Origin of the sequence: Pleomorphovibrio marinus, assembly GCF_003347495.1 — a bacterium.
GTDB lineage: Bacteria > Bacteroidota > Bacteroidia > Cytophagales > Cyclobacteriaceae > Pleomorphovibrio > Pleomorphovibrio marinus.
The window spans coordinates 1-115,343 of the sequence record NZ_QCXY01000010.1 but is presented as its reverse complement, the minus strand read 5'-3'; the positions used below and the strand labels follow the sequence as shown (position 1 = coordinate 115,343).

The following is a 115,343-nucleotide window of genomic DNA, read 5'->3' as shown; positions in this document are numbered from 1 at the left end:
GATATTTGATGGTACTATTGGTGATCATGTCCAAAAGCTTGTGGGAAAACTCAGGATCTAGGTATAATGCAGCTCTGGACTTGGAAAAGGTTTTACTTCCCGACCCTTCCACCATGTATGCAAAGATAGTCCAGGGTGCACCGGCAAACCCAATGAGAGGAACCCTGCCGTTGAGTGCCTTTTTCGTGATTTTGATGGCTTCCAAGACATAATGCAAATCTTCCTGTGGATTGGCTATCCTCAACTTCTTTAAATCAGATGGGCCATTCACCGTAGAAGGAAACCATGGGCCTTTTTTTTCGACCATTTCGTATGGGAGTCCCATGGCTTCGGGAATAACCAAAATATCGGAAAAAATAATAGCAGCATCCACTCCCAATAAGTCCACAGGCTGAATGGTGACTTCAGCCGCCAATTCAGGGGTTTTAGCCAACTCGATAAATCCACTCACACTGTTTCTTACGGCTCTGTATTCCGGGAGTATCCTTCCTGCCTGGCGCATAAGCCAGACGGGAGTTCTTTCTATTTTTTCCCCCCTGATTGCCCTTAGGATAAGGTCGTTTTTGATTTCCATTTCACAAAGATAGGGGATGAATCTATATTTGACAGGATAAACCGTTTGGACATAAAAAAAACCCCTGTCTATTTAAATAAAAAGGGGTTGAAATGGTGAAAAAGTTTTACTCTAATCCAATACTTCCTCCATCTGCACTACATCTTTTTCCTCTAATCCCAAGAGCTCCATTACTGCATCGTAGTCGTTTAGGTTGATCCTTGCATTTTCTCCGTTTCCTACAAAAAAAGAAGGAACATAAACCGCTCTTATTCTTTGATTATCCGTCCATTCGGCACCTAGTTCATCTCTAGGAATGGAAGCTTCTAAAAATATACTGAGGAGATCACTTGTAAACTGAAAATTATAAAATAGTATCCCTTGTTCCAGCAATTGAGACTGGGGAAGGGGACGCCAAAGGGAGTTGCCCTCTATCACAGCCCATTCTATAAAGACTAGCCAGATATCATCAGGGGCAATAGGGATTTCAAATACGTTGTTATATCCATTATCCTCGTTGAAGTTTATAGTAGTCTCAATCACCAAATTTGGAAATTCCATCCCGTCCTCTCCATCCTCTCCATCCCTTCCGTCAAAACCGGGAGGGCCTTGAGGGCCTTCAGGGCCCTCGCAGGCAGGCATTAAACAAATTCCTGCCAAAAGCAACAGTAGTAGTGTCTTCTTCATATTATTCTTTTCGGTATATTTATTATAGGTGTGCTCGTAATATAGACTGTAATTTCCTCAATTCCAACAGTTTTTTTTTGAATAAAAAAAGCAATCCTAGAGGCAGGATTGCTTTCTCAAAATGGGTTTAAAATCACTAATTTAACCGAATGCGTTGGATTTCTGATTCTTTCACTTCCATCATTTCCAGAAGCTTAGACTGATCGGAAAAGTCCATCCGGGCATTAATGAAATCTCCAGGGATAATAAATATCCTGAACACTTGGTCTTCGGTCCATTCTGACCCCAGCAGTCCAAGGGCAAAGTTACCCTCCAAAAAAATACTGTAGTCGAAAAAGGTGAAATCAAAGGAGTAATTGAAGATATTCCCCCCTTCGAGGAACACCGTTCTTGGCAGTGGTCTCCACAAATCTACATCACCGTCCAGTAAACCGTCTAAGTGATACACCAGTAACTTGTCGGTTTCGAATATTTCAAAACCATATTCGCCAGCGATGCCATAATTACCTTCCTCTGTAAAATTTCCCACTATTTCAAATACCTCCCCCACAATAACTTGCCCATCCAATCCATCGGGACCAGGAGGGCCTGGGGGGCCTACTGGGCCTTCACAACTACTCATTAGAACTAAGGAGAAGAAAACTATTCCCCATGTCATCTGCTTTATTGAATTCGTTAATATTTGCATATATTATTAATTGATTTGAAATCGATTTACCAAAATCATACCATAATTTACGGTATGAGTCATCTTTTAGTTGGGGATAAAGGGGCCAAAACCTCGACATTTTTTTCATCCAAGATTTTATCCATAAATTCACCCTTTAGTTCTAGATTATTTTTTGTTGCAAATGCCTGTATTTTTTGCCTTACCTTTTTGGGGCTGGGCATCACCAATCTATGTGAAGACACCTTTGCTAAAATCATTTGCTCGCAAGGAATGGATACCAATTCCAAGTCATGGGGAAGTACGTCTCCCGAAACGGCCTCAACACCTACGAATAAGTGTAAGGTATCAAGTTTCCCGGCAGGTTCGGTGTAATAAATGGTGTAAAGACCGGTTTTGCTGGTTTCTTTCTTGAAGTTTGACACTCTCTTGAATGTTAGTGGCAATTCATTACTCTGTGGAGTCCCCTTGAAATGCATACCCATTAATTTCCGATCCTCACAAGACTCCACCGAAATTTCCACGCTATTGAACCCTCCTAACCTTCCATAAAAATAGAGCAGTAGAGCTGCCAGCAAGGCTATAACAATGGTTATGGTTACTCCTTTTTTCATGTGTTTATATTTTCTTTTCAACGGCCACATGGAATCTCGCCATGATAATCATCCCGGTGTGTGACGTGCTCGTCATGTTCGATTTTATCAAAACAAATACCTCGCTCCTATACCGCCCTGAAGTTTAATATGTCCAGGCCTGTCCACAATCTCCATAAAGAGACCCACCTCAGCAAACACAGATATAGGGAGCTCTTCCAGGTAGTATTCTGAACCAATGAAACCCTCCACGCCAAAGTCAACATTTCGCCTTCTCTCACTTCTAAATACATTAGGGACACTAGGGCTTGGGGTTGTCCATCCATAGTTTGCCCTTACACTTCTGAATTGGCCACCACCACCACCATAGGCATACAATGCCCCTTCGGTAATGTTGAACTCAGAAGAGATATTTTCATGGTAAGCCAGACGTAAATTTAAAGAAAATGCGTCTCCAGTGGTATGGTTGGTGTAAATGGCAGAAGAGACGGGCGGGTTGTTTTCAAAAGCCCTTCTGTAATATTGAGAGCTATTGGGACTAGCCCTTCCCACCATGCCCTCTACCGAAATTTTCTCTTGAATGAAGGTTTTGTAGCTTAAGCTGAAGGGTTCCCCAATTCGTATCCCCACCTGGTGTTCTTGCGCAGATGCGATCAAGGGCAAAAAAATAAGGCAAAACAAAATAGTTTTCTTCATATAGTTTTTTGCTTAAAATTTAAAGTCTATTGGTTTTTTGAAAATCAAACGTAAATAATTCAGGGCTATTGTGGGTAATATACCCTATAAAAGCTAACTGATGGCCATGGACTTTAATTGCATTTGATGGAGCTGGGCGTAGTATTTGCCCTTTTCCAGCAATTCCTCATGCGTGCCAGTCTCTTTGATTTCGCCATGATCCAAAACCATTATTTTATGGGCCTTTTGAATAGTGGAAAGTCTATGGGCAATTACAATGGAAGTTCTTCCTTTCATCATTTTCTCGATTGCATCTTGAATGAGCTCTTCTGTTTCGGTATCTACCGAGGAGGTGGCCTCGTCCAGAATGATGATTTCAGGGTTATAAACCATTGCCCTGACAAATGAAATCAACTGGCGTTGGCCAACGGACAGGGTTGCACCCCTTTCTTTGACATTGTAGGAGAGCCCTCCAGGTAACCTCTCAATGAACCTTCTAGCTCCAACCATTTCTGCGGCTTGCATTACTTGGGTCTCACTGATATCTGGGTTACCCAAAGTGATGTTAAAGAATATGGATTCTGAAAAAAGAAACACGTCTTGAAGCACCACTCCCACATGTTTCCTTAATACGCCGAGCTCATATTCCCGAATGTCTTTACCATCCAGTACTATTCTCCCCTTGTTGACCTCGTAAAACCTGCTGATGAGATTAATGATAGAGGATTTTCCAGCACCTGTGGCACCTACCAATGCTACCGTTTCTCCATGTTTTACTTCAAAATTGATATTCTTAAGTACCCATTCTTCTTCATTGTAGGCAAACCAAATGTTTTCGAAACTTAGGTGGCCTTTGATTCTCTCTGGAGCGTGGTTTCCTTCATTGGGAATTTGGTCATTGTTCTCCAATAGTTTGAAAATCCTGGCCGAGCTCACTACTCCCATTTGAAGGGTGTTGAAGCGGTCAGCAATCATTCTTATAGGCCTGAAAAAAAGTTGCAGGTACATGATGAAAGATATAAGCACGCCCACCTTGAGTTGCATGTCAAAAACCCCTGTAGCACCGTACCAAACCACCAGCCCAATACCTATGGCTTGAATGATTTCGGATACTGGATAATAGACCGAATAATAAAGTACAGACCTAAGATGCGCTTTCCGATGCTCTCTATTGATTACCTTGAATTTTTCAAACTCCTTGTCTTCGCGGTTAAATATTTGGATAATATTCATTCCGGTAATGTGCTCCTGCAAAAAGGAATTGAGGTTGGATACTGCATTACGTACTTCATTGAAGGACTTTTTTACCTTTTCCTTAAAAATATAAGTGGAAATAATTAGCAAAGGTAGCGTACACAAGCTCACTAATGTGAGTTTCCAATCTACAATAAACATCACAGTAAGGATGGAAACAAGTTGTAAAAGGTCACCAATAATGGATGCCAAGCCCTGGCTAAAAACATCCGAGAGCGCCTCTATGTCATTTACATTTCTGGTGACCAGCCTTCCTATGGGGGTATTGTCAAAAAACTTGAGCCTCATTTTCAGTAAGTGCCGGTATAGTTTAATCCTAATATCCCTTATTATTACCTGCCCTATCCATCCCGATAGATAGGTATGGGCAAACTGTACCAGCGCATGAAGCAATAGCAAGGCTATCAGGATATATGCCATATGCAGCAAACCTTGGGCATCACCAATGGCGACATGGTCATCAATCGCAATCTGGATAAATAGCGGCCGGGTGGGAGCTAGCGCAGCCAGGGCCAAGGTAAGAAAAATAAGGCTGTAAAATTTCCACTTATAGGGCTTTACAAACCGATATAGTTTCCTCAATACTTCGAGATCCAGAATTTCCCCGCTATTGATATTTTCTTTTTCTAAGCTCAATTTTTGTCAAGATTATAGGTAAAAAGGTCAGGAGGATAGGCCACCTTGGCCAAAAACAAGCCTCCCGGGGGGGCTGCAGCTCCTGCTTTGCTTCGATTCCGGCTTTCCAAAATTTCCTTGAAATCTTTTTCATCCAGTTTTCCGCGACCTGCGAGCAGCAAGGTCCCCACAATGGCCCTCACCATACCCCTTAGGAATCTGTCTGCGACAATATGGAAAATCATTTGTTCCCCTTTTTGTTCCCAAAATGCCTTTTTTATTTCACAATGGAAATGGTTTACGTTGGTTTTAACCTTACTGAAGCATTCAAAATCCCCTTGTTTCAACAACATTCTTGCCAAGTCATTCATCATCTGTAAGTTTACTTCATAGGGACAATACCAGCTTCTTCCTTCATAGAAAGGGTTTTTTTGCAGATGGACAAAATATTTGTATTCCCTGCTTATGGCATCAAACCTGGCATGGGCATCCATGGGTACGGAATAAAGTTGCTTTGCGGCAATGTCTTTGGGAAGGATTCCGTTAAGTTTTTTCAGAAATAGGGCATAGTCTAATTCTTCATTGGTTTCAAAATGAGCAAATTGTTGCAAGGCATGCACCCCTGTGTCCGTCCTACCACTTCCCATCACAGGAGTAGGGCATTTGAGCAAGGTTGTCAAGGAGGATTCTAGGACGGATTGGACAGTAATGGCATTAGGTTGTACTTGCCAGCCATGAAAATTTGTACCTTTGTATTGTAACTCAAGAAAATATTTTTGGCGAAACTCCATCTTGGCCACAAATATAGGGTTTACAAAAAATTAATCCCTATCCTACATTTACCTTGCTAATATATAATATACCCCGTTTCTTTGTCCGGAAATATAAATGACAATGATACAAAGAAAACAGACCCTCTTTTTGTTCCTTGTTGCTGCCGGTATGGTGGTAGTGGCTTTTTTGCCTATTTGGTTTCAGGTTAATCCAGGCCAGACTTTGCAATTAAAGCTTACAGCTTGGCAACTAGCCACCACCGATATTCAATCCGGTGAAATTCAGGAGACTACAAATACCATGTATATTGGGATACTTGCCTTGGCCTCAGCGGCGCTGGCAATTTTCAGTTTGCTGCAATTCAAGAACAGGGGTAAGCAAATGATGCTTAATATGATCAACAGCCTGCTTATGGGGGTCAACCTTGGCCTGATCGTATTTGTGAGTTATCAGGCAAATCAAGACTTCAATCCCAATGTCACAGGGGCTTATGTGATAGGGTTTTATGCCCTAGTTTTTGCATTAATTATGAATTTAATTGCTAATAGATTCATTAGAAAAGATGAGCTTTTGGTGAGATCAGTAGATAGAATACGCTAATCAGAAATAATCACCGGTCAAACGGCAAGCAAATGATAAGATACAGCTTCAAAAATGGTATGCTATGGCTGGGGATTTTTTTCTTTTTGGCAATTCTGCCTCTATTTATCGCCTATTCAGGGGAATTGCCTTCTCCTAGGAGTTTCTTAGAAGAGTTAGGGGTGTCTATGGGGTTTATGGGGCTGTCCTTATTTGGACTTCAATTTCTTTTTTCCGGCAGAATCGAACAAGTAGCCCCAGTCTTCGGAGTAGATAACATAATCCAGTTCCACAAAGAAATGGGAGTGATTGCAATTTTATTTGTCCTTTCTCACCCTATTTTGTTGTTGATTGCGGATATTTCCTACCTTTCTTTTTATGATCCCACTGAAAACCTTCCCAGGGCTATCGCCCTGATGCTTGCTACCGTTGGCATGGTCCTGCTGCTGACAACCAGCTTGTGGCGGCTTTCGTTTGGTCTCAGCTATGAGGTGTGGCGGCTACTACACGGTCTATTGGGAGGATTGGTCCTGCTTGTCGGAGTTGTGCATAGTGTGCAAGTGTCACACTACCTGGATAGTATGTGGAAAATTATTTCCTTGGGTATTTTATTCCTAGGTTATGGGTACCTTCTGGTACATACCAGGTTGGTAAGGCCGTGGTTAAATAGGAATAAACCGTATGAAATTGCTGAGGTTAACCCCAAAAGGGATGATACATACACCTTGGTGCTTAAGGCGATGAATGGAAAAAGAATGGCTTTTGAGCCAGGGCAATTTGTTTGGATAACCATTAAATCAAGTCCATTCTCCCTGCAGCAACACCCCTTTTCACTTTCCTCTAGTGCCGATTCTTCTAAGATTTCGATTACCGCCAAAAGATTGGGGGATTTCACCAATAAATGGAAGCACCTAAAACCGGGTCAAAAGGCTTTTTTGGAAGGACCCTTTGGCTCGTTTACCTTAAAAGATAAACCATGTTTTTTTATTATGGGTGGAATAGGGGTCACCCCCGCGATTTCCATGTTAAAAACCTTATGTGACAAGGAAGATCCACGAGAATGTATCCTTTTGTATGGAAACCAGAATTGGAAGGAAGTTCCCTTTAGGGGGGATCTCAAAACGATTGAAAAACAGTTAAACCTCCAAATTGTTCATGTGCTTCAAGAACCGGAAGAAGATTGGAGTGGGGAAGAGGGCATGATTGAGGAGCGGTTAATCCTCAAGTATCTACCTGTTAAAAAGAATGAATTCGATTATTATATCTGCGGGCCAAGCCCTATGATGGATGTAGCCGAAATCAGCCTCAGACGGGCAGGTGTATTATGGCAAAATATTTACGCAGAGCGATTTGACCTGGCGTAACACCAAAAGAGGAACCATGGAAAAGCACAGAAAGATTCTTTATATTACAATTAAAAGGTTGGCCGACTTGATGGGTCTTTTATTGCTTATTGTGGCAATTTTATTTGCCTTGAGAGCGATACCTTGAGTATTAAGTTATGAATTTGAATTGATTTCAAAAAAAGAAGAAGATGAAGCCCGAAACCATTGCTATACATCTTTCAAATAGGGTGAATGACAAGGATAATCCAGTGGTTCAACCCATTTCACTATCTACCACCTATCAGCATGGCGAGGGGTCTCCTATCTACAGCAGGATCAACAACCCCAACAGGACATCCCTGGAGGCAGTAATGGCAGCCTTGGAAGGCGGTGAGGATGCTGCTGCTTTTGCCTCGGGCAATGCTGCGGGAATGGCAGTATTTCAAAGCTTGGATCCAAAATCACACATTGTGGTTCCAAATGACATGTATCACGGAATGAGAAACCAGTTGCTGAAGGTTTTTGAAGGTAAGATTGAGGTGACCTCTGTGGACATGACAGATCTTCAGGCAATATCCAAGCAGGTTCGACCTACCACTTCCCTAATTTGGATGGAAACCCCCTCCAATCCCTTGGTAAGGATTACGGATATAAAGGAGGTGTGTAAGTTGGCAAAGGAAAAAGGTATCCGCACCGTGGTGGACAGCACCTTTGCCACACCGATACTCCAACAACCTCTTGCATTGGGGGCTGATATGGTAATGCACAGCAACACCAAATTTATAGGCGGGCACAGTGACGTGCTTGGGGGAATATTGATCACCTCTGAAAAGGATGAATTTTGGGAAAAGGTAAGAAATGTACAAGTTCTTGGGGGTGCTTCTCCTTCGGCTTTTGATTGTTATTTGCTTTGCAGGAGCATAAAGACGTTGAGCTACAGGATAAAGGCGCATTGTGAAAATGCGATGTCGATTGCGACTTTTCTGGACAGCCATGCTAAAGTAGAAAAAGTATACTATCCAGGACTACCACAAGATGAGGGAAATGCATTGGCCTCTCGGCAAATGACTGGCTATGGCAGTATGCTTTCTTTTGTCCATAGGGGCGATAGTAAGGCAACAGATGTATTCCTATCCAAGCTGAAACTATTCAGCAATGCCACCAGCCTGGGTGGAGTGGAAAGCCTGATCGAGAGAAGGGCAAAGGTGGAAGGGGAAGGCTCTAAAACTCATCCAAGTTTGGTGAGAGTTTCTATAGGAATAGAAAATGTAGGTGATTTGATGGAGGATATCGAAAATGCCCTAGACGAATAATTGATTAAGGGTTCTTAACCATTTCCGCTTTAATATTATTTAGGTCTTCCTTGGGGTTTGGTTTCTTCCTACCAAACTTTAGAAAATTTGAATTGGAAGATTTTTTGCCTTTATCGGCTAGATTTTCCGGTTTGATCTTATTAAGGGTCACCTCCATATCTGCACCTGCTTCAATAGCGATGCCAGTTGAATATACAATCCCCTTCACTTTGGCTGTTTCAGTGAATTTAGCCAGACCACCAATGTGCATTTCACCATGAACTAATCCCATCACACAAAGTTCTCCTGCAGAAATATTGCCCAAGACCTTACCCGAAATGCCTATTATTATTTTTTTTTTGGAAGTTACGTTACCCTGTATTTCACCTTCAATCCGCAAATCACTTTCGGCCTCTATGTCACCCACCACATCCAGCCCTTCCGCAAAAACAGAAGTTGTATGTGCAAGATTTATTTCCTCCTGAATCTTTTTTTCCTTAGACCACATAATTTGTCAATTTCTAGGAGTAGTTCTTATTAATAGGATTGAACTCTTCATTAATTAATCCTTAAAGTAGCCCAGTTGTTTATTATAAATACAAGAATTTGCTGGTGATAATATTTTGTTGAAATTCTAGGCATACCAGTTACTAATAAAGCCAATTTAGGCAATTTTTGCAATAAATCTTAGAAAAAGTCACCGGGGAAAACTAAGGGCTGGGCTATCCTGCCCAGCCTTCCCTGTCCAGGCTACGATACTGTATCGCTTCGGCCAGGTGTTCCACCTTTATATCATCACTATCGGATAAATCAGCAATGGTTTTGGAAACTTTCAGAATCCTGTCATAAGCCCTTGCGGAGAGTCCCAGTCTTTCCATAGCCGTTTTGAGCAGAGCCTTTCCTGCCTCGTTGATTTGGCAGACTTCTTTTACCAGATGCGAGGGCATCATGGCGTTGCAATAAATGTCTTTTTGGTCTTTGAACCTTTCCACCTGCCTTTCCCTGGCTGCGGTTACCCTTTCCCGGATGGATTTGCTAGGTTCGGATTTTCGGTTTGAGGTCATTTCATCAAACTTGACAGGGGTAACCTCTACATGCAGGTCAATACGGTCTAGGAGGGGTCCACTTACCTTGTTTAGATATTTTTGGACTATTCCCGGTCCACATACACATTCTTTTTCAGGGTGGTTGTAATACCCACAGGGGCAAGGGTTCATGCTAGCAATCAACATGAAGTTTGCAGGGAAGTCCACAGAGACCTTGGCCCTGCTAATGGTGACTTTTCTCTCTTCCAGCGGTTGGCGCATCACTTCCAAAACGGCTCTCTTAAATTCCGGGAGCTCGTCCAAAAAGAGCACCCCATTGTGGGAAAGGGAAATTTCACCGGGTTGGGGATTTCCGCCTCCACCTACTAAGGCCACATCACTTATGGTGTGGTGAGGTGACCTAAAGGGCCTCTGAGCAATTAAAGAGGCCTCTTCCCCCAGTTTCCCTGCAACGGAGTGGATTTTTGTGGTTTCAAGTGCCTCGTGCAAACTAAGTGGGGGTAGGATAGATGGTAGTCGTTTGGCCAACATGGTTTTGCCCGCTCCGGGTGGACCTATCATAATAACATTGTGACCACCTGCGGCAGCGATCTCCATGGCTCTTTTGATGTTTTCCTGACCTTGTACATCTGCAAAGTCCACCGAATATTCCTCCAAAGAATGGTAAAATATATCTCTTGTGTCTGTGGTCAATGGGCTGATATCCAATTTGCCCTCTAAGAAGTGGATAGCTTCCTCTACGCTTTCCACTCCTATAATATCGAGACTGTTGACGATAGAGGCTTCTTTCGCATTTACTTTTGGAAGAATAAACCCCCTGAACCCCCTTTTCCTAGCCTCAATGGCTATTGGAAGCACGCCCTTGATAGGCCTTAGTTTGCCATCCAAGGAAAGTTCACCCATAATGATATAATCCTCCAAGGCAGGGAAATAAACTTGTTCCGACCCCTGTATGATTCCCAGTGCAATGGGAAGGTCATAGGAGGAGCCTTCCTTGCGAATGTCTGCAGGAGCCAGATTCACTACCACCTTTTGTCGGGGCATTCTGTACCCATAAAACTTAAGGGCGGACTCGACTCTCTGTTGACTTTCCTTGACAGCACTGTCCGGCAAACCCACCATGTAAAAATTGGTGCCTTGCCCTACATTGACTTCTATAGTGATCAGTTTGGCATCTACTCCTGATACCGCACAGCCAAAAGTTTTTGCAACCATCAAAAGAATAATTAAAAGTTAACGAAGTATGGTATTCTCCTGCCGAGCTAATTCACATCGGGTAAGAACTATTTGAAATTTTTTCGCGGTTTAATGGAGGAAGATTCTTTTTCTTCTCCACTTGCGGGAGAATTTCCTTCAATTTGTCTGTCCACTTGGCCGATTTTCATGCCCCTTTCCATGTCAAACACCAAGGCCTTTAATTCTTTTTTCTCCAACTCCAGTTTTTTGATTACCCCATTAAGCCTACTTGCGTAATACATGGATATCCCCCATGAAAGAACAAAAAGAACCAATCCGACCAACAGCCAAATAACCACTAAGTCGGCTGTGAGCTCTCGATCCCACATTCTGTCATAGGTAAGAAAATACACTAGGGCAACACCAAAGAAAAGTGCCACCAAAAGCTGAAAGATACTGTTAACCTTGTTCATGGCTTCCGAATTTTGGCTACTTTGCTACTAATATACTAATAAACTGATAGGAATGCCGAAAGTTTCTTGACTTCTCCACAGTTTTTTAGGACAAAAAAGACCTTTACGCTATACTCGCAATTGTCATGCCCTTTTTAGGATGATGTGCGAAAGACAAATAACGCTACTACACGGAGGGATGGGGAACGCAAAATTGTCTTTTTCGATTCCAGTAACAAGCAGAAACGCTATGTTTCAGTGAGGAATTACCCTTCAATCTTGGCAACTTTTCCCGTCATCGAAGGGAACAGGCTAATTCAAACCCATTGCAGAAACCAAAACTTTTTAAAGGTCAAGAATTGCCTTTTTCTGTAGGGAATTGCAGGCAAATACCCACTTGGCCTTTTAAAAAAGAAAGTCCAAATGCTGGAAATTCATTCTAAGTGCTCCTTGGAAAAGAGATGCAGTTACCGAGGAGTGATCATCTACGGAGTGCTGATCACGATAGGTATAGGATAAGTCAAGGAAAACATTGTGCTTCCACATGTAGCTGGCTCTGATTGCCCCTATCCAGATCTTTTGGGTGTTACCCTGGCCTATATAATTGCCGAATAGCCCTGTACTCGTGCTCGTCCTACCCTTTAGCACATCTCCTCCAAAATTATCTTCCTCATTAAAATCCTGCCCATGTATTTGTAGCAAGGCATGAGCATGAAGCTGAAGCTTGGGGAATGGTTGATACCTCCAAATAGAAACTGCCTCCCTGAAATTTGCTCCCAAGGGGTGAGTTAGAGGGGTTCTGTAGTTGGAAAAAGATTGGTATTCGAACTTTTCCTGGTAGGTGAATGGTCTAACCTGGTTATACTCCAATTGCCAATCCAAATTGGACACCCCGGCTACATCCAAGTATTTATAGCCTATTTGAACCCCATGCTTGTTTCTGCTTGAATTTCTTCCGTCTATCCCGAAGAATTCATTGAATACAAACTCATCCAATACAAACTGCCCATAGAGCTGCATACCGGGTGTGAAATTCCATTTAAAATCTGTGCCAATCATGACCTTGTCCGGGGAACCGAGCTGGTGCTCGACCCATCTGTAAAAAATCAATGGATTAAAATAATTCCAGTCCACTTGGTTGGCCATGATAGACTCAAAAATGCCAATATTCAACTTTTTCCCCAAATTCACCCCCAGCCGATGGTGGGAAAACCACTTTTGGGGATACCTGCCATCAGTAGGAAAGCCCCTGTCAAAATCGATATCTGCATTCATCTGAGCCCAAAGATTGGTGAAATTTAGCTTCCAAATTTTGGTGTTCACCTTTACGAAAACATAGGGGTTGGAGAAATCCGAAAGGATTAGGGATCTGTAACCTTCACCTACGAAGTTCCTGTCGTGGCCTGCCTGGATGGCTATGTGCGGGGTAGCTTGGAAAGTGACGTGACCCATGGCCGAAAAAAAACTGTAGCCCCCTTCTCCATATCTCTTCCAAAAACCTTCTCCCGGCACCGCCCCTTTATCTTGTGCATAATCTCTTACCCAGGAAGGGAAAATTAGGTCAGTAGTAGAAAGGTATGTGTAGAAGCCAATTTTCCTGTCTATGCTACCTCTTAAGGCTAGCCCCCTGGTGTTTCTAAAGCGAAAATCACCGGCACCATTCTCTAGCCCTCCCCGAAAGTATATCACTGGATCCAGATGCACATCAAACACACTGTCCCTGTAGAAATAAAAATCTGCGGGAGTTTCGTAAATTCCCCCCCAGCTTTTTCTTGACTCAGGATGCTGGTCTCCATAAAACTCCCAGTTGTCCCGTAGGAAATAGGTTTGGTTGAAAAGGTCCGATTTGCTTTTAAAAATGGAGTCTGGGATGCTTTCTTCAAAATAAGTAGCTAAATCGGCTCTTCTATATGGCTTAAATCCCGTGTGGAATACAGGACTCAGTTCCCCTTTTTTGATTTCATACCTTTCTATAAGGTGGTAGTTGTCCCTGTCAAATGGTAAGTAAGCCCCTTGTCCATAACTAAAAGTAAGCATAGTACCCAAGAGGGATCCTGTCAGAAAAAATTTTTTCATGTCAAGCAAGCTGTTTAAATTTGCCTTGATTTACGGCCAAATATGCGCAAATGGATTTTTAAATCCTTGTAGTGAAGAGATAATTGTGATTTCTTTTTGCAGGGCACTGTTTTTATTGAATAAAGGTTTGGAGGCTTGCTTAAAATGCAATAAATTTGTGCCTCCATTTCAAAAATTGAATCAAAGCCATGGTAAACTCATGAAATCGAGCCTGTCCTGACGGCAGTCAGGGCATGAGGTAAACCTCACACGGAGGGATGATTAAGATTGCGAGATTCCATGTGACCTTAAAAAGACAAATATAAACACATGAAAAAAGACATTCATCCAAATTATAGAGAGGTGGTCTTCTTAGACACATCCAGTGACTACAAGTTCATCACAAAGTCTACTATAGAAACCCAGGACAGCATAACCTGGGAAGATGGGAAAGAATACCCTTTGGTTAAAGTGGAGGTTAGTTCTGCTTCCCACCCTTTTTATACAGGAAAGAAAATGCTTTTGGATACCGCTGGAAGGGTTGAAAAGTATAACAGAAGGTATAAGAAAAAATAGTTTTCGATAAGATATCCCAGAGATTAAGTCTGCTAGAAGTACAATTCCGGCAGACTTTTTTATTTTTGTGGAATGGATCAAATAGTTTTATTCGATGACCCGAAAATTCGGGGCAATTTATTGCCATTTACATTCACAAGGCCAGTAGGGGAAATCAGGATAGGGATTCTAAAAATATCCGAGAAATGGGAAAGGCACCTTTCCCTTCCATCAGGATACCTTACCCAGCCTTACCTCCAAGATAAATATACTTTAGCGGAGGTACCAAGTATTATGGTCAATGGAGCAGTATGCCCCTCCTTGGAGTTGTTAGACCTGATCCAAAATTTATCGGAAGGGGAATCTGTCTGGCAAAACGAATTGCTATTGGCCGCTTCCGTCACCTCCCCCTCAAGCTTCAGGGCAGATGAGCTCCAAAAGAAGAAATTTAAAACCTTTGAAGGAGATTGCACCATAATCTGGAAGAACTGGAATATTTTCCAACAAAATGGCGTGGAAATAAAAAGGGATTATGAGCTTCTTACCAAAAGGAGAATTTCAACAGGTGCAAAAGACCCCTACACCAATATCTACCAAGAATCAAATACCTTTATCGAGACCGGCGCAAAGATCAAATCTGCAATTATTAATGCAGAGAACGGACCAGTATATATCGGCAAAAATGCGGAAATAGGGGAGGGGAGCATCATTAGAGGTCCCTTTGCCATGTGTGAAGGAGCAATGCTGAGCCTGGGGTCGAAAATGCGCGGGGACATCACTATAGGCCCAAAATGTAAGGTGGGAGGTGAGGTAAGTAATTCGGTTTTTTTTGGTTACAGCAATAAATCCCACGACGGGTATCTGGGCAATTCCGTGGTCGGGGAATGGTGCAACCTCGGAGCAAACACCAACAATTCAAACCTTAAGAACAACCTAGGTACCATCAAAGTTTGGGACTACCTAAAGGGTGGTTTTAATGGGACTGACCTACAGTTTTGTGGTGCCTTTATTGGGGATCACGTTAAGCTCGGTATCAACACCATGTTAAATTCGGGCACTGTTATTGGAATAGGTGCAAATGTATTTGGGGAAGGCTTCCCCAGAAAATTTATTTCATCATTTGCATGGGGTGGTGCATCAGGATTCAGTACCTTTCAGCTAAAGAAGTTTGAAGAGACAACAAGAAAGGCAATGGAAATGAAAGGACAGGAGTTTACTGAGGCCGAGCGGCTGATTTTACAAAAAGTTTTTGAAATCACCCGTCCCTACAGAATATGGGACAAGGGCTTTTAAATGTTGTGACTGCCTATGCTGTTTTCCGAAATTCCAGGTCTGGAAGAAACCAAACAAAAAATAATCCAAGCCATACGCCAAAATCACCTTGCCCATGCCCTTTTAATCCATGGTCAGGAGGGTAGTGCTATAGTGCCGATGGCTTTGGCCCTGGCCACTTATGTCAACTGTGAAAGTCCCACTGACAAGGATGCCTGTGGCACCTGTGCGGCTTGTGTTAAAATGAGTAAGCTCATACACCCTGACATGAATTTTACTTTCCCGGTTCCTGGTAGTGTTTTCTCCAATAAAAAGAAAGGGGAGGAAGAAGATGAGGAACCAAAAGTGGACATTAATAAGCCGTGGAGGTCATTTTTATTAAGCCAGCCCTATGGAGGAATCCAAGATTGGATAGACCATGCCGAATTTAGTTCAAGGGTCGCTATTTCTGTGAAAATGGGTAGGCAAATCATAAAAACACTATCCCTGAAATCATTTGAAGGAGGCTATAAGACAATGCTGATCTGGTGCCCAGAGCTAATGAATTCCCAGGCCGCCAATGCAATTCTCAAAATCCTTGAGGAGCCACCGGAAAAAACCTTGTTTCTATTAGTAAGTACCCATCCTGAACAACTTTTGACCACTATCTTGTCCAGGACTCAAAAGATCTCCGTAAGGGGATTTACCGACCAGGAAATTAAGGATCACTTGGTGGTAAGTGGCTTGTCCAGCCAACAAGTAGCGGATCAGTTGGCACCTTTGGCCGATGGGAACATGAGGGCAGCTTACCGGCTGGTAGAGGAGGTACAGGACAAAAGTACGGTGAAATTCAGGGACTGGATGAGGGCCTGCTACAATGCTAGGATAAACGAAATGCTGGCTTTCTCAGAAGAATTCGCCATTTTGGGAAAAGAAAGCCAAAAGACACTCTTGCTAACGGGAATGAACATTCTCAGGGAGTGCCTGCTGGACAAAAACCAGTTGGTAAAACTGATGCGCTCCTCATCCCAGGACCGTAAGTTTATCGGAGATTTCGGTAAAAATGTGCTTACCGAGAAAAAGATATTGGGGATGTATCATTCACTCAATGAGTCCCATTACCACTTGGAAAGAAATGCCAATCCAAAAATTATATTTTTGGACTTGACATTTTCTTTAGCCAAAACAATCAGAATGGAAGAAACACATGAAGAAAGTCATAGGTAGAAAAACCAAAATATCTCTTCCCGAATGGGAAATTGAGGGGGTTTTGGCAAAAGTGGACACTGGTGCCTATACCAGTGCAGTGCATGCCGAAGAAGTCAAGGAAGAGCTTGAGGATGGACACCAAATCCTGAAGTTCAGCTTGCTGCCCCCGCACCATCCCAAGCATACAGGTAACCTTATCCAAACCAGAAACTATACCATAAAAAAGGTAAAAAACTCCTTTGGCCAAGTAGAACATCGGTACAAGGTAAAGACCAAAGTAGATGTGATGGGAGACCAAATTGATGCCGAGTTCACCCTTTCTGACCGAAAGAAAATGAAGAATGCCATATTATTGGGCAGAAAGCTACTTAAAGGCAGGTTTTTGGTAGATGTGGATTTGGTACCTGCCAAATCAAAAAAACAAATTCCCTAAGATTTTCCATTTAAGAGATTATGAAAATTGCCATTCTATCCAGAAACCCACACTTATATTCCACCAAGAGGCTATTTGAGGCTGCAAAAAACGCAGGTCACGAGGCTTTGGTCGTGGATCATTCGCTCTGTGACTTGGTGATCGAGCAGGAGGGGCCTAGCGTAATCTACAAGGGGGATAAGTTATTGGACATCGATGCCATTATTCCGCGCATAGGTGCCTCCGTAACCTTCTATGGTACAGCAGTCGTACGGCAGTTTGAATTAATGGGAGTGTTTTCTGCTGTGGAATCCCAAGCTATCGTTAGAAGTAGGGACAAGTTGAGAAGCCTTCAAATTTTGAGTAGAGAGGGATTGGGGATGCCCAAAACCGCATTTACCAATTTTTCTAAAGGAGGAGAAAAGCAGTTGGTGGAAAGAGTGGGTGGTGCCCCCTTGATTATTAAATTGCTGGAAGGAACCCAAGGTCTTGGAGTGGTATTAGCTGAAACCAGGAAGGCAGGGCAGTCGGTAATTGAGGCTTTTCACGGCCTTAAGGCCAGGATCATAGTCCAGGAATTCATTAAGGAAGCAAAAGGAGCAGACATTAGGGCATTTGTGGTGAATAATAAAGTAGTAGGTGCCATGAAGCGACAAGGAGAAGAAGGTGAGTTCAGGTCCAACCTTCACCGAGGTGGAAAGGCCAGCGTAGTAAAACTCAGCAAGGAGGAAAAAGCCGCGGCATTGAATGCAGCTAAAGCACTTGGTTTGTCCATTGCAGGGGTGGACCTGTTGCAATCCGCAAGGGGGCCATTGATTATTGAAGTGAACAGTTCTCCTGGACTAGAGGGAATAGAGCGAGCAACAGGAGTGGATATTGCCTCCAAAATCATAGAATTTGTGCAGTTTTCCGTAAATAAAACAACCCAACGCAGGAAAAGAAAAATTGAATGAGAACCATAAAAATTGGAACTAGAGGAAGTAAACTAGCACTCTTCCAAGCCCATTATGTATCCAACTTGCTGCAAAACCATGGGGTAAGCACGGATATAGTAGTCATAGAAACCAAAGGGGACAAGGTCTTGGACGTGGCTATATCCAAGATTGGAAGTAAAGGGGTGTTTACCGAGGAGATTGAAGAGCAATTAGCCAAAGGTACCATAGATATTGCTGTGCATAGTGCCAAGGACATGCAATCCAACTTACCAGAAGGGTTTGAGCTTATTGCATTTACAGAGCGGGAAAAAGTCAATGATGTTATATTAAGTCACAAAATTGACATAAATTACCAAACGCCAGGACAAAACCTGGTGTTTGGAACGTCTTCTACCAGGAGGATTGCCACTTTAAAGTACTATTATCCTCATATCAAAACCGTGGACATCAGGGGCAATTTGCAGACTAGAGTCACAAAAATGAAAAACGGGCATTGCGATGCTGTGCTGCTAGCCTATGCAGGTGTACATCGGATGGGCTACGATGCCATGATTGCACATGAGTTGTCGGTCGATGAATTCACTCCAGCAGTGGGGCAGGGCTCCATTGCTGTAGAGGCACACGAAAGCCTTCCGAGGGAAACAAAGGAGCTTATAAAATCGTCCGTACACCACTCTAGTACAGGGGATTGTCTCTCGGCAGAAAGGGCCTACCTGAAAATCATGGAAGGTGGGTGTAGTATACCCATATTTGCCTTGGCTGTCAGTAACGGAAAGGAAATCCAATTAAAAGGAGGCATTATTAGCTTGAATGGAGCCAAAAGGATTTGTGAAAGAGTTTCTGGAATTAATACCAATTCTAAGGAATTGGGCAAGAAACTTGCTGAAAAAGTAATAGCGGCAGGTGGTAAAACCATACTAGAAGAAATTAAGCAGGCCCAAGGAAAATGAAGAATCACCTAATCCCCTTTTTATCACTTGTTGGCTTATTGGCCATTGGATGTAGTACGGAGAAAGATCACCTTGTGACTATAGAAACAAGGCATGGGAATATGTATGCCGTGTTACATGATGAAACGCCTAAGCACAAGGAGAATTTCTTAAAACTTGCAAAGGCCGGAAGGTACGATTCCACGGAATTTCACCGGGTGATTAAAGACTTTATGGCGCAAGCAGGGGATGTATTCGGAAAGGAAGAACTCCCAGAGGAAGAATGGTACACCTTACCCAGTGAATTCAACACTGAACTGATCCATGAAAAGGGCAGTATAGCTGCAGCCAGGCAAGGGGATAATATAAACCCAGAACGGAGGTCGAGTGGAAGCCAGTTTTACATCGTGAGAGGAAAGGTTTATGATGAAAAAACCCTGAACACGGATATGCGAAAACTTCAGGAGGCTTTTATGAAGTACATTCAGCTTGAAAGTAAACGTGAAATAAAGGAAAGGTACACTGCACTCTACGAAAAGGAAGAATACGACAGCTTGACCATAATAATGCTTGACCAGAAAGAGGACATAGAAGAATACCTAAGGGTCAATTTGGATAAGAAAATGAGGCCGGAGCAAGTCAAAGCTTATACAACTACAGGAGGTACACCACATCTTGACGACACCTACACAGTTTTTGGAAAGGTGATAAAAGGGTTGGAAGTTTTGGACAAGATTGTATCCGAAGAAACCGACAGGGCGGATAAGCCTAAAAACCCAGTATGGATTAAGGTGAACGTAAAAGAATTAGACAAAAAGAAAATCACTAAGGATTACGGTTATGAGTATAAAGAAAAATGATCCGATGAAAATACTTATCACAGGTGCTAATGGGTTGTTAGGCCAAAAATTAGTGAAGAGAATTTCCGCCTCGGAACATATGATTGCCATTGCCACAAGCAAATCAAGCTGCCGTCTTCCCTCCGATTGGACTGGTTTCACCTTTGAGCAGATGGATGTCTGCAACCAAAAGCAGGTGATGGAGACCCTGCGTTTTTATAAACCGGATGTCGTCATACATGCAGCATCCATGACGGATGTGGATAGATGCGAAGTCAACCACGATGAGTGCTACAAACAAAATGTATTGGCTACCGAAAACGTACTAAGAGCATGCGAAATGACAGGGTCCCATTTAATTTTTCTTTCTACCGACTTCGTTTTTGATGGGAAAAATGGCCCTTACTTAGAAAACGCCCCAACAAACCCTATTAATTATTATGGGAGAGCCAAACAACAGTCCGAAAAAATCATTCAAGACTCCAATGCCATTTGGACTATCGTCAGAACAAATTTGGTGTTTGGGATTGCCCATGATTTGAGTAGGTCCAATCTGGTTTTATGGGTAAAACATGCCCTGGAGCTTGGGAAAGAGCTCCAATTGGTGGATGATCAGATCCGCACCCCTACCCTTGCAGAGGACTTGGCCGATGGGTGTTTATTGATAGCGTTGAAGGAAGCTACAGGGATTTTCAACATTTCAGGAAGGGAGTTGCTTACTCCATATGAAATGGGAATCATGACTGCTCGATATTTTGGTCTGGATGAGTACAAAATATTAAAAACTGACTCGAGACATTTTTCGCAGGTCGCACCGAGGCCCTTAAGAACAGGTCTTATCATTGACAAAGCCGTTCAAATTCTTGGATTTGAACCTAAATCTTTTGAAGAAGGGATTGGTATTTTGACAAAACAATTTAACTTAGCCAGCCAGAAAATTTAGCATTTTATTTCCTAACTAACTTGGAAGAAATCTTACTATGCAAAAAGGGTTGAAAAAGCCTAAAAGGGGACAATGGGGTTCTACTTTTGGCTTTATTATGGCTGCGGCAGGTTCTGCTGTTGGCTTAGGTAATATTTGGCGCTTTCCTTATATCACAGGTCAGAATGGGGGAGGTGCCTTTGTTTTTGTTTATGTGGTCTGCGTCCTTTTAATTGGGCTTCCTCTGTTACTCAATGAAATTGCCATCGGGAGAAAATCCAGAAAGAACCCCGTAGGTGCTATCAAAGTTACTGGCGGCAACAGGTTTTGGCAAGGAGGAGGAGTACTTTGCGTAGTGGTATGTTTTGCAGTGTTAAGCTATTATTCGGTTATTGCGGGGTGGACCATTGGCTATATTTTCACAGAATTGATAAATATCCCTGTGGACTTTGCAGTTTTTGTACAGACTCCCATGTACGTGATTCCACTATGTATGATTTTTATACTGATGACAATAGGGGTGGTGCTTGGAGGAGTTTCGGGTGGAATAGAGAAAGCCGCAAAATTCCTGATGCCCGTATTATTTCTGATAATTGTCTTAATCGCTGCCAGATCCGTTACCCTGCCGGGTGCAGGTGCCGGAATTGAATATTATTTATCACCAGATTTTTCCAAGATAAACGGAAATGTTATTTTATCGGCTCTTGGGCAGGCTTTTTTCAGTATGTCTGTAGGATGGGGCTTAATGATCACCTTTGGAAGTTATCTTCCGAAAGAGGGAAATATTATACAGTCTTCTGGATGGATTGCGGGGATGGACAGCGTGGTCGCATTGATGGGAGGGTTGATGATTTTCCCTGCCCTTTTTGCCTTATTGCCAGGTGAAAGCCCTGATGAGGGCCCAGCTTTGGTGTTTAATGTGTTACCTAGGGTTTTTGACCAAATAGAACCTTTTGGGAATATTATTGGTGCCATGTTCTTTCTACTTTTGCTAGTTGCGGCACTTACTTCAAGTATATCTATGCTCGAGGTACCTGTTGCATATTTTATTGATGAACGCAAATGGTCCCGAAGAAGGGCGGCTTGGACGATAGGGATAAGTGCCATGGTATTATCCATTCCTTCTTCCCTTACTGCGGTACAGGGAAATGTTTTCAACCGACTCGGTTTTACTTTTTTTGGAAAACCCATTAGTGGGTTTTTCGATATGATGGACTTCTTTTTTGGCACTTTGGCAGTGGTGGTCATTTGCCTTATGATGAGCCTTTATACTGGATGGGTTAAGAAGGTGGGTGACTATGCGGATGAGTTGGCATTAGGATCCCCAAGTTTCTCCGGGTTCCCCAAGAATGCATGGATGTTTTTTATTAAGTGGATTTGTCCTGTAGTCATTATTTTGGTACTCCTAAATATGGTAGGTGTATTTGGGGACTATGGGGAAGGAGGATAATCAATTCTGTTTTCTAGATATTGCACATAAAAAAAGGAGTTAGTTAACTAACTCCTTTTTTTATCTTATACACGCAATAAATTAACTAAAATCACCAGGTTCTTGGGAAGTTCTTACCCATATCATCTGAATCCTTGTCAGGTTCATTACTGGAATAGGTAGAGGCTTCACGGTTCGGCTGGCCTATCTTTTCAGGCTTTTCCTCACTGGCTGCCTTGGTTTTCCTTTCATCCAACATAGAATAGATTTCATCCCTACTTACGGAATTGATCTTGCTGGATTTTGAGGCTGATTTTATAGATTCAGCATCCAATGTCTTGATAAGGCTATTTAAAACAGCTCCTTTATGGACGTAAATTTGGTTGGTAGTGATGTTACCTGACACTTTTGCACTGGCATAAATGGTGGTTTCTCCACTGATATATAGGTCACCTACCACTTCTCCACTAATGCTTATTTCCTCAGCGATGATGTCTCCGGTGATGGACGCCTGTTCACCTACCACCACTTTTTTGTCCGTTCTTATGCTCCCTACCAATATTCCGTCTGCCCGGATGTCGCTCTTCGAAATAATATCTCCAGTAAGCTCAAACCCGAGCGAAAGTACAGTTACTTTGCTGGCATTAGAGGCTGCGTCTTCCTGTTGCTTGTTAGATCCAAATTTCATAGGTTTATCCTTCTTCTTTCTCTTGTTTAAAAGTACTAATAATTGTGGAGCTGTTACCCAAGTCCAAGCCTACAGCTTTGTCCTTAGCCCCCCCATTTATTGCTAAGCTATTATATGCATAGCCAATGGATGCTAATTGTTCGGGGGATTCTGGAACATGTATATTCAAAAAACCATCAAATTCTTCCTTAAACATATTTACCAGATCCACATAATTGGCTCCCCCACCAGCTAAATACAAATCCTCTGATTTCGCAAAATCACTGTCAGTAAAAGCTTTCCTTAAAGAAGGAGAAATGACATCCTGATAATATTGGGCGATTACTTGCTTACGAAGATCTCTCAAATCCAAACGCTTCCTGTTAAGGATTATTGTTCCATCACTAAAGTATTGGTCGATTTGGTGTTCTGTTTTTAAATCGAGGTAATTGTCTTTCTGTAGCTCTCTTGTTATTAAGTTGATTGCATAACGGATCCCAAAGGTAGAAACACTGGATCTTTGAACCAGACCTCCCTCCGTGCTCAGGATGGCCTCCATGGTCCCATAACCAAGGCTGATCATGAAGAAGTTCTTGGGTGCATTGGGAGTCATTTGCCGCACGGCCATGCTTGCACCTACCACCTCGGGCACTATGGCTACTCGGTCAACCTCCACTGCCATTTTCTTTCTGCCCCCTCCACCGAAAGTTTGGGTGTCGTATTCTATGATATGCTCATTTTCTAACAGGCGGTATGCATTTTCTTTGAAAACCTGAAAAGTAGAAAAGGGGAAACCCGTGGTTACGGTAATGGGGCTGCCCAACTTTTGAGAGGCTAAAAGTAAACCAGATTTTAAAAAAATGCGGTAATCTGCTTCATCCGGTGAACTGTTGATGTTACGGTGAGGGGAAGTTCCTTCCGAAAGCGCCAGTTCACCTACCAAATACCCTACATTATCATGATAAATTTTTAGACCTGAAACCAGATCCTTCGCCACATTTCTTAGTTCCAGATTGCTACTTTCTAAAACGCTTGGGTATTTTATTACTTCTATCATGGAGATTATTTGTTACTATTGATTATAATTTAAAAACCTTAATCTAAGTTAATACTTAAACTTACACAACAAAATTTTTATGTTTTATGGCAATTTCTCGCTGACTCACAAAAATATACTTTAAATACAAACTTTAACATTTTTTTTAAAATTTCTTAGTTAGAAGGCCAATTTGACGTTATGAATGAAAAAGTTAATGGGAAATTTAATCAAACTCCCTAACTTTTGACTTAAATTTGCCAATGACAATAGGTTTGGGCTTGTTTACGTTAAATGGTTCAAAGGATTGCCGACCAGGTCCGAATGATTATCGGTTAGGTTAAGAAATCGAGCATCACGAGCACGTCACACACTGGGATGATTAAGATTGCGAGATTCCCCCGAAGCAAGTTCCCCGAATCGAGTTCGGGGCAGGCAGGGGCAGGCTATATGGCCATTAAAAATCAATTATAAACATATGAAAACATATTTGCTGTTCCTAGCCCTAATCCTGTCCACACTTCAGGGATATGCACAAGAATTCTCCATAGGCCCCAAGCTCGGGGTTTCCCAGGGAAATATCAATGTTAGCGGAAGTGACTTTTCTAGCGCGGATAGTAAGTTGGGTTATCATGTAGGTTTGTTTGCTAGGTTGGGTGGCAGCAGGATATTCCTACAGCCAGAGGTGCTTTATACCAATACGGGAGGGGATTTTCAGCAAGATCATGGGGCAAGCTCGATTAATTATTCCGCCAGCTTTGACAGGCTGGATGTACCTTTGATTTTTGGGTTTAAATTTGCCGAGTTTTTCCGTGTACAAGCTGGTCCGGCATTGAGCTTTCTTTTGGACTCCTCCCTGGAGAGTGATGATCCCGGATTTACAGGTCCAGATTACAACACCTCCACCGTAGGTTATCAAGCGGGAATAGGCTTTGATATTGCAAATATGATCCTTGACCTGAAGTATGAAGGAGCCTTAGGGAAACATGCAGAAAGCGTGGCCGGGTTCCCTACCGATCAAAGGCAAAACCAACTGATACTCTCTTTAGGTATCCGGCTTTTTTAACCCCACTTCGTCCATGGAGAGCCTTGGTTTAAGGCTTAGTTTTTTATAGGTGGAGGGGCTCATCCCCGTCACCTTTTTAAATTGGGAGGAAAGATGCTGTACACTGCTATAACCCAGCCTGTATGCGGATTCGCTTACATTAAGTTCCCCATAGCTCAGCCACTCCTTAATTTTTTCTACCTTGAGTTGAATGAGGTACTGCTCTATAGTGACCCCTTCCGAACTGCTAAACATATGGCTTAGCCGGGCATAGTCTTCTCCAAATAGGTTTCCTACAAAATGGGACAAGGAAAAATCATTGCTTAAATCCCCTAGCTGTACAATTTCAATTAAGGCCGTTTTGACGGCTTCTATTTTTTGGACTTCCCTATCCTTTAGCAAGGAAAATCCCAGCTTTTGAAGTTGCTTTTCCAACTCTTTCAAAGCATCCTGGGAAATGTCCTTCTCAAGAAAAACCTTTCCCAATGTTACTTTTTCATAGGCCAAGCCCTGGTGATCCAATTGTTGTTGTACAGCCAGTATGCATCTTGGACAAACCATGTTTTTGATCGATATCTCATTCATATGAATTCAAAACATGTTAGTGTATTGAATAATTCCAAAAAAAAAGCGGCTCTCAATGGAGCCGCTTTCGATTGTTAGTGGTTAATTAAACTAAATTATCTGGCAGAAATAAATTTGGAGAAACCATCAACATCTTTGATTTCAATGGTGATGTTTTTAAGGTTTACTAAGTTTTCGAAAGTGAACCTTTTCCCGAAATTTTTTCCGGAGAAGTTTTCTTCATGAATTTTTTCACCTTTGTCAAAAATCCGGATTGTTTTTTCAGTTTCGTCCAAATTGGAAACCAGTAAGGCAATACTTCTTTGGTCAAGAATCCTTTTGTTGACATGGTAATTTGACTTGCTTTGAGGAGGAGTCACGTTCACCTTAAAGTCCTCATGTCTTCCGGATTCATTTTCTACAATCTCGAATTGGAAACTGCCAAAACCCAATTTTTTCAAGTCGTAGTTTTTGAAGAAAAGCTTTTCACTGCTGATCACGTCACGGTAAACGATATGGTTTTTCTCATCTTTGATGTTCACCGTCACGTCGCCACTTGGCTTTGCCAAATACTTAAGCTGAAACTTTGCATCACCCACCTTTTCCAAAGTTACGATAGGATTTTCTTTGCCGGGTCCAGAAAAAGCATGGGATCCGAAACTGATGCTGAGCGCTAGGAATGTTGCAATAATTAATCTCATGGTGTTAAAATTTTTAAGGTTATAAGAATGAAATTCAAACCTCCCGCAGAAATGTTTCTGCGAATTTTTTGTTTGAGGTTAATTATTTTGGGCGATAATTGAATCACTTACGTAAGTATGATACAAATGTATTGTAGGAATTGATTCATTGCAATAATTATAATAAAATAATTGAAAAATTAACGTATAGGTAATATTCATAGTTGAAAATTGTTATTTCGTAAAAATTGAAAAATTTATAATTCTTTGGAAAAGAAATCCAAAATACAGCTATTTAATTTTATTATTTTAATAATTAAGGAATTAAATTTTTTTTCAACTACAAATAGTTTAATAATATAAAATATTCTACTTAATAGAATTCTATCTCCAAAAGAAAAATTAGAGGATTAAAAATAGGGGTGGGTGGGGTGATTTTACAGCAATTACTGAATTACCGGTTGAAAAATTAACCAAAGAGGGTACAAAAAAAGCAAGGCCAACCTGTATTGACCTTGCTTTTCTTAATGTACCCTGGTACTTAAAATCTAACTACCGCAGGCTTCACAGTTGTCTGGGTCATCCAAAGAGCAGGCGATGGCTTCCTGCTGCTGCTTTTTCTTGGTGTCTTGAACCGGTTCTACCTGATCCAACTGCGACTTGTCCACGGTGAATTGAATAGCGCTGCTGGCTGCCTTGGACCGGAGGTAATAGATGCCTGTTTTCAGCCCTTTTTTCCAAGAATAGAAGTGCATGGAAGTGAGTTTGCCGAAATTGGGCTCTTGTAAAAACAGGTTCATGCTTTGGGATTGGCAAATATAAGCCCCTCTGTCCGCAGCCATATCAATGATGGTCTTTTGGGAAATTTCCCAAACGGTCTTGTAAAGGTCTTTGAGATGTTGAGGAACCTCTGGCATCTGCTGTATCGATCCGTTTGCACTGATAAGCCTGTTTTTCATTTTTTCAGTCCAAAGCCCCAGGCTGATCAGATCTTTCATAAGGTGTTTGTTCACCACTACAAACTCTCCGGATAGTGTTCTTCTGGTATAGATGTTTGAAGTGTATGGTTCGAAACACTCGTTGTTTCCCAAAATCTGGGAGGTGGACGCTGTGGGCATGGGGGCTACCAAAAGAGAATTACGTATACCGTATTTATTGGTCTTGGCTTTTAAAGCAGTCCAATCCCACCTACCTGACTTGGGTGTAACTCCCCATAGGTCGAACTGGTATTGTCCCTTCGACACTGGCGATCCTTCGTATGTTTCGTAAGTTCCCTGGGTTTTTGCCAGCTCCATAGAGGTTTCCATGGCTGCAAAGTAAATGGTCTCGAATATGTCCACGTTTAGCCCCTTGGCCTCCTCAGAATCAAAAGGCATCCTAAGCAAGATGAATGCATCCGCTAACCCTTGTATGCCCAGCCCTATGGGCCTGTGCCGGAAGTTGGACTTTCTCGCTTCCTCCACGGGGTAATAATTGACGTCTATCACCTTGTTGAGGTTCCTCGTGGCAACTTTGGTTACCTCATAGAGTTTCTGATGGTCAAAATAGCGCTTGCCGTTTTTATCGGTCGATACAAATTTGGGTAAGGCGATAGAAGCCAAGTTACATACCGCTACCTCGTCCGGAGAGGTGTACTCAAGGATTTCGGTACACAGGTTGGAGGATTTGATGGTGCCCAAGTTCTTTTGGTTGGACTTGCTATTTGCAGCATCCTTATAAAGAAGGTAGGGTGTCCCTGTTTCAATTTGTGACTCCAGCACTTCAAACCACAGTTCTTGGGCTTTTATGGTTTCCCTTGCCTTGCCCTCCTTTTCATATTTCTCATAGAGCCTTTCGAATTCGGCACCATGGCAATCGGCGAGACCGGGTGCCTCATTGGGGCAAAACAAGGACCATTCCTCGTTGGCCTCCACACGTTTCATGAATAAATCCGAGATCCAAAGTGCATAAAACAGATCCCTTGCCCTCAATTCCTCTTTGCCGTGGTTCTTTTTCAGATCCAGAAAATCTTTGATGTCGGCATGCCAGGGCTCCAAGTAAACCGCGAAGCTTCCTTTTCTTTTACCCCCACCCTGGTCCACGTACCTTGCTGTCATGTCAAAGTTCCTCAACATGGGCACTATGCCGTTACTCATGCCATTTGTGCCTCTGATATAGGACCCTTTGGCCCTTACGTTGTGGATGCTCAACCCTATGCCACCGGCGGATTGGGAAATCTTTGCACACTGTTTCAAGGTGTCGTAGATCCCATCTATGCTGTCGTCCTTCATGGTGAGAAGGAAGCAGGAGGACAATTGGGGCTTAGGAGTCCCGGCATTAAACAGGGTAGGTGTAGCATGGGTAAACCATTTTTGGGAAAGCAGGTGATAGGTTTCTATAGCCGCATCGATGTCCTCCTTGTGAATACCTATGGCCACCCTCATCAGCATGTGCTGTGGCCTTTCCACTACCTTGCCGTCAAGTTTGATCAGGTAACTTCTTTCCAAGGTTTTAAACCCAAAGAAATCGTAGTCAAAGTCCCTGTCGTAATCGATGACTTCGTCCAAAAGAGCAGCATGCTGCTTAACCACTCCATATACATCAGGGGCTATGAGTGCGGCATTTTCCTGGGTGATTGGGTTAATATAGGTGTAGAGCCGTTTCATGGTGTTTGAAAACGACTGGCTGGTGGTCTTGTGAAGGTTGGAAATGGCAATACGTGCAGCAAGTATTGCATAATCCGGATGCTTTACGGTCAACGATGCACAAACCTCTGCCGCTAAATTGTCTAGTTCGGTGGTGGTTACACCGTCATAGAGCCCATCAATCACTTTTTTGGCGACCTCGATAGGATGAATGTGCTTTGGGTCTAGCCCCTTGCAAAGATTTTCTATCCTTGCCGTAATTTTGTCGAATCTGACTGACTCCCTGCGCCCGTCTCGTTTGATTACTAACATAAGAAATAAGTAATAATAAGGTGTTTTGTAAAAATGATATTAAAAGTCCTCTTCGATAGAGAATTTATTACCTCCGGTGGATTCTTTGTTCTTCATTACACCAGCCTTTTGGTAATCACCTACGCGCTTTTCAAAGAAATTGGTCTTGCCTTGCAGAGAAATCATGTCCATGAAATCAAATGGATTAGTGCTGTTCCACACTTTGCTGCATCCCAATTCCAATAATAGCCTGTCGGCTACAAATTCTATATACTGGCACATTAGTTCTGCGTTCATGCCGATCAACCTGACAGGTAGAGCATCAGTTACAAACTCTTTTTCTATTTCTACAGCATCTTTGATGATGCCGATGATTTTTTCCTCCGGCAGTTGGTTGACCACATGCTTAGTGTAGAGGTGACAAGCAAAATCACAGTGTAACCCTTCGTCCCTTGATATCAATTCGTTGGAAAAAGTGAGTCCGGGCATAAGTCCCCTTTTCTTGAGCCAAAAAATAGAACAAAAGGAACCTGAGAAAAAGATCCCTTCCACTGCGGCAAATGCAATCAATCGCTCATGAAAACTTCCTTTGTCTATCCAGCGCAATGCCCAATCAGCTTTTTTCTTCACACAGCTCAAATGCTCGATGGCATTGAAAAGCTTATCTCTCTCCGAGGGGGTTTTAATATAGGTGTCGATCAACAGGCTGTAGGTCTCGCTATGTATGTTCTCCATGGCGATCTGAAAGCCGTAAAAGAATTTGGCCTCCGTGTATTGAACCTCAGAAACGAAATGTTCTGCGAGGTTCTCGTTTACGATACCATCACTGGCGGCAAAAAACGCCAGTACGTGGGAAATGAAATGCCGCTCTCCGTCATTTAAATTTTTCCAGTCGTTCATGTCCTGCCCAAGGTCAATCTCTTCGGCAGTCCAAAAGCTCGCTTCCGCTTTTTTATAGTATTCCCAAATATCGTCGTGTTGAATGGGGAACAATACAAACCTGCTGCTGTCTCCTTGCTCTAAAATCGGTTCCGGTCTCATTGTGAATTATATTTATTATTTCTTGAAATAGCCAAACCCAGTTTAGAAGAAACCCATCTAGTGGCAACTCCTACTACTCATATTTCTCTGGTTTTAACTCCTTTTGGTTCTTTTTTTGGAGGGTTTTAAACAAATATGGGCAGGATTTTCGATAAATGAAAGTCAAAAATCCATGAAAATTGACTTTTGGTCAAAACATCATAAAATACTATAAAATAGTAAGTTATGTATCTATTCATGAAGGAAAAATTATGGATTTATACGTATAAAAATGGGCAATAATTTTTTTGAAATAATTTTGCTATGAAAGGAACCCAAATTCCGTCTATTTTTTTGACCATTGGTCAATTTATTTATCTCTCTGCTTTGTTTTTCTAAATTCCTCCCTAGTTATATTTATTTTGACCTCCTAAATTTGCAGAATATCCCAGTGAGGAGACGACCTTTACTTTATAAGGCAATATAATTTTAAGAATTTTTTCACCATTTTCAGAAAAATAGCTATATTTGCACCTCATTTTGATAATCGTAGTTATATCAACCAGTTTATGTACGCAATAGTAAACATAGCCGGAAAGCAGTTCAAAGTAACAAAAGATCAACAGATCTATGCACCAAAAATGCAAGGAGATGTTGACGCTTCCGTTGAGTTCGATCAAGTCCTCTTCGCTGACAACGATGGCCAAGTATCGATAGGTGCCCCACTCTTGGGAGGTGCCAAGGTATCCGCTAAAATCCTAGGTCACGTAAAAGGTGACAAAATAATTGTCTTCAAAAAGAAGAGAAGAAAGGGTTACAAGAAGAAAAAGGGACACAGACAACAATACACTAAAATCCAAATAGAGGATATTCTCCTTTAAGTATTGGCAACTTAAATTCATTAATAGCATGGCACATAAGAAAGGTGTAGGTAGTTCCAAGAACGGTAGAGAATCAGAAAGTAAACGTCTTGGTGTAAAGAAATTTGGTGGCGAGGTTGTAATCGCCGGAAACATACTAGTTAGGCAGAGAGGTACCAAGCACCATCCAGGCGAAAACGTCGGGTTAGGCAAGGACCATACTTTGTTTGCAAAGGTGGATGGAAGGGTAAGTTTTCAGAAGAAATATGGCGGAAGGTCCTATGTATCTGTCATTCCTGCTGAAGCTTAACTTTAAATCTTGGAAAAGAATTTTTGAGAAACAAAAAAGGCTCCCATACAGGGAGCCTTTTTTGTTATATTTCGTACCTGAGCGTACCTGCCATTTGACTTTCTGCGGGCATTTTATCCGCAGGGAGAAAGTAAACCTTTCCCCCATTATTTACCACATGAGAGGCAGCCAAGTCGATTAGACAGTGGTTTTTTCCTGTGGGGCAATCTTCAAAATTCAATTTATATTGCTCCTCATTAAAAGTTCCCCACTTATGTTCGTGGTCGGTACTCAAAAACAGCATGTCTACTCCTCCGGAGATGGATGCTTTGATTAATTTTGCTGAGTCATTGTCAATTGCCAGGCTTTTTGCCTTTTTCAAATTGAATTCCTCCATTCTCCCCTCTCTGTTTTCGTCAAAATGACGGCTGGCCAATTCCCAGGACTTTTTATGGAGGGTTTTTATGTCTTCACCGGAGAAGGCGCCACTTACGTGCCCTTTTTGCAGATGATTGTATTTGCTGGCTTCCCGGAACAAGGGTATCAAATAGTCCACTCCTGCCAAAAAAAGCGGTAAGGGTCGCTGGTTTAGCTTGGGCTCCAGCATATTCGTCATGCGGTGAAAATAGTTGAGAATAGTCACCTTTTTTTCCTCATCAGAACCATCTCCATGTCCGTGATAGGTTGCTCCCCCATCTCCCACGTTGCTTTGCGCTTGGAGATTTCCAACGTTTTCCATTTCCTCTTCCTCATCGGTGAACGAAACAGCTACCTCTTCCTGGTCTAGTTCGATTTCGTAAATACTGGATCTTTTTGCCTCAAACAGCCGAATTCTGTCTAGGTTTAAAAGCAGCAAATAGTACAGGCCGTCGTCATTTAGTTCCGGGATTAAGGGTAGGAGAAAGGGGCGCTGGCCAATAAAATACGCACTTTCTTTTTGAGGTATTGGAAGCCTGAGATATTCTAAATCCCCATCGATGATATAAATCGCCAATAGGTCTGCATTGTATTTCCAAAAATCATAATCCTCCAAAAGTGCGCTTGCCGGCTTTAAGGTTTCCCTGGCATCTTTCTCTTCCATGCCTTTTAGCTTAACCAACTCCTCCTGTGCTTTTCCTAGCAGGTTTTTCAGGTGGATTTTATCAGCTTTGTAACCATCGGAACTGTGTCTATTTGTGGGCACAAAGAAGCTCAATACCGTATTTCCAGTAGTTTCATGTAGTTTTTTAAAATGCTGGTTATTGAAGATTTTCATGATCAAAAATTTTCGGTTTGAAATTTATAAATGGTAGTTTAGTAAGGCCGAATAATCGGCATTCTTATTGTTCCTATGAAAATATCAAAAACCTTGCCTTAAGGTTATTTCAATTATTCTGATTAACTAAAATACATTTTATGAACTATACCGAGAATTATAAAGGAGTAAAAATTGACGTTCAGGCCCCAACCGTAGACATCAGTGATGCTATTCAAGAAGAAATAAGGGGCTCTATAGATAAGCTGTTGCGCTTTACAGCTAAAATTAAGGCCTTCGATGTGTATTTCAAGATCGAAGGACAGGGATCAACATCCGAGAATACCATGGGAATCAGGTTGGGTGTACCTGGGCCTACTGTTTTTGCTGATGAAAAGGGAGAGAACTGGGTACCAATGATGAAGTCCATCACGGATAAGCTGATTAGGCAGCTGCAGAAAAACAAATAACGTATTAGGAAAAAATGGGGAGTTCTAGAACAATTGGAACTCCCTAATTTGATCCCAAAAATGACCAGCCCTTTCGGGGTCCAATGCCAAAATAAAGAAAATGCCAAACAATGCCCCATACAGGTGGGCATCATGGTTGATGTTGTCATCGGCAATTTTTCCCTTGTAATACGCATAGGCTAAAAACATCAAGCCCAACACAAAACCAGGCAGGCAGAAAATACCAAAGATACAGATGTCCGCCAAGGGCATCAGCACAATACTGGCAAACACCATGGCGGCAGTCCCTCCTGATGCGCCCAGGGCATGATAGCTGGGATTGTCTTTTTCTTTGAAATAGGTAGGTATATCAGACACTATAATGGCCGCCAAATAGAAGGCTACAAATACCAGCATTCCCAAATTCATACCCAATAAGTAGCCTAAGAATTGTTCTACTACCTGTCCAAAAAAATAAAAGGTGAACATGTTAAATAAGAGATGTACACCATCTTTATGTATAAATCCACTAAAAAAAAACCTCGAATATTCCTTGTAATTGTAGACCCTATATGGAGTAAATAGACTTTTGTCCATAAAAGCTGGATTCTTCCAAGCGTAATAAGAACTTGCGCATGTGATGGCTATTAAAATCACCGTTAATGAAACTTCTTCCATAGCAAAAAACTTTTGGTTACTTTTCCCTGTTTACCAAATCCTCCGCTAAACCCCAGAGCCGCTTCAGGCCTACTGCGCTTGAAGGATGTAGTCTTGGGAGTTGATCGAAGCCCTTCTCAAAATAGGACCTCATTTTGGACTCACTCAATGATCTAATAGCTAATTGGTCATAAATCTCGGTTACCGCCTTTACCTTTTCCTTTTTATCAAAATCCTTCTGCTGAAGCCAATAGGCAAGCTTTTCTGCTAATTCACCTTTGGCCAATTCCATGGCCTTTATAAGCAGGAAGGTTTTTTTATTGGAGAGGATATCCCCCCCAACCTGCTTTCCAAAGATGGATTTGTCCGCATAAACGTCCAGCAAATCGTCTTTGAGCTGAAAACCTATCCCGATATTTACCCCAAACTCATACAATCTGTCTTGGTCCTCCTCCGGTGCATCTGCAAGGAAAGCCCCAAACTTCAATGCAAAACCCAACAATACCGCTGTTTTAAGCCGGATCATTTCTATATACTCGGGTTCGGTAACGGTTTCCTTGGCTTCGAAATCCATGTCCAATTGTTGTCCCTCGCAAACTTCACTGGCCGTTTGGTTGAAAAGCCGGATGCTTTGCGGCAACTTTTCCCCAGGAACGTCCAACAGGAGGTCATAGGCTTTTACCAGCATCACATCCCCGGAGAGGATTGCAGTATTGGCGTTCCACCTTTCATGTACAGTGGCATTCCCCCTTCTGAGAGGGGCCTGGTCCATAATGTCATCATGCATTAGGGTGAAGTTGTGAAACACCTCCGTGGCCATGGCAGGCAAGAGAATTTTCTCATAATCCTCCCTATAAAGGCCATAGGACAAAAGGCAAAGTAATGGCCGGATCCTTTTGCCTCCTATGTTCATCAGGTAACGGATAGGCTCATAAAGTGCCTTTGGTTGGCTCCCGAAGGAATAAGTGTCTATACTTTGTTCTAAAGCTTTTTGTATGGATTGGATTTCGTCGGATTTTATCATGGTTGATCTACAAATTCAAGATCTATAGTTCTTCTGTCGATGTCAGTCCGGGTCACCCTAACCCAGACCTTGTCGCCAAGGGTGATTGTTTTCTTGCTCTTGGACCCTACAAGACACATGTTTTTGTCGTCGAAGTCGTAGTAGTCGTCAGTCATATCCTGAAGTCTCACCATCCCTTCGCATTTGGTTTCGGTAATCTCCACATATACGCCCCATTCAGTAATTCCGGCTACAATCCCCGCATAATCCTTTTCCTCCGCCAATTTCATGTATTCTACCTGCTTGTATTTGATAGAGGCTCTTTCTGCATCAGCGGCTCTTTTTTCCCTTTCGGAAGAATGGGTGCACTTTTCCTCCCATGCCTGGGTTTCTGGGGACTTTCCGCCATCCAGGTAATGCTGGAGCAACCTGTGCACCATCATGTCGGGATACCTACGAATAGGGGAGGTGAAATGCGTGTAATGTTTAAAGGCCAAGCCAAAATGGATCTTTGCCTCGGTGGTATATTTGGCTTTTGCCATACTTCTAATCGCCAGCTGTTCCAATACGTTTTGTTCTGGCTTCCCTACTATTTCATCCATCAGTTTGTTGAGGGAGTTGGAGACTGTTTTCTCGTCAGAAACCTTGATCTCATGTCCAAATTTTCTGGCAAAATTGGCAAAAGTATTCAGCTTCTCCAGATCCGGATAATCGTGAATCCTGTAAACGAAGGTGCTTTTACCCTTGGATTTATTGAAAATGAACTCTGCTACGGTACGGTTGGCAAGCAGCATGAATTCCTCGATGAGCTTATGCACATCCTTACGTTCCTTGATGATCAAACCCAGTGGAGTTCCGTCCTCGTCAAGCCTGAATTTCACCTCCACGGTTTCAAAGTTGATGGCACCTTTTTTAAACCTGGCCTCCCTAAGTTTTTTGGCTATACCGTTTAAAAGGGTCAACTCCTGGTGAAAATCACCCTCTCCTTTATCCATACACTCCTGGGCCTCCTCATAGGAAAATCGCCTGTCTGAATGTATGACCGTGCGACCAACCCAGAAGTTTTCCACATTGCCCTGATCATCCATCTCAAAAACACAGGAAAATGTAAGTTTGTCCTCGTTTGGCCGGAGAGAACAAAGTCCGTTGCTTAATCGCTCAGGTAGCATGGGGATGGTCCTGTCCACCAGATATACAGAGGTAGCCCTGTCATAGGCTTCCTTTTCAAGAAGGCTCCCGGGCTTCACATAGTGGGTAACATCCGCAATGTGAACCCCAATTTCATAATGGCCGTTTTCCAGTTTCCGATAGGAAATGGCATCGTCAAAATCTTTTGCATCGGCAGGGTCTATGGTGAAGGTAGGTACGGATCTGAAATCCCGCCTATCCTTCAGGGTGTTACTGTCGATTATTTCAGGGATGCGTTCCGCTTCTTCCACAGCCTCTCCAGGGTAGTCGAAGGGCAACCCGAATTCGGCCATAATGGAGTGGATTTCCACTTCATGGTCTCCCGCGGTCCCTAGAATACGAACCACCTTACCTGTAGGGCTTTTTTCTTCTTCCTTCCATTCTGTGAGCTTCACCACCACCTTTTGGTTGTGTTGGGCACCAATCAGATCTGGCTTTCTGATAAAAATATCATGGTGCATTTTCTTGAAGTCTGGAACCACAAAAGCAAATCGTGGGGAAATCTCCACCCTGCCCACAAACTCCTCCCGGCACCTTTCAAGAATTTCAAGTACTTTGCCTTCTCTTCTCCCATTTTTGGAATGGGAAGGTTTTATCATCACTCTTACCAAGTCCCCGTCTAAGGCATGTTTTAGATAGGCCTCTTTTACTAATATATCTTCATCTGATTTTTGCTGCCCCCTGGGAATGATGAAGGCAAACCTTGGATTGACAAAATCCACCTCCCCCTCCACAAATTCCGGAGCACTAGAGGAACTGAACTCATTTCTCGGGTTTTTTGCGACGTCTCCTAAGGCTAAAAGTTCTACAAGGGAATCGGCTACAGCATCTTTTTCTGTAGCATTTTTGAGCCCTAGTCTTTTAATGATGTTTTTTTCGGAAAAAGACTCTCCGAAATGGTTGTCTAAAAATTGTTTGACCTGGTGCAAAACAGAGGTTGGATTGGATTTTTTCCTCCTTCTGTTGGTATTATCCCTTTTTCTTCCTGTTTTTCTTCCCATAAAAGTTGAATCAATCCTTAAAGGTAAAGAATAATATCCAATTAAACGTGAAATAGCAAGCCTAGTCCCCGTCAGTTTCGTCCAGGTTGATTACCTCAATATCGATTTCCCCCGGAAGGCCTTGGTAGGCCAAATACAGCCTTGCGGTTACTTCTACGTCCCTTAGGCAGTATTTCCTAATATCCTCCAGGTTGTTTTCTTTGTAGTAGGTATGGTTTACCATGCTGCCATCTATGTTCTCCTTCGAACTTGGAATATCAAAAACGGCGGCAAGCAGTTCCAGGCGAGTATAATACTTGTAATCGCCGAATTTCCACATCTCCATGGTGTCCAGGTGTCGGATTTCCCATGGCTTTTTCCCTGCAAGCTGAAGTACCTCCGGCAGGGATATGCCATTTATGAGCATTCTTCTGCACAAGTAAGGGAAGTCGAACTCTTTGCCGTTGTGCCCACAAAGTGTCCAAGGCTTCTTTTTTAGCAACTCCCTGAATTCCAGAAGGGTATCGTGTTCCTCCACAGAGGCAAAGGACTTCGTGCGGTAGATAAGCTTGTCCTCTTCCGGGTCCATCCTAAAAAAACCCACTCCAATGCAAATCACTTTGCCAAACTCAGCATGAATTCCCGCTTTGTCAAAATATAACTCCTCAGCTGAAAGCTCCTCCTGCTCTTGCATGAACTTTGTCTTGCGGGTCCATTCTTCTTGAAGTCGTTCCGGGAGCTCGTCAAAGGAGGGGGTGAGGGAGGCTGTTTCTATATCCAAAAACAAAATATCCTTGAGTTGTTCAAAAAAGCCGTTCATGCCATTTTTCTAATTGGTAATACATGGTATCCATTCAGCTCCTAGCCACCGATTAGGCTTGCTTCCTAGGTGCTGTGTATTACAAATATAATTTATTTTCGAATTCCATTTCAAATAAATGTCCCAAGTGGGATTTCACCTTGGCTTTTGCCTCTTTTTCGTCTACTGGTTTTCCCAGCTCCAGATGCAGAGAAGTTACGGCTTTGTCACTGATGCCACAGGGGACGATATTCCCAAAATAAGAGATGTCGGCGTTTAGGTTAAAAGCGAAACCATGCATGGTGACCCATCGGCTAGACTTCACACCTAGGGCACAGATTTTTCTCGGGTTTCTTTGCTCAATATGGTCAAGCCATACGCCAGTGAGGCCGGGAATCCTTCCTGCCTCCAAACCATAATCTGCAAGGGTTAAGATTACCGCCTCCTCCAGATAGCGAAGATACCGATGGATATCGGTAAAAAAATTATCCAAATCCAAGATGGGATACCCTACCAATTGCCCGGGTCCATGGTAAGTAATATCTCCACCTCTGTTAATCCTGTAATAGGTGGCCCCACGTTCCGAAAGGGACAATTCATCAAGCAAAAGGTGAGAGGATTCCCCACTCTTTCCAAGGGTATATACATGGGGATGTTCCACAAAGAGCAGGTAGTTGGTGGTCATGACTTGCTCCTCAGGGGGCACCTTCCGGTTGCTGATCTTAGTGGTTACGGTTTGGGAAAACAGTTTTTCCTGATAGTCCCAGGTTACTTTATAATCTTTTCTCCCTAAATCGATGAAAATTACTTTTTTATTGATATATTGATTCACATTTAGCCGTTTTATCCTGTAATTTCAAACAAGCCCTACAGGGTCTTGGTTCTGTACCCCTTTAATTTGCGGTTAAAGCTAACCTTTTTTCAGCAAAATTTTTGAAATATGGTGTCCCCCTTACAAGACAAAGGCTTTATGGCAGAGACCCAGGCCAAGGAATGGTTGGAAAGCAAAGGGTTTATTCATAGGGTATCCAATTATAGGTTCAAGCATGCAGAGATCGACTTGATCATGCAGCACAAAGGTATTTTGGTGTTTGTGGAGGTGAAGTTCCGCAGTGGGACCGGGTATGGCTATGCCGAGGAATTTGTGGATTACCGAAAAAGGCAACTTATCATCCGAGCCGCAGACCATTACATCCATGAGGTGGATTGGCACAGGGATATCCGGTTTGATATAGTGGGTGTGTACAAAGACAGGTCAGGTAGAATCGGGTTTAAACATTTCGAAGATGCCTTTTATTAGCTGTCGTTACGGTAGATGAGGTTGCCTTCTTTATCCCATTCTGCCCTAATATAAGGCCTGAAGTTTTTGGTAAAGGGCTCGTCCTGATATCTAATTTCCCTTTTCCGGATTAGTTGGTTGTTGGGAGTATTCCAATATTCAGTCCATGTTCCCACTCGTTCCCCATGGTGGTATTCTCCTGTCACTGCCAAGGACCCATCTTGGAAAAAATGATAAAAATTACCCTCCTTTAATTCATATTCTATAGGAGTCATTCTTTCTATCGCCCTTTCTTGCCGATTGTAATAGGTGATCCTGGACTCCTTTGGCCATCCCTTGGAATAATGCAGCTTGTCCAGCAGCACGCTTTTGGCATCAAAACTCATCCAGCGCCCGTGTTTGGTGCCAAAATAATACATGCCCGTTTCAACAACCGTATCGTCAATCCGCCTTTCGTAAGGGCCGTGAAGAAGATATCCCTTTGAAGGGTCGAAATTTTTGTTTTTGATGGCTTTGTTTTTGGGGTCATACCAGTGTATATCCCTGATGTAAGGATCCACCTCTTGGTTTTTGTAGGTAACATGAAAAACCTGGTAAGTGACCTGATCCCGAAAGCTGTGCTTGATCATGGTCTTCTTGGTTTTATCACCAAAATACACGTTTTTCTTTTTCTTCTTTTTTTTCTTTTTCTTTTTTTCCTTGTTCTCCTCTTCTTCCGCATCGGAGAACAAAAGTACTGGAGTGGAGGTGGGACTCAGCCTGTCTTTGACCACGCCAGAGGAATCGGGGTCACTTTTAGGGGTTTCTGTTTCTTCGGTGGGCATTTCTCTGACCACTGCTGATTCATCCTGTGCTGATCCTATGTTGGCCCATTGGAACCCTATAGCGAAAAGTAAAAATGGATAAAATCTCATAATATGTTAACGAATAACGGGGCCAGCATATTTTATGCCCCAATTAAAGGAATGTATTTTTTCAAAGGTTTAGAAATCATGGGCATAATCCTTAATTTTGCCCCGCCTTTATACAAAACAGTCACAAAAATAAGTGGTTTTTGTGGTAAAGTAAATGATCACAGTGTTTTATAAACCAAAATACAAACATTCATGCATTCCATTCTATCAGACCGTATCAATGCCATGGAAGAATCCGCCACCATCGCCATGGCAAAAAAAGCCAGGGAGCTTAAGGGGCAGGGCATTGACATCATAAGCCTTAGTTTGGGCGAGCCAGATTTCAAAACTCCCCTTCATATACAGCAGGCCGCTAAGGATGCCATAGACGAAGGGAAGTATTTCTCCTATTCCCCAGTGGCTGGCTACCAGGATTTAAGAGAAGCCATTGCCAAAAAACTAAGGGAAGAGAATAGCATCAAGGAGGCCAAGGCCGAAAACATTGTGGTTTCCACAGGGGCAAAACATGCTATAGCCAATATCTTCATGTGCATCGTCAATGAAGGTGACGAGGTGGTGATATTTTCCCCTTACTGGGTTTCCTATTCCGAAATCATTAAACTTGCCGGAGGGGTTCCGGTATTGATAGATGGCAATTTGGAGAATAACTTCAAGGCTACCGCCGGGCAATTGAAGGCAGCCATCACCGACAAAACCAAGGCGGTAATCTACTCTTCTCCCTGCAACCCTTCTGGCTCTGTGTTCAGTAAAGAAGAACTTGAGGCAATAGCCGATGTGGTGAAGGAAAAGGATGACCTAGTAGTGGTAGCTGATGAAATTTATGAGTTGATCAATTTTACCGGACAGCATGCAAGCATCGCTTCTTTTCCTGGGATGTTTGAAAGGACTATCACGGTCAATGGTTTCTCCAAGGGCTATGCAATGACGGGATGGAGGGTTGGCTATATTTGTGCACCTGTAAGCCTGGCCAAAGCCTGTGAAAAGATTCAGAGCCAATTTACCTCCGGGGGTACGGGAATTGCCCAAAGAGCCGCATTGGCAGGGATTAGCGGAGACCAGAGCTCCTCCAAGGAAATGGCTAAAGCCTATTTGAAAAGAAGGGACTTGGTATTGGGCTTATTGAAGGAGATACCGGGGATAAAGACACACGTACCAGAAGGGGCATTCTATTTCTTCCCCGATGTGTCCGCTTTCTTCGGCAAAAGTACAGGCCAACACACCATTAACAATGCGGACGACTTTTGTTTGTATATCCTAAATGAAGCCCATGTCTCTTTGGTCACTGGAGCCGCTTTCGGAGCCCCAAATTGCATTAGGCTTTCCTATGCTGCTTCTGAGGAAGAACTTAAAGAAGCGCTCAAGCGGATAAAGGATGCCCTTGCTAAGATTAATTAAAAAAACAAACTGATACCAACCGCCAATCATGATGAGAATGATTGGCGGTTATCCACCTTTGGTAAACATGGAAGCCCTCGTTATTACCCCAGTAAAAGATGCAATTCCCGCTGCCATCCGTGCAGCCCATGCAGTGATTTCTTCTGAGGTGCCCATCGCCTACCGAATTTTCAACGACAACAGCACTGAAGAAGGTACCAAGGAGCTCATTAAATTGGCTGAGGAAATAAACGTTGCACTTACACACCTCAAAGACCTTACTGACACTCCTTCTCCCAATTATAAAACAGTGCTTCAAGTTGCCCAGAAGGAGGCGTTGGAGAAGGAAGTGCCCTTGATCATCGTGGAATCTGACGTTACTGTGCAGAAGGACACCTTCAATAGGTTGCTGGGGTTTGCGAAAGACCACCCTGAATTGGGATTGGTGGGTGCCATCACGGTGGATGAAAATGGAGAGGTGAACTTTCCCTATTTAAAATTCAAGGGTGTACGGAAGGAAGAACTGGAAACCGATCGCAGCTTGAGTTTTTGCTGTACACTGCTTTCTCTTAAATTTTTGAGAGCTTATGATTTCCAAGAACTGGACCGCTCAAAACATTGGTATGACACCCACATTTCTAGAACCTCTCTGAGGTTTGGTTTCAAGAATTTCGTTCTACCCCCTGTTCAGGTGAGGCATGAGCCTCACGGTAGCAGGCCTTGGAAAAAGCTCAAGTACCAAAATCCGCTACAATATTATTGGAGGAAATTTTTAAAGGGGCTGGACAAAATATGAAATCGAGCGTGACGAGCACGTCATACACCGGGATGATTATAGATTGCGAGATTCCCCCGAAACGAGTTCGGGGCAGGAAGGGGCAGGACGGCAGTCAGGTGTGACCTCTAAAATAAAAATATAAACTCAAGAATGTTCTATGCTGGAAAAGCAGGGTCTTGATGGGTTTAATTAGGTTATTTGTTTGGTACGCTAAAATAAATCCTTTACATTTGCATTCCAATTCTTTGAATGGAAGCTAAGGTTAAGATAATTAAGTAAAAAAATATATGGCAAATCACAAATCGGCTATTAAAAGAATTCGCTCAAACGAAGCCAAGCGTTTAAGAAACAGGTACCAAGCCAAAACTACCAGGACTTTTATCAAAAGGCTAAAAAACACAACTGACAAATCTGAGGCCCAAGAACTTTTGAAGAAAGTGACCGGGATGATAGATAAGTTGGCAAAAAAGAACATTATCCACAAAAACAACGCTTCCAACAAGAAGTCCAAGTTGACTAAGATGGTCAATTCCATCGGCTAAGTAGTGGATCGAATTACTTTCCAAGACCCTTCCTTACAGGTAGGGTTTTTTTTATTTCCCGGATTTTATTAATTTGTCTTCTGCCAGGCCAAGGGAGATTTTTTTGTAGGGGGTAGGTGGTCGGCACTTAACCTAAACTTTTATGCCAATGGATACTTTTGGCTCGATTCCCATTCAGCAACTTGCAGAAGAGGACAGACCCCGAGAAAAACTTTTGTTAAAAGGAAGGTCCACCCTTTCTGATGCCGAACTCATTGCCATTTTGATAGGCAGTGGCACCAGGTCCATGAGTGCGGTGGACTTGTCCAAGCACCTTCTCAGGAGTGTAAATTACGACCTGGCAAAATTGGCCCGGCTTACGGTAAAGGACTTGTGTAAATTCAAGGGTATAGGGGAAGCGAAGGCCATTGCAATCGTCAGTGCTTTGGAACTGGGAAGGAGAAGAAAAATGGCTGAACCTCAGAAAAGAACCAAAATCCGCAGTTCCTCCGATGTTTATGAGTTACTAAGACCAGATATGCTGGACGAATCCTGCGAATTGTTTTATTGTTTGTTTTTGGACAGGGCCAATTACGTACTCAAAAAACAACTGATCAGCAGCGGGGGAACATCCGGTACGGTTGTGGATGCAAAAGTGATATTTAAATTTGCCATCGACCAGTTGGCCAGCAGTATCGTATTGGCACATAATCATCCCTCTGGCAACCTAAAGCCCAGCTCTCAGGATCTCCGGCTTACGAATAATATCAAAGAAGCTGGCAAGTATTTAGATATTCCTGTAGTAGATCATGTGATTTTCACCGATGTTGGCTACTTTAGCTTTGCGGACGAAGGAATCCTTTAGTTTATGAGTCAAAAAAACATTATTCTGGCATTTGTTGTGGTTGTGGTATTCGGGACGCTGATATATACCCTTACGGGTACTGAAGATCCTGAACTATATAAAGAAACTGTCCATGCCGAAAGGGAGAGGCAGTTTAAATATTTAAAGTTCAACGCGGATTCCCCCCTCACACAGGAACAAAAACAGTCCCTTGAAGCCCTGGATTTCTATGACGTGGATCCTACTTACAAGGTAAAGGCCAGAATGGAACCCGTTGAAGACAGAAAAATGATGGAGATACCTTTGACGGACGGTTCGGTGGAGAAGTATGTGCGCCATTCCTTTGCTATTTTTGAATTGAAGGGGAAGGATGTGAAATTATTGCTGCTACAGGCGGCTGATGAGACTGATCGCCGGAATTTTTTCTTGGCCTTTGCGGATGATACCAGTGGTGAGGAAACCTATGGAGGTGGGAGGTACCTGAATTTACGACAAGACGGACAGAGGTCCATTACCATCGACTTCAACCTCGCTTATAATCCTTATTGTGCTTATAATCCGGACTTTGCATGTCCCTTGCCGCCCAAAGAAAACCTCCTGGAAATACCCATCCTCGCAGGGGAGAAAAATTACGGTAAATAAGCTTTCAGTACCTTTTAAATCTCTTAAATTTGTGGTTTATCGAAACTTGAAAAAATGAAAATTGCGATAAACCGACTCAGAGAATTTGTCCCCTTTGACCATAGTGCCGAAGAAATAGCTGAAATGCTAACTGCCTCCGGCCTTGAGGTGGAAGGCATTGAAACCTTCGAATCCGTAAAGGGCAGCCTGGAAGGGATAGTCATTGGGGAGGTGATTTCTTGTGACTCCCACCCAAATGCCGATAAGCTAAAGGTTTGCAAAGTAGATATTGGACAGGAAATCCTTCCTATTGTTTGTGGCGCACCCAACGTAGCTAAGGCGCAAAAAGTAGCGGTAGCTACAGTAGGATCTACTTTATATACTTATGAAGGCAAGGAATTCCCCATAAAAAAAGCCAAAATCAGGGGCGAGGTGAGTCAAGGTATGATCTGCGCCGAAGATGAACTTGGGTTGGGAGAGAGCCATGAAGGGATCATGGTTTTGGAAACGGATTTGCCTAACGGAACTCCGGCCAATAGCTACTTCAAAATAGTAAAGTCTGAAATATTGGAAATTGGGCTTACTCCCAACAGGGCAGATGCAGCCTCCCACTTTGGTGTGGCCAGGGATATAAAAGCACTTTTAAAAAAAGAAGTAGTGCTTCCCAATGTGGATGGCTTTAAGACGGACAATGAGGAGTTGGTGATAGATGTAGAGGTACAGGACCACAAGGATTGTCCTAGATATGCAGGGCTTACCATTAGTGGCGTAAATGTGGGGCCTTCTCCAGATTGGTTGCAAAACTACCTGAAGGCTATAGGCCTTGATCCCATAAATAATCTTGTGGATATTACAAATTTCATCTTGCATGATCTGGGACAGCCCCTTCATGCGTTTGATGCTGATAAAATCAGAGGTAAAAAACTAATCATAAAAAAATTGCCCAAGGGCAGCAAGTTCATCACTCTGGATGAGAAGGAGAGAGAGCTGAATGGAGAGGAACTGATGATTTGCGACCCTGAAGGTGGACTTTGTATTGCAGGTATTTTCGGAGGGGTGGATTCGGGGATTTCCTCGGAAACCAAGAACCTCTTCTTAGAAAGTGCCTATTTTTCGCCTGATGTCATCAGAAAGGGAGCCCAGTTTCACGGAATTAAGTCCGACGCTTCCTTCCGTTTTGAAAGGGGAACAGATCCCAATATGCCCGTTTATGCCTTAAAAAGAGCGGCGATGTTAATCAAAGAAATTGCAGGCGGCAAGATATCTTCACCAATAGTAGATGTCTATCCCGAGCCGATTTCTGATGTGGAAATTCCAGTTCGATATAAAAACGTGGATAGGTTAATCGGCAAGAAGCTGGAGAGAAGGACTATACTGGAAATCTTGAAATGGTTAGAGATAAAAACCAAGGATGAAAACGAGGAAGGTTTTGTGGCGACTGTAAAGCCCTATCGTGTGGATGTGACCAGGGAGGCGGATATTATAGAGGAAATTTTGAGGATTTACGGTTTCGAATCCATTCCCTTGCAGGAGCAGTACCAGTCCGATTTTCTTGCTTCCCATCCAGCAAAGGACGCAGACAAATTGCAGTTTCGGGTTTCTGAATTGCTTTCAGGTATAGGCTTTCATGAAATCATTACCAACTCCTTGACCAAGGCTAAATACTCCGAAAAAGCGCAAGAAATTCAGGTACAAAACAACGTAGTCATTCTTAATAAGCTTAGCGAGGACTTAGGGGTAATGAGACAGTCCCTTCTTTATACCGGGCTGGAATCAGTGTCCTATAATATCAACCGAAGACAAAGAGACTTACGGCTATTTGAGTTTGGAACAGTCTATAGAAAAGAAGGGGAGAGGTTTTTGGAGAGTAAAAGACTTTCCTTTTTCCTTACCGGAAACAGGCATCTGGAAAACTGGCGTAGCCCTTCTGAAGGGGTGGTGTTTGCTGATCTTTATCAAGTGGTAGAGGGGCTTTTGGTTAAATTAAATATTCAGGAATATGAGGTTTTTCCGGTGGAGTCCGAAGAACCTTTTGTTTATTCCTTATCCATACGTGTAGGCGCAAAGCATGCAGGCAACATCGGTTTGTTAACCGAAAAGGCCAGAACCCTATGCGAAGTGAAACAAGAGGTCTTTTTTGGGGAACTGGATTGGGACTTGTTGGTGGATAGTGCCATGGAAATACGTAATTATCAAGAAATCTCCAAATTTCCAGAGGTGAGAAGGGATTTATCCTTAGTACTGGATAAATCCGTAACTTTTAGTACCTTGTCCCAGTTAGCCTACAAAGAAGGAGGGAAGCTTTTAAACCGGATTGGGGTGTTTGATGTGTACAAGGGGGATAAGATTGGTGCCACTCAAAAGGCCTATGCCCTTAGTTTTTTCCTTCAGGACCAGGAAAAGACCTTGACAGATAAGGTCATTGACAAAACAATGAATCGCTTGATGCAGACGTTTGAGAAAGAAGCAGGTGCCATAATCCGGAAATGATATGGTGTACGAAGAACTTCAAAGGTTAGAAAAACTTGCGGGCCAATTGATTCGCAGGGTAAAAATGCTTGAAAAAGAAAATGAGGAGCTGCATAAGGAGCTTTTGGAGAATCAGCAATCCATGAGAGAAAAAGAGGATGCACTTGAAAATTTTAAAAATCAAATAAAAATCAGTAAAATTGTAAGTAACATTCCGGTAGAAAATGATGCTTCTGCTGAACTGAGAGGAAGGATAGATAATTATATAAAAGAAATCGACAAGATCATTACCCATTTGTCAGAATAATATGGATACACTTTCAATACGGCTCAAAATAGGAGATAGAGAATATCCTATGAAGGTAAAGCCTGAAGATGAGGCCAAAATCAGGCAAGCGGGTAAGCTGATCAACGAAAAACTAAAGAGATACAGGGAGGAGTTTGGGTTGGACGACAGACAGGACTTGTTGGCCATGGTGGCTTTTGATTGTATGGTCGAGGCCATGGATTTAAGTGAAACAAATGCCGCAGGAAGTGAGCAGGTAAAAGCAACCCTACAAGAAATCAATACCCAAATAGCCTCCGTTTTGTGATCTTTTCTTTGATAATTGAACCCCGGCCTCTTTAAGGCAAAAGGACTTTTCTCCCGGTAGGATAAATAAAAATATACCTATGGGAATTTCATTATACATCATTATAGCAGGTGTGGTAGGCATTCTGCTTGGCGCATTGCTCGCCAGTCTGTTCATTAAAAACAATAGCAAAAAAATTGAGGATGAGGCCAGGGAAAAGGCCAGGAGTATTGTGAGGGAGGCTGAAATCACTGCGGAAGGAATAAAGAAGGACCGCATTTTGGAAGCCAAGGAGAAATTCCTTAAGCTAAAGTCGGACTTTGAGGAGGAAATGGGGAAGAAAAAAAATGTCCTCGTCACCAACGAAAACAAACTAAAGCAAAGGGAACAAGCCCTTTCTAAGGAGATCGAGCAGATCAAAAGAAAAGAAGCAGAGCTGGACAGTAAAAAAGAAAACCTGAGTGCACAACTACATTCCGTTCAGGTGAAAAAGGAAGAGCTGGAAAAAGTTACCCAACAACGCATCACGGATTTGGAGAAGGTGGCTTTGCTCACCAAGGATGAGGCTAGGGAGCAATTGATGGAGATGCTACGCGACGAGGCCAGCAGCCGGGCTTCTTCTCAGATTAAAGATATTTTGGATCAGGCCAAACTTACTGCTACCAAGCAAGCGAAAAAGATTGTCCTGGATACCATTCAGAGGACAGCCACCGAGCATGCAATTGAAAATTGCGTATCGGTTTTTAATATCGAGAGTGATGACGTAAAAGGAAAAATCATAGGCCGGGAGGGAAGAAACATACGTGCCTTGGAATCTGCCACGGGTGTTGAGATTGTGGTGGATGATACTCCTGAGGCAATAATTATTTCTGGGTTTGACCCGGTGAGAAGAGAGGTTGCCAGGCTGTCCCTTCACCGCCTAGTCCAAGACGGAAGGATTCACCCTGCAAGGATAGAAGAAGTAGTGGCGAAAACGGAGAAAAACATCGATGAGGAAATCATTGAAATAGGGGAACGTACCTGTATTGAGTTAGGCATTCATGGTCTTCACCCGGAACTTATCCGGATGGTGGGCAGATTAAGGTTCAGGTCTTCTTATGGACAAAACCTGCTTCAGCATTCCAGAGAAGTGGCCAAACTTAGTGCCACCATGGCCGCAGAAATGGGTTTTAATGCCAAATTGGCCAAAAGGGCCGGATTGCTGCATGATATAGGGAAGGTTTATCCTGAGGAAGCAGAACTTCCCCATGCCATCTTGGGTATGGAACTGGCCAAGAAACATAAGGAACATCCCGAGGTCATAAATGCAATAGGTGCCCACCACGACGAAATTGAAATGACATCCATGATCTCCCCCATAGTGCAGGCTTGTGATGCCATATCCGGTAGCCGTCCGGGAGCCAGAAGGGAAATCATGGACAGTTACATCAAGAGGCTAAAAGACTTGGAAAATCTCGCTTTAAGCTTTGATGGTGTGAATAAGTGTTTTGCCATGCAAGCAGGTAGGGAACTTAGGGTATTAGTGGATGCTGATAACGTAGATGACAATACCGCAGGGAAACTCTCTTTTGACATCTCCCAAAAGATAGAAAAGGAAATGCAATACCCCGGGCAGATTAAAATTACGGTTATCCGCGAAATGCGTTCAGTAAATTATGCCAAATAATCGATCATTAAACAAATAGTCACTTTTTTCATTATTTGATGATGAATTTAACAGAATATGTAGAGTGATTATTTGTCTTTTTCGTTTCTTTGCAACGTAATTCTAGGCAGTAAACTATGAGACAATTGTTGCTAAGGCCAGGGGCTGAGGAGTTGAACTATGAGATTCGGGGTATTGTAAAGAAAGCCCGGCAAATTGAACAATTGGGGTACGGTATCACCTGGGAAAACATCGGGGATCCTATTCAAAAAAGTAACCGGATACCCACTTGGATGAAGGAGATTGTGGCCGATTTGGTAAGCCAGGATTATTCCTATGGGTACGCCGATTCCAAAGGCATGTTGGAAACCAGGCGCTTTCTTGCGGATATCAACAATGATAAAGGGGGGGTGAATATTGGCCCTGAGGATATTTTATTTTTTAATGGCCTTGGTGATGCAATCGCCAAGCTTTACCAGTTCCTTATTCCCACAGCCAGGATTATCGGCCCTTCCCCGGCCTACAGTACACACAGCTCTGCAGAAGCTGCGCATGCCAATACCAAGCCCATAACCTATAATTTGGATCCGGACAATAATTGGTATCCGGATATGGAAGACCTTTATAACAAGGTGAAGTACAACCCTTCCATTGTTGGTATTTTGATCATCAACCCGGACAATCCCACAGGAATGGTGTATCCAAGAGAGGTACTCGAAAGGTTTGTTGCTATTGCCAGGGAATTCAACTTGCTGCTTATTGCCGATGAGATCTATCAAAACATCACCTATAACGGGTATGAAAGTGTAAGCTTATCGGAAGTCTTGGGAAGTGACCTTCCCGGCATTTCTTTAAAAGGGATATCTAAGGAGTTTCCTTGGCCCGGCTCTCGTTGCGGATGGATGGAGTTTTACAACAAAGGAGTTTCAAGAGAGTTTAAGAAACTCTGCGCCACCTTGGAAAATGCCAAGATGATAGAAGTATGTTCCACTATGCTTCCACAGCTTGCAATTCCCAAAATCATGAGTCACCCCGAGTACTTTCAATACAGGAAAACCGCTAACGAGCGAATCGGCAAAAGAAGTCAATTAATGGCAGATACCCTGGGAAAGGTAAAAGGTATAAAGTTCAACAAGACAAAGGGTGCATTTTATAATACCATCATTTTTGAACCGCAAAGGCTTGATGCAAAGCAAACCTTACCCGTCGGGGACAGAAGGGTCAAGCGGCTTCTGGATGATTGGCTTTTGGAGGAAGACATGCCTCATGACAAACGCTTCGTCTATAATCTGTTAGCCTCAGAACGCATATGTGTGGTTCCTGTCAGTTCATTTTGTTCTGACCTCCGAGGCTTTAGGGTAACTCTACTAGAAGAGGATGAAGAGGTGTTCAGGGATACCTTTGAAAGGCTGGCCAAAAGTATTACGATCTATTTGAACTCTTCCAAAAGCGTGGCTTTAGAGGCAGGGTAAAGGCTGATTTAAATCCGGTTTTCATTAAATACCTTAGAGGTCCTTTCTTCCCAAAATTTTAGGTGGTTAAAGAAAGGGGGAAATGTTTTTTTGCCCTGGTCTTCATGTTCCCTTATGTGCTTAAGATCATCCAAGGGGAAGAATTCTTCATTTTTTTCCATGAATTCTTTTTCTCCAATTTTCGGCAGGATTGGCTGGCCTGCATTAATCCAAGCAGTATACCACAAGTCAGCCACGAATTTGATGGTGTTTCTCAATTGTCTTTCGACCTGTCCATTCAGCATGGCATGAAAGGCCATAGTGTAAGCTTTCGAGTGCACCCGGGTGTTAAGCCCATTTCTTTCCTCATAACTGTACTTTTTCTGCTCGGGCCAAGAGGCGGCCAATTGGCTTTCCAGTTGAAGAACCGAGTCCACGGCTTCATGGGTTCTCGTGATAATCTCCCAAATAGCCAATTGTGGTTTTTCTACAAATGCGGCTTTACCCACAAAAAAATCATACTCACTGGACAGTAACTCCGGAATTCGTGATTCCCAAAATGCATGAATGCCGTATTGGCCGGTCAATTGTCCATTGTAATTTTTGGTAGTGTGCAAAGGGACATGAATATCTCCCACATAGTGTCCTAAATCGGCTGAAAGGCGTAGTATGGTTTTACTGTCTCCTGATTGCATGGCCCTAACCAATTGCAAATAGGTTGAGTAAGTGCTCCAGGGCGCAATGCCATGGGCCCTGAGACTGTCTTCCCCATATTGGGCCACGGCTTCTTCCCAGTAACGGGGCAAGGTGTAAATTGCGCTGTCTCCATATGCGTCTGCATCTAGAAAATGTTTTTCGGCTTCCCCTTTGACGGCATACCTTCGTTTATCCGGGTTGACAGCGTTTTCAGAAATATAATGAATATGGGCCTTATAAAAGCCTATCAATTCTGGGGGTAAACTAAAAACTGCATGGTAGTTGATTTTTTTATGTGCATAAAAGCCCCAAGCCAAAGTTTCAACGTTGGGAAAAATCAGCGTTAGGAACAAAAACCATAAGGTACATTTCCAGAATGATGTTGAAAAATACATGATGCGGTGGTTTGGCTACTGACTAAACCTTATTAAATATAGGAATTATTTTAACAGAAAAACCATACCATGTTGATTTTATGGGATGTTTCTGTAGGAGGAAGATAATCAGCAGCTAATTCTGGACCATTTTAAGTTACTGACAATATATTTAAATAGTTAAATATGTGTATTGTATAATTATAAAATTTATGATGTAATATATTTTTTGATAAATTTTTCCTTTTTCGTGAAAAATAAATTCTTTATTTAACTACCTGAGATAATGAGCCAAAAGAATAAGCACCATTCAGAACAGTCCAAGGTGGAGGACTTAGAAAAAAACAAAGTGTCACACGAGGACCAGCCCCTTACCTCAAACCAAGGGTTGAAAATTACCGATGACCAGCATTCGTTAAAGGCTGGTGAAAGAGGTCCTTCCTTATTGGAGGATTTTTATTTGAGGGAAAAAATAACACATTTCGACCATGAGAGGATACCTGAAAGGGTGGTTCATGCAAGGGGAAGTGCGGCCCATGGTTATTTTGAATTGACGAGTTCTCTCTCAGAATATTCAAAAGCCGGATTTCTTCAAAAAGAAGGTACCCGTACACCTGTGTTCACCAGGTTCAGTACAGTGGCTGGGTCTAAGGGATCCACAGATTTGGCTAGGGACGTGCGTGGTTTTTCGGTAAAATTCTATACGCAGGAGGGGATATACGATTTGGTTGGAAACAACATTCCAGTCTTTTTTATTCAGGATGCGGTCAAGTTTCCTGACCTCATTCATGCGGTGAAACCAGAACCCCATAATGAGATACCACAAGCTGCTTCCGCACATGATACCTTTTGGGATTTTGTCTCTGTGATGCCCGAGAGCATGCACATGATCATGTGGACCATGAGTGACAGAGCTATTCCTAGAAGTTACAGTAGGATGGAGGGTTTTGGAGTGCACACCTTCAGGTTGGTGAATGAAGCAGGTAAATCTTTTTTTGTGAAATTTCACTGGAAGCCTGTATTGGGGGTGCATTCTGTGGTTTGGGAAGAGGCTCAGATGATTTCTGGAGCTGACCCAGATTTCCACCGAAGGGATCTGTGGCAATCCATTGAAGATGGGAATTATCCTGAATGGCATCTAGGGGTGCAAATTGTAGAGGAAGAAAGGGAGCATGATTTTGACTTTGATCTGTTGGACCCCACCAAGATTATCCCAGAAGAAGAAGTTCCAGTGAGGATTATTGGCCGGATGGTGCTGGATCGAAATCCCGACAATTTCTTTGCCGAAACCGAGCAAGTGGCGTTTCACCCAGGACATTTGGTGCCCGGCATTGATTTCAGCAATGACCCCTTGCTGCAAGGAAGGCTGTTTTCTTACACAGACACCCAACTAATCCGATTGGGAGGTCCCAACTTTCATGAAATCCCAATCAATAGGCCCACTGTGCCCGTTCGAAATAACCAAAGGGATGGATACATGCGTCAAACTATCGATAAGGGACAAACCAGCTATCATCCCAACCGACTAGGCGGTGGATGTCCTTTTCAAAGCAAAATGAGCGAGGGGGGCTTTACTTCTTACCATGAAAGGATAGATGGCCATAAGATTAGAAATAGAAGTAAAAGCTTTTTTGATCATTTTAGTCAAGCTGCACTTTTTTATAGGAGTCAAAGTAAAGTCGAAAAAACCCACATTGAAAATGCCCTAAAATTTGAGTTGGGCAAGGTGAAATCCGTGGAAGTGCAGAAAAGAGTGGTGGCAATGCTCGCTGAAGTGGACAAAGGATTGGCCGAAGGCATTGCTGAAGGGTTAGGTTTACACCTAGCAGAAATTGCAGTGGATCAATTTAACCACAGTATCCCTGCTGATGCAAATCCCGAGGATTTTCAGCCCCAGAAAAAGAAAGTTGGCCTGGAAAAATCTGAAGCACTAAGTATGGAAAACACCAAAAAGGACTCCATCCAAGGGAGGAGAGTAGCCTTTTTAATCCATGAGGGAACCAGCGCCAACTCCTTGGACAAAATGAAGGAGGCAATAGAAAAGGAAAAAGCCAATGTGTTCTTGATCGCTCCAAAATTGGGAAGCTTCAAGCTGGGTAATTCCAAAAATTATGGCATTGACCATACCTATCAAACGGCTATGTCTGTTCTATTCGATGCCGTCTTCGTTCCTGAAGGTGAAGTGAAAGGACATCCAAAAAGTGCAAAACTATTCATTGAGGAAGCCTTTAGGCATTGTAAGCCGATTGGAGGAGAAGGACATGCCGGAAACCTGATAGAGGAGGCAATAAAAATCCACAACATGGAAATAAACCAAACCCCAGGCCTGTTTATTGAAACCACGCCCAAAGCGTTTATTGACGGAATTGCCCAGCATCGTTTTTGGGATAGAGAAGAAATGATTCAAGGTTAGTAAAGGGCTACTATTGATGAATTTCAGCAATAGGTTATTATTTGCTTAGTTGAAATCGAGCCTGCCTGGACGGCAGTCAGGCATGACGAGCACGTCACACGAGGGGATGATTAAGATTGCGAGATTCCATGGGGCAAATAAAAATCAATTATAAACACATGAAATCGAGCCTGCCTGGACGGCAGTCAGGGCATGACGCAAGCGACATACGGAGGGATGATTATAATTGTGAGATTCCATATAGCCTATAAAAAGCAAATTATAATCATATGAAATAAGGCACTTTGTATTTTACGAAGTGCCCTATTTTGTGCAATTTCCAAAAGGTGCTTATGGGGTGAGAATCGTATTCAAAAAAAAGAGTTGCCAGGGGCAACTCATTTTTTATTTACATAAACACACCAGTTTTTTTCATTTTTCCAACGGGAAATTTGCCGGAGATTTGTAGTGCTGGACCACTTTCTTTGCCCATGAATTGGAAAAGTCGTTCCGGATTTTACAGAGACTGTCATTGTCAAGGGTCACTCCTTCAGTTGGGTTCCCATTGAGAAAAATATTGGAAGTGGGCTGGCCTTTTCGGCTGATCAAATTACCGGATTCATTGACGGCCATTCCTCCGGTTACGTATCCTTTATTTTTGAATAATTTGCCAAGATTTCGCTTCAGTAAATTTTGGTAAAGAATACCGGGATTGGAGTGGAAATCCACTCTAGGCATCCTGGCATCTATCAAAACATCCACCTCTTTACAATAGTGGGTTTGATAAGAAGTAAGCCTGTATTTTCCCGTGAGAAGTCGTGTACTCACTTCGGTTTCCCTTCCCAACCTGAAAAAAAGGATCCCGGCTTTGCAGAGTGAAAGTATCTTTTCTATTTGTATAGAAGGTGGCCCATAGGCAAACTTGCTGAATCTAGGATGATAATATTCATCAAACTTTTGCTGGGATGCAGGGGTAAATCCCCCAAACCGATAAAGTTGGCAGATATATGGCATAATATTGGCCCATACATCCATGGTGGCCAGTAGCGGGCTCTTTTCTGTTCCAATGGCAAGTTCATCCAGGCCTTTTTTCATAAAGGCAACCACTTTTTCATGATATTGGGTGGCATTGGTTTCTTCAGTTTCGGAAAAGGGGTCCAAAAAGGATTCCAGGGTAAATGCAGGGATTTTCGGTTCTAATTTCCTTAATCGCTCTTTAAAAGTGCTAATTGCTTTTATTTCGTTTACCTCCTCATGGACAATTGTGCTTTTGCCCAATCGTCTTGCCCAACTGGTATAATAGGCAATCTCCAGTTCTTTCTCAATGGATGGCAAAACATCCATTTCAAAATCAATGTTTCCTCTCGATTTTTTCGCCTTCAATTCATTCACGAATCCTTGGTTTACAATGAATGGATCTTTTGCGGTTGTTTTTGGGGGTCTGGCGCAGAGGGGGATGCCAGAAAGAGAAAAGGGGTAAATGCATAATGGTTCCCTTCCGCTGGGTTTGTATACCATTTCATTTCTTTCGGAAGTGAATTTCCCTCCTTTACCCTCCGTTAAGGCCAATACTGCATCCACAAAGGTTAGCCCCATTCCACGTATACCTACCTTATGCAGGTGATCAATGGAGGATAGGTGCTTCTCCACCGGATAAATATTGGAAATGTATTTTGCATTTAGGGAAACCAGTCCAAACCTGGCCAAGCCGTCATTTGTTACTGGTTTTTCGGCGTGCCCGGTTGCGACAAGAACATGATCGTATTGGGGGGAGTTTTGAATATGTTCCCCCTCAAGTATTATTTGATATTTATCACCTTGCTGGCTAGGGACGATGTCTGTCACTTTTGCTTTTATGAGATGAAGACTTATGGATGGTGGAAGGGAAGCAAAAATGTTTGCTAATCCATCTTGGTAGTATAGTCCCACCAGAGCCCTGGAAGCAAAATCGCTATCTTTTACCTTATCTGGGTTTTTTACTTTTGTCTTGAGCCAACTTGTTAGGTTCGGGGTTTGGCACTCTTGGCATAAGGAGGTTTTCCAAAGATCAATATTTCCGATAGCAAAATTGGTAATCAGATATTCCGGTTGGTTTAAGTCAAATAAACTCCCGTTTCCGAAATTATGGTCTGAATTGAACCAATGGATATCGATTTCCCCAAACTCCTCCTTTTGTAGTTCGCCTATTAAGCTTTGGAGTCCATAAAAACCTTTGGGCCCTGCGCCCACTATGGCTACCGTCTTATCGCTTCCAGAAATACTTGCATAGGTATCCGAAGAGAATATAGTGTGATTTTGAATAGGGGACTGCTGGTTCAAAGCCAGGTCTTTTATTTTCCAGATTTTCATACCAGATAGGGATTTGTAAATAAATATGGGTGTGATTCGGTGAAGTTTTCGACCACCCATTGGTTGTTGTATATGGTGTCTAGGTATCTTTCACCGCGATCTGCCACAATAAAGGCCACCTTAGCATCCTTGGGCAATTGATGAATGGATTTTCGTAAGGCATATACCACAGATCCAGTACTCCCACCTGCCATAATGGCTTCGTTTTCTAACAGTTGCCTACAACCGATGATGCTTTCTAAATCACTGATTTGGATGGGTTTGTCAAACAGGCTCGTGTCTAGGAATTCCGCAGGTCTTGAGGTACCCATCCCAGGAAGCACTACTTTTCCAGGTGAATCTAATAAAATGGAGCTGCCTTCAGTATTTACAGGTATGATCTTAGTGGCTGTTCCTCTACTTGCAACCTCTTTTTGACAGCCCATCAGGGTGCCAATACTGCTAGTGGGGATATAGATATAGTCCAGGTTGTTTTCTAACCCATCCAGTATTTCTCCTATGCACTTTCTATGGCTATCAGGGTTGTGTTGATTGTCAAACTGGTTCATCCAAACGTATTCGGGGTTTTGCTGTAGCAACTCCAAGATTTTGGATAGCTTGGCTTCCTGACAATTTCCAAAACTATCGGGATCATCTACTTCAATGATAGTAGCCCCATAGGCTTTTGCGATTGCGATGGTCTGTTTGCAGCATAGAGGATCCACCACCAAAATCAATTGTAGTTTCAATTTCAGGCACACCTGTGCCAATCCAATACCTAGGTTGCCAGTTGTAGTTTCTATTATAGTTGACTCTTCGTTGATTAGTCCTGCACGGAAAGCCTGCTCCATAAGATGCAAGGCTGTTTTGTCTTTGTGGCTGCCCCCAGGATTAAGGAATTCCAGTTTTGCGAAGATTTCTTGATTGCGATCAGGAAAAAGTTGCCCCAATTTTATCAATGGGGTATTACCTATACTTTTAAATATTCCTTGACTAAATACTTCAGCATTTACGATGGGCATAATTGGGCGCTTTATTGGTGACAAACTTTTTCAGGGTGTTATTCCTGACAAATGCCTCTTTGGGTTATAAATCTAAATAGACATAGGTTCAATTACCTTACAAAATTCTATTCCCCTTTTACAATAATTTCAGGTCAGATTTTTGTGAAGGGAAAAAGAAAAATACCCCCCAGTTACGGGGGGTATCTGTCGGCAGTCGGGTAGGTTGAAAAATAATCGGTTTGGTAGTTGGTTTGGTATTATGCGTATAAACTTTTTTCAAATATTAATCCGGTAGGTTTTTCTTTACTTTATAGAAAGTGAGTGATGTATGGCTCCAATGCTTCTCGAAATTTACTTTTTCATTGTCCCAAGTTGTTGGGGTGGATTTCAAAAGGGCATCGACGCTTTTCCTGCTTGCCAGTAGCATAGAGGATAGTTCCTCTAATTTCTGAGAAAGTTCTTCTTCCTCTTCCGGTGTTATAAGGAGTTTGGATTTATCAATGATTTCTTCCAAATCTTCTTCCCACTTCTCCATCTGGTTTTTGGCATTTTGCTCATATTCTTTTCTGTTGTTCCTGAAAGTATCCATAGCAAATGATTTAGTGGTTGATCAATTATTGTTTTTCAAAGGTACTTATACTTTGTTTTTATGAATTACATAATTATAACTTTACATTACAAAATTCAAAGTGTGAAGTGAATCTGCGAAAGGATAAATAAAAATTGTTATTATTTTCATTTTGCTTTTTTATCCCAGGCATTTATAATTTCTACCCCGTTTGGATGGAAAACCTGTCCAGTGATTAATGCGTTTTTTCCTTTTAGTTTATCGGTTCCTTGGTAGTTTTCGGGTTTAATTCATGTGTTTATAATTGTCTCTTAATGGGCACATGGAATCTCGCAATCTTAATCATCTCCCCGTGCGTAGCTTGCGTCATGCCCTGACTGCCTTCAGGACAGGCTCGATTCCATGTGTTTATATTTTCTTTTCAAAGGCCACATAGCCTGCCCCGAACTCGATTCGGGGAACTTGTTTCGGGGGAATCTCGCTTTGATAATCATCCCTACCATTGACATATTATTTTAAATCAAATAATTTATTGATTAAATACAAATTTTTAAAGCTACTACGCTGCGAGCGTTGCGAATTCGTTGCGCCCCCCTGAAAAAACTCAGGGCAGGGTTGCGAGAAACTAAATGTCATTTCCTTTCTGTAAATGCCAATTTTTAATACTCCGTGTGAGGTTCTCCTCATGCTCGATTTTGGGCTTACAACCAGGTTGATTTTCAAGTCCTTGTTGTAAACCCTTGAATGGTTTGGTAGTTGGTTGAGTTTGGACACAGCGCAGTGGGGGTTAAATTTTGCAACCTAAAGATGGAAAAACCCCGAGTCCTTCCTTTAGGAACATCGGGGGAGCTTATCTAAGTGGAGAATAAAGGCCTACGCTCTTCGTATTACTCCCAACAGTACAGAAATGACCGCAATAGCTATCGATGCATCCCAGTGTGTGATGTGTTCGTCATTCTCAGTTTCAATGAATGTTCCTCATTTGGTCAATTCACAGGCTAGAAATAGTAGCATCATCCGAAAAACAGTAAGAATCAATCCATAAAGCATCAAAGGTATGGTGAAGGACATTTAAAAAATTACAGAACAACAGCCTTATTTATTAAAATTATGGGATACAGGGTCTTTTTTGCAAAATAGAAATTGGCGGGATTACTCACTTAGGCAGTTGCCCTCCTAAAACAGGTAATATGAAAGTAAAGTTGGCCCCATTACCCTCCTCCCCTTGAGCTTTTATTATTCCCCTATGGTTATCAATTACCTTTTTGCAAATCGACAAACCAATGCCAGTTCCCGAAAACCTGGTCCGGTTGTGTAATCTTTTGAAAAGCACAAAAATGCTTTCCGCATATTGCTGATCAAAGCCAATGCCGTTATCTATGACCGAAAGCTTAATGAGTTTGTCCACTGGAATTCCCTCAAAGTCAACAAGGTCTTTCTGGGTCAAAGGCTCATTTTTGATCCAGATTTCAGGTTGAACTTTATTGTTGGAATATTTTAGGGAGTTGCTGATCAAATTGACAAAGAGTTGTTTTATTTGGAAAGGGATTACATTTGCCGTGGGCAATACGTCATAATGTATGATAGCATTCTTTTCTTCTATTTCCTGGTTAAGCTCGTTGACTGCCTGGACAACTAAAGTTTGCAAATCCGTGATTTCAAAAACTTTTTCTGAGTTGGTGGTCCGGCTAAACGCCAAAAGATCTATGATTAGGGTTTGCATCCGGTTTGCCGCCCGCTGAATACGCTTGAAATAATCCTCCCCAGTGCTGTTGAGCTGTATCCCATCCATATGAATGATCCTGGAAATAAAGGTTTGAATTTTTCTGAGAGGTTCTTGTAAGTCATGGCTGGCAACATAGTTGAATTCTGCCAATTCCGTATTGCTTTGGTAAAGTTCTTTGTTTTTGTCTTCGAGGTTTTTGTTTGCTATGGTTTCTTCTGTGATATCCTTCAATGTCACTACAAGCATTTTTTTGCCGGATTCCCTGAAAAATTTATAAGTGTATTTTAGGTATTTGGTTTTATCCGTGGGGGTAAGAATCCTGAATTCACTGACATCAAAGACAGTAGCTATGCCCAGTTTCTGCTTAAATGGTTGCAGACTTTTCCTGTCTTCCGGATGAATGCATTCCAGCAATCTTGGTTCAGAAAGAGGGTATTGCTCTTGGTCAATTTCAAGAATCCGATAAAGGTTATCCGAAAACTTAAAGGATTCAGTGTCAAAATCAAAACTGTAGCTACCTACTGATGCCATCATTTCGGCATTTGAAAGCATTTTTATCTGAATCTCCAACTCCCTGTTAAGCTGACTCAGCTTTTCCTTGGCATTTACCTCTGAGGTGAGGTCTTTGTTAACTCCAATTAAAATTTTGTTTTCTTGGTCAACCTGAACCATTTTACTTGCCATTCGCATGCATATGGGTTCATCCTCACCAGGATATACTTTCAAATCCATGCCATCTTCACATTTTTCACCATGGTAAAGTGACTTGAGAATCCTTATTAATTCCGCTCTGTCCCCTCGGCTCACTTTTTGAAGTAAGCTGTGGAGTCTTGGAGGAGGTTCGTTGGGGTTCAATCCAAATAGACGGTACTGGTTACCCGAAAAAATCAGTTCTTGATTTTGGAAATTATAGTACCAGTAGCCTGTACCTGAGATCTCCTCGGCCTGTTCAAAAATTTCATTGTTGATTTTTAGCTTTCTATTAGCCTTGTTATATTTTTTGAGGATCTGAGTGAGAGCAATGTAAACCAAAGAAATGATGAACAAAGCCAGGATAATGGTGGAAAACATCAGAATGGGGCTTACCCGATAACTTTTCTCACTAGCTATTTCCCTTTCGGCAAGCAAGGTTCCTTGGGCACTGACTAAGTCTTCAATCAACTCCCGGATTTTCTGGGTCTGGCCGTTTCCCTCTCTGAGGTTTTCAGCCAAATTGTTACCTGCACTGAATAAATCCAGAGTTTTTTCGAAAATGACCAATCTTTCTTCTGCCAACAAAGCAATTGAGTCAATACGGTTATCCTCTAGATTGGCATGTGAACTGACATCTTTAAGTGTTTCTAGGCTTTTGGAGATGTTTTCTCTTTGGGAAGCATAGTCTTTTAAAAACACACTGTCTCCGGAAATAATATAGGAACGTTGATATGCCTCCATTCCCGAAATATGCGAAACCAAGCTTTGTAATGCTTTTTGGGTGTTGTGGGTTTGGAGAATAAGCTGCTGGCTTTCATGGTAGGAATGAAACTGCTGGTAGCTCACCCCGGCAATAAAAATCAATAGGGATACAGAAATCACAAACGCCCCTCTCAAATAGTTTTCCGATAATTCGAGTATGGACATAATAGCCAGTTTTACACGTTAAGAATGAAACTTTCCTTGTTAAGACCGGATGTGCAAAATTGCCAGTTCATACTTATGACCTTGGAAAGTGCCTTTTTTAATTCATTAAAGTCATTTGGTTTCTTAATATAGATGTTTGCCCCTAAAACGAAAGAATCCTCAATATCTTTTTGGGAGGAGGAAGTGGAGTAAATGGCCACCGATAAATCCTTGAGCTTTGGGCAGCTTTTGATTTCCTCAAGGCACTCTATGCCACCCTTTTTTGGCATGTTCAAGTCAAGAAATACAACATGGGGCTGGGGATTACCCTCATCCCGAAGCCAAACCATCAATTCCTCCCCATCCTCTACGGTGTGGACAATGGTCTTTAGGTTGAGTTGGTTGATGGCATCCCTAAAAAACAGACGATCATCCTCATCATCGTCTGCCAAAAGAACATGAATTTTACTTTGGTTCATGGATTACATTTCGTTAGTATTTGCAGGTTACCTGATTTTGTTGTTTTCTTTTCTTCGTGAAATAATTCGTTGAAAAGTGGAGGGGGTTAGTCCTGTGGTTTTTTTAAATTGATTGGACAAATGTGCTACACTGCTGTAATTAAGCTTGTATGCAATTTCGGTCAGGTTAAATTCCTCAGTTACCAGTAATTCTTTGGCACGTTCAATCTTTTGAAGGATAATGAAATTTTCGATGGTAGAAAAGGTTTCTTCCGAAAAAAGATTGGACAAGTGACCATAACTCAGATTCAATTTCTCTGCAAGATAAGTGGAGGTTTTAGCAACAGGGAGTTTTTCCTCTAAATAGATCATCTCCACAATCACATCCTTGATTTTTTGGACCAAGCTTTCCTTAGCCGTATTTATGATGGTAATTCCGTAGAGAAGCATTTTTTGCCTTAATGCCTCAAACTCCTGATCCTCGATTTTGTCCTTGATTTTGATCTCTCCTAGTCCGTTAAAGGAATAGGACAAACCCATCTCCTTTAATTCATCACTAATGATTTTGACACAGGCTTTATGGATGTCATATTTGAAATTAATGATCATGTTCTAACCTTAAATTAATCTCGCTAAGATACTTATTCCTCTCAAATTAACAGAAAATGTCAGCCCTAATTATTTGACCAACTACCTTAAAGAGTAAACTAAAAGGTAAATTTTGCAGATTAAATTAATTAGTATAAGGTCGAATGGTATGTTTGTTTTCAAATTTAAGTGATATTCACAATTAATTATAATTTTTAAGGATAAAAACCCTGAAATTTTGTTTCCCTTTCAATGGATTACCAATCTCAGCAAATAAATCGGATGAATTAATACTTTTTGGTGATTAACCAATAGGACAGGGGCACAAAATACAAGGCAGTGAAAGTGCCTATAGTCAGACCACCAATTACGCTCAAAACCAGGGGGCGCTGTAAGTCTGCCCCTAGTCCTGCACTGAAAACCACAGGTAACAAGGCCAAAATTGTGGTAATGGAAGTCATTACAATTGGTTTTAATCGTATTTCCCCTGCCTGGTACATGGCTTTTTCCAACGCTTCTCCAGGAGCCATCCCAAGTTGTTGACCAAGTTTATTTCTAAGCCTGTTGATGGTGTCTATTTTAAGGATAGCATCGTTTACCATAATACCGAGCATAACTACTAAGCCTATGGCAGACATCACGTTCAGGGAAGTGCCCGTAACCCACAGTACAAAAAATGCCCCACCAATACCCAACGGAAGGGTGAAGATGACAATCAGGGGCTGGAAAAAACTCTCAAATTGGGCAGCAAGAATAAAATATAATAGTAAAACCGAAATTAACAGGATACCTATCAATTGCTGAATAGTTTCCCTGTCCTTAAAATATTGACCAGTGAACGAAATAGCTAAATTTTTGTCATTGGCCCATCCTAAGAGCCCTTGCTCTATTCCTGGCTGGTTCGGATCATGTAAGTTAATGGACTGGTAAACTCCTGCAGCATCAGCAGTGATGGACTTGTAATGATTGTCGTAATTGAAATAAACGAAATTGCTGAGTTGATAGGGGGTGTTTTCAGCTCCAGAAACATAGGTTTCCTTTAGTAGGCGTTGAAAATCCCCTGCACTCTCCTTTAGTTTGACTGGTGTAACCTCACCAAACCGCTTGATGTCGGTGATCAAATAGTTGCCGAACAGTTTTTCTATTTGATTTAACATCGACTGCGTCTCCACACCGTAGGTGGCCATTTTGTCCAAGTCAAGCCTAAAAATGATGGATGATTCCTTTTGCAACCCAGGGCCTCTATCCCAATTGGCCACAGGCAGCTCTTGCAGCCATTGATCCATTAAGGGCTCATCGACTGGTTTTTTACTTGTTAAATCTTTCCATCTTGCCTCGTAATAGGCGAAGGGAGAGCTAAACAGTTGCTCAAACGCATTGGGTGCATCTTGGAGGTCTATGCTGGCCATTGGATAGTTTTGTCTTAAAAATTCCTGTAGATGCCTGGTTTGAGCGACCTTTTCTTCCGAATCTTCAAACCTTAGGTACAAATTTCCACGCTGTATGGAGTTTTCTCCATCAAATAGTAAAAACTGGTTGAGGCCAATGTCACTTTCTGCTTGTAAGTACTTCCCTTCCACGGCTTCAAGCAATTGCTGGAACCTTTGCTTATTTTCCAAGGCATGAATAGGTTCGTTCCAATCCACTTCCAATAATAGGTCGAACTTTTCTATGGGAGGCAGGCCTTCAACAGGTAGGAGACTGCTTATGGATAGCATTAGTGGAATTAACAGAAACAGAACTAGCAAACTTAATTTTCTCTTGGCAAAAAGGACATGGTAAAGTTTCTTATATGCACCCAGAAGAACAAGGAAAAGCCTGCTGTCTTCTTTCAGGATAGAGGCCTTGCTTTCTATGAAGAAAAGCTTGTACAGTAAGGGGAGGAGAATAAATGCCACTAAAAGAGAAACAGATAGAATAGCTGCCACAGATACCGCTTGGTCATAAAATAGGGCTCCCGAAATTCCGCTTAAAAAAACCAATGGGATAAAGACAGCCAATGTGGTCAAGACAGAGCTTATCAAGGCTGACATTACTTCCTCTACGCCTACCACACAGGCCTCAAAAAGAGCAAGGCCTTCCTTCCTTTTTCTGCCAATATTGTCCAAAACGATGATGGAGTTATCAATGAGCATGCCCAAACCCAAAGCCAATCCACTAAGGGATATTACGTTAATGGAGATACCAAAAAAATAGAAGACCAAAAAGCTAATGATAAGGGAACTTGGCAAGCTGATCCCAATAATTATTGGGGTCCTCAAATTTCCCATAAAGATAAACAAGACCCCAAAAGCAAAAATACCCCCAAACAAAAGACTTGTTCTTAAATTACTGATACCCGCGTTAAGCAACATGGATTGGTCCTGGGTAAGCTCAAACTGCACCTGGGGGTAGTCCTTTTTAAAATTTTCCAACGATTCATATACCTTAGGCATAAGTTCGTTCATTTTGGCTGCTGCTTGCTTATGCACAGTCACCACCAAGGCCTGTTTCCCGTTGTACAGGTGGTAGCCAGAGGGCCTGCTGATTTCATAGCTGACATCCGCCACCCTCGAAAGGGGGACGGTAACTCCTTCCTCTCCCCTTACTGGAAGCTGCATCACATCCTCAGGGTTTTCTAGACGGGTAGCCAACCTCAGGAAATACCTAAACTGCCCGTCTTCCACATTTATTCCCGGTAGTTCCGAGTTACCGGCGACAATGGCATCAATCACATGCTGCTCCTCCATTCCAAGAGCTGCCAACATACTTGGTTTGGGGGAAACAGAAATGACTTTTTCCTGCCTTCCATTAATGTCCACCAGGGCAATTCCTTCCAATTGTTCCAACCTTTTCTTGATCACATTTTCCACCAACAGGGATGCCTCGGCAAAATCCACTCCTTCGTCGGGCAATATCTGTACCCGGACCATGGGTATGTCGTTAGTGTTGATCCGGATGACCTGGGGCCTGGCCAAATCCTCAGGCAGCAAACTTATAAGCCTGTCTATCTTTTCGTTTACCTCTATGTAGGCCAACTCCATCTTGGTTTTATAATCGAAGGTCAAGCGGATGTTCCCAACCTCGCTTCCAGCCTTGCTTTCCATGCTTTCCAGTCCTGCCAGCGTAATGAGGCCCTCACGAAGAGGCTCTAGAATGTTTTGCTCAATGGACTCTGGGGAAGCATTCTGGTAGTTTATTTTGACGACAATCTGGGGAACATCTATCGGTGGTAAGAGGGAAATAGGGAGGGTACGAAAAAGCAAAATGCTAAATACCACCAAGGCAAAAAAAGTCATGCCTACTGCAATAGGACGAGAAAGTAAAAATCGGACCATAAAGATTAGTCTTTTAGGATTTGGACAGAAGCCTGGTGTCCCAATTGCACATTGTTGCTAATAATCACGGAGGTGTTTTCGGCAATGCCATCCAGAATTTCCATTTCCCGACCGTTGTCTTTTCCCACTTCCACATAGTTCCAAATGGCTTCGCCATTTTCAATAGTGAAAACGACAGGTCTACCCGACCTATACACCACCGCTGGTTTGGGAACTACCAAACTGTTGTTTTGTGGAGCTCGGATAACAGCCCTGGCATTCATTCCGGGCAATAGCCCCCCGGGTTGATTTAACTGAACGGTCACTTGAACCAACCCGTTTTCATCTACTTTTGGGTTTATGCTACTGACAGTTCCAAGTAAACCCTCTTGGCTTCCGGAAACCGGCTCCACCTCTGCTTTTTGCCCTTTTCGGATATAATTGATATCAGCTTCCAGTACCTTTACCTTTATGGTGAGATTGTTTGCGCTCAGCAGTTCACATATCTCGTCCCCACTGTTTACCATGCTACCCCTTTTTACCATAACATCTGCTACTGTACCTGAAATTGGGGCCTTGATTACTGATTTTTCCAAGTTAAGCTTTGCTTCCTTGATATCAATTTCAGCTTTTAACAATCCTGATTTTGCCTTAATCAAATCATCAAAGTCCTTCAGCGATAAGGAATCCTCCCCAAAATCCACATAGCGAGAAGACCTTACCGCTCTTTCATCTTGGTATTGGGCTTGGGCAGACCGCAATTCCACCTCGGCTTTTTCCAGTTCAAACCTGGTTTCGGAATTGTCTAGCCTGGCAATAATATCCCCAGCATTGACATTTTGGCCTTCTTCCACCAAAAGCTCCACTAAATACCCCGTTTTTTCCACTACTATTTTGAGCTGCTCCGCAGCCTCAATTTTCCCTGTGGCATTGATGAGGTAATCAAAGGATTTCCGTTCGGAGTTTCCCACACTGACAATGGTGGGTTTTACTTCTTCACGATAGGTTTCCATGGGGACCTCTTCATTTTTAACTTCATCTTCCTCACAGGACCAAAAAAACAGGGAAACCAACGACAAACAATAAAAAAAAGCATTTTTATTCATAAAGCGTTGGGTTTAAACACCTTAAATACAGCAGAGCCGTAGATGCTGCTTGAGGTATTATTTTGGGTTAAGTAACTAAAAAATTAAATCAAGAACAAACACATAAAGGTTTTTTTTGCAAAAATTAACATGATGAGGTTTTATAGGTATAAAAAGTGAAAGAAAAGCCTGCAAATATACCTATACTGAGGTACTTTTCTGGTGCAGTAGGGGATAATGCTTTTACCAGTATTTATTTTCAAGCATCATCATGATGGACATTCCCATCACCAGGCTGGAAACCACTAAAATCCATTCCTTTCTCTTTACCCCCATGATCCCTACTAGGATAGAGGAAATGATCAGAAAGATGGCTACTATCACAAGCTGGCCTACCTCCAGGCCCAGGTTAAATGCCAACAATGGCTGGAATATGGATTGCTCCCTCCCAAGTAGAGATCTCAGGTAGTTGGAAAATCCAAGCCCATGGATGAGCCCAAAGAAAAGGGCATAAAGATAATTCAGGGAGATTCCCCTTCCAGAGGAGGGTCTGGGGCTCAGTATATTGGTAAAACAGGTGATGGCGATGGTGACAGGAATCAGGAATTCCACCAAGTCGGTATTTACCTTGATGAGGTTAAGGGTAGCTAATGCCAAGGTGAGGGAATGGCCAATGGTGAAGGCCGTGACCAGGATAATAATTTTTTTCCAGTCCCGCATCAGATAGATTACACACAAAGCGACCACAAAAAGAATATGGTCAAACCCTTCAAGGTCAAGGATGTGCTTAACACCCAAGTTAAAGTACAATTGAAATTGGTTCATGCAATAGGTGATTAATGGTATATTACCCCAAATAAATTTGTCGTAATATTAATGCATAATTTAGAGATTCTAAAAAAAGCCGGATGAAATGCATATAAGTATTGCCTTATTCTTTTCTGTGTTTTCCCTATATGTCGTACATCCTTTCTATATATCTGTGACGGACATGGTATATAACCCTGCTGCGGAACGACTTGAAATTGCCCAGAAGATATTCTGGGATGACCTGGAGGTAGCCTTGGGAGAAAAATATGGTAAGAAAGTGGATTTTTTGCAACCTGAAGATCAGGAAAAGCTGGAAAATTGGATAGAGGCTTATATTTTGGAACACAATATCATTTGGATCAACGGGGAAAAGTTGAAGTTAAGTTATCTGGGCTTTGAGGTGGAGGAGGATGCCGCATGGTTTTATATGGAATCAGAAGGTGTGCCTGCTCCCAAGGAGGTAAAGGTGAAGAATACCTTATTGTTTAAGGATTTTCCCACCCAGCAAAACATCGTAAACTTCTATGTGGGGAAAAGCCCTAAGAGCACCATAACCTATTCCAAAAAACCTGAGGGAGAAATTAAATTTTAGGAACAGACTTCCAGAAGGTGCCAAACCTTCTTACCCAAAAATGAAACCTTGCCTCTAAAAAAATAAAAAACCCCATGATAAGCCTATCGTGGGGTTTTTAAAGATATGGGTGAGGTTATTATTCGGAAACTCTAGCCCTAGCCCTCATGGAGACTAACTCATCCCCATTGGCCAGCTCTACTTGAAAGAGAAAAGCGATTTCGGCAAAACCATCATCGGGAATATTGATACTGGTATTAGGCCTTTTTTCTCTAAACTCCTCCAAGGTGGTTGTAAATACCACTCGGGTACCTTCACCTGAAATGGGAGCATCTAGGTAGTCATCGTCGTTATTAAGATTACCAATGTTTAAGGCAGTACTTCCAGCACCCACCTTGGAGATCTGGGAAATAGTAGTACCTGAATTTTCAGGGATTTCAATAACAAACTCTATGGACTCACCCGCAGATTCGGAGATCTCTATGAAGGGATCGTGACCGAAGGAGGTGGTATTGGTAAACATCAATGGAATATCAGGCCTGTTATCTCTGTTGAACATGCCATAGTCCGATTCGCAAGCCGAAAACATTACTGCAACCAGCAGTGCGCTTAGTATGTATTTAATAGACTTCATGATTCTTTTCCTTTTCGTGATTAATCGATGTCCCACCATACGGGTTCCGTGGGGAGGATAACTTCAAAATTGGTATTTCTGGCGATTTCCTCATTGATGTACTGAGCCCTTACTGGTCGGGTGCCATCAATACCCACAGCGTTTTGGTGATCTTCCAATACGGGGAAACCGGTCCTACGGTAATCATTCCATTGCTCCACCCCGTTTCCATAATTGGCGATGTATTTCTGGGTCATGATTTTTTCCCAGTTTTCCTCTTCTGAACCGTTGAGAGACACCTCATCTGCATTGTTTTCAAAATAGGCATCGATATTGGCGGAGGATACACCTGCTAAAGCCATAGATGCCCGGACCCCGTTCTGGAAGTGTTCTTCTGGATCACCAGGGGTCCCCAAAAGCAAGGCAGATTCAGCCAAAATAAATTGGATTTGTGCATTGGTTAGGAAACGAACCGGACCCTCACCGTTTTCTCCCACCACATAGGAACTAAACCTGGACCAAGATGATGTGGGAGTAGGCAATGAACCTCTAAAGCCGTTGTCTATGGTCACATATTCTCCAGTCGGTCTTGTAACATAAAGAGGAAGTCTGGGGTCATTTTTGCCTTCCAGCAAATCCTTGAACCTAGTACTGATCATCATGTCATTACTAAAGGCAGTGACATAAGTATATTCATATATCGGAGAACGGCTACCTACGGAGGATCCAAAGGAAAAACTCATGTTTTCATCATTGCTGGCAATGAAATTACCATTTTGCAAAACCGATTCAATTTCCTGACGGGCCCGATCCGGGGCTACTCTGGAGATGGTATTTGCAAATTTCAGGATCAGCGCATTCCCGGCTTTTATCCAGCTTTCTGCATTACCACCATACACGACGTCATCCTGTCCCGGAGTTACAGCAGATTGCGCTTGAAGGTCGGCAATTCCCTCCCTTACCAGGTCAAAAAGGCTTTGAACGCCATCTCCTCCAAGATAAATTTGCTCCTGGGTATCCAATTCAGGTGAGGTGTTCTCGTCACCAAGCAGGGCTTGGGAATAAGGTATATCCCCCCAGTAATCAGTAGCAATAGAGAAGGTATAGGCAGTCATGATTTTACCAATTCCAGCATAAGTTGGGGAATTGATCTCCTCAGCGGCTTCAATCATGCTTTTATACGTAATTAGTGAGCCATTAAAGATTTCAAATCTCCATTGGTTATTAAAATTGGCTCCGTCTATGGTATAGATGTCGTAGGTGGCAGGGGAATTGTTGGCACCTGCTGTCACGGAAGTAATGATAGATCCGAATCGATTTAGCTCATTGTTGTTGGCGAAGGCCGAACCAGCTAAGCCAGCTGGAAGTAACACGTCTGGTGTTACGGAAGTGGGCAAATTGGGGGACTCATTGATGTCCAGAAAATCTGAACATGCAGTGCCCATTACCAAAGCTCCACAAATCATATAATTAAGTGCTTTTTTCATTTTCTTCATCATTATAGGGTAAACCTTAAATTGACACCATAATTCCTTACTTGAGGAGGTCCGCTCAGGTCCATACCTTGGATATTGCCTGCACCTTGCGTGTTTACCTCTGGGTCGGCAGGGAAGCCTGGAGCGAAAAAGAGCAGGTTCCTTGCACTAAAGCCAATGGAAGCTGAACCAAATGGGGTGTTTCCTAGTAGGGTGGCAGGAAGGGAATAATTTAACGCCATTTCCCTTACACGGTATACCGAGGCATCAAAAACAGCACCTTCACTTGCTAAACCACCTAAACCCGCAAAGTAAGTTTGAGCAGGGATCTGAATGTTGTTAGGCCTGTATGTGCCATCTCCGTTTGCGATTACTCCTGGAAGAATTCTAGGCATGTGCCTTTCCACTCCGGTGTAGTCTATATGTCCTTGGGATCTGAGATCCACCTGACCAAAAGAATATAATTCGCCACCTACCTGAGCATCTAATAGTACATCTAAAGAGAAGTTTTTATATCTGAACGTGTTAGCCAAGCCAGCGATAAAATCGGGTTGGGGATTGGAAACTACCTGTCCGGGCACCCCTGGTGCAAACCCGCCTGTTGCAGGGTTGATCAAAAGGTCCCCATTGTCATTTCTAGGGAAAGCAGTGGATATGACCACACCATAAGGATGTCCAACCGCGATAGACGGAGCAATACCTAAGAAGGAATTTCCTGGAATAGTGGAATTTTCCACTCCAGGAGCTATTTCTGTAACTTCATTCCTAATCATGGTGAAATTTAAAGTGGCATCCCATGAAAACTCATTTCCATCTACCACTAGCGCTCTCAATGTTGATTCAATACCTCGGTTTACCATCCTACCTATATTGGTGGTTCGATTGTCAAAACCAGTAGATGGGGAAATTGCAACGTCAAATATTTGACTGGTACTTACCATATTATACAGGGTGACATCTAATTCTACTCGATAGTCAAATAGGCCTAAAACCATCCCAACTTCAAAATTGTCCACAAATTCAGGAGCTAAATCCAAACTTCCTATCCTTCCTTGGGGAAAAAATCCCGGAATATTAGCCCCGCCAATCGAGAGGGGAAAATTTATTTGGGCCAGGTTATTTCCATAGGCTGCCTGCCCGAAGAGGGAAGCCAACAAATATGGTGTGGCATCTCTACCTACCCTGGCCACATTTGCTTTTAACTTGACCTGGGAGAGAACACTGGATTGGTAATCCAACCAATCCGTTGGGACAAAACTCACCGCTGCTGATGGATAAAAGTATGCATTGTTACCTGCCGGTAAGGTAGAAGATTGATCCACCCTGCCAGATAACTCCAAAAACAAATAATCGTTATAGTCAAGGTTAAGCTGGGCATAATGACCGATCAACCTCCTTCGGTTTCTGGTCTCAAAGGAATTGGTGAATACAGCGGCATTGCTGACATTATCAAAGCCAAAGATGTTTAACTGGTCACCGGTAACATTGATCCGCTGAAAATCCCTTTGGTTGATGTTTTGTCCCAACAGGAGATTAGCATTAATGCCACTATTGAACAGGTCATCTTTGCGCATGGTTATTAAAAGGTCACCGTTAACTTCCGACCTAAAAATCATGTCCTCACTAATTTGACCCTGTACATTTCTGGCGGCTCCAATTCTCAAGGTTTGTTTTCTTCTATCTGTGTAAGTGTCGCCTGTCACCCTGTAGGTCACATTTAACCAATCCGCAAAATCATAACCTACTGTGAAGTTTCCGAAAGCCCTGTCAACATTGGAATCGAATATTTCATTTTCGGTGCTCCAAAAAGGATGTGTGGAAGGGGGATTGTAATAGATGGGTGCTCCCAATTCATCTTGCCATTGAGTTCCTCCAAAATCGTAAGATCTGGGAATCCTGGTGATTTGTCCCATGGCAGATCCACCGTTTCCAGCAGTTCCATTTCTTTGTTTGGTTTTGGCGTAAGTGATGTTTCCCCCGATAAGCACACCATTGTTAAGTTTTTTATTACCTCCAAGTTGTACATTATACCGGTCAAACCCGGTATTAGGCACAATCCCTTCTTGATTAGTGGTATTGATGCCTATGATATAATTGTCATCCTGATTTCCGGAAGCAAGGGTGACTCCGTTTTGCCAAAGCCTGCCTTGGTTAAAGAAGATGTCAAAATGATCAGGGTATACTTGGTAAGGCACCTGCTGCCCCTGAGTATTCGTTACTGTTTCAAATCCAGGTGTACCAAATCTTGGTCCCCATGATGCTGCTGTCGTACTCACATATTCATTTGTAGTACCCTGCCCATAGTTGTTTTGCAAGGGAGCATAGTTTATGGGGTCCTGGACATTAAAGGAAGAGGTAACTGTAATTTCGGTTTTATCTTGTAACCCTCTTCCAGATTTTGTGGTGATGATTAGAGCTCCAGATGAGGCTCTAGATCCGTAAAGCACGGATGCTGCAGGGCCTTTTAGAATATTGATGGACTCAATCATCTCAGGGGCAATATCCCCTAACCTGTTGGCAGGTTGAGACCCAAATAAGGTGTTTTGGGTGTTGTCGGTGTCGTTACTCATGATAATACCATCCACTACCAAAAGTGGTTGGTTACTACCTGTGAAAGAGGTGTTCCCCCGTATGTTGATATTAGTAGATGCACCAGGGGATCCTGAGGAACTGCCTATATTTACACCGGCCACCCTTCCTTGCAGGGTATTTAGGATATTGGGTTCTGAACGTTGGGAAATCACATCTCCCTTTACAGATTGCACGTTATACCCAAGTGACTTCTCGTTTCTTTCGATGTTTTGGGCAGTTACCACCACCTCAGTCAAGATCCTAACATCGGCTTCGAGAACCACGTCAATTTCACTTCTGTTGCCCACTGGCACTTCTTGAGTGCGGAAGCCGACAAAACTGAAAACCAGTACGGATGCATTTTCAGGGATGGTAACTGTGTAGCCTCCATCGAGGTCGGTAACAGTACCCACTGTAGTCCCCTTCACGCTCACACTAACACCGGGTATCCCCTCTGGCTCATCTGCCGAGGTTACCCGTCCACTTACTGTCTGGCTCTGTGCCCATACCCCCGAAGCGGCTAATAGGACACAGAAAAAGCCAAGTAGAACTTTTTTCATGCTTTGAAAATTTAAGGTTTTTTAACAATAGTTAAATAATAAATGCAATAATCAAGCTATTTGTTTACATAAACAAAAAAAATAATCGAGGTAATTATAGCTTGAACCAAATAATGATTTGATATTTTCTTGATATTCAGTTGGATTGTGTGCTCCTGTATACTAAAGGCTATTTGAAGAGGTCGAAAAATAATAATTATCTAAATAAAGCATGTTAAAAAATAACTATTTAAAGTTTAAATAATATTAATCTAATTAATTTTTACCTCCGGAAATTAAAAAGGTAATTTTGAATTAGGATAAAAAATTTGGAAAATGTATTATTTCAGAATAATATTACGAAATGTAAAGATATATGATTTTTTATTTTAAATCAATTCCTATTTTTTCAACTTGGCAGAATCGACCACAAAAAAAATCTTACTTTTTTTTAATTTTTACGAAACTTTATTTTATCGCTATTATTTTGTTAAATTTTTAATCAGCCGATCATTTTGCCAGATTATTTTAGGGATACTCAAAAATTGTAATTTAATATGCTCTAGTCCAATTTCTATAAGTAATGACTGATTTATTGGCTGAATCTGCATTTCCCCAATACTTCCCACTTTCCTTCTTTCCTTTTTAGTAACGTTATTCCGTCTGCCAAAAAAGAACCTCCAAAAGCCAGTTTTTTAGCTCCGTTATAACACTCCCAAAACATCCCTTTCTTGATGTCTTTAAAACCAACAGTCATATGCGGGGTATAATTACGGTCGCTCAACTCCTGGTCAAGCTTCAATTTAATTTTACAAAACTGAACCAATGCGGCCTGCAGCTCGATTAACTGAGGCGAAGGGATTATCTTAACAAAGATCACCCTGGTACCAAACCTGCCAATGCCCTTCACGTTAATGGGAAATGGTTCCTGGTTTTTTGCCAGTGCCTCTAGGTTACCGATAAGTCTTTCTTCCTTTTTCTCATTATACGAAAAAGGCATTTTCAAGGTAATGTGCGAGGGTGAGCGCTGGGCATATTTCACGTTGAAGCTTTCTTTCAGGAATGCTTTTATTTCCTCGGATTTGGTAAAAACCTCCCCTTCCGGGATTATGGCCAAGAAGTATTTTCCTAGTGATTTTGGCATGAATACAAGTAGGTAACCGCTTTTGATATTTAAGATTAGGGTATTAAGATTTTTTTTTAGTGGAGTAAATTAGGGAATGTCTATACAAAGGTGACAAAATATTGGCAAATACCCCCATCTGTATGCCGATAGGAAAAAAAACGATTATTTTATGATACATGGCTTTATTCATTATTCCCAAAACCGTAACTTGGTGAAGTTTACCAAATTTCTAACATGAATAACTTTGATAAAATCCTGGTTGGTTTAGACCTAACAGAGATGGATCAAACCATCCTGAAAAATGTAAAAGGACTGTCAACACTTTTGGACATCAAGAAGTGGTATTTCGTTCATGTATCCAAGGACCTTACCCTGCCCAGAGACATTACCGATAAATATCCGGATTTATTGGCTCCTGTGGATGAATCCATACATAAGAGCCTGCAAAAGGAAATTAGGGAGGCGGGCTTGGAAGATGAGAACTATGAAATACTGATCAAGGAAGGGAGTCCGGTGGAAACTATTTTGAGGTGGAGCAAGATCAAGGACGTGGATCTCCTCATTATGGGCAGAAAAATAGACCTTAAAGGCTCTGGGTCACTTGCTAAGGACTTAGCGCTAAAAACCCCAACATCCATTTTATTTGTTCCTGAAGGCTTCAATATCAAGCCTATCGACAGCATCGTGGTTCCGATAGATTTTTCTGAATATTCCAACATTATATTGGAAGTGGCACTGGATCTGGCTAAAAAATCCAATGGAAAAGTTATCTGCTACCATATTTATGAGGTGCCGGCAGGATACTCCAAAACAGGAAAATCTTATGAGGAGTTTTCCAGGATCATGCATGAAAATGCCAAAAAAGACTGTAACAGGCTGTCTCAAAAGTTTAACCTAAACGGCTTGAACTGTGAATTCAAACTGAAAAAAGACCAACACGAATCCCAGTATATCTTGGATCTGGCCAAAGAAATGAGCGCAGATCTTATCATCATGGGCAGTAGGGGAAGGACCGACTCCTCGGCCATACTGTTGGGAAGTGTGGCCGAACGGCTTGTAAACGTCAACAATATAATTCCAACCTTAATCTTAAAGAAAAAAGGGGAAAGCTTAGGGTTTTTCGAGGCTCTTTTTAAACTTTGATTAGCCAGGTTTTCTCAAATAAAAGCACGCCTGGTCGCCCTTTCCCTCAGCATTAAGCTTGATGGCCTTTTCTTTATACCTTTTCATATCATCCCGAGAAAATTTGTCGGAGGTAAACTCATGAACAAAGGAGACCCCTTCCTTGTAACATTCACTCCCCCAGAACTGAAATTCGGTGCTGTCAAAGACAACCTTGTAAAGTTCTAACCCAAAAGCGTCTGCCAGAATCTGTATACCCTTTATACTAGGGATGATGAAATGCCTTGGTGCATCCAGTTGTACCCAGTTTTCCCTATAAATATCCCAAACTTCAGCATCCGCTACCGGCATCCGAAGAAGGCACCTCCCACCCGGGGCAAGGAGTTGGGTGATTTTCTCTATGGCCTTTCTAGGGTCTTTTAAGTGTTCGAAAGTATGGTGCAACATGATCACATCATATTCCCCATCCACTTCTTCCAGACCTTTTTTATGCAACTTCACCTTTTTGTTCACTTGCCTGGAAGCTGGTATAAAGGGATCAAAGCCCTCAAGGTGTCTAAACCCAGTGGCAAAGAGTTCATAGAGTAGCTGCCCGTTCCCGCAACCGATATCAGCAATTCGCTCGTTCTTTTTGGCAGATAGAAATTTCATCCATTCTCCGTAAACTGGCTTGAGCAATTCTACTTCAGACTGCAAAAATGCTTTTAACCTCAACCGTTTTATTAGGTTGACCTGAAAATTGGAAAGGATGAGTGGACTATAGGCATAATAGTCGTCAGGATAATAATATTCTATGTCTTTAGGCTCGTCCACAAGCTGTATGCTGTTGCATTGCCTGCATTGTAGATAACGGAAATACTCCCCAGAACCAAACATCATTTCACGGATGCTATAAATGGGGTGTTCACCTTCTGAAAGACAGGTTTTGCAGATGGTAATGCTCATGGATTAATAGGCGTTTTCTCTATTTAAAGCCAGGTTTTGTATGGTTTTCCCTATTATGGATAAATCCAGCCAAAAGCTCCAGTTCCTAATGTAGAAGTAGTCCAGCTTTACCCGGGCTTGGATTTGGTAAGGATATTTGATTTCCCCCCTGTAGCCCCTGATTTGTGCGAGCCCAGTGATTCCTGGCTTGATTTTATGGCGGCTGTTGTACTTTCCTACTACCCCCACAAATTCCTTGTTCATGGGTACACTATGGGGTCTAGGGCCCACTATGGACATATCCCCCAATAGCACATTGAAGAATTGGGGCATTTCATCCAAGGAAAATTTTCGTATAAGCTTACCGAATTTGGTGATTCGGGGGTCGTTTTTAGTAGCCTGTACAAGGTCTGCCTTCTCGTTTGCCACCATAGACCTGAACTTATAGCAGGTAAAAACACTGTTGTTGAGACCGTTTCTTTTTTGGACAAAAAATACTGGGCCTTTTGATTCTAATTTAATGATGAGGGCAAATAAGGGGATCATCCAGCTCAATATCAGTACTGCCACCATAAGGGAAAACAACATATCAAAGGTTCTCTTGAATATCCGGTTTACTGCTAAATCAAGAGGGATCTCATTAAGGTTAATAAGCCTCAAATCACCATACTTAGTAAAAGAAAGCTCTTTTTTAACATGTAACCCAGACCCTGGTATTATCTTGACTTTCACGTAATTTTCATCTGCATAATCTATAATCTGATTTAGCAAGTCAGGTTCCAATTGCTGACTTAAATAAATAATGTCCAAAGGATATTGCCGCAAGGAGGTTAGGATCTCTGGATAGGGTTTGTCGTTATCCACTACTCCCAGTACGCGTATGCCCATTTCTATTCTGGACTTAAGTTGTTGATCCAAAACATCACTCCAATGGTTTTTGCCGATGATCAAGGCATTTCTGTAATTTTTCCCTTTGGCCCGGTATTTTCTGAGTGCCATTTGAAGCCCCACCCTATAGAAACTGCAAATGACAGTATGGGACCCCACATAGATCAATAAGGGTAACCCACTTACCAAGGACAGCTCAAAAAAGTGGCCTAATCCCAATAATATAAATGCAAGCCAAAAGATACTGCCTATCAAAAGCCTGAGAGTATGGCCATAGCCTTCGGTCCTCCCCAGTTTATAATCTTTCCGGTACACTATGACAAGCATCCAAATCGGAAGACTTAACCATTGATCCTGGATGGAAGAAAAAGAGGCATGCCAACTTAATATATAAATCAAACCCCACAAGAGGACTAGTTCTCCTGAGACAAAAATCCAGGGAAAATATGTGTAAAAGCGTTTTGACATGTATGCGCCTGCAGTTTGCTTGTGGGGTGTTTTTAATGCAATATTGGAGATTTATCCCTTTTAACTACTGTCTGATTGTTAAAAAGGGGCGAATCTTTAATAATTATCACCAATAGTTTGTTAATAAATGGAAAGTGCTCAAATTTGCCATAAAATTAGAAAATTTATTCAACCAACTATCAATTACCTCTAATTAAAAAAGAGGCAAGAATTGGTAGCTTGACCATTGTTAGCTCTAAACATTGAATGAAGCGTAAATTAAAAAAACTTTTTGCACCTTCCGACCAGCCAAGTTCTTTGGGGAATAGGTTCCGGGAAAAGAGGTTTAAGTTTTTCGAGGATTATTTTTTGAAAACCTTTAAAAAAAGGAGTGTGATTAAGGTCTTGGACGTTGGGGGGACAGAGGCTTTTTGGAAGGATAAAAAGATTTTCAAAAACAGGGAGGTACATATTACCCTCCTCAATTTGTCAGCAGAAAAAGTAAGTAGGCCCAATATCAAAAGCTTAAAAGGGGATGCCACCGATCTTTCCATTTTTGGGAACAAAAGTTTTGACTTGGTATTCTCAAACTCGGTGATAGAACATCTCCATAATTTTGAGAATCAGAAAAAAATGGCAAAGGAAATACTCCGGGTGGGGAAGCATTATTACGTGCAGTCTCCCAACAAATATTTTTTTATGGAGCCTCACTATGCACTCCCTTTGTTCCAATTTGTGCCAATCCCTATTCGCAGGTTCGTACTAACTAAAACCAAACTTAGTAGAATGCAAAAGTGGGAGCCTGCGTTTGCTGAAGCTTACCTCACGGAAATTAGGCTGTTGTCCTACAGTGAGATGAAGCAGCTGTTCCCCGAGGCAAATATTTATTACGAGAAGTTCTTAGGCATGAACAAGTCCTTTGTGTTTCATAACCTAAATGATTGAGGTTTTATCCAACCCCAATTTCTACAAGTTTCTTTTCTTTGATCTTTCTTTTACACAGCTTCTTGAAAAGCCGTTCATACTCGTCAGTTACAAAGTCCCAGTCATATTTTTGTACCAAACCTTCGTGGGAGCTTTCCCGCAGTGATTTCATTTTTTCGGGTACTAGTTCGCTAGATTCCACAATTTGCTTAACAGATTGGGTGTTTTTTTCGAAGTACCAGCCATATTCCCCATCTTGGAGCATCTCTTTGTTGAAACGTGTGTTTAAAGCTAATATGGCACACCCATACCCAAGAGCCTTCAGCATAGCAGGATTGGTGCCCCCATATTCGTGCCCGTGAAAATAGGCGAAACAGTTATGATACAGGGAGGCAAGCTCCTCCGGATCCCTTACATAACCTGTAAAAACAAGTCGTTCATCAGGGATACTTTTCATTTGCTGTGCGAATCGGTCATGGTATGGGACATCACCTACGATTACCAGCTTGCGTTTTGAGTTTGATTTTACAAATCCATCCACAATCAAGTCGGCATTGTTGTCGGGAATCAGCCTGCCAACAATAAGATAGTAGGAATCTTTTTCAAGGTTCCATTTTTCGATAAGAGTACTGTCGGAACTTCCCCTTTGATTAGCACCATAGGCAATCATTTTGGAAGGGGCGTCAAATTCCTCCAAATAGATTTTTTGCATCTCATCGGAGTCCGTAATAAGCTGATCGTAAAGTTTGGTGGCTAATCGAGAAGCAAACCTGTAATACCTTGCTCCGAGTCCCTTCCACTTCGGCCTGAGCCATTCCAGTCCATCTACGTTAATGGCTGAGGGCTTCCCAAACAATTTAGGCAGAACTCCAAAGGGGCCATTTGCACTGTTTACCACAAATATCACGTCGGCCTTGGAAAAGCAAGCATGGACCATGGACAAAAAGGAATTGGTAAGTTGGCTCAATGACTTGGTCTCCACACATGGAATATAAACTAACTTAATGCCATTAACTTGTTTAGGCTTGTGTTTAAACAATGGTGCGTGGCAATAAACAGTGATTTCTACCCCTCTTTCCGCCAGTCTTTCTCCCATTTCTTTCACGAAGGTTTCGTACCCCCCATACACGTAAGGATAGCCCCTGGTACCTATTATTGCTACCCTCATTGGTTTGCTGCTTTTCGACATGAAGTTCAATTATATTGCTCCTTTTCAAAAACCCCGTTCAGGTTTTTTTTGAAGGAAGTTAATGAAAAATGATTTAATACCCTATTTTTTGCTTTTTCCCCAAGTTCATTTCTAAGTGCCTTATTCTCAATCAGCTTTGCGATTTGGGAGGCGGCCGTTTTTGGGTCATCCCAGGGAATTAACATCCCTGCTTTTCCCTCATCCAACATCTCCACGGCTCCTCCATGCTGGGTTGCTACTACTGGCTTGCCGGATGCCATTGCTTCCAACACCACAGTGGGAAAAGGATCTGGAAGAACTGAAGGCAATACGAAAATGTCAATAGTAGCTAGAACCCTAGGGATATCATCCCGAAAACCTAGATCGATTACCCTATCCTCTAACTGATATGATTTTATTTTCCCCTTAATCACTTCGTATAAATATTCTTCACCAGGAAACGTATCCCCCGCTAAAATAAAAAGCAAATCTAAGAAATTTTTGTTTAAATATTCCGCGATTTTTAGAAAGTATGTTTGTCCTTTCCAGGGGTTTACCCTTCCGATCATTCCAATTACACAAGTATTTGGTGAAATATTAAGTCCATCACGAAGGGAGATAACAGGTTCGGTGTAGTTTTCATAGTCTATTCCGTTATATATCCTTACTAATTTGTTGTTGTTCACGGAGGTTGCCCAGTTATCATAAACAGCCTGAGAAACTACTATTACTTTATCGGAATATCTATTTACCATCTTTCCCATAAAATTTTTAAACCAACTAGGGCTTGTAATTATTTCATGAAGGTGCCAAATATGCCTCAGGTTCTTCTTTTTTGCCACCCAAGCACCTATCCAGACTGCCGCAGTATTGCTGTAAAGAGTGTCAATTTGTTCAGCCTCAATCCATTGATTAATGGAATAATTGGCCTTTCTCATTACCTGAAACCTATTGAAAACTCCCGGTAAGGTAAAGTACTTTCTTCTGATCACCCCTAATCTCACTACTTTTACAGGAATTTGGAGCTTTCTTAGAGCCTCGCTTAATGGGCCTTCTTCAGATAGGCAAACATATATTTTATGCCCCTGCTCTTTCAGAGACCGGGCACTTATCAAGAAAATCCTACTAGCACCATAAAGGTCCGAGGATCCGTGAAGCATCAGGATTTTTTTAGGCATGATGTTTTTAATATTCTCTCCTCAAAAGGTAGGAAGCACCTAAAAAGCCCCCGTGGTCAGTAAATACTATATGAACGGAAGAGCTGTACTTGGTTATTAATTTGAACATGTCCTTTGGGTCATAATTGTTCATTTGCATGATCGGTTCGATTTCCAGAGACCTGTTTTTCAATATGGAATAGACTGTGTTGTATAAGATGTTTTTGGACCTAAAATAATAATGCAAATATTTAAATTTCGGAAGGGCATTGCCATAGGTGATATGTAGTTGGATTATCCCCCCTACTTTGACTCTATCCAATAATTGCTTTATTAGTGAAAACCCTATATTCTTTTCTATATGTTGAAGGACTATATAGGAATTGATGAAATCAAATTGCCCAACTTCTGGAAGCATCTTGCCGTCAAATAGGATGTATTCGATGTTCTCCGCCGCAAGTTCTTTGGCATGAAGCCTGGCCTTTTCTAATATGTCAGGAGAAATATCGATCCCAACTACACTTCCTGATGTTATTTTCGAAAATGGAATTGTTAACCTCCCCAAGCCACAACCAAAATCCAATATGGATGCTTCCGAAAGATCCGCATTGTGGTATTGAGAGATTCTTTTCAGGGTTTCCTCCGTATATTCTTTTCCTGTGTGGAAGAAATCCTCAATACCTTTGTCGGTAAGGTTATTCATCCTGTACTTTTCATCGGATAGCACGCCGTAATAGGGGTCTTTTTTACCGAAGGTTTTCCAAGTGTTTATGGTTTTATTGCTCATTTATTTCCTGCTCTTAATCAATTTTGCCGGATTTCCACCCACGATGCTGTAAGGAGGCACATCTTTGGTCACTATGCTACCCGCAGCAATGATTGAACCCCTACCAATGGTAACTCCGGCCAATATTACCGAATGAGAAGCAATCCAGCAGTCATTTTCGATTTTTACAAAGGACCGATTTACCCCTTGTTCAATCATGGGTATTTCGCTGTCCGAAAACACATGATTTTCTGAATAGATACTGACCCTTGGGGACATCATGACATTGTCACCGATTTCGATATAGCCCGAACACCCAATATAAGCATATGGTCCAATACTGCTGTTATTTCCAACTTTTAAACCCATGCCTGCCTCCCCACCATATAAATTAGTGGGCCGTATGATGGCATAGCTCCCCACCGTGACCTTGTCCCCAAAGATCAACCCCCTCTGGGAAAGGCCGTTGATCTCGCAATGGTCCTGGGCAATAAAATTCCGCCCCACATGGATATATTGAGCTTGGCGAATAGTAACCCCACTTCCTATTAAAAATAAACCTTTTACGGTACCCATGCGCCATCTTACTCCTACACCACGTGCCCACCAGCAGCACATTCTGATCAGCACCCCAAATGTGGAATAACTATCCCAATGGGGACCAAAGCGGTCATTGAAGTCTTTTCCGGTAATTTTGCTGATCCAAGTACCAAGAAAATTACTCATGTGTTATGTCTTTCAACTTTTGGTCCAAAGATAGAAAAAACTTTTCCATGGAAAATGCCTTAATTCGGATGTTGCCCATCTCTACTAATTTGCACCTTAGGTCTGCATCCATGGCTAGTTCCCGCATAGCGAAGGACAAGGCCTCCGGAGTGTTTTCTTCAATTACCAAAGCTGCTTCGCCTGCGACTTCCATCAGTGCCCCTTGTCTGGAGACAATCACGGGAATTCCAAATGCAAACGACTCCAACACTGGCAATCCAAAGCCTTCATTTAGGGAAGGGAACACATAAGCCAGGGCGTTTCCATAATAGGCACAAAGTTCCTCCTTAGCGATATGCCCTTTGAAAATAACCTTATCTTCCAAGTGAAAATGACGGACAAGGGATTCCAGGGCTGAGGAATCATCTAGGCTTTCCCTTGGTCCTTTTTGCCCAATAAGCACCAATTTTATTTCCGAAAAGCGGTGATCCTGAAGTAGGATGGAAAAAGCTTCAATCAGCATGCCTAAGTTTTTTCGCTTTTCCAGGACTCCTACATGAAGAAAGTAGCTGCCATTTTTAAGCTCTGGTGAGAAAGGTTTATCCTGCTTAAGCCCAGAAGCAGGATAAACCACGTGAATAGGTATATGCTGGAAAGGAGGCAGTTGTTCTAGCCGTGATCTTGAAAATTTGGTAATGGTTATGATTTCCCCCCTATGTTGTAGCCCTTTTTCCAAAAAGAAAAGGTAATATTTAAGCCATAGTTTTTGGTAATGGTCGGGGCTGTCCCAAAAAAAGGTGTCGTGTACCACAGAGACCTTCTTGCCCCTTCCCCATAAAGGGCTAAGGATGTCTGGACTAAAGAGGATATCAGATTGCCACCAATAAGAAAGTGTAGGAAGCACCACTTGTTTCCTCCAGAAATACAGGCCCTGAAATAGCAGGTTTTTCCATGGTTTGGTTTTGCCCCTGAAAAAATCACTTTTTAATACCTTCCTGTAATCTGGTGAAATGATATATTCACAAGTAGGATTGGAATGGCGCTGGATTTGCTCACAAATAGTCAGCATATAGGTTTTAATACCTGTCTGAGCCACGTATAAATAAAAAACGTCAATAAGTACCTTGGGCTTAGGCATAACCTGTTTTGATTCGGTTGTATTCACTCATGGCATAGCCAACCATCCACCACGAGATCCAACTTACATATGCATACATTTCTGCATTAGCAGTGAAAAGTGGTAGGAGTAACCCAGTTTTTACTGCTGCTGCGGTAAAGGATATTCTTGCGGTCATCAAGTTATCAGTGTTCCTGAATACGCTTATGGCATAGGAAATAGAGTATCCTAAAAGCAGGATATAGACAATCATCCCCAAAAAGCCCATTTGAACCCCATATATGAGAAACTGATTTTCCCCGCCTATCCTAACATCATCAGTGACACTTCCCACGTTGCCACTCATCGCAAGACCTGCACCTAGGGGGTTGGCTATCATTGAATCCAATGCAATGAGCCATTCCACCAAATGCCCAACACTGGAGGCATTTTCAAAAGTAATGGTGTCCACTACAAAATAGTAGAAATCATCAGATGCAAAAATAAACACGTATACGATGAAGGCCAAGGCCATGGCAAAGCCAAAGAAGATCAGTTTGTATAATCGGAAAACCACCGCAATGAAGAAAATCATTACGAAGAAAGCGGCAAAAGCCGCCCGAGAGGAAGCAAAGAACAAACTTGCCAAGGAGCAGAACATGACGAGGAGGTAAATTGAGCTATCTTCTCTTTTACTGCTTAAATACCAGATAAGCCCTGCTGCAAAACCCAAAAGAACAGAACTTGCCATTTCTAGGGGATCAGAAAAAAAAGAGGCAAATCGTTTAGTAATAGCCTGGGTTTCAAAGGTCCAAGAAAGCCCAAAATTCCCTGAAGGAGCTGTATCGTAAATCGCTTGGTTGAAAAGGGCATAACCGGTATAACTTTGGAAATGGGTATCCAGCGTGCTTTCCAGCAGGTTGACTAGGAAAGCAGCAACTGCAATCACGAAAATTACCTTAAAGAAATTACTTATTTCCTGGTCGGTGAAACGAGTATTTCTGCCAAGAAAGTATACTATGGCAGGGATAAGCATGTTTTTGAAATAAAAGGCCTTATTTACAAATGAACTTTCGCCTATTGGGAGAAACATAAACAGCAAGGCCAAGCCGATAAAAAAAAGGAAAAGACGATCGACAATATTCAGCCGTAAAGGGTATTCGAAAATGTTTTTGTGAAAAAGCAAAAAAAGCACGAATCCCAATATTACCATTAAGTCCTTGGCTAATTGGAAAAAGGCAACCAGAATTGGGGAATAGGTTGTCTGATAGGTTAGACTAAGAACAGTTATGTGAAAGGGGAGGTAGGCAAGAAGGAAATAGACAACATACTCCCATTTACCTTTAAAGACCATCGCTTTTAGGGTGACGAACACTAGGGGAACAAAACCCAGAATGGCAAATAAAAAAAGGCTATTACCTATCAACGCTTACTCAGGCTTTTGACAAATTAACGTTACCGTGAATCGAATAGGGCACCTACCTTTGACTTTTATTGCTCTAAAAAACTTCAATAATAGTTCACTTTTCTCAATTGCAATAATTCCATTTGGTTTTATTCGGTTATTCTTGAATAGACTGTATTTGTATTTGGGAATGGGGAGTACAGTTTGGAAATTCCCAAACCCTGTCCTGGTAAGTACCTCCACCATTTCATGGTAGGTGGATTCGTTTAAATGACCACCCATTGCCCTGGTTTTTCCCGAACTTGAATTGTCCAGGATCCTTGTGACGTCCATAGGGCCAAAGAGCCTGTTTGGCATCACGAGGATGAATTTACCTCCGGGTAATAAACTCTCGTACACGGATGTAAGGTGATCTTTTAAATCCAGGGGGGCAAGATGCTCTATGACATTATCTGAGAATGCCACTTCAAACTTTTCCTCTGTCCTAAAATGGATAATTCCTGATGCTATGAAATTTATTTTTGGATGAGACCTTAGATTGTCAGGAATAAAAACATCCACTCCTGTCAATTTTTTGTAAGTCAGGTTTTTGTGAATGTTCATGAGAAAAAATCCTTCTCCACACCCAAAATCAATGATTGATTTGCCCCTAAGCTCTTTTTCAAAAAGGGTGACCTGGGGATCTTTACTGGCGATCCTGCTCTCAAGCGAGGTATCTTCCTTTGCCGTCCTACCATAAAACTGAAGCAAATTGGAGTAAAACTCATCATAAAGCCTTTCTCTTTCTTTTGGTTTTTTTTCTTTGATTAAAAGTTTGTGGTAATGGTTTTCTAAGTGGAATGCTTCTCGTAATACTGCTTCAGAAAGCCCTATTTCTTTGGAATAGGCTTTTATATCAGGAAAAGTGGAGCTTTTGGACATACTCATTTTTTGATTTTATTTTTCAAACAGACCATCATATTGCCCTTTTAAAATTGCTTTCACTTTTTTAAACCTTCCATTTAGACCTAAATAAAGAATAAAAGAAGCATTTTTGGCAGTCTGATAGATCAAACTTAACACAAAGGAAAGTGGATTTGAGTGATTCCTGATTAAATACAGGTGATTTCTTGTTCTGTAATAATGAATTATAGGAGGAATGATGCCTTCCTTCGTTTTTTCAGATTTTTTGGATGAGGCACTTGCCACATGGAAAATCTTTGATTTTGGGACAAACCTCAGTTTGAAACCGGATTTTCTCATCCGAAAGGACCATTCCACATCTTCATAATAGGCAAAGAATTTATCTTCCAACCCTCCTAATTTCTCGATAACAGAGGATCTGACCAAAATGGCGCAACCGGTAATCCAGGGCGTATCCTTTTCATTTTCATATTGGCCGATGTCCTTTTGGCCTATACCAACCGACCAGGTCATTTCAAACCAACGAAAGTAACCACCACCGGCGTTCCAAATCATGTTTCTTTCCTTTTCGTACATGATTTTTGGCTGAGCAGCACCATAGTCCATGTTATTTTCCAGAAAACCAACAAGAGGGTCTAAGAATTCAGGTTCAACAACGGTGTCGTTATTGAGCAAAAGGATATAATCAAAGGACTCTTTCATTGCCGCCCTTATCCCCAAGTTGTTGCCACCTGTAAAGCCTTGATTGGTTTTGCTTTCGATCAGTTTAATTTCGGGAAATTTCAATTTTAGGGCCTGACCTGAATCGTCATCGGACCCATTATCTACTAGAATGACTTTGAAATTGGGATAGGAGATTTTCCTGAGGGATGCCAAGCATGCCTCACTCAATTTATATCTATTCCAATTGATTATTATGATTGCAACTGAAGGGGAAGTTGAAATTTCCATCTAAAAATTAGACAATATTGATTAAAGGACAAGTTTTTTGCTGTAGCTAATTGGAGACAGGAGAATTAGGCCTCACTCTCAATGAGATTGCCTTTTAACTTCCAAAAAGTGCTTATTTCCAATTTGTTTTTCATGAAATTTATGAAGGTGCAAATCAATAAAACTGCTATTTCCGTAGAAAGTAGACCGAAACAAAGACCCATTCCTCCATAGATATGGGTAAGCACCCAACAGGCCGGAACCATATAAAGTGCCATTAGCCAAGAGGACCTGAACATGAGGTTTTTCTGCCCCTTGACAAGAATAATCATGACGTTTGGAATATTCAAGCAGGCGAAAAATGGGATAAATGCCAATATGCGCATGTATTGGACAGACTCCTCAAAAGTGCTTCTGGCCAACAAATGGATAATATAGGGTGCCAATGCAAACACCGTCATAGAGCCAATGATACCCAGAACCAAGGTCCATCGGTATACCCTCCTTAAAAACCGATAAAACCTGGGTTTGTCCGACTGGAATAACCTTGAAGTATTGGGAAAAATAGCCTGAATTATCAAGGATGGAATGAGCCTCAGTACCATGGAAATCCTTTCGGCCAAGCTGAACATACCTAAGGTTTCCGCAGCTGCGAAAAAACTTAAAATGATCAATCCACCATTGGTTGAAATATGGGAGGCCAAGTTGGAAAGGAAAAACTGAAAGTTATCTAGAAGCGATTTCCATATCTGCCCTATTTTCGGATATTGAAAGAAGATTTTAAGTGAAATGTGGATATATACCAAAAGCAGAATATTGATAGCAAGGCCTGTGCTGCCTAGCAGAAAATTCACCCACTTGGCTTGATCCGGACGGTGGATAAACAATACTAATCCCAATAAATAAAGCAGTTTGCTGAAGACATTGGAAATAGATACCAGCTTCATCTTTTCCATTCCCTGGAAAAACCAGAGTGGCAAGGTGGCTTCTGAAAATAGCAAAAGCAAGGAATACACCAATATCAACTGGTATTCCTGAAACAAACCGAACCCAAATACACCTATAATTATGAGGATCGCCGCTAGCAGTGCCATGCTGAATTTGCCCGAAATTACCCTTGAAAAAACAAAGGACAAGGCTTTCTTGTCACGATGAAGAAGCGCTACTTCTCTCGGAGCACTGAGGTTATAGCCAAAACCCACAAGGATGTTGGCCAGGATAATAATGGAAAGAGCCAGATTGACCAACCCAAACTGGTCAACACCTAAAGAGGTTACCAGGAGAGGCATGGATATTAGTGAAATCAGGACGTTTGAAGCCTGTATTATTATCAAAAAAATGAAATTTTGTATGGATTTGTGCCGAATTAGGTGAAAAAGTGGGAATTGGTTGATCTTAGCCCACATTAGGATTTGGGGAAATTTCTCCTGTATAGGGTACTAGCATAAACATAGAATAAAGCCAATATAAAAAACAAGGCTCCTCCTGCGGCTATCCCTGTTTTGAGTTTAATTTTATGTTCCTCAAGTGGAAACCTGGGGCTGTCTATAATTTGGATAAGAGGAGTGTTGTTTCTATGGTTTATTTTGGAAATTTCCAGGTTTTTTACCACCTCCTGATATACTGCACCTGCGGCTTGTACATCCACTTGACGGCTTTTAGACTCTACAGTTCCCTGTTGTAAGAGTGGGTTTGGATTGGGGATACGGTCTTGAAACCTGGCGAGTCCCTCCAAGCTTTCATCCAAAACCCTTCTTACACTATCCGCTTGGGACTGCAAAATTTTCAGGTTTTCCGCCGTTTTTTTTGTTTTGGTTTCTTTGTAGAATTGGTTGACTTTTTCCACCAGGGTCTCATTGAATACCTTGGAAAAGGTTTCGTCCTTAGAGGTTATGCTTATTTTTAGGATGTTTAGCTTTCTGTCCGGCTTTTCCACTCCAAGGTTCTCTTTTCGGATCTCTTTCACAATTTCTCGGATCACACTGTCTTGCTTCACCGAGAAGGAATCCCTTGTGAGGGTAAAGTCCATAGTCGCTAAGTCCACCTTATTTTTCCACTTTTTCTTCAAGTTGTTAAAAGCAATGTACCTGTCAATAAGCAATTCTTCCTGTGCTTCTTGTCCCATTGGAGAAAGCAAGGTAGAGGAAATCATGCGCTGTGACCGGTAAAGTTCCATAATGTTGTCGCCAGTAAACAAGCCACTTTCTGACCCCAAAGAAGGAAGGTTCAAGCCTATCATAGAGGCAAGTCCGGAAAGGTTGCTTAAACCTCCCATGTCTGACTCCTCTAGCACAAAGGTGGTCTCAGCCACATACTTTGGCTTTTTAAGGAGGGAGGCCAGTATTCCCAGTACTATTCCAACTATGGTGAGAAGAAGGATGAGTCGCTTTTTATCCCAGAACACGACTCCCCATCCCTTTAGTCTGAGAATTAATTCCCGGAAGGTGATTTTATCGTCAACTATATGCGGTTGTGTTGGCATGTCTGAATCAATTCAAAATTTGGGTCATTAGTAAGGCAATGGTGGCTAACCCTGTAGTTAGTCCCACGAGTTCACCGGGTCTTATAGGGATCCTTGGCCCTTTAGTGGGTACGATGATTTCTGCACCAGGCTCTACTTTAGGATATACATTGAAGAGCAAAAAGTTTTTGGTTCTGGCTACTTCACCATTGGCATATACCACGTAGGTACGTCTTCTTTTCGCTCGGTTGTCAAATCCCCCGGCCCTATTGATGTAATAAGACATGGACCTGAAGTTTTCGTGACGTACAGTTGTGGGGTAGATTACATCCCCTCTCAGCCTTACGGTCTGTAGTTGCCTTGGAATACTGATAATATCCCCTTCTTCCAGAATGAGGTCAAATCTGGATCCTGGGTGATTTAGTATAGTTTCCAAGTCAATGGCGATAGCCTCTGTTTCCTTAATTTTCACGGGCGATATTCCCACCCTACTTTCGGCAATATCCCCCAGCAGTCCTTCCCGAGCTTCAATAATAGCTTCTTCGGCGTCCCTGCTTAACTCGTCCTCTCTCTCCACCATGGCCTTTGCCAGTCTAGCCAAGAGCAAGGCTTGGGACTCTGTGGGGTCTCCGAAATCTAGATTTAACCGATCGATTAGGTTTTTAAGGTTTCTTTGTTTCTGGATTTTTTCGGAATCTGCCTGATAAAATTCGGTTCTTCGTATCAATGTGGCTCCCTTGGAATAAGCAAACTCTGTAGTACCTCCAGATCTTCGGATGATGTCGGAAATCCTTTCCTCAGCATGCCTAATAGAGAAAACGCCGGGGGATTTTACCTGTCCTTCTATCTGAACTGTCTTTTCCAAGGTGAAGTTAGTTTTTCTTCTCACAGCCACGTTATCAAATGGCTGCAACCTTACCGGATTGGGGTTAAGGGAAAGATCTTGGGCCACACTCACGGGTATAATTTCGGAATAATCCCTAGCATTATTGGCCGAGGATCTTCTGGCAATTTCTATATCTGTTCTGGATGCTGCTTCTTTTAGCCCTCCTGCTTGCATGATCAAATCCTCCACGGTCATTTCCTGAGCATAAGGATATATCCCGGGTTCTCTCACTTCCCCGGCAATTTTCACATAGAAATCTTCGCTAAGGTCATATATGGATGGCACTCTGATTATGTCTTCCGCCTGCAATACAATGTCAGGTTGATTTCCCTGCATAATGGCACTAAGGTCGTATTGCTTCATTTCTGGACTAAGGTCCTTTTTGGTGCGTAGGATGGTTACCCTTTTGGTGAATGCCTCACCTCTCAATCCTTCGGCTCTTTCGATGAGTTGGGTAAGGGTCATTCCTTCACTTAGAGAATAATTCCCTTCCCTAAATACTGCCCCTTTTATTTGTACGCGGTTGGTGTAACGGTCCAGGACTTTTCCTACTTCATAGCTGTCCCCTCCCTTTACCATGAAGAAACTAAATTGATCTTTAAAAACATCCGACACAGCTCGTTCCTTATCTGTGACCCTTGCGACACTTACCCTCTCCCGAAATGCCTCATCCGTAAACCCCCCAGCATATTTCAACACATCAGCTAGGGTTTCCTCGGCCTTAACCTCAAAAATCATGGGGCGTTTCACCTCTCCTTTAAAGCTAACCCTCCCTTCAAAAGGCTCTACTAGAATTATATCTTGGTCTTGAAGTTGCTTTTCCATGTTTGCGCGACCATTCATAAGAAAATCGTAAACATCAATCCTGGCGATCTCCTTGTTGTTTCTGATAAGCTTCACGTTTCGCATGGTTCCATCCTCATTGGGCCCCCCCGCTGCATACAGCGCATTAAACGCTGTACTGAAGGCACTGAGGGTAAAAGTGCCAGGTAGGCGGACTTCACCTACTAAATGTACTTGTATGGTCCGAATATTACCCAAACTCAATTGAAGAAATGTATTTGGATTGCTTCCCGTTAGGCCAGTATAGAACCTGGAAAGCCTGGCTTTTAACATCTCGGCAGCCTCGTTGATGGTAAGCCCTGATACAGTGATAGGGCCGATATTGTCTAGGAGTACATTTCCTTCTGGAGTGACAAAGACCTCAAAGTATTTCTCGGATTGACCGTAGACGTCAATATATAGCATATCCCCGGGTCCGATCACGTAATTTCTGGGTGTGGCCATGTTAAGGTTGGGTTCAAAGGTTAACCGTCGGTTTTTACTGTAAAACATGCTCATGCCAAAATACTTGTCGGTATCGTCTTTGTTCATTTCCCCCTGTTCTGGGTCTATCATCCCCCGGGTGATTTCATTGACATCAAATTGCCTTCTTGGTTTTCTTTTGGAGGGTTTATCCGCACTTCCTGAAGAGCCAATTTCTAAGTCCATTCCTTGCAGTCTTTCTCTCAGTTTGTCAATTTCTTCCTGAGGCACCCCCCGAACCTGAGCCATCTGAATAAGCTCCCCTTCGGAGAGCCCGGCTTCCTCGGCCCTTCTTACCAGCGTCCTAAGTTGCTCGTCGGAAAGCTCATCCACGTTGATGGAAGATAGGTCTTGGATGGACTGACCATAGCCGCTGAGGCTAATACATATAGTCAATACCAAAAAAATAACATGCCCCCAATGGCATGCCTGATTTTTCTTAATCATAGTGTTGATCATCTATCATGAGTTTTTGGTGTTGTCGGACAAAGCTTCGCCACCTCACTCCCAGGCAGCAGGTACCCAAAAAGTGCGTTTAGATAGGGAAGGTTGCCCAAAACGACCGTAAAGATAGTTATTACATTCATTTTAAAAGGAAAAGAATTCTATTTAATCCATTCTGGCATCAGACCCTTTTGTAGCTTATTGAAATTCCACATAGTTTGGTGGAGGGATGTCATTTAGCCTTAGATAGACTAGCAATTGTCCCCTATGGTGGGACACATGGTCTGCAAGCAATAACAAAAACTGTCTCCGTGTCCTGGAAAAACCCCCATAGTTGCCCTTCTCAGAAAGTCTAGCATCCTCAAAATCTATTATCAACTGGCTAGCATTATCAAACTCCTTCTCCATCACCTTTAGGATGGAGGACTTATCCATCCCATCCACCTTGTAGGCATCCTGACGAAAAGGAGTTTCCAAACCTGCAAATCTACTATGGGCATGCCATTCGATTACCAGTGCTATATGCATTAATTGTTCTCCAAATCCCATCATTTCAACGGTGGGTTTAAAGCCGTATTTTTCTTCAGGCATGGCCTCTGCCACTGCCAGCATGTAGGCTTTTGATTGTTCCCACCTTTCCAGAAAATCCGCTAACCAAGGATCATTCTGAGCACTCGTAGTAGAGACTAGGAGTATAAAAAACAGTACACAGCTAAACCCCTTCTTCATATAAGTGATATATTTGTTCCGCATAAAGTTAGAAATATTGTAAAGAGCCCGCTATGCCGAGTACAAAAATAAGTAGCCATAAGGTTTATTTGAAAAAGCAAAGAGAAGAATTGTGGCAGGAACTACTTAGCTTGGGCGGGGAAAATGGATGGCTTGGGTCAGATTACCTTTGGGTCATCAGGGGCTGGATAGACAAAAGGGCAGGGGGCATGGGATACCAACAATCCAAAAGGAATACCAACAATATGATAAAAGGGGAAAGGGTGGATTTTTGGCTCGTTTCAGAAGTTGACCATCAAAGTCACTTTTTAAAATTGAAGGCATTGATGAAATTACCCGGAAGGGCTTTCTTGGAATGGTCCATTCAAAAGGATGACAAAGGCGAGTTTTTGTTGCAAAGGAGCATTTTTTACCCCAAGAATGGTTGGGGAGCCACTTATTGGTACTTAGTATTGCCTCTTCACAGACTGGTTTTTAGGCATATGGCAAAAAAATTGGCGAGGTGAACTACTTTTTTTTAAACAGTTTAAGCACTATATAATCCCCTGATTTACGAAAACCCACAAACATCCATCAACCTTAATCAAGTTCCGATCTCCTTGAGAAAGGGATAAAAGAATTTATGGGAAATACCTGTTCTTTACAATTGAGTCCATTTTTTCCGTTAGCGTAATATACAGTGGGTTCCTAAAAAATCAGATCAGTTTTCTTTCCAGACTATTTTCTGTGACTTTCTTAAAGGATCGTATTCCCCATTCAAATGACTAATAGCCTGGTCTAACCTGTCCATTTCTTCAAAAATCACAGAAAGCATTTCCATCTTTTCTTCATTGCTGAATTCCAAAGAGTGGATAACATTCCTTATGTTCAAAACATTGGCAATAGGCTTCCGAATGACTTGGGATATGTCAAAAATCATTTTTTCCAATGCTTTCAAATGATTTCTCTTTTCAGAATTATCTTGGATTACCCCAATCCAAACAACGTCATTTTTATTTCTTTTTTCTGCATTAGCTTTCATCCAATGCCATTTTTCTATATCTCCAGAAACTCGAACTTTGTATTCGGCCTCGATGGGTTGAAAGGATCCGTAGGAATTTTATAAAAGTTCGTATACATAATCCCTGTCTTCCACGTAAATATAACTAAGCATTGTTTTTGGATTTTCTTTTAGCTTTTCTGGACAAATTCCGGGAATGAGTTTCTGAATACCCTCACTTATAAAAATTAATTTCAGCTTTCCTTCCTTACAAAAAGCCATCTTGAAAATTTCACCAGGCACTAGGTCATTTAGCCTTTTTATTTCAAAGGCATTATGTTCGATATCTAAGCCCAGAATTTTGGGTTTTCCTTTTGGCAATATAGCCCCTGTTTCGTAGAATTTATGGTTGTAAAAACTCGAACTTTACGGCATCAGCTATCACATATTGGTCCATTTCCCCTTTTATGGTCAAGGCCCGCTGATAACCTTCCTCAAATTTGTAGGTTCCTAGCTCTTTCCATTGTCCTCCATTTTCTTGCTGATTTACCTCAAGTTGTGACTCACCATTAGCATGGTGAATGGTAACAGGCACCTTTGATTCATATTCCATAGAAGAGGGATACCATATGTATACTTTGTAAGATCCCGGTTTGAAAAAATAGGGACTGTAAAAAAATTCCCCTTGTTGACCTTTTGGGTTATACCGGAAGTTCATTTCAAAGCGGCCAGTGTGGACGGTTTCCTCCTCATGCCAATCTCCGGTGAAAAAGGTGAAGCCTTTCATATTGTTGTCTATAATTATTTCATTTTCAGAGCCCCAAATTCCATAGGGATTGTCTTTTAAGGACAACACCTGGTTGTTGTATTTTAATTTTTTCCGTAACTCGTATATGTCAATGTGTTGGACAGCCCTGCCCGATTGAACAGCCATAGCGGCAGCTACACCTGCTGATTCCCCCATAAGCATATATTGCGGTTCCATTCGTATGGAAGCAATGGCTAAAGCACTTCCTGACACACAAACTGGGACAATTAAATTAGTGCATTCTTCAAACTTAGGAACCAAAGATCTATAAGGGATCTCATATTGTGCAACGGGGATAGAAAGGTAACCTTCGTTATAGGTTTCATACTTCATGTCAGGGAATCTGCTAATTTCTATATAGCTCCTTTGCATTTCACGGACATCGATATTGTAGGACCCCATTCCAATGGCGTCATACTTCACGGTATCGGTCATCAGGTCATGCTGTGTCATAAAATATTCCCCTTTCATCCGGCGCGCCACACGCACGTACAATTGATGAGGGAAATTTTGATTATTAACATATTCGTCTTTACACAAACCAAACTTTTCCATGGATTCACGGACATGATCTGGAACTTCGGGGTCAGTGGCAAGGAACCAAGCCAATCCCAAGGTATAGTCCTTATGCCATTGCCATATGCTGTCACGCTTGGCATAATCAGCCTCAGGATATTCCCAACTGGAACCGTCTAAAAGATTGGTAGAGATACCCACAGAGGAGTTGATGTCCGATTTGCCATTTGGGAGTGTTGGCCAAAACCCAATTAGGGGTCCCGCATTGGGATTAGCGCGATAATACCTGCGCGCGAGCTCGTAGGTATTAGGATCATAGTTTTCTGGTTTAGCCCAGGCCAACATGTTTTCTGGATTATCGGTGGCAATCAACCGAAAACAATAGGATTGAATGCCTTGATCCCCTTCCCCTATGCTCACCATTGGCCTATGATGCACCAAGGGTAACAGTTCTTTTTCCCTATCGTTGTTAAACGGGCTGATTCGGCCAGTGATCTGGTGGCTGGTAAAGGTAACGGGTTGTCTTCCCGCCCATGATTCATTATATTCTTTTACTCCTTCCCGGCCTAGAGTATATCCCACCTTTGCCTTTGCCATCAAATCACCCTCGTATCCTGCATCGATAAATACCTTGCCATATATTTCCGTTCCATCAGTTGTTATCATCTTCGAAATTACCCCATCCGATTTTTCAACTATTTCTACCCGCTTACCATAGAATACTTCTACATTATTCTCAGCCAACCAATCCTTAAAGATTTTCTCGCCAATATGGGGTTCTGGCCCTCTCCAGTAGAATACATGTGTATCGTAGTACTCTGCCACCTTTTTATAAAACTCCACTGCAAGTCCTCCAATAACCGTCCTGTCCCCATAATCCGTATGGGATAAGCCCCCAGTAACCATGCCCCCTATATTATAGCCTGGTTCAATAATGGCAACCGACATACCCTCTTTTGCAGCTGCTACTGCTGCTGTTACCCCACTAGCGGTACCCCCATAGACCACCACATCAGTTGAAATTTGTCCAAATACGCTTCCTGAATAAAATTGAAAAACCAAAAGTAAAAAACAGTAAATCAGTCGTGCTATCCTGATGTTTTTTAAGGGTAAAACATTGAAATCAGAGTTTTTTTCACTTAAGATTTTTGTAATGGGACCCATGAATTTTTTATTTACAGACGGATATCAATTTCGAAACAAGATATTCAAAAAAAAAGTAATCGGCCTAACCCATCATCGTCAAAAAAATAATTATCGTCATCCAAAAGAGAATTTGTGCGTTACTTACGGTAAATTAGAATTGCTTTGAAAAATCCTTGAGTAATGAAAATTCAACATCTTGGGCCGGACAGTGAACTTTCTCCCTTTGTCAAAAATATTATGACTTTTGAAAGCAAGGAAGATTTCAGTAAAACCAATCTGCCTTTTTTTGCGGATGGTTTTCCAGGCATTATGTATCACAGGACTCCTAATGGGTTAATAGTAAATCCCCACAAAAAATTAATGCCGGAGCTGTTTATTTATGGGCAAACCATAGCTCCCATAGAAATCGAAATTTTTGGATCTTATCGCATCATTGTATTCCAACTTTTCCCTTTTACTCTTAAAAGCATTTTCGGAATTGATCCAAGGTCAATTAACGACAATTGCTTTGACCTGCTGCATGAAGGAGGGGAAAACTGGAAAATATTTCTGGGACAACTTTCTTCCAGTAACTCTATCTTAAATGATGTGGGTAGTATTTCTGAAGGGTTAACTGCAATGATACATGCAAAAAAGGCAAACTTTGACCCCACAATCCTGAAAGCGATAAAAGGCATCATGCATGCCAATGGCCTGCTTAATTTGGCGAATTTGGCCAAGGAATTGCAACTGGCAAAAAGAACTCTGGAAAGAAGATTTTTAGCTTCGACAGGTTTGCTACCTAAGCAGTTTGCAATGATTATTCAATTCCAAAACTCCCTTTCCCAAATCACCCAAAAAGAATATGATATTTTAACAGATGTAGTGTATCAAAACGGCTATGCCGATCAATCCCACTTCATACGGGTATTCAAATCCTTTACCGGAAAAACACCGAAAAGTTTCAACCAAAAACCGGATAGCTAGGGTGTTTCTTTGACGATTTTGTTCTATTTTCTCAACGCTCCAAGGACAATATTTGCATAAAAATATTCAATTATGCAAGTTCTAATCTTTGGAGCCTCGGGTTCGCTTGGCTCCCACATCGTAAACCAAGCCTTGGAAAAAGGGTATTCGGTAAAAGCTTTTACCCGTGACGTTATCAAGCTGAATAAAAATGAGCATCCAAGATTGACAGTTTTTGAAGGGGATGTCTACCAACTTACTGATGTCGAAAATTCGATGTATGGCGTAGATGCCGTTTTTTGTGCCCTTGGGGACGGAGCCAAAGGGAAGGTCAGGGCGATGGGCACATTGAACATTATTAGGGGAATGGAAAAGGCGGGGATAAAGCGGTTGATCTGCCAGACTACCTTGGGAATAGGGGAGAGCTGGCACAACCTAAATTTCTTTTGGAAACATGTAATGTTCGGATTCTTACTGAGGAAAGTTTTTCAAGACCATCAGGGGCAAGAACAATATATTCAGGCAAGTGACCTTGATTATACCATTGTCAGACCTAGTGCCTTTACGAATGAAAATTCTGTCAAAAAAATGAAAATCGGTTTCGACTCCAATGTCAAAAATTTGAGACTAAAAATACCCAGGGCAGAAATAGCTGTATTTATGCTTAAGCAATTGGATTCCAAGGATTTTATCCGAAAAACTGTTAGTATATCCGAGTAATGGGACAGAAGTAGGTTGCTTGAAAAAATACTGAAAGTCTATATTGAAAAATGACAAAGGATTTTCGGTGGTTGATTTTGAAGTTTTAAAATTAAGAGAGACTTTCTAAATTGGTTAGCAATCCCCCTATTCCAGAAAAGGGAACAATTAGCTCAAAAATATTGATTTTCTATTTGTAATATTTATTTTACAATAAAAAACATGAAAAACCTTTTGTATGTACTAATGTTTTTTGGGTTAACAAATTTATTAAATGCCCAGCAAACTGATTTTGGAGTTCGGGTAGGGTCAAGCTTTACTAACTTTGATGGAATTGATAGGGGCGGATCTTCATTTGGGGTTTGGTTTCACGGTGGGGCTTTTGTATCAATAGGCATAAGTAACAATGTAGTATTCGAACCAGCCCTATTATTTGCTCGAAAAGGTGCGATAAACACTGGCTTAACCAGTAAGTGGAGTGCTAGGAATGATTATTTGGATATCCCTCTGGTTTTAAAAGGAAATGTATCAGAGGTCTTATTTGTTTTTTTTGGCATACAGCCCTCTTTATTAATAAAACCTGTCGCGATCATTGATGACGGTAGTAACAGAATCACTGTTGGTGGTGATGAAATCCGCGACCTTTACAAAGAATTTGATTTTGCAGGTATAATTGGTTTGGGATTTAATCTTCCCTTAGGGTTGAGTACTCAGGTTAGTTATGAACACGGTTTTACATCTATTTTTGAAAATGGTGAGATTTTTAACAGAGGAATTAAATTATCTTTAAGCAAGCTATTTTAAAAATCACGCTACTCCCCATCAACCACCTTGGCTCTCCAGGAGGCTGGTGGCTCACCGGTATGCCGTTTAAAAGCACGGCTAAAAGCCTCCTCTGACTCATAACCGACTTGTAGGGAAACTTGTTGGATTGCTTGCCCCGGCTGAAGCAGGAGCTGCTTGGCCAGTTGTATGCGCCATCCAGTCAGATATTTGATGGGAGGCTCCCCAACAATGTCGGTAAAACGCTTAGTCAACCCGGAACGTGAGGCACCTACCTCCTTAGCCAGTTCAGAAACACTCCATTTGTGATGGGGCCTGGCATGCAAGAGCCTCAAAGCTTTGCCTATTTCCCTGTCTTTGATAGCAGTCAGCCAGCCTCGGCTTTCCGTAGGCAATTGATGGATATACCGCTTCAAGACTTCCAAGAATAGTATTTCTGCGAGCCTCACAGTCATGGCCATACTTCCCGAACCGGTACCGGAAGCCTCATTCTCCATGTATTTTAACGTACTGTCCAACCAATCTCCAGCCTCCCTTAACATCATATTGGACAAAGTAGGTTGTTGCTTATCCGTAATAGACTCCCACAAACAGCTGTCTGCGGGGGAAATGACCAGTACTTCAGGCAATGCTCCGATCAGAGGGTTAAAACGTTGGTCACATTGCAAATAACCACAGATCAACCTTGCCTTTTCACCATGGTTTCCAAATTGGAGTTTGGGAACTCCCACTCCTTCTGAAAATGGGAGTAGTGAGGAGACAGGAACCGGGGTGAGGTTCCGGTCACTGCACATGACGTGTTCAGGGCTATGCGGGAATATGACCAAGCTCCCACCATCTATCCTAAAAGGCTCTTGGTTTTCAGGAACCATCCAACACTTCCCTTCAACCAAGATGTGAAAAAGTGTGATGCATTCGGCTCTGGTATTCATTAGCTTTCCTAATTGACTGGCAGAGGGGGTAGAAACCGACCATGGAGAAGTACACTCAGTGGTAAAAAAAAGCCCACCAGTCAACCTTACCACCTTCAAAACTTCTGACAATACATCCATAATCAGCCTCTTTGACTTCTAACTACGTAATGAATTTACCAATATTGAGCCCAATGACAAAATTTGGCTTTTCTGTCAAATACCATGGATGCTCGGTCATATCTTAATCCAGGATTCACCTTTACCTTTGTTTTGAGAAGTTAATACTCATTGAACCATACCATTTGGAAATCCTTGGAGACATAAAACTTCACCAAAATAATCTCCGGAGTTCAGTGCCGGTAGAATCATTTTCACCAAAAAAGGGATAATTATGAATTCGAAAAAGCAAATCAAACGGATAGGAATCGTAATAAGGGATGACCGCTATGATAAAATATTAACCCCTCTGGTCATGGCCATGGGAATGGCAGAAAAAGGGGTTAAAGTGGATTTGCTGTTTGTAAATTGGGCAGTCCGGGCGCTTACACCTGAAGGAGTAAAGTCACTCCAGATAGAGGGGCGGCATGCCAGTGAAGAGCCTTGGCTCAAAGAGCGGATTGCAAAACAAAATTTCCCAGTGGAAATCCATGATTATTTCAAATTGCTTAAGGCCACAGGAAGAGTAACCCTAAATGGTTGTTACATCTCTGCAAACGCATTTGACGTGAGCCAAGAAAAACTGCTAGCTGAGGCGGACGCATTGGTAGACACCGTTTCGTTTATGGAAAATATGATCAATGAGGCGGACCATTGTCAATACTTCTAGAAAAAAGTATATAAGGGTTTTACCAATATCCAATCTAGAAAAAATATGAATATAATATCTAAATTTAAAGGACAAGGAGTATCCATAGGTTATGCTTCTTGGCCCCATTAACGGGTCGATACGTCACAGAATAAGCCAATACAATCTAAAATCATAAATCCCAAACAATAAATTTCCCATTTTGCAGACTTAGCCAAAAACCCTATTGTAACCAATGATATGAAGATAAAAACTAAAAATAATGAAGATTGAAAATTCCATACATATTGCGGCTCCGCCAGAAAGGGAATATGCATTTTTTGGAAATATGGCAGTTAATTACTTAAAATGGCATCCGGATCACCTAATGTTTAAATGGATTAAAGGAAAAGGCCTATCAGAAGGCAATAAAGCGTACTTGATAGCCGACTAGATTTGCCTTCCACTCCTCCCTATATACTTCCGCCCTTGTGGTGGGCAAATAAGCCGGGATCAATTCTCTTTATGCCTGTGGGGGATGCCGCAGAAGAATGTCTGGGTATTTTGGCATTCATGGTACGTCATGGTGTGATGGTGGTTGATCATGAAACAGGAGCGCCGGCCGGAAATCTGGAGCCCTTTGTCCAAACAGGATTGCTGGGTACAGGTGGTTAAATCAAGATTTAACTGCTAAATTCTAAAATCAAATGATTTTTATCCGGGGGAGAATTTAATACTTTCAATATTCCAACTAATATCCCTTTTTTAAATGAAAAGTATCATTTTAAGAGGTTCAATAATGTTATTTCTAATTAATAACCATTATGTGGTATATACGTAAATAACTATACCACAAAAACTAATGTATCATGTCCTCTACTATTGAAAAAATCACCTTGTCCCTTGATAGGCCCCTTTTGGAAAAGATGGCCAAAAGGGCTAAAAAGAATATGTCCCAGTATGTCCGAGATCTTGTGGAGCGGGAGGCAGTCAAAAATCAGGGAGAAATGGAAATTTCAAAAGACATTTTGGAATTGAAGGGATTTTTGAAACGGAATGAACTTTCTAGTAAAGAACGTGTAAGAAACCGAGCCAAAGAAAAGATCCGAAATTATGACCATTGAGCGTATCTTCATAGATACCAATGTGTTTGATGAGCTCTTTTTTGATGGGCCGGCTGCAATGGATATCGCCTTTATCTTTGAACATCTAAAAAGAAGAACCCTGGTAGGTTACACCTCTCCGAAAACCCTAATGGATATCTATTATTTGATACATGCCGAAAAAGGATGGAAAGAGGCCAATAGGCGGGTTAGGCAGATCTATGCCTTGGTGGAAATCAGTCCGCAAAGTCAAAAAGAAGTGAGGGAGGCATTGGCACTTAATTGGTCAGATTTTGAAGACGCCATGCAAATGGCCTCTGCCTTGAGTCAGGGGGTGGATAAAATCATCACGCTGGACCGGAAATTTCAAAATAAAGACAAGTCCTTTATCTGGGCACCTGCTGATTTTAAAAGCTATAGGATTGATAAAGGTTGAACAAACTCAACTTTAAAAAATAAGAGTTAAATGTAGCTATTTGAGTACAAATAAAAATTCGAGACCACGAGTTTCAATCACGCTTTTTGCTACTTATACATAAATGATTACTAATTTATTCGTGAAGATTCGTGCATTCGTGGCAATTCTATATCAGCTCTCCTATAAATTTTCCCCTTTAACTGAAATTTGTGACCTTGCTTTAATTATTTGTATCCAATGCCTACTATTTATTCGATTATCACATGGTAAAAGGGCTTAACTCCGCTCAAATTCCGACCATCAATTTTCCAAACCTTCCACAATTCGGTATGGTAAGTTTTATCTGAGTGACGAAAGGAATTCTTCAGGAGTCGAAACAGGCAAGATTTTAAGAGCATTTTTGTAGTCTTGGGTATTTCTGGTGATAAAATAGTCCACACCCTGGTGCAGGGCGGTAAAATAGTGCAAAGCATCTTCTTTATCGTTGAATGATGATGCCAATGCTTGCTGCATTTGGTTTTTCCCGCCACATATCACCTGGCAAACTGAAATAAAATCCATCAATCGCTCTTGTGCATCAGGCAATTTATAGATGTCAAAAGATAGGTAGGTTAAGTTGGCAAGACTGCACTCGCCTATCACTAAGGCAATTTTGTCTTGTGCAACGAGTTCAATCAATTTTACAGCGGTCTCAAAAAATGGCTTTCTCTTGGAAATGATATCAAAGGCTACATCGGTATCCAGGTAAACCTCAGGCAAACTTCCTTTTAACATGCTCTTTAATTAAGGTTTTGTCCTCTAGCTGGTTGATGCCGTCGTATTTTTCAAGCCTATTCATCAGCCTTTCAGCCGCTCTTTGAGGTTCCGTTTTAATCTCATTAGGTTCTTCACCTTCAAAGATTTCCTCAAACATTCGAGATAGGGAAATGCCTTTAGAGTTGGCTTTTCTTTTTGCAGCATCAATTACTGTTTTTTTTACCGTTAAGGTTAGTTTAGTTTTCATTATATACGTGTTTTGATAAATATACGTGTTTTTTGTAGTTATTGTTATCCTTTAATCTTTCTTCATATAATAAAAATGGAGACAAATAAGCCCATTCAGTCTTCGCCAACTCATCATTCAGGCAAGGCTGACTCAATCGGAAATTCCATAATTCAAATCTTTTTCAAAAAAAATTGCTGATTCAATTGATTTTATGAACACTGTTCATTATGTTTGTATTGTTCATTAATAAGTTTTATGGGAACTGCTGAGAGAAAAGCAAAAGAAAAAGAGGAATTGAAGGCACTGATATTGGGTGCTGCCAAGAAGCTTTTTGCTGAGAAGGGAATCGAAGAGACGACCATACGGAGTATTGCCAAAGAAATAGAATATAGCGTTGGGACGGTATATGTCTATTACAAGGACAAAACTGAAATCCTGCATGATCTCCATCAACAAGGTTTTGCCCAGCTGGGAGGGGAATTTCGGGCCTTATTTCATGTATCAGATCCCATGGAGAGACTTAAGGCGCTGGGAAGAATATACATGCGGTTTGCCCTTGAAAACACCCAAATGTATGACCTGATGTTCAATATGAAAGCCCCAATGGACTTTATAAAGGCAAATGAAGAGCATCATTGGAAGGAAGGAAATGCAACATTCGACGCTCTAAGAAAAACTGTCCAGGAATGTATGGATCATGGTTATTTTAAGGGTCATCAGTTAGAGCCGCTTTCCTTTGCCATCTGGGGAAGTGTACACGGTATGTGCTCTCTGTATATACGGGATCGCGTTAAAGCAGCTACAGGACAGGAACCAGATCCATTGATGAATGAGGCTTATGAAGACCTGATGTTGATGTTCAGTAAAAAATAAATTTTTTTGGCTTTTTAATGAACAATGTTCATAAATAAAACAATATTCAAATATGCGAAAATATCTATGCACCCTTTTGATTTTCTGGACTTTTCCAGTTCAAAGTCAACAAGCTCTGGAAGCCTATATCAGGGTTGGTCTGGAGAATAATGAAGTGCTGAAACAGCAGGATTTCAATCTGCAAAAGAGCATCTATGCCCTGAAAGAGGCAAATGGCTTATTTCTACCAAAAATCAGCCTAGAGGGGAATTATTTCCTTGCCGGAGGAGGACGAACAGTTGACTTTCCTGCCGGAGATATTCTCAATCCTGTCTATTCCACACTCAATCAACTTACCGAGAGCAGTAATTTCCCAATGATTGAGAACGAACGTATACTTCTTAATCCAGATAATTTCTATGATATCAGGGTAAGAACCGCTATGCCGCTTTTCAATGCTGAGCTTGTTTACAACCGCAGGATAAAGTCTGAAATGGTGAGTATGCAACAATTGGAAAAGGCTGTTTACCAAAGGGAATTGGTAAAGGATATCAAGACGGCTTACTTCAAATATTTAAAATCTTTGGAAGCCATCAAGATTTTTGAAACGGCACTCCAATCGGTTGAGGAAAACAGAAGGATAAATGCTGCTCTATTTCAAAATAATCAGATAAACCGTGGAGTATTGATCAGGGCTGAAAATGAAGTCATTCGATTTCAAACCCAGATTGATGCTGCCATCCAGGAGTCTTACAGTGCCCAATCTCATTTTAATTTTTTACTCAACCGTAAGTTGGACGAAAGTATTTCTGTGGATGAAATAGCGCCTATAATAGAAAATGTAGATTTTTCGAAAAATTCTTCAGACAGAGAGGAATTGCGTCAGCTGGATCTTTCGAACCAGATCAACGAACACCTACTCGGACTATCCAAGTCTTATCTTTTACCGCAGTTAAGCGCTTTTATAGATTTGGGTTCCCAAGGCTTTGAATGGGAATACAACAACAAGACTCAGTATTACTTTTTTGGTCTCGCTATGCAATGGAACATTTTCGCCGGAGGGCAGAACAAATACCGGAAAAAGCAGGCTGAAATGGACCAGGCCTTCACCAATTCGCAACGGGATAACGTCGCGGAGCAATTTCTGCTTCAGCAAAAGGTCAGTATGAACAATTTCAAAGCTACTTACAGCCAGTATAATGGAGCGGTCAAACAGGCAGAAAGTTCAGAACGCGCATACAAAGATTCCTCAAAGCGCTACAAAGAAGGACAAATCCTCTTCATTGAACTTCTGGACGACCAAAATCAATGGATTTCAGCAAAATTACAGGAAAACATATCCCTTTATGAATGCCTGATCAAAGTCGCTGAAACCGAGCGCGCCAATGCTTCTTTTAATCTCAATGCAAATTAATGATGAAGAATAAATTATCCATTATCGTATGTGCCTGTCTGATGACACTGGCTGCCTGTAACAAAGAAAATGAAACCAAAGGGTTTGATTCCTCTGGAGATGTAATTGCTGTCAGCCTTCTGAAAGTTTTGGAGTTGGAACAGGAATACACCATCCGTGGCAGTGGCTTGCTGAGTACAGAAAATGAAATGCGCCAAGCCTTTAAGATTGGAGGCATCATCGACCGCATTTATGTCAATGAAGGCCAAAGTTTCAAACAAGGTCAACTGCTTGCCAGCCTCAAACTCACTGAAATCGAATCAGGCTACACCCAAGCGGAACTAGGTCTTGCTAAAGCCCAAAGAGATTATTCCAGGGTAGAAAATCTCTATGCTGACAGTGTCGCCACGCTGGAACAGTTGCAAAACAGTCAGACGGCACTTGAGCTTGCGAAGCAACAACTGGCATCTGTGGCATTTGACAAAAAATACGCATTTATCTATGCTGAAAAGCCCGGTTTTGTGGTGAAAAAGCTCGCCAATGAAGGAGAGGTGATTGCTGGAGGATCCCCTGTCTTGGCAAGCAGCGAGAATAGCAGCAAAAGTTGGGAACTGAAAATCGGGCTTTCTGATAAAGAATGGGCAAAAGTAGCCATTGGAAATAAAGCCAAAGTCATGCTGGAAGCATTTCCAGAGATCTGGTGGGAAGCCCAAGTTTTCAGAAAGTCAGGAGCAGCAGACATGGGAACAGGCTCTTTTCAGGTTGAGCTCAAGTTGGACAACCTGACTGAATCAGCCGCGATAGGGATGTTTGGTAAAGCTATCATACAAACCGGGCAGCAGCAAAAATCCAAACTTATTCCTTATGAAGCATTGATAGAAGCAGATGGGAAGCAGGCTTATGTGTTTGTCCCCAATGGGGAAAACAAGGTCAAAAAGCAGCCTGTGCTTATTGAAAGCTTTTCCGAATCCGGAGTCAGCATCAGTGAAGGCCTTGAGGGAGTACACGAAATCATCTTGGGCAATTCCGCTTTTCTCAATGAATTTTCTACCATCCAATTCATCAAAAAACAGCCATGAATCTGACAGATTTTTCAGTAAAAAACTACCAGTTTACCTTGGTGATGTTTGTGATGGTGGCAGTCATTGGCCTGGTGACCTTGCTGACCATGCCCCGGGCAGAGGATCCGCAGATCAATCCGCCTACCTACCCAATCGTAGTGGTTTATCCCGGAACCAGCCCACAGGACATGGAGGAGCTAGTGGTGAAGCCTATAGAAAACAAAATCTACGAGCTAGAGAACATTGACAAAATCGTGACTGCCATAGAAGATGGATTGGCTGTGATGAGGGTAGAGTTCAAGTACGGGGTAGATGTAGATGACAAGTACCAGGAAGTGGTACGGGAAATAAATTCATTGCGAAATGAACTACCGGAAGATATTTTCTCAATTGAAATCCGAAAAGTGGATCCAAGTGATGTAAATATCCTACAAGTGGCCCTGGTGAGTGAAAATGCCTCTTACCGTCAACTGAAGAAACAAGCAGAAGACCTTCAGGATCAGTTGGAAAAAGTAGTGGACTTGAAAAAAGTGAAAATCTCTGGGGTTCCTGATGAAGAGGTTCGGATTGATTTGAAACTGGACCGCATTGCTGCTTTTCAGATACCGCTCAATGTGGTTTTGGGAAGTATTCAAAGTGAAGCAGTCAATATCCCCGGAGGAAGTCTCACTGCAGGCAACAAAACCTTTAATGTCAAGACAAGTGGCAAATTTACAAGCCTTGAAGAAGTTGAAAACACTGTCATCAGCAATGCCAATGGCAAAATTATCCTGTTGAAGGAAGTAGCGGAAGTTGATTTCAAGTATGAAGAGGAGAAACATATTACCCGTCTCAATGGGAAAAGAGCTGTTTTGGTGAATGCCGCCCAAAAGGTGGGGAGCAATATTGCCAGCACGCAAGCATCGTATGAACCTATTGTCACAGCATTTGAAAACAGTCTTCCCGAAAACATCAAACTTTATAAGCATTTTGACCAAGCCGAAAATGTTTCCAGACGCTTATCTGGATTAGGACTTGATTTTCTAATAGCTATTGTGCTGGTATTGTTTACCTTATCCCCATTGGGTATTCGTGCTTCTTTGGTAGTAATGCTGGCCATCCCGCTTTCTCTGGCTTTGGGTTTGGTAGGCTTGAATGCCTTTGATATTTCTCTGAATCAGCTGAGTATTGTTGGACTGGTAGTTTCTCTGGGTCTGCTGGTGGATGACAGTATCGTAGTGGTGGAAAACATCGAGCGATGGCTGAGGGATGGGTTTACCAGAAAAGAAGCAGCGATAAAGGCTACCAAGCAGATCACTTTGCCGGTCATAGCCACCACTGCAACCTTGATTATTGCCTTTTTGCCATTGGTCTTTTTGCCTGGTGGGCCGGGTGAATTTGTCCGTGGGCTGCCGCTTGCTGTGATTTGCAGTGTCTTGGCTTCTACGGTGGTCTCGCTCACTATAGTGCCATTTATTGCAAGCAGGTTTTTGAAAGAACATGAAAACCCCGAAGGTAATATTTTTCTACGGGCCCTTAAAAAAGTAATCGGAGCAACTTATGCAAAAGTGATGAAAGTGGCATTGAAGAATCCCGTGAAAACGCTGGCTTTTTCATTCCTTTTATTTGGCGGATCCTTGTTGCTTTTCCCTATTATCGGGTTTAAACTTTTTCCCACTTCTGAAAAGCCCATTTTTCTGGTCAATGTAAAAATGCCTTTGCAGACCAGCTTGCATGAAGGCAACCGCATTACCCGCATGGTGGAAGACAGCTTGCAACAAAATCAATTGATCAGGTACTTCACCACCAATGTAGGAAAAGGAAATCCGCAGATTTATTACAATGTACCACAGCAAGAAGAGAAGTTTGATTTTGCCCAAATTTTCATTCAAATGGACCCTGACGCCAAACCGGTACTGAAAAACAAATTGATCAATCAGCTTAGAAACCAGTTTGCTGCCTTTCCTTATGCCAAGATTGAAGTTCAGGATTTTGAACAGGGTCCTCCTATTGAAGCACCTATTTCCATACGGGTTTTTGGAGAAAATCTTGACAGTCTACGAGAGTTGTCTTTTGAAGTGGAGAGGATTCTAAACGCTAGCGATGGGGCACTATACATTAACAATGAATTGAATACACTCAAAACTGATTTAAAAATTACTATCAACAAAGAAAAAGCCAGAACACTGGGTGTATTTACCGCAGACATTGACAGGACTATTAGGTTGGCTGTGGCAGGACTCACCATGGGGACTTACACCAATGAAATTGGGGATGATTTTGATATTGTGGTCACTTCACCTAAAGGGAAATACAGAGCTTTGGATGCCTTGGAAAATTTGTATGTGAACAACGCTCAAGGGACAGCCATCCCGCTGAAGCAGTTGGCAAGCATTGATTTTGAAACTTCGCCTACTACTATCAATCACTTTAACAAAAACCGATTTGTAAAAATAACTTCCTCTACCCGAAAAGGAGTATTGGCCAATGACGTACTGGCTGAGGTTGTTCCCAAGCTAGATGCTATGGAAATGCCAGCGGGCTACTTTTACAAATTATCAGGTGAGGCAGAAAGTGAAGATGATGCTTTTGGAGGCGGTTTTATCACTGTGATATTGATTACAGTTTTTCTATTTGTGGCAGTCTTGATTCTGCAATTTAAAACTTTCAAAGGTCTTTTGATTGTGCTTTCGGTAATTCCACTCGGAGTCATTGGAGGCGTGAGTCTACTCTGGTTGACCGGAAATCCAATGTCTTTTATCGCCATCATAGGATTCATTGGCTTGGCAGGGATAGAAGTTAAAAATTCCATACTGTTGGTTGATTTCACCAATCAACTGCGCAAAGAAGGAGTGGCTTTACAGACTGCAATTGAGCAGGCAGGAGAACTTCGGTTCCTTCCTGTAGTACTCACTTCTTTGACTGCCATAGGTGGACTTTTGCCATTGGCACTTAATCCTAATCCGCAAATATCACCACTGGCAATAGTCCTGATCGGGGGTCTGATCAGTTCAACCATCCTTTCGAGGATTGTGACACCCGTGATGTACAAGTTAATTCCACCAAAAATCGAAACACTTTAACCCTAAAGAAATGAAGGAATATATTTTAATCACTGGAGCTTCTTCTGGTATAGGCTATGAAATGGCTCAACTGTTGGCTGCTAAAAAAATCAATTTGATTATAGTAGCAAGAAGCATTCATATACTGCAAAAGATGCAGATGGAATTATCAAGTAAATACAACATAGATGTCAAGTATTTTCAGGTTGATCTATCCGATGTTAAAGCAACCCAGGAATTTTATGAGGTGACCAAAGTCCATGAATTACAGGTGAGCCATTTGGTCAACAATGCAGGATTTGGGGACTATGGAAGTTTCTTGGAAACTTCCCTGGAAAAGGAATTGGATATGGTTCACCTGAACATCAGCAGCCTGATGATACTCACCAAGCTTTTTGCACAGGATATGGCTGCAAGAAAATCAGGTAAAATCATGAATGTAGCTTCGTTGCTGTCCTTTTTACCTTTGCCTTATTATTCGGTCTATTCTGCTACCAAGGCCTTTGTTTTGGCATTTTCCGAAACCATAGCTACAGAACTTGCGGATTCAGGAGTTGTTGTTACGGCCTTATGTCCAGGAACAGTTGAGACGCCCTTTCATACCCCAGATATGCGGAAAACCAACGCAATGAACACAAATAAACCAATGCCAGCTAAAGATGTAGCTGAGGCCGGTGTGAAATTATTGCTTCATGGGAAAGGAAAGAAGGTTGTTGGTTTCAATAATTGGTTTATCTCCAATTTACCAAGGGTGACACCATCGTCCATTATGATGAAGATTAAAAAAAACCTGGCCAGTCCAAAATCTTAATGGCTATGCTTGGTTTTGTCTTTGAACTGAAAGAAAGGAACACAACGCTCTTTTATTTTGGTCTCTTGTGTTTGCTGCTCTCTTTGGTCTTCTTGGTCATGACCAGAATTTCAAATGTGCAAGTATATCAGGTCAATGCCTGGTACAAACCTTTCAAATTTGCCTTCTCTACCTTCTTGTTCGCTTGGGCAATGGCTTGGTATTGTTACTACCTCACTGATTTCAACATAACCGTTTTCAATTGGTCGGTCATCCTATTATTGGGATTTGAAATCGGTTACATCGCCTTAATGGCAGGACAGGGGAAAATTTCCCATTACAATGTCAGTAGTCCATTTTACTCCATCGTGTTTTCCTTGATGGCATTGGCCGCTACCTTGGTCACGATCTATACCGCTTATGTGGGACTGCTTTTCTTCACTCACTCCTTTCCAAATTTGCCCAACTACTATTTGTGGGGCATCCGCTTGGGCATATTGATTTTTGTGATTTTCTCCTTTCAAGGCTATTTAATGGGAGGTAGGATGAGTCACACGGTGGGGCTAGTCAATGATAATTCCAATTTGTTCATTGTCGGTTGGAGCCGATTGGCAGGCGATCTCCGGATAGCCCACTTTATCGGCATGCATGCCTTGCAGGTTTTGCCTTTGCTTGCCTTTTACCTTCTTCGAAATACTAAAGCGACCTTATGGGTTGGCTTACTTTACGGTGCATTGGCTACCTTCACATTGGTGCAGGCATTGAAAGGAACTCCTCTTTTTCCTCAAAAAACAACCACTCATTTACATGGAAAATAAATACTTTTGTAGCTACCATTCATTCCAATTGATGTCAAAAGAGAAAAGAGTACATCCGCCTTTAAAATCCAGTCTCCATCCCAGAAACAAGCACCGGGAAAGGTATGATTTTGAGTTGTTGACACAGACCTTGCCTGCATTGAATGCGTTTGTAATCACAAACAAGTATGGGGATAGGACCATTGATTTTTTTGATCCTCAGGCAGTTATCATGCTGAACAAGTCACTTTTGAAACATTATTATCAGATTGACTATTGGAAGATCCCTGAAAACTACCTCTGTCCTCCAATTCCCGGAAGGGCTGATTACATCCATTATGTAGCTGACCTGCTCACTGAAAATTCTGGTCAAATTAAAAAAGAGGTCAAATGTCTCGATATCGGTGTGGGTGCCAATTGCATCTATCCCATCATTGGACAGCACGAATACGGGTGGACTTTTGTCGGGTCAGATATTGACCCAAAGGCCATGGCATCTGCCCAGAAAATAGTGGATGGTAACCCCCAGCTCAAAAATCGAGTATCATTGAGATTTCAAAGTGACCCGAAAAGCTTTTACACAGGGATCATCATGGAAGGGGAGTTTTTTGACCTAAGCATCTGTAACCCTCCATTTCATTCCTCTGCCAAAGAAGCACATCTCAGCACCATGCGAAAACTCAGTAATTTGAAAGGGAAGAGGGTCGAAAAAGCCAGGTTGAATTTTGGTGGGCAAAGTAATGAATTATGGTATGCAGGTGGGGAGCTGAATTTTCTGACCAGCATGATTTATGAAAGCAGGAGGTTTGGCAACCAATGCCAATGGTTTACCAGTCTTGTTTCCAAAGAAACAAACCTGCCAACTATCTACGAAACCTTGGATGCAGTGGAAGCGAAAACTGTAAAAACCATGGATATGAGCCAGGGAAACAAAATCAGCAGAGTTGTGGCGTGGAGTTTTAAATAATAGGGCTCCGTTTGATTATTTATTTTATTATTAAGGTTCCGATATTCGAGGATGGCCAGTTCAATGGTGGGAAGAAACAAAAGGTGGGTACACCCCTACTGACAAAGCCTCAGCTTGTCCTTTTAACGCTATGTTCATCTCCTCAAATCCTGCTTTGATCTCGGTATCCAGCTTTTTGGCCATAAGTCCAACCAATATCCCTTTGAATTTTTCACTGTGGATAAAAGTGGTGCTCCCGTCCCCGTTTTCCAAAAGCTGGTAACTATGTTCTCCATCGAAGATTCCGGAAAAAAAAAGATGCCCTAACCAGCGGAATTCCCGGTTTTGCTCAAATGCCAAAACGGTAGGTTTAAACGTCATGGGCTTACTGCCTTGGGGACCTAATACTACTTTGATAGTATTTCCTTTCTTTACATCCCCGGTAATGGACCGGACAAAGGGGTTCCATTTGCATTGATTTTCAAAATCTGTCAATACCTGCCATACTTTTTCTGGGCTTGCGTTGATATGGATCCTTGTGTTGATTTCCTTTTGCATGGTCATAAATCGTTTTTGCTTTTAATGTATTATGAAACAAAGATAGTAGGGTGATTTATGCCTTCTCTTGATAAAAATCAAGAATTCAAGAAAGCTGTCTGTTTCGTATTCGGCTGAAGGTTTCGGGAGTCATTCCCAGCATGGAAGCTATATATTGTAAAGGAACCTGGTTGAAAAGGGAAGGGTTTTGCTTAAAAAAATCCTGATAGCGCTCTTCGGCAGATTTGGAAAGGTGATTGTAAATGCGGTTCTCAAGGATGGCGAAGCACTTTACGATGAATAGCTTTTCAAGCTCATGCCATTGTGGTACTTCTTTGAGTAGTTTTTGATAGTCAGTTTTACTGATACTGAACAATTCCACATCAGAAAGTGCCTGCATATTCCACCTTGAACTACCTCCGAACATAAAACTCGAGATCTCTGTCACAAAATAGCCAGGAGTGGAAATCCATTGGGTAATTTCTTTCCCATCATCCTGGGTATAGATACGGATCATGCCTGATTTGATAAAGGATAATTGGTGTGCAGGCTGCCCCTGCCTCATCAGAAACTCTCCTTTAGCTAAACGTTGTGCTTTAAATTTATCGCACACTGTTTTCAGTTCATTCTGTTTGAGAACACCAAAGTATTCCTTGATATAATGCTCGAGGCAATGTATGGTCATATATTTAAAGTTAGCAAAATTCACTTCTGGGAAAATCAGGTTATAAAAAAATATTGGCTACGAATGCCACAAATTGACACTATTTCATTTGTGAAAATTCGTGGCAATATCATTTCAACTCCCCTTCAACTTTTCTCCTTTTGCCGAAAGCTGGGCTATTTTTTCCACCCTGGAATCCCTGGTCTTTTCGGTTTTCGCCAATTTGATCCACCGGAGTACAAAGCGTTTACTGGAATCATTGATCCCATGGAAAAAGGCTTCCGCTCCCTCTAATTTTTGAAGTGCATCCAAAAGGTCTTGCGGTACGATCAGCTTGTCCACATCATCCATAAAATCCCAAAGTCCAGCCTGTTTGGATATTTCTATTGACCGGAATCCTGCCTCCTGCATTTTTCCTTCTTCAATTAATTTAGCTGCCCGGTCTTTGTAAGTCTTTGCCCAGTGCTCCACTTTCCGTGGTGAGATCAACTGCAATGTTCGATTGTCATCCAGCTTTCTCCTAATCCCATCTATCCAACCAAAACATAATAACTCATCAAGTACCTCAGAAGTAGAAAGGTATTTTTCCGGAACTGTTTTCTTGAAGGTGACCAGCCAAACGCTTTCTTTCTGGGCATGGTGTTGTTCCAGCCATGCTCTCAGTTCCTTAGTGGAGGAGACTTCGACTTTTTGGAAGTTTTCGGTTTGTGTCATGGCTATGTATTTTAGACAAACTCTGTTCTCATATAGTAATACCTCAAAAAGTGAATAGCTGTTTTGGTATTTTTTCCAACTGAAAACATTGATATCGACAACTTCAGTGAATAATGTGCTTTTAATAGGATTCAAGAAATTAGAACTCCAGAGGTGAGTACTTTTTCAAACTTTTTTCTTAGACTTTTTCACCAGCTATTGATAGATTTGGGAAAGTACATGGAGTTATTTCATGGATGCAAAAGCCCGAGAGCAGGAATATTATGACCAAGAAAAAAACCTGGATTGAAAAGCGCGACTTAGAAAAAAAACCGGAAGTCAAGCGCATTGAAAAGGACTTTGCTGATATCCCTGCCGGCAGCACCATGCTGATTCCCACACCCCAACTTGTCAACGAATTTATAAAGTCCATTAGTAAAGGAAGAAGCCTGGATATCAAAACCATTCGAAAGGAACTGGCCCAGGAACACGGAGCTGAATATACCTGTCCTGTGACCACAGGTATTTTTCTGCGAATTGTGGCGGAGGCAGCCTTCGAAGAACTACAAAACGGGAAAAATATAGAGGCCATTACTCCCTTTTGGCGGGTTATTGACCCAAGAAGCACTTTGGCTGAGAAACTGAGTTTTGGAAGGGAGCTTTTGTTGGAGATGAGGGAGAAGGAGGATTTTTAATGAAGTCCTTCCTATGTCATCATTGACTTTTCAAAGGCCATAACCTGTCCCTAACTCAGGGATATTCTGACCCTGCCTGCCCCTTCCAGATAACTATATGGATCGGGGATTTTGTTTCGGGAGAATTTCGAAATGCCCCGGATAGCTATGGTTGCATTACTCGTGTATCGATCTTGTCATGCTTGATTTCGTGGATTAATTGTTGCGGTAGGATCAAGTCCGGTAACTAAGTACAAATGAAAAAGGAATACCTCTTTGTTTTTTTGATGATATGGGCCTGCCAAAACCGGGAGGTAGTAAGTACTGGTTTTATCAAAATTGCAGATAAACAAAAAGGTGTCTGCTGGGTAGGTAGCCCAAGGCCTCTGGAAGGCTGGGAGTTGGATTCTCTTTCATGGAAAGGAATCACACATTTATCGCAGACACCTTTTGGCTGGCAATCCGATCCCAACCTTCCGGAGATCCGATGGGAGAAGCATACCGAACGCATGTGGTGGGGAGAATCCCTGGTAGGCGTAAAAACAACCACTGACCTGGCCAGGGAAAAAGGCGTGGAGTCCATTCTCAAGCCCCATCTCTGGGTGAGGGGAGAATGGCCCGGAGTAATCAAAATGCAGACTGATGAGGATTGGGGAATGTGGTTTGACCAGTATGCAGAGTTTATCCTTTACTATGCAGCCTATGCCGAAGATCAAAATATCCCCATACTGTGTATAGGAACGGAGCTGGAATTGACCTCAGACCGGGATGTGGATTGGAGAAATCTGATCACTGAGATTAGGAAGGTTTATAGTGGGGAACTTACCTACGCTGCCAATTTCACGGAATATGAACAGGTGAAATTTTGGGATGTCTTGGACTATATCGGCATTCAGGCCTATTTCCCCTTGGCTGAAAAACACAACCCCAGTCTCCGGACTTTAAAAAATAGCTGGGACATAAAAATAAAGGAAATTGAGAAAGTGCAGCAGCGTTTTCAAAAGCCGGTCATCTTCACAGAAGTAGGGTACTGCAATACCGTGGATGCGGCTATTGAACCCTGGATTTGGCCCAATGAACGAAAAGAAATTGAATTGTCCGAGGAAGTTCAGGCCCTTTGCTATCAGTCATTTTTTGAGACTGTATGGGAGAAGGACTGGTTGGCAGGGGTATATTTCTGGAAGTGGTATCCCCAGCCAAGAGACAGAGAGCCGGACTTTACGCCACAGGGGAAAAAGGCGGAGGGGATAATGGTTAAATTTTTTTCAGAATAACATTTGAACGCATAGAAAAAAGTAACATGAAATGCCCATGAGAAAGAATTCTCATACAGGGGAATGATTATCCAGGGCATTCCCCCGAAACAAGTTCGGGGCAGGCTATCTGACCATTGAAAAACAAATATAAACAGATGAAATCGAGCCTGTCCTGACGGCAGTCAGGGCATGAGGAGAACCTCACACACTGGGATGATTATAGACTGCGAGATTCCCCCGAAACAAGTTCCCCGAAACGAGTTCGGGGCAGGCAGGGGCAGGCTATATGGCCTTTAAAAAGGGCTTCTTGGAAAATTCGATAAAATTTGACCACGCAGGGAAAAACTAATTCCTTCGTGGTTTTTTTGTGTTTATTTGTTCTGATCAGCAGTACAATTCAAC

At 42.0% G+C, this 115,343-nt stretch carries 110 protein-coding genes (1 of these 110 running past the window's edge); 49 read left to right on the top strand and 61 right to left on the bottom strand.

Going from position 1 to position 115,343, the window contains the following annotated elements:
- From hemE to truA, 7 genes are all read right to left on the bottom strand, one after another.
- A protein-coding gene (gene hemE, locus DB520_RS20805; RefSeq protein WP_114751706.1) for a uroporphyrinogen decarboxylase crosses the window boundary here: on the bottom strand, positions 1-574 show its 5' portion. The gene continues 449 nt to the left of window position 1, outside the view; only the first 574 of its 1,023 coding nucleotides appear in the window; the start codon lies at positions 572-574; the stop codon falls past the left edge of the window.
- A gap of 111 nt (positions 575-685) precedes the next feature.
- Positions 686-1,240 (bottom strand): hypothetical protein, encoded by a 555-nt coding sequence (locus DB520_RS20800; protein ID WP_157972180.1) that lies wholly within the window; start codon positions 1,238-1,240, stop codon positions 686-688.
- Positions 1,241-1,376: 136 nt separating this feature from the next.
- The gene (locus tag DB520_RS20795) at positions 1,377-1,862 is read right to left on the bottom strand and encodes a hypothetical protein (RefSeq protein ID WP_232835079.1); all 486 of its coding nucleotides are present in this window, start codon (positions 1,860-1,862) and stop codon (positions 1,377-1,379) included.
- Positions 1,863-1,987: 125 nt separating this feature from the next.
- Positions 1,988-2,521 carry a hypothetical protein gene (locus tag DB520_RS20790; protein WP_114751703.1) on the bottom strand — a complete coding sequence of 178 codons (534 nt, stop codon included), beginning with the start codon at positions 2,519-2,521 and terminating at the stop codon, positions 1,988-1,990.
- Between the two features lie 87 nt (positions 2,522-2,608).
- Entirely contained in the window at positions 2,609-3,196 is a 588-nt protein-coding gene (locus tag DB520_RS20785) for a hypothetical protein (protein ID WP_114751702.1), read from the bottom strand.
- Positions 3,197-3,289: 93 nt separating this feature from the next.
- Positions 3,290-5,065: an ABC transporter ATP-binding protein gene (locus tag DB520_RS20780; protein WP_114751701.1), complete on the bottom strand. Its 1,776-nt coding sequence runs from the start codon at positions 5,063-5,065 to the stop codon at positions 3,290-3,292.
- Entirely contained in the window at positions 5,062-5,835 is a 774-nt protein-coding gene (truA, locus tag DB520_RS20775; RefSeq protein ID WP_114751700.1) for a tRNA pseudouridine(38-40) synthase TruA, read from the bottom strand. The genes DB520_RS20780 and truA overlap by 4 nt, the downstream gene beginning before the upstream one ends.
- 103 nt (positions 5,836-5,938) lie before the next feature.
- Between truA and DB520_RS20770 the strand changes: the two genes are divergently transcribed.
- From DB520_RS20770 to DB520_RS20760, 3 genes are all read left to right on the top strand, one after another.
- Complete coding sequence (locus DB520_RS20770; protein ID WP_114751699.1) at positions 5,939-6,418, top strand: DUF4293 domain-containing protein; 480 nt, start codon at positions 5,939-5,941, stop codon at positions 6,416-6,418.
- Positions 6,419-6,450: 32 nt separating this feature from the next.
- The gene (locus tag DB520_RS20765) at positions 6,451-7,761 is read left to right on the top strand and encodes a ferredoxin reductase family protein (protein ID WP_114751698.1); all 1,311 of its coding nucleotides are present in this window, start codon (positions 6,451-6,453) and stop codon (positions 7,759-7,761) included.
- Positions 7,762-7,931: 170 nt separating this feature from the next.
- Positions 7,932-9,035, top strand: coding sequence for a trans-sulfuration enzyme family protein (locus DB520_RS20760; protein ID WP_114751697.1), 1,104 nt, complete (start codon positions 7,932-7,934; stop codon positions 9,033-9,035).
- A 4-nt stretch (positions 9,036-9,039) separates the two neighbouring features.
- Here the strand turns inward: DB520_RS20760 and DB520_RS20755 are convergent, their stop codons facing one another.
- The 4 genes from DB520_RS20755 to DB520_RS20740 form a co-directional block, all read right to left on the bottom strand.
- Positions 9,040-9,522, bottom strand: a complete 483-nt coding sequence (locus DB520_RS20755; protein ID WP_114751696.1) for a bactofilin family protein — start codon at positions 9,520-9,522, stop codon at positions 9,040-9,042.
- 214 nt (positions 9,523-9,736) lie between these two features.
- Positions 9,737-11,275: a YifB family Mg chelatase-like AAA ATPase gene (locus DB520_RS20750; RefSeq protein ID WP_114751695.1), complete on the bottom strand. Its 1,539-nt coding sequence runs from the start codon at positions 11,273-11,275 to the stop codon at positions 9,737-9,739.
- A 68-nt stretch (positions 11,276-11,343) separates the two neighbouring features.
- Entirely contained in the window at positions 11,344-11,709 is a 366-nt protein-coding gene (locus DB520_RS20745) for a hypothetical protein (RefSeq protein ID WP_114751694.1), read from the bottom strand.
- A gap of 384 nt (positions 11,710-12,093) precedes the next feature.
- The gene (locus DB520_RS20740) at positions 12,094-13,764 is read right to left on the bottom strand and encodes a hypothetical protein (protein ID WP_114751693.1); all 1,671 of its coding nucleotides are present in this window, start codon (positions 13,762-13,764) and stop codon (positions 12,094-12,096) included.
- 309 nt (positions 13,765-14,073) lie between these two features.
- Here DB520_RS20740 and DB520_RS20730 point away from each other — a divergent pair, with 309 nt between their 5' ends.
- From DB520_RS20730 to DB520_RS20690, 9 genes are all read left to right on the top strand, one after another.
- Positions 14,074-14,319 carry a type B 50S ribosomal protein L31 gene (locus DB520_RS20730; RefSeq protein ID WP_114751691.1) on the top strand — a complete coding sequence of 82 codons (246 nt, stop codon included), beginning with the start codon at positions 14,074-14,076 and terminating at the stop codon, positions 14,317-14,319.
- A 72-nt stretch (positions 14,320-14,391) separates the two neighbouring features.
- Positions 14,392-15,591 carry a putative sugar nucleotidyl transferase gene (locus DB520_RS20725; RefSeq protein WP_114751690.1) on the top strand — a complete coding sequence of 400 codons (1,200 nt, stop codon included), beginning with the start codon at positions 14,392-14,394 and terminating at the stop codon, positions 15,589-15,591.
- 15 nt (positions 15,592-15,606) lie between these two features.
- Positions 15,607-16,776, top strand: a complete 1,170-nt coding sequence (locus DB520_RS20720; protein WP_114751689.1) for a DNA polymerase III subunit — start codon at positions 15,607-15,609, stop codon at positions 16,774-16,776.
- Positions 16,757-17,191 carry an ATP-dependent zinc protease family protein gene (locus DB520_RS20715; RefSeq protein WP_114751688.1) on the top strand — a complete coding sequence of 145 codons (435 nt, stop codon included), beginning with the start codon at positions 16,757-16,759 and terminating at the stop codon, positions 17,189-17,191. Before DB520_RS20720 ends, DB520_RS20715 begins: the two co-directional genes overlap by 20 nt.
- A gap of 20 nt (positions 17,192-17,211) precedes the next feature.
- Positions 17,212-18,123, top strand: coding sequence for a 30S ribosomal protein S6--L-glutamate ligase (gene rimK, locus DB520_RS20710; protein ID WP_114751687.1), 912 nt, complete (start codon positions 17,212-17,214; stop codon positions 18,121-18,123).
- A complete protein-coding gene (hemC, locus tag DB520_RS20705; protein WP_114751686.1) occupies positions 18,120-19,055 on the top strand; it encodes a hydroxymethylbilane synthase in 936 nt (311 codons plus the stop codon). Before rimK ends, hemC begins: the two co-directional genes overlap by 4 nt.
- Positions 19,052-19,894 carry a peptidylprolyl isomerase gene (locus DB520_RS20700; protein WP_114751685.1) on the top strand — a complete coding sequence of 281 codons (843 nt, stop codon included), beginning with the start codon at positions 19,052-19,054 and terminating at the stop codon, positions 19,892-19,894. The genes hemC and DB520_RS20700 overlap by 4 nt, the downstream gene beginning before the upstream one ends.
- Positions 19,875-20,816, top strand: coding sequence for an SDR family oxidoreductase (locus DB520_RS20695; RefSeq protein WP_114751684.1), 942 nt, complete (start codon positions 19,875-19,877; stop codon positions 20,814-20,816). The genes DB520_RS20700 and DB520_RS20695 overlap by 20 nt, the downstream gene beginning before the upstream one ends.
- A gap of 37 nt (positions 20,817-20,853) precedes the next feature.
- Positions 20,854-22,245, top strand: a complete 1,392-nt coding sequence (locus DB520_RS20690; RefSeq protein WP_114751683.1) for a sodium-dependent transporter — start codon at positions 20,854-20,856, stop codon at positions 22,243-22,245.
- 91 nt (positions 22,246-22,336) lie between these two features.
- Here the strand turns inward: DB520_RS20690 and DB520_RS20685 are convergent, their stop codons facing one another.
- A complete protein-coding gene (locus DB520_RS20685; protein WP_114751682.1) occupies positions 22,337-22,912 on the bottom strand; it encodes a bactofilin family protein in 576 nt (191 codons plus the stop codon).
- 4 nt (positions 22,913-22,916) lie between these two features.
- On the bottom strand, positions 22,917-23,948 hold the full coding sequence (locus DB520_RS20680; RefSeq protein WP_114751681.1) for a ParM/StbA family protein: 1,032 nt from the start codon (positions 23,946-23,948) through the stop codon (positions 22,917-22,919).
- Between the two features lie 457 nt (positions 23,949-24,405).
- Here DB520_RS20680 and DB520_RS20675 point away from each other — a divergent pair, with 457 nt between their 5' ends.
- Complete coding sequence (locus DB520_RS20675) at positions 24,406-24,993, top strand: porin family protein (RefSeq protein ID WP_114751680.1); 588 nt, start codon at positions 24,406-24,408, stop codon at positions 24,991-24,993.
- Here DB520_RS20675 and DB520_RS20670 read toward each other — a convergent pair.
- The 4 genes from DB520_RS20670 to DB520_RS20655 all read right to left on the bottom strand — a co-directional run bounded on the left by DB520_RS20670 (position 24,973) and on the right by DB520_RS20655 (position 30,172).
- Entirely contained in the window at positions 24,973-25,557 is a 585-nt protein-coding gene (locus DB520_RS20670; RefSeq protein ID WP_114751679.1) for a helix-turn-helix domain-containing protein, read from the bottom strand. The two genes, DB520_RS20675 and DB520_RS20670, sit on opposite strands and share 21 nt — an antisense overlap.
- 95 nt (positions 25,558-25,652) lie before the next feature.
- On the bottom strand, positions 25,653-26,237 hold the full coding sequence (locus DB520_RS20665; RefSeq protein WP_114751678.1) for a hypothetical protein: 585 nt from the start codon (positions 26,235-26,237) through the stop codon (positions 25,653-25,655).
- Positions 26,238-26,764: 527 nt separating this feature from the next.
- Positions 26,765-29,152: a ribonucleoside-diphosphate reductase subunit alpha gene (locus DB520_RS20660; RefSeq protein ID WP_114751677.1), complete on the bottom strand. Its 2,388-nt coding sequence runs from the start codon at positions 29,150-29,152 to the stop codon at positions 26,765-26,767.
- A 39-nt stretch (positions 29,153-29,191) separates the two neighbouring features.
- Positions 29,192-30,172, bottom strand: a complete 981-nt coding sequence (locus DB520_RS20655) for a ribonucleotide-diphosphate reductase subunit beta (protein WP_114751676.1) — start codon at positions 30,170-30,172, stop codon at positions 29,192-29,194.
- Between the two features lie 548 nt (positions 30,173-30,720).
- Between DB520_RS20655 and rplU the strand changes: the two genes are divergently transcribed.
- Together rplU and rpmA are read left to right on the top strand one after the other, a co-directional pair.
- Complete coding sequence (gene rplU / locus DB520_RS20650) at positions 30,721-31,032, top strand: 50S ribosomal protein L21 (protein ID WP_114751675.1); 312 nt, start codon at positions 30,721-30,723, stop codon at positions 31,030-31,032.
- 28 nt (positions 31,033-31,060) lie between these two features.
- Positions 31,061-31,321: a 50S ribosomal protein L27 gene (rpmA, locus tag DB520_RS20645; protein ID WP_114751674.1), complete on the top strand. Its 261-nt coding sequence runs from the start codon at positions 31,061-31,063 to the stop codon at positions 31,319-31,321.
- A 64-nt stretch (positions 31,322-31,385) separates the two neighbouring features.
- Here rpmA and DB520_RS20640 read toward each other — a convergent pair whose 3' ends face one another.
- Positions 31,386-32,555 carry a baeRF7 domain-containing protein gene (locus DB520_RS20640; RefSeq protein ID WP_114751673.1) on the bottom strand — a complete coding sequence of 390 codons (1,170 nt, stop codon included), beginning with the start codon at positions 32,553-32,555 and terminating at the stop codon, positions 31,386-31,388.
- 140 nt (positions 32,556-32,695) lie between these two features.
- Here DB520_RS20640 and DB520_RS20635 point away from each other — a divergent pair, with 140 nt between their 5' ends.
- Entirely contained in the window at positions 32,696-33,004 is a 309-nt protein-coding gene (locus DB520_RS20635; RefSeq protein WP_114751672.1) for an HPF/RaiA family ribosome-associated protein, read from the top strand.
- Positions 33,005-33,028: 24 nt separating this feature from the next.
- On the opposite strand, the gene DB520_RS20630 is transcribed toward DB520_RS20635, so the two are convergent.
- The 5 genes from DB520_RS20630 to lipB all read right to left on the bottom strand — a co-directional run bounded on the left by DB520_RS20630 (position 33,029) and on the right by lipB (position 38,442).
- Positions 33,029-33,661, bottom strand: coding sequence for a rhomboid family intramembrane serine protease (locus DB520_RS20630; RefSeq protein WP_114751671.1), 633 nt, complete (start codon positions 33,659-33,661; stop codon positions 33,029-33,031).
- Positions 33,662-33,677: 16 nt separating this feature from the next.
- On the bottom strand, positions 33,678-34,664 hold the full coding sequence (locus DB520_RS20625; protein ID WP_114751670.1) for a polyprenyl synthetase family protein: 987 nt from the start codon (positions 34,662-34,664) through the stop codon (positions 33,678-33,680).
- Entirely contained in the window at positions 34,661-36,832 is a 2,172-nt protein-coding gene (gene rnr, locus DB520_RS20620) for a ribonuclease R (protein WP_114751669.1), read from the bottom strand. Before rnr ends, DB520_RS20625 begins: the two co-directional genes overlap by 4 nt.
- 61 nt (positions 36,833-36,893) lie before the next feature.
- On the bottom strand, positions 36,894-37,631 hold the full coding sequence (locus DB520_RS20615) for a 3'-5' exonuclease (protein WP_114751668.1): 738 nt from the start codon (positions 37,629-37,631) through the stop codon (positions 36,894-36,896).
- A gap of 79 nt (positions 37,632-37,710) precedes the next feature.
- Positions 37,711-38,442 (bottom strand): lipoyl(octanoyl) transferase LipB, encoded by a 732-nt coding sequence (gene lipB, locus DB520_RS20610; RefSeq protein WP_114751667.1) that lies wholly within the window; start codon positions 38,440-38,442, stop codon positions 37,711-37,713.
- 108 nt (positions 38,443-38,550) lie between these two features.
- Here lipB and DB520_RS20605 point away from each other — a divergent pair, with 108 nt between their 5' ends.
- A complete protein-coding gene (locus tag DB520_RS20605) occupies positions 38,551-38,910 on the top strand; it encodes a YraN family protein (protein ID WP_394340950.1) in 360 nt (119 codons plus the stop codon).
- Here the strand turns inward: DB520_RS20605 and DB520_RS20600 are convergent.
- Entirely contained in the window at positions 38,907-39,803 is an 897-nt protein-coding gene (locus DB520_RS20600) for a toxin-antitoxin system YwqK family antitoxin (RefSeq protein WP_114751666.1), read from the bottom strand. The two genes, DB520_RS20605 and DB520_RS20600, sit on opposite strands and share 4 nt — an antisense overlap.
- 192 nt (positions 39,804-39,995) lie before the next feature.
- On the opposite strand from DB520_RS20600, the gene DB520_RS20595 reads away from it, so the two are divergent.
- The 10 genes from DB520_RS20595 to DB520_RS20550 all read left to right on the top strand — a co-directional run bounded on the left by DB520_RS20595 (position 39,996) and on the right by DB520_RS20550 (position 50,099).
- Positions 39,996-41,198 (top strand): pyridoxal phosphate-dependent aminotransferase, encoded by a 1,203-nt coding sequence (locus DB520_RS20595; RefSeq protein ID WP_114751665.1) that lies wholly within the window; start codon positions 39,996-39,998, stop codon positions 41,196-41,198.
- 28 nt (positions 41,199-41,226) lie between these two features.
- Positions 41,227-41,973, top strand: coding sequence for a glycosyltransferase family 2 protein (locus tag DB520_RS20590; protein WP_232835078.1), 747 nt, complete (start codon positions 41,227-41,229; stop codon positions 41,971-41,973).
- A 269-nt stretch (positions 41,974-42,242) separates the two neighbouring features.
- Positions 42,243-42,497, top strand: a complete 255-nt coding sequence (gene rpsT, locus DB520_RS20585) for a 30S ribosomal protein S20 (RefSeq protein WP_114751664.1) — start codon at positions 42,243-42,245, stop codon at positions 42,495-42,497.
- A 148-nt stretch (positions 42,498-42,645) separates the two neighbouring features.
- Positions 42,646-43,341 (top strand): RadC family protein, encoded by a 696-nt coding sequence (radC, locus tag DB520_RS20580; protein ID WP_114751663.1) that lies wholly within the window; start codon positions 42,646-42,648, stop codon positions 43,339-43,341.
- Positions 43,342-43,344: 3 nt separating this feature from the next.
- On the top strand, positions 43,345-43,962 hold the full coding sequence (locus tag DB520_RS20575; RefSeq protein ID WP_114751662.1) for a DUF1684 domain-containing protein: 618 nt from the start codon (positions 43,345-43,347) through the stop codon (positions 43,960-43,962).
- Between the two features lie 54 nt (positions 43,963-44,016).
- Positions 44,017-46,431, top strand: a complete 2,415-nt coding sequence (gene pheT, locus DB520_RS20570; protein WP_114751661.1) for a phenylalanine--tRNA ligase subunit beta — start codon at positions 44,017-44,019, stop codon at positions 46,429-46,431.
- A gap of 1 nt (position 46,432) precedes the next feature.
- A complete protein-coding gene (locus DB520_RS20565) occupies positions 46,433-46,717 on the top strand; it encodes a hypothetical protein (RefSeq protein ID WP_114751660.1) in 285 nt (94 codons plus the stop codon).
- 1 nt (position 46,718) lies between these two features.
- Positions 46,719-47,003 (top strand): cell division protein ZapA, encoded by a 285-nt coding sequence (locus DB520_RS20560; RefSeq protein WP_114751659.1) that lies wholly within the window; start codon positions 46,719-46,721, stop codon positions 47,001-47,003.
- Between the two features lie 79 nt (positions 47,004-47,082).
- Positions 47,083-48,648 (top strand): ribonuclease Y, encoded by a 1,566-nt coding sequence (gene rny, locus DB520_RS20555; RefSeq protein ID WP_114751658.1) that lies wholly within the window; start codon positions 47,083-47,085, stop codon positions 48,646-48,648.
- A gap of 116 nt (positions 48,649-48,764) precedes the next feature.
- Complete coding sequence (locus DB520_RS20550; RefSeq protein ID WP_114751657.1) at positions 48,765-50,099, top strand: pyridoxal phosphate-dependent aminotransferase; 1,335 nt, start codon at positions 48,765-48,767, stop codon at positions 50,097-50,099.
- An 8-nt stretch (positions 50,100-50,107) separates the two neighbouring features.
- Here DB520_RS20550 and DB520_RS20545 read toward each other — a convergent pair whose 3' ends face one another.
- Positions 50,108-51,169, bottom strand: a complete 1,062-nt coding sequence (locus DB520_RS20545) for a zinc dependent phospholipase C family protein (protein WP_198675403.1) — start codon at positions 51,167-51,169, stop codon at positions 50,108-50,110.
- A 265-nt stretch (positions 51,170-51,434) separates the two neighbouring features.
- On the opposite strand from DB520_RS20545, the gene DB520_RS20540 reads away from it, so the two are divergent.
- Positions 51,435-53,561, top strand: a complete 2,127-nt coding sequence (locus DB520_RS20540; protein ID WP_114751656.1) for a catalase — start codon at positions 51,435-51,437, stop codon at positions 53,559-53,561.
- A gap of 411 nt (positions 53,562-53,972) precedes the next feature.
- On the opposite strand, the gene DB520_RS20535 is transcribed toward DB520_RS20540, so the two are convergent.
- From DB520_RS20535 to DB520_RS20495, 9 genes are all read right to left on the bottom strand, one after another.
- Positions 53,973-55,889 carry an FAD/NAD(P)-binding protein gene (locus DB520_RS20535; RefSeq protein WP_157972179.1) on the bottom strand — a complete coding sequence of 639 codons (1,917 nt, stop codon included), beginning with the start codon at positions 55,887-55,889 and terminating at the stop codon, positions 53,973-53,975.
- Complete coding sequence (locus tag DB520_RS20530) at positions 55,886-56,890, bottom strand: pyridoxal-phosphate dependent enzyme (RefSeq protein ID WP_114751654.1); 1,005 nt, start codon at positions 56,888-56,890, stop codon at positions 55,886-55,888. The genes DB520_RS20535 and DB520_RS20530 overlap by 4 nt, the downstream gene beginning before the upstream one ends.
- 265 nt (positions 56,891-57,155) lie before the next feature.
- The gene (locus tag DB520_RS20525; protein ID WP_114751653.1) at positions 57,156-57,461 is read right to left on the bottom strand and encodes a hypothetical protein; all 306 of its coding nucleotides are present in this window, start codon (positions 57,459-57,461) and stop codon (positions 57,156-57,158) included.
- Between the two features lie 1,135 nt (positions 57,462-58,596).
- Positions 58,597-60,786: a CHASE3 domain-containing protein gene (locus tag DB520_RS20520; protein WP_114751652.1), complete on the bottom strand. Its 2,190-nt coding sequence runs from the start codon at positions 60,784-60,786 to the stop codon at positions 58,597-58,599.
- Positions 60,787-60,797: 11 nt separating this feature from the next.
- Entirely contained in the window at positions 60,798-61,244 is a 447-nt protein-coding gene (locus DB520_RS20515) for a response regulator (RefSeq protein ID WP_114751651.1), read from the bottom strand.
- Between the two features lie 27 nt (positions 61,245-61,271).
- A complete protein-coding gene (locus tag DB520_RS20510; RefSeq protein WP_114751650.1) occupies positions 61,272-61,832 on the bottom strand; it encodes a helix-turn-helix domain-containing protein in 561 nt (186 codons plus the stop codon).
- A gap of 266 nt (positions 61,833-62,098) precedes the next feature.
- A complete protein-coding gene (locus tag DB520_RS20505; protein WP_114751649.1) occupies positions 62,099-65,128 on the bottom strand; it encodes an efflux RND transporter permease subunit in 3,030 nt (1,009 codons plus the stop codon).
- 5 nt (positions 65,129-65,133) lie between these two features.
- On the bottom strand, positions 65,134-66,213 hold the full coding sequence (locus DB520_RS20500; protein WP_114751648.1) for an efflux RND transporter periplasmic adaptor subunit: 1,080 nt from the start codon (positions 66,211-66,213) through the stop codon (positions 65,134-65,136).
- A gap of 222 nt (positions 66,214-66,435) precedes the next feature.
- Positions 66,436-67,017 carry a HupE/UreJ family protein gene (locus DB520_RS20495; protein ID WP_114751647.1) on the bottom strand — a complete coding sequence of 194 codons (582 nt, stop codon included), beginning with the start codon at positions 67,015-67,017 and terminating at the stop codon, positions 66,436-66,438.
- 88 nt (positions 67,018-67,105) lie between these two features.
- Between DB520_RS20495 and DB520_RS20490 the strand changes: the two genes are divergently transcribed.
- Positions 67,106-67,594, top strand: a complete 489-nt coding sequence (locus DB520_RS20490) for a DUF6702 family protein (RefSeq protein ID WP_114751646.1) — start codon at positions 67,106-67,108, stop codon at positions 67,592-67,594.
- Between the two features lie 118 nt (positions 67,595-67,712).
- Here DB520_RS20490 and DB520_RS20485 read toward each other — a convergent pair whose 3' ends face one another.
- The 4 genes from DB520_RS20485 to DB520_RS20470 form a co-directional block, all read right to left on the bottom strand.
- The gene (locus tag DB520_RS20485) at positions 67,713-68,207 is read right to left on the bottom strand and encodes a hypothetical protein (protein ID WP_157972178.1); all 495 of its coding nucleotides are present in this window, start codon (positions 68,205-68,207) and stop codon (positions 67,713-67,715) included.
- A gap of 20 nt (positions 68,208-68,227) precedes the next feature.
- Positions 68,228-69,673: a SusD/RagB family nutrient-binding outer membrane lipoprotein gene (locus DB520_RS20480; protein WP_114751827.1), complete on the bottom strand. Its 1,446-nt coding sequence runs from the start codon at positions 69,671-69,673 to the stop codon at positions 68,228-68,230.
- Positions 69,674-69,684: 11 nt separating this feature from the next.
- Complete coding sequence (locus DB520_RS20475) at positions 69,685-72,792, bottom strand: SusC/RagA family TonB-linked outer membrane protein (protein ID WP_114751644.1); 3,108 nt, start codon at positions 72,790-72,792, stop codon at positions 69,685-69,687.
- A gap of 571 nt (positions 72,793-73,363) precedes the next feature.
- A complete protein-coding gene (locus DB520_RS20470; protein ID WP_114751643.1) occupies positions 73,364-73,915 on the bottom strand; it encodes a 2'-5' RNA ligase family protein in 552 nt (183 codons plus the stop codon).
- Between the two features lie 216 nt (positions 73,916-74,131).
- Between DB520_RS20470 and DB520_RS20465 the strand changes: the two genes are divergently transcribed.
- A complete protein-coding gene (locus tag DB520_RS20465) occupies positions 74,132-75,040 on the top strand; it encodes a universal stress protein (RefSeq protein ID WP_114751642.1) in 909 nt (302 codons plus the stop codon).
- Here DB520_RS20465 and DB520_RS20460 read toward each other — a convergent pair whose 3' ends face one another.
- Together DB520_RS20460 and DB520_RS20455 are read right to left on the bottom strand one after the other, a co-directional pair.
- Positions 75,041-75,964: a class I SAM-dependent methyltransferase gene (locus DB520_RS20460; RefSeq protein ID WP_114751641.1), complete on the bottom strand. Its 924-nt coding sequence runs from the start codon at positions 75,962-75,964 to the stop codon at positions 75,041-75,043. It abuts the gene before it with no gap.
- A 3-nt stretch (positions 75,965-75,967) separates the two neighbouring features.
- A complete protein-coding gene (locus DB520_RS20455; protein ID WP_114751640.1) occupies positions 75,968-77,299 on the bottom strand; it encodes an exopolysaccharide biosynthesis polyprenyl glycosylphosphotransferase in 1,332 nt (443 codons plus the stop codon).
- A 246-nt stretch (positions 77,300-77,545) separates the two neighbouring features.
- Here DB520_RS20455 and DB520_RS20450 point away from each other — a divergent pair, with 246 nt between their 5' ends.
- The gene (locus DB520_RS20450) at positions 77,546-78,223 is read left to right on the top strand and encodes a class I SAM-dependent methyltransferase (RefSeq protein WP_114751639.1); all 678 of its coding nucleotides are present in this window, start codon (positions 77,546-77,548) and stop codon (positions 78,221-78,223) included.
- 4 nt (positions 78,224-78,227) lie between these two features.
- Here DB520_RS20450 and DB520_RS20445 read toward each other — a convergent pair whose 3' ends face one another.
- The 12 genes from DB520_RS20445 to DB520_RS20390 form a co-directional block, all read right to left on the bottom strand.
- Entirely contained in the window at positions 78,228-79,370 is a 1,143-nt protein-coding gene (locus DB520_RS20445) for a DUF1972 domain-containing protein (protein ID WP_394340949.1), read from the bottom strand.
- Between the two features lie 26 nt (positions 79,371-79,396).
- Positions 79,397-80,548, bottom strand: a complete 1,152-nt coding sequence (locus DB520_RS20440) for a glycosyltransferase family 4 protein (protein WP_114751637.1) — start codon at positions 80,546-80,548, stop codon at positions 79,397-79,399.
- Positions 80,549-80,555: 7 nt separating this feature from the next.
- Positions 80,556-81,314 carry a class I SAM-dependent methyltransferase gene (locus DB520_RS20435; protein ID WP_114751636.1) on the bottom strand — a complete coding sequence of 253 codons (759 nt, stop codon included), beginning with the start codon at positions 81,312-81,314 and terminating at the stop codon, positions 80,556-80,558.
- Positions 81,315-82,019, bottom strand: a complete 705-nt coding sequence (locus tag DB520_RS20430) for an acyltransferase (RefSeq protein WP_114751635.1) — start codon at positions 82,017-82,019, stop codon at positions 81,315-81,317. It lies immediately after the preceding gene.
- On the bottom strand, positions 82,012-83,136 hold the full coding sequence (locus DB520_RS20425) for a glycosyltransferase family 4 protein (protein ID WP_114751634.1): 1,125 nt from the start codon (positions 83,134-83,136) through the stop codon (positions 82,012-82,014). The genes DB520_RS20430 and DB520_RS20425 overlap by 8 nt, the downstream gene beginning before the upstream one ends.
- Complete coding sequence (locus DB520_RS20420; protein WP_114751826.1) at positions 83,129-84,448, bottom strand: O-antigen ligase family protein; 1,320 nt, start codon at positions 84,446-84,448, stop codon at positions 83,129-83,131. Before DB520_RS20420 ends, DB520_RS20425 begins: the two co-directional genes overlap by 8 nt.
- A 75-nt stretch (positions 84,449-84,523) precedes the next feature.
- Positions 84,524-85,426: a class I SAM-dependent methyltransferase gene (locus DB520_RS20415; RefSeq protein ID WP_114751633.1), complete on the bottom strand. Its 903-nt coding sequence runs from the start codon at positions 85,424-85,426 to the stop codon at positions 84,524-84,526.
- A gap of 9 nt (positions 85,427-85,435) precedes the next feature.
- Positions 85,436-86,353, bottom strand: coding sequence for a glycosyltransferase family 2 protein (locus tag DB520_RS20410; protein WP_114751632.1), 918 nt, complete (start codon positions 86,351-86,353; stop codon positions 85,436-85,438).
- 65 nt (positions 86,354-86,418) lie between these two features.
- Positions 86,419-87,738 carry an oligosaccharide flippase family protein gene (locus DB520_RS20405; protein WP_114751631.1) on the bottom strand — a complete coding sequence of 440 codons (1,320 nt, stop codon included), beginning with the start codon at positions 87,736-87,738 and terminating at the stop codon, positions 86,419-86,421.
- A complete protein-coding gene (locus DB520_RS20400; RefSeq protein WP_114751630.1) occupies positions 87,738-88,814 on the bottom strand; it encodes a Wzz/FepE/Etk N-terminal domain-containing protein in 1,077 nt (358 codons plus the stop codon). The genes DB520_RS20405 and DB520_RS20400 overlap by 1 nt, the downstream gene beginning before the upstream one ends.
- Positions 88,815-88,821: 7 nt before the next feature.
- Positions 88,822-91,443: an SLBB domain-containing protein gene (locus tag DB520_RS20395; RefSeq protein WP_232835075.1), complete on the bottom strand. Its 2,622-nt coding sequence runs from the start codon at positions 91,441-91,443 to the stop codon at positions 88,822-88,824.
- A 183-nt stretch (positions 91,444-91,626) separates the two neighbouring features.
- Positions 91,627-92,181, bottom strand: coding sequence for a DinB family protein (locus tag DB520_RS20390; protein WP_114751629.1), 555 nt, complete (start codon positions 92,179-92,181; stop codon positions 91,627-91,629).
- 29 nt (positions 92,182-92,210) lie between these two features.
- Here DB520_RS20390 and DB520_RS20385 point away from each other — a divergent pair, with 29 nt between their 5' ends.
- The gene (locus tag DB520_RS20385; protein WP_114751628.1) at positions 92,211-92,663 is read left to right on the top strand and encodes a DUF2867 domain-containing protein; all 453 of its coding nucleotides are present in this window, start codon (positions 92,211-92,213) and stop codon (positions 92,661-92,663) included.
- Between the two features lie 194 nt (positions 92,664-92,857).
- Here the strand turns inward: DB520_RS20385 and DB520_RS20380 are convergent, their stop codons facing one another.
- The 3 genes from DB520_RS20380 to DB520_RS20370 form a co-directional block, all read right to left on the bottom strand.
- Positions 92,858-93,178 (bottom strand): hypothetical protein, encoded by a 321-nt coding sequence (locus DB520_RS20380; protein WP_114751627.1) that lies wholly within the window; start codon positions 93,176-93,178, stop codon positions 92,858-92,860.
- Between the two features lie 78 nt (positions 93,179-93,256).
- Positions 93,257-93,517 carry a hypothetical protein gene (locus tag DB520_RS20375; protein WP_114751626.1) on the bottom strand — a complete coding sequence of 87 codons (261 nt, stop codon included), beginning with the start codon at positions 93,515-93,517 and terminating at the stop codon, positions 93,257-93,259.
- A gap of 22 nt (positions 93,518-93,539) precedes the next feature.
- Positions 93,540-95,624, bottom strand: a complete 2,085-nt coding sequence (locus tag DB520_RS20370) for an FAD-dependent oxidoreductase (RefSeq protein WP_114751625.1) — start codon at positions 95,622-95,624, stop codon at positions 93,540-93,542.
- Between the two features lie 162 nt (positions 95,625-95,786).
- Between DB520_RS20370 and DB520_RS20365 the strand changes: the two genes are divergently transcribed.
- The 3 genes from DB520_RS20365 (at position 95,787) to DB520_RS20355 (ending at position 98,054) form a co-directional block, all read left to right on the top strand.
- The gene (locus DB520_RS20365; protein WP_114751624.1) at positions 95,787-96,572 is read left to right on the top strand and encodes a helix-turn-helix domain-containing protein; all 786 of its coding nucleotides are present in this window, start codon (positions 95,787-95,789) and stop codon (positions 96,570-96,572) included.
- 72 nt (positions 96,573-96,644) lie between these two features.
- Positions 96,645-97,271 (top strand): NAD(P)-dependent oxidoreductase, encoded by a 627-nt coding sequence (locus DB520_RS20360; protein WP_114751623.1) that lies wholly within the window; start codon positions 96,645-96,647, stop codon positions 97,269-97,271.
- A gap of 201 nt (positions 97,272-97,472) precedes the next feature.
- On the top strand, positions 97,473-98,054 hold the full coding sequence (locus tag DB520_RS20355; RefSeq protein ID WP_114751622.1) for an outer membrane beta-barrel protein: 582 nt from the start codon (positions 97,473-97,475) through the stop codon (positions 98,052-98,054).
- Between the two features lie 8 nt (positions 98,055-98,062).
- Here DB520_RS20355 and DB520_RS20350 read toward each other — a convergent pair whose 3' ends face one another.
- Positions 98,063-99,085 (bottom strand): AraC family transcriptional regulator, encoded by a 1,023-nt coding sequence (locus tag DB520_RS20350; protein WP_114751621.1) that lies wholly within the window; start codon positions 99,083-99,085, stop codon positions 98,063-98,065.
- Between the two features lie 253 nt (positions 99,086-99,338).
- On the opposite strand from DB520_RS20350, the gene DB520_RS20345 reads away from it, so the two are divergent.
- The 5 genes from DB520_RS20345 (at position 99,339) to DB520_RS20330 (ending at position 101,270) form a co-directional block, all read left to right on the top strand.
- Complete coding sequence (locus DB520_RS20345; protein WP_198675402.1) at positions 99,339-99,773, top strand: hypothetical protein; 435 nt, start codon at positions 99,339-99,341, stop codon at positions 99,771-99,773.
- A gap of 241 nt (positions 99,774-100,014) precedes the next feature.
- Positions 100,015-100,185: an SRPBCC family protein gene (locus DB520_RS20340; RefSeq protein WP_114751620.1), complete on the top strand. Its 171-nt coding sequence runs from the start codon at positions 100,015-100,017 to the stop codon at positions 100,183-100,185.
- 2 nt (positions 100,186-100,187) lie between these two features.
- Positions 100,188-100,406, top strand: a complete 219-nt coding sequence (locus tag DB520_RS26800; RefSeq protein WP_157972176.1) for a hypothetical protein — start codon at positions 100,188-100,190, stop codon at positions 100,404-100,406.
- Between the two features lie 194 nt (positions 100,407-100,600).
- The gene (locus DB520_RS20335; RefSeq protein ID WP_114751619.1) at positions 100,601-100,855 is read left to right on the top strand and encodes a DUF6364 family protein; all 255 of its coding nucleotides are present in this window, start codon (positions 100,601-100,603) and stop codon (positions 100,853-100,855) included.
- Complete coding sequence (locus DB520_RS20330) at positions 100,845-101,270, top strand: type II toxin-antitoxin system VapC family toxin (RefSeq protein ID WP_114751618.1); 426 nt, start codon at positions 100,845-100,847, stop codon at positions 101,268-101,270. Before DB520_RS20335 ends, DB520_RS20330 begins: the two co-directional genes overlap by 11 nt.
- 321 nt (positions 101,271-101,591) lie before the next feature.
- On the opposite strand, the gene DB520_RS20325 is transcribed toward DB520_RS20330, so the two are convergent.
- Positions 101,592-102,026: a type II toxin-antitoxin system VapC family toxin gene (locus tag DB520_RS20325; RefSeq protein ID WP_114751617.1), complete on the bottom strand. Its 435-nt coding sequence runs from the start codon at positions 102,024-102,026 to the stop codon at positions 101,592-101,594.
- A complete protein-coding gene (locus tag DB520_RS20320; RefSeq protein WP_114751616.1) occupies positions 102,004-102,255 on the bottom strand; it encodes a DUF6364 family protein in 252 nt (83 codons plus the stop codon). Before DB520_RS20320 ends, DB520_RS20325 begins: the two co-directional genes overlap by 23 nt.
- A gap of 237 nt (positions 102,256-102,492) precedes the next feature.
- On the opposite strand from DB520_RS20320, the gene DB520_RS20315 reads away from it, so the two are divergent.
- Genes DB520_RS20315 through rlmF form a run of 7 tightly spaced genes read left to right on the top strand, consistent with a single transcriptional unit; the run spans position 102,493 to position 111,138 of the window.
- Complete coding sequence (locus DB520_RS20315) at positions 102,493-103,110, top strand: TetR/AcrR family transcriptional regulator (RefSeq protein WP_114751615.1); 618 nt, start codon at positions 102,493-102,495, stop codon at positions 103,108-103,110.
- A 52-nt stretch (positions 103,111-103,162) separates the two neighbouring features.
- Positions 103,163-104,503 carry a TolC family protein gene (locus DB520_RS20310; RefSeq protein WP_114751614.1) on the top strand — a complete coding sequence of 447 codons (1,341 nt, stop codon included), beginning with the start codon at positions 103,163-103,165 and terminating at the stop codon, positions 104,501-104,503.
- Positions 104,503-105,561, top strand: coding sequence for an efflux RND transporter periplasmic adaptor subunit (locus DB520_RS20305; protein WP_232835074.1), 1,059 nt, complete (start codon positions 104,503-104,505; stop codon positions 105,559-105,561). Before DB520_RS20310 ends, DB520_RS20305 begins: the two co-directional genes overlap by 1 nt.
- A complete protein-coding gene (locus DB520_RS20300; protein WP_114751613.1) occupies positions 105,558-108,605 on the top strand; it encodes an efflux RND transporter permease subunit in 3,048 nt (1,015 codons plus the stop codon). Before DB520_RS20305 ends, DB520_RS20300 begins: the two co-directional genes overlap by 4 nt.
- Positions 108,606-108,615: 10 nt before the next feature.
- A complete protein-coding gene (locus DB520_RS20295; RefSeq protein ID WP_114751612.1) occupies positions 108,616-109,395 on the top strand; it encodes an SDR family NAD(P)-dependent oxidoreductase in 780 nt (259 codons plus the stop codon).
- Positions 109,396-109,400: 5 nt separating this feature from the next.
- The gene (locus DB520_RS20290) at positions 109,401-110,192 is read left to right on the top strand and encodes a hypothetical protein (RefSeq protein WP_232835073.1); all 792 of its coding nucleotides are present in this window, start codon (positions 109,401-109,403) and stop codon (positions 110,190-110,192) included.
- Positions 110,182-111,138 (top strand): 23S rRNA (adenine(1618)-N(6))-methyltransferase RlmF, encoded by a 957-nt coding sequence (rlmF, locus tag DB520_RS20285; RefSeq protein WP_232835072.1) that lies wholly within the window; start codon positions 110,182-110,184, stop codon positions 111,136-111,138. The genes DB520_RS20290 and rlmF overlap by 11 nt, the downstream gene beginning before the upstream one ends.
- A gap of 60 nt (positions 111,139-111,198) precedes the next feature.
- Here the strand turns inward: rlmF and DB520_RS20280 are convergent, their stop codons facing one another.
- From DB520_RS20280 to DB520_RS20270, 3 genes are all read right to left on the bottom strand, one after another.
- The gene (locus tag DB520_RS20280; RefSeq protein ID WP_114751821.1) at positions 111,199-111,675 is read right to left on the bottom strand and encodes an SRPBCC domain-containing protein; all 477 of its coding nucleotides are present in this window, start codon (positions 111,673-111,675) and stop codon (positions 111,199-111,201) included.
- Positions 111,676-111,760: 85 nt separating this feature from the next.
- Entirely contained in the window at positions 111,761-112,339 is a 579-nt protein-coding gene (locus tag DB520_RS20275; protein ID WP_317047777.1) for a Crp/Fnr family transcriptional regulator, read from the bottom strand.
- A 114-nt stretch (positions 112,340-112,453) separates the two neighbouring features.
- On the bottom strand, positions 112,454-113,032 hold the full coding sequence (locus DB520_RS20270) for a YdeI/OmpD-associated family protein (protein ID WP_114751819.1): 579 nt from the start codon (positions 113,030-113,032) through the stop codon (positions 112,454-112,456).
- A gap of 263 nt (positions 113,033-113,295) precedes the next feature.
- Here DB520_RS20270 and DB520_RS20265 point away from each other — a divergent pair, with 263 nt between their 5' ends.
- The gene (locus DB520_RS20265; protein ID WP_114751818.1) at positions 113,296-113,706 is read left to right on the top strand and encodes a hypothetical protein; all 411 of its coding nucleotides are present in this window, start codon (positions 113,296-113,298) and stop codon (positions 113,704-113,706) included.
- Positions 113,707-113,942: 236 nt separating this feature from the next.
- Complete coding sequence (locus DB520_RS20260; protein ID WP_232835071.1) at positions 113,943-114,959, top strand: glycoside hydrolase family 113; 1,017 nt, start codon at positions 113,943-113,945, stop codon at positions 114,957-114,959.
- Positions 114,960-115,343 lie beyond the last annotated feature (384 nt).

Bases quoted from the DNA above. Each gene is read 5' to 3' on its own strand.
- DB520_RS20800 (WP_157972180.1), bottom strand. From the start codon at position 1,240: ATGAAGAAGACACTACTACTGTTGCTTTTGGCAGGAATTTGTTTAATG.
- DB520_RS20795 (WP_232835079.1), bottom strand. From the start codon at position 1,862: ATGAGTAGTTGTGAAGGCCCAGTAGGCCCCCCAGGCCCTCCTGGTCCC.
- DB520_RS20790 (WP_114751703.1), bottom strand. From the start codon at position 2,521: ATGAAAAAAGGAGTAACCATAACCATTGTTATAGCCTTGCTGGCAGCT.
- DB520_RS20785 (WP_114751702.1), bottom strand. From the start codon at position 3,196: ATGAAGAAAACTATTTTGTTTTGCCTTATTTTTTTGCCCTTGATCGCA.
- truA (WP_114751700.1), bottom strand. From the start codon at position 5,835: ATGGAGTTTCGCCAAAAATATTTTCTTGAGTTACAATACAAAGGTACA.
- DB520_RS20770 (WP_114751699.1), top strand. From the start codon at position 5,939: ATGATACAAAGAAAACAGACCCTCTTTTTGTTCCTTGTTGCTGCCGGT.
- DB520_RS20765 (WP_114751698.1), top strand. From the start codon at position 6,451: ATGATAAGATACAGCTTCAAAAATGGTATGCTATGGCTGGGGATTTTT.
- DB520_RS20760 (WP_114751697.1), top strand. From the start codon at position 7,932: ATGAAGCCCGAAACCATTGCTATACATCTTTCAAATAGGGTGAATGAC.
- DB520_RS20755 (WP_114751696.1), bottom strand. From the start codon at position 9,522: ATGTGGTCTAAGGAAAAAAAGATTCAGGAGGAAATAAATCTTGCACAT.
- DB520_RS20750 (WP_114751695.1), bottom strand. From the start codon at position 11,275: ATGGTTGCAAAAACTTTTGGCTGTGCGGTATCAGGAGTAGATGCCAAA.
- DB520_RS20745 (WP_114751694.1), bottom strand. From the start codon at position 11,709: ATGAACAAGGTTAACAGTATCTTTCAGCTTTTGGTGGCACTTTTCTTT.
- DB520_RS20740 (WP_114751693.1), bottom strand. From the start codon at position 13,764: ATGAAAAAATTTTTTCTGACAGGATCCCTCTTGGGTACTATGCTTACT.
- DB520_RS20730 (WP_114751691.1), top strand. From the start codon at position 14,074: ATGAAAAAAGACATTCATCCAAATTATAGAGAGGTGGTCTTCTTAGAC.
- DB520_RS20725 (WP_114751690.1), top strand. From the start codon at position 14,392: ATGGATCAAATAGTTTTATTCGATGACCCGAAAATTCGGGGCAATTTA.
- DB520_RS20720 (WP_114751689.1), top strand. From the start codon at position 15,607: ATGCTGTTTTCCGAAATTCCAGGTCTGGAAGAAACCAAACAAAAAATA.
- DB520_RS20715 (WP_114751688.1), top strand. From the start codon at position 16,757: ATGAAGAAAGTCATAGGTAGAAAAACCAAAATATCTCTTCCCGAATGG.
- rimK (WP_114751687.1), top strand. From the start codon at position 17,212: ATGAAAATTGCCATTCTATCCAGAAACCCACACTTATATTCCACCAAG.
- hemC (WP_114751686.1), top strand. From the start codon at position 18,120: ATGAGAACCATAAAAATTGGAACTAGAGGAAGTAAACTAGCACTCTTC.
- DB520_RS20700 (WP_114751685.1), top strand. From the start codon at position 19,052: ATGAAGAATCACCTAATCCCCTTTTTATCACTTGTTGGCTTATTGGCC.
- DB520_RS20695 (WP_114751684.1), top strand. From the start codon at position 19,875: ATGAGTATAAAGAAAAATGATCCGATGAAAATACTTATCACAGGTGCT.
- DB520_RS20690 (WP_114751683.1), top strand. From the start codon at position 20,854: ATGCAAAAAGGGTTGAAAAAGCCTAAAAGGGGACAATGGGGTTCTACT.
- DB520_RS20685 (WP_114751682.1), bottom strand. From the start codon at position 22,912: ATGAAATTTGGATCTAACAAGCAACAGGAAGACGCAGCCTCTAATGCC.
- DB520_RS20680 (WP_114751681.1), bottom strand. From the start codon at position 23,948: ATGATAGAAGTAATAAAATACCCAAGCGTTTTAGAAAGTAGCAATCTG.
- DB520_RS20675 (WP_114751680.1), top strand. From the start codon at position 24,406: ATGAAAACATATTTGCTGTTCCTAGCCCTAATCCTGTCCACACTTCAG.
- DB520_RS20670 (WP_114751679.1), bottom strand. From the start codon at position 25,557: ATGAATGAGATATCGATCAAAAACATGGTTTGTCCAAGATGCATACTG.
- DB520_RS20665 (WP_114751678.1), bottom strand. From the start codon at position 26,237: ATGAGATTAATTATTGCAACATTCCTAGCGCTCAGCATCAGTTTCGGA.
- DB520_RS20660 (WP_114751677.1), bottom strand. From the start codon at position 29,152: ATGTTAGTAATCAAACGAGACGGGCGCAGGGAGTCAGTCAGATTCGAC.
- DB520_RS20655 (WP_114751676.1), bottom strand. From the start codon at position 30,172: ATGAGACCGGAACCGATTTTAGAGCAAGGAGACAGCAGCAGGTTTGTA.
- rplU (WP_114751675.1), top strand. From the start codon at position 30,721: ATGTACGCAATAGTAAACATAGCCGGAAAGCAGTTCAAAGTAACAAAA.
- rpmA (WP_114751674.1), top strand. From the start codon at position 31,061: ATGGCACATAAGAAAGGTGTAGGTAGTTCCAAGAACGGTAGAGAATCA.
- DB520_RS20640 (WP_114751673.1), bottom strand. From the start codon at position 32,555: ATGAAAATCTTCAATAACCAGCATTTTAAAAAACTACATGAAACTACT.
- DB520_RS20635 (WP_114751672.1), top strand. From the start codon at position 32,696: ATGAACTATACCGAGAATTATAAAGGAGTAAAAATTGACGTTCAGGCC.
- DB520_RS20630 (WP_114751671.1), bottom strand. From the start codon at position 33,661: ATGGAAGAAGTTTCATTAACGGTGATTTTAATAGCCATCACATGCGCA.
- DB520_RS20625 (WP_114751670.1), bottom strand. From the start codon at position 34,664: ATGATAAAATCCGACGAAATCCAATCCATACAAAAAGCTTTAGAACAA.
- rnr (WP_114751669.1), bottom strand. From the start codon at position 36,832: ATGGGAAGAAAAACAGGAAGAAAAAGGGATAATACCAACAGAAGGAGG.
- DB520_RS20615 (WP_114751668.1), bottom strand. From the start codon at position 37,631: ATGAACGGCTTTTTTGAACAACTCAAGGATATTTTGTTTTTGGATATA.
- DB520_RS20605 (WP_394340950.1), top strand. From the start codon at position 38,551: ATGGTGTCCCCCTTACAAGACAAAGGCTTTATGGCAGAGACCCAGGCC.
- DB520_RS20600 (WP_114751666.1), bottom strand. From the start codon at position 39,803: ATGAGATTTTATCCATTTTTACTTTTCGCTATAGGGTTCCAATGGGCC.
- DB520_RS20595 (WP_114751665.1), top strand. From the start codon at position 39,996: ATGCATTCCATTCTATCAGACCGTATCAATGCCATGGAAGAATCCGCC.
- DB520_RS20590 (WP_232835078.1), top strand. From the start codon at position 41,227: ATGATGAGAATGATTGGCGGTTATCCACCTTTGGTAAACATGGAAGCC.
- rpsT (WP_114751664.1), top strand. From the start codon at position 42,243: ATGGCAAATCACAAATCGGCTATTAAAAGAATTCGCTCAAACGAAGCC.
- radC (WP_114751663.1), top strand. From the start codon at position 42,646: ATGGATACTTTTGGCTCGATTCCCATTCAGCAACTTGCAGAAGAGGAC.
- DB520_RS20575 (WP_114751662.1), top strand. From the start codon at position 43,345: ATGAGTCAAAAAAACATTATTCTGGCATTTGTTGTGGTTGTGGTATTC.
- pheT (WP_114751661.1), top strand. From the start codon at position 44,017: ATGAAAATTGCGATAAACCGACTCAGAGAATTTGTCCCCTTTGACCAT.
- DB520_RS20565 (WP_114751660.1), top strand. From the start codon at position 46,433: ATGGTGTACGAAGAACTTCAAAGGTTAGAAAAACTTGCGGGCCAATTG.
- DB520_RS20560 (WP_114751659.1), top strand. From the start codon at position 46,719: ATGGATACACTTTCAATACGGCTCAAAATAGGAGATAGAGAATATCCT.
- rny (WP_114751658.1), top strand. From the start codon at position 47,083: ATGGGAATTTCATTATACATCATTATAGCAGGTGTGGTAGGCATTCTG.
- DB520_RS20550 (WP_114751657.1), top strand. From the start codon at position 48,765: ATGAGACAATTGTTGCTAAGGCCAGGGGCTGAGGAGTTGAACTATGAG.
- DB520_RS20545 (WP_198675403.1), bottom strand. From the start codon at position 51,169: ATGTATTTTTCAACATCATTCTGGAAATGTACCTTATGGTTTTTGTTC.
- DB520_RS20540 (WP_114751656.1), top strand. From the start codon at position 51,435: ATGAGCCAAAAGAATAAGCACCATTCAGAACAGTCCAAGGTGGAGGAC.
- DB520_RS20535 (WP_157972179.1), bottom strand. From the start codon at position 55,889: ATGAAAATCTGGAAAATAAAAGACCTGGCTTTGAACCAGCAGTCCCCT.
- DB520_RS20530 (WP_114751654.1), bottom strand. From the start codon at position 56,890: ATGCCCATCGTAAATGCTGAAGTATTTAGTCAAGGAATATTTAAAAGT.
- DB520_RS20525 (WP_114751653.1), bottom strand. From the start codon at position 57,461: ATGGATACTTTCAGGAACAACAGAAAAGAATATGAGCAAAATGCCAAA.
- DB520_RS20520 (WP_114751652.1), bottom strand. From the start codon at position 60,786: ATGTCCATACTCGAATTATCGGAAAACTATTTGAGAGGGGCGTTTGTG.
- DB520_RS20515 (WP_114751651.1), bottom strand. From the start codon at position 61,244: ATGAACCAAAGTAAAATTCATGTTCTTTTGGCAGACGATGATGAGGAT.
- DB520_RS20510 (WP_114751650.1), bottom strand. From the start codon at position 61,832: ATGATCATTAATTTCAAATATGACATCCATAAAGCCTGTGTCAAAATC.
- DB520_RS20505 (WP_114751649.1), bottom strand. From the start codon at position 65,128: ATGGTCCGATTTTTACTTTCTCGTCCTATTGCAGTAGGCATGACTTTT.
- DB520_RS20500 (WP_114751648.1), bottom strand. From the start codon at position 66,213: ATGAATAAAAATGCTTTTTTTTATTGTTTGTCGTTGGTTTCCCTGTTT.
- DB520_RS20495 (WP_114751647.1), bottom strand. From the start codon at position 67,017: ATGAACCAATTTCAATTGTACTTTAACTTGGGTGTTAAGCACATCCTT.
- DB520_RS20490 (WP_114751646.1), top strand. From the start codon at position 67,106: ATGCATATAAGTATTGCCTTATTCTTTTCTGTGTTTTCCCTATATGTC.
- DB520_RS20485 (WP_157972178.1), bottom strand. From the start codon at position 68,207: ATGAAGTCTATTAAATACATACTAAGCGCACTGCTGGTTGCAGTAATG.
- DB520_RS20480 (WP_114751827.1), bottom strand. From the start codon at position 69,673: ATGAAAAAAGCACTTAATTATATGATTTGTGGAGCTTTGGTAATGGGC.
- DB520_RS20475 (WP_114751644.1), bottom strand. From the start codon at position 72,792: ATGAAAAAAGTTCTACTTGGCTTTTTCTGTGTCCTATTAGCCGCTTCG.
- DB520_RS20470 (WP_114751643.1), bottom strand. From the start codon at position 73,915: ATGCCAAAATCACTAGGAAAATACTTCTTGGCCATAATCCCGGAAGGG.
- DB520_RS20465 (WP_114751642.1), top strand. From the start codon at position 74,132: ATGAATAACTTTGATAAAATCCTGGTTGGTTTAGACCTAACAGAGATG.
- DB520_RS20460 (WP_114751641.1), bottom strand. From the start codon at position 75,964: ATGAGCATTACCATCTGCAAAACCTGTCTTTCAGAAGGTGAACACCCC.
- DB520_RS20455 (WP_114751640.1), bottom strand. From the start codon at position 77,299: ATGTCAAAACGCTTTTACACATATTTTCCCTGGATTTTTGTCTCAGGA.
- DB520_RS20450 (WP_114751639.1), top strand. From the start codon at position 77,546: ATGAAGCGTAAATTAAAAAAACTTTTTGCACCTTCCGACCAGCCAAGT.
- DB520_RS20445 (WP_394340949.1), bottom strand. From the start codon at position 79,370: ATGAGGGTAGCAATAATAGGTACCAGGGGCTATCCTTACGTGTATGGG.
- DB520_RS20440 (WP_114751637.1), bottom strand. From the start codon at position 80,548: ATGCCTAAAAAAATCCTGATGCTTCACGGATCCTCGGACCTTTATGGT.
- DB520_RS20435 (WP_114751636.1), bottom strand. From the start codon at position 81,314: ATGAGCAATAAAACCATAAACACTTGGAAAACCTTCGGTAAAAAAGAC.
- DB520_RS20430 (WP_114751635.1), bottom strand. From the start codon at position 82,019: ATGAGTAATTTTCTTGGTACTTGGATCAGCAAAATTACCGGAAAAGAC.
- DB520_RS20425 (WP_114751634.1), bottom strand. From the start codon at position 83,136: ATGCCTAAGCCCAAGGTACTTATTGACGTTTTTTATTTATACGTGGCT.
- DB520_RS20420 (WP_114751826.1), bottom strand. From the start codon at position 84,448: ATGGTCTTTAAAGGTAAATGGGAGTATGTTGTCTATTTCCTTCTTGCC.
- DB520_RS20415 (WP_114751633.1), bottom strand. From the start codon at position 85,426: ATGAGTATGTCCAAAAGCTCCACTTTTCCTGATATAAAAGCCTATTCC.
- DB520_RS20410 (WP_114751632.1), bottom strand. From the start codon at position 86,353: ATGGAAATTTCAACTTCCCCTTCAGTTGCAATCATAATAATCAATTGG.
- DB520_RS20405 (WP_114751631.1), bottom strand. From the start codon at position 87,738: ATGTGGGCTAAGATCAACCAATTCCCACTTTTTCACCTAATTCGGCAC.
- DB520_RS20400 (WP_114751630.1), bottom strand. From the start codon at position 88,814: ATGCCAACACAACCGCATATAGTTGACGATAAAATCACCTTCCGGGAA.
- DB520_RS20395 (WP_232835075.1), bottom strand. From the start codon at position 91,443: ATGATCAACACTATGATTAAGAAAAATCAGGCATGCCATTGGGGGCAT.
- DB520_RS20390 (WP_114751629.1), bottom strand. From the start codon at position 92,181: ATGCGGAACAAATATATCACTTATATGAAGAAGGGGTTTAGCTGTGTA.
- DB520_RS20385 (WP_114751628.1), top strand. From the start codon at position 92,211: ATGCCGAGTACAAAAATAAGTAGCCATAAGGTTTATTTGAAAAAGCAA.
- DB520_RS20380 (WP_114751627.1), bottom strand. From the start codon at position 93,178: ATGAAAGCTAATGCAGAAAAAAGAAATAAAAATGACGTTGTTTGGATT.
- DB520_RS20370 (WP_114751625.1), bottom strand. From the start codon at position 95,624: ATGGGTCCCATTACAAAAATCTTAAGTGAAAAAAACTCTGATTTCAAT.
- DB520_RS20365 (WP_114751624.1), top strand. From the start codon at position 95,787: ATGAAAATTCAACATCTTGGGCCGGACAGTGAACTTTCTCCCTTTGTC.
- DB520_RS20360 (WP_114751623.1), top strand. From the start codon at position 96,645: ATGCAAGTTCTAATCTTTGGAGCCTCGGGTTCGCTTGGCTCCCACATC.
- DB520_RS20355 (WP_114751622.1), top strand. From the start codon at position 97,473: ATGAAAAACCTTTTGTATGTACTAATGTTTTTTGGGTTAACAAATTTA.
- DB520_RS20350 (WP_114751621.1), bottom strand. From the start codon at position 99,085: ATGGATGTATTGTCAGAAGTTTTGAAGGTGGTAAGGTTGACTGGTGGG.
- DB520_RS20345 (WP_198675402.1), top strand. From the start codon at position 99,339: ATGAATTCGAAAAAGCAAATCAAACGGATAGGAATCGTAATAAGGGAT.
- DB520_RS20340 (WP_114751620.1), top strand. From the start codon at position 100,015: ATGAAGATTGAAAATTCCATACATATTGCGGCTCCGCCAGAAAGGGAA.
- DB520_RS20335 (WP_114751619.1), top strand. From the start codon at position 100,601: ATGTCCTCTACTATTGAAAAAATCACCTTGTCCCTTGATAGGCCCCTT.
- DB520_RS20330 (WP_114751618.1), top strand. From the start codon at position 100,845: ATGACCATTGAGCGTATCTTCATAGATACCAATGTGTTTGATGAGCTC.
- DB520_RS20325 (WP_114751617.1), bottom strand. From the start codon at position 102,026: ATGTTAAAAGGAAGTTTGCCTGAGGTTTACCTGGATACCGATGTAGCC.
- DB520_RS20320 (WP_114751616.1), bottom strand. From the start codon at position 102,255: ATGAAAACTAAACTAACCTTAACGGTAAAAAAAACAGTAATTGATGCT.
- DB520_RS20315 (WP_114751615.1), top strand. From the start codon at position 102,493: ATGGGAACTGCTGAGAGAAAAGCAAAAGAAAAAGAGGAATTGAAGGCA.
- DB520_RS20310 (WP_114751614.1), top strand. From the start codon at position 103,163: ATGCGAAAATATCTATGCACCCTTTTGATTTTCTGGACTTTTCCAGTT.
- DB520_RS20305 (WP_232835074.1), top strand. From the start codon at position 104,503: ATGATGAAGAATAAATTATCCATTATCGTATGTGCCTGTCTGATGACA.
- DB520_RS20300 (WP_114751613.1), top strand. From the start codon at position 105,558: ATGAATCTGACAGATTTTTCAGTAAAAAACTACCAGTTTACCTTGGTG.
- DB520_RS20295 (WP_114751612.1), top strand. From the start codon at position 108,616: ATGAAGGAATATATTTTAATCACTGGAGCTTCTTCTGGTATAGGCTAT.
- DB520_RS20290 (WP_232835073.1), top strand. From the start codon at position 109,401: ATGCTTGGTTTTGTCTTTGAACTGAAAGAAAGGAACACAACGCTCTTT.
- rlmF (WP_232835072.1), top strand. From the start codon at position 110,182: ATGGAAAATAAATACTTTTGTAGCTACCATTCATTCCAATTGATGTCA.
- DB520_RS20280 (WP_114751821.1), bottom strand. From the start codon at position 111,675: ATGCAAAAGGAAATCAACACAAGGATCCATATCAACGCAAGCCCAGAA.
- DB520_RS20275 (WP_317047777.1), bottom strand. From the start codon at position 112,339: ATGACCATACATTGCCTCGAGCATTATATCAAGGAATACTTTGGTGTT.
- DB520_RS20270 (WP_114751819.1), bottom strand. From the start codon at position 113,032: ATGACACAAACCGAAAACTTCCAAAAAGTCGAAGTCTCCTCCACTAAG.
- DB520_RS20265 (WP_114751818.1), top strand. From the start codon at position 113,296: ATGACCAAGAAAAAAACCTGGATTGAAAAGCGCGACTTAGAAAAAAAA.
- DB520_RS20260 (WP_232835071.1), top strand. From the start codon at position 113,943: ATGAAAAAGGAATACCTCTTTGTTTTTTTGATGATATGGGCCTGCCAA.